Annotated in this window: 104 protein-coding genes and 1 pseudogene (1 of these 105 running past the window's edge); 56 read left to right on the top strand and 49 right to left on the bottom strand. The window is 34.7% G+C overall.

The window, feature by feature from the left end:
* Positions 1–1,993 carry the 3' portion of a glycoside hydrolase family 97 protein gene (locus H6X70_RS03380; RefSeq protein WP_194766270.1) on the top strand. The gene continues 182 nt to the left of window position 1, outside the view, so 1,993 of the gene's 2,175 nt are visible here — the last part of the coding sequence; the start codon falls outside the window, past its left edge; the stop codon is at positions 1,991–1,993.
* Between the two features lie 50 nt (positions 1,994–2,043).
* A complete protein-coding gene (locus tag H6X70_RS03375) occupies positions 2,044–2,991 on the top strand; it encodes a T9SS type A sorting domain-containing protein (protein WP_194766269.1) in 948 nt (315 codons plus the stop codon).
* Positions 2,992–3,119: 128 nt separating this feature from the next.
* Here H6X70_RS03375 and arsB read toward each other — a convergent pair whose 3' ends face one another.
* The 7 genes from arsB to H6X70_RS03340 all read right to left on the bottom strand — a co-directional run bounded on the left by arsB (position 3,120) and on the right by H6X70_RS03340 (position 6,876).
* Positions 3,120–4,178, bottom strand: a complete 1,059-nt coding sequence (gene arsB, locus H6X70_RS03370; RefSeq protein WP_194766268.1) for an ACR3 family arsenite efflux transporter — start codon at positions 4,176–4,178, stop codon at positions 3,120–3,122.
* Position 4,179: 1 nt separating this feature from the next.
* Positions 4,180–4,797, bottom strand: a complete 618-nt coding sequence (locus H6X70_RS03365; protein ID WP_194766267.1) for a low molecular weight phosphatase family protein — start codon at positions 4,795–4,797, stop codon at positions 4,180–4,182.
* Between the two features lie 27 nt (positions 4,798–4,824).
* Positions 4,825–5,292 carry a DUF6428 family protein gene (locus H6X70_RS03360; RefSeq protein ID WP_194766266.1) on the bottom strand — a complete coding sequence of 156 codons (468 nt, stop codon included), beginning with the start codon at positions 5,290–5,292 and terminating at the stop codon, positions 4,825–4,827.
* A 48-nt stretch (positions 5,293–5,340) separates the two neighbouring features.
* The gene (locus H6X70_RS03355; protein WP_194766265.1) at positions 5,341–5,673 is read right to left on the bottom strand and encodes an ArsR/SmtB family transcription factor; all 333 of its coding nucleotides are present in this window, start codon (positions 5,671–5,673) and stop codon (positions 5,341–5,343) included.
* A gap of 317 nt (positions 5,674–5,990) precedes the next feature.
* Positions 5,991–6,191 carry a DUF6327 family protein gene (locus tag H6X70_RS03350; protein WP_194766264.1) on the bottom strand — a complete coding sequence of 67 codons (201 nt, stop codon included), beginning with the start codon at positions 6,189–6,191 and terminating at the stop codon, positions 5,991–5,993.
* A gap of 1 nt (position 6,192) precedes the next feature.
* Complete coding sequence (locus tag H6X70_RS03345) at positions 6,193–6,540, bottom strand: hypothetical protein (protein ID WP_194766263.1); 348 nt, start codon at positions 6,538–6,540, stop codon at positions 6,193–6,195.
* 3 nt (positions 6,541–6,543) lie between these two features.
* Complete coding sequence (locus H6X70_RS03340) at positions 6,544–6,876, bottom strand: YtxH domain-containing protein (protein ID WP_194766262.1); 333 nt, start codon at positions 6,874–6,876, stop codon at positions 6,544–6,546.
* A 253-nt stretch (positions 6,877–7,129) separates the two neighbouring features.
* Between H6X70_RS03340 and H6X70_RS03335 the strand changes: the two genes are divergently transcribed.
* Complete coding sequence (locus tag H6X70_RS03335; RefSeq protein WP_194766261.1) at positions 7,130–7,561, top strand: hypothetical protein; 432 nt, start codon at positions 7,130–7,132, stop codon at positions 7,559–7,561.
* A gap of 21 nt (positions 7,562–7,582) precedes the next feature.
* Here the strand turns inward: H6X70_RS03335 and H6X70_RS03330 are convergent, their stop codons facing one another.
* Positions 7,583–8,458 (bottom strand): helix-turn-helix domain-containing protein, encoded by an 876-nt coding sequence (locus tag H6X70_RS03330; RefSeq protein WP_194766260.1) that lies wholly within the window; start codon positions 8,456–8,458, stop codon positions 7,583–7,585.
* Positions 8,459–8,591: 133 nt separating this feature from the next.
* On the opposite strand from H6X70_RS03330, the gene H6X70_RS03325 reads away from it, so the two are divergent.
* Together H6X70_RS03325 and H6X70_RS03320 are read left to right on the top strand one after the other, a co-directional pair.
* On the top strand, positions 8,592–8,837 hold the full coding sequence (locus H6X70_RS03325; protein ID WP_194766259.1) for a hypothetical protein: 246 nt from the start codon (positions 8,592–8,594) through the stop codon (positions 8,835–8,837).
* An 85-nt stretch (positions 8,838–8,922) separates the two neighbouring features.
* Positions 8,923–9,162 carry a hypothetical protein gene (locus H6X70_RS03320; RefSeq protein ID WP_194766258.1) on the top strand — a complete coding sequence of 80 codons (240 nt, stop codon included), beginning with the start codon at positions 8,923–8,925 and terminating at the stop codon, positions 9,160–9,162.
* A gap of 224 nt (positions 9,163–9,386) precedes the next feature.
* On the opposite strand, the gene H6X70_RS03315 is transcribed toward H6X70_RS03320, so the two are convergent.
* From H6X70_RS03315 to H6X70_RS03290, 6 genes are all read right to left on the bottom strand, one after another.
* Positions 9,387–11,066, bottom strand: coding sequence for a glycerol-3-phosphate dehydrogenase/oxidase (locus H6X70_RS03315; protein WP_194766257.1), 1,680 nt, complete (start codon positions 11,064–11,066; stop codon positions 9,387–9,389).
* 14 nt (positions 11,067–11,080) lie between these two features.
* Entirely contained in the window at positions 11,081–11,923 is an 843-nt protein-coding gene (locus H6X70_RS03310) for an alpha/beta hydrolase family protein (protein WP_194766256.1), read from the bottom strand.
* A gap of 1 nt (position 11,924) precedes the next feature.
* Positions 11,925–14,678, bottom strand: a complete 2,754-nt coding sequence (locus H6X70_RS03305; RefSeq protein ID WP_194766255.1) for a PD-(D/E)XK nuclease family protein — start codon at positions 14,676–14,678, stop codon at positions 11,925–11,927.
* Between the two features lie 76 nt (positions 14,679–14,754).
* Positions 14,755–16,104: an OmpA family protein gene (locus tag H6X70_RS03300; protein WP_194766254.1), complete on the bottom strand. Its 1,350-nt coding sequence runs from the start codon at positions 16,102–16,104 to the stop codon at positions 14,755–14,757.
* A 146-nt stretch (positions 16,105–16,250) separates the two neighbouring features.
* Positions 16,251–17,444, bottom strand: coding sequence for a glycine C-acetyltransferase (gene kbl / locus H6X70_RS03295; RefSeq protein WP_194766253.1), 1,194 nt, complete (start codon positions 17,442–17,444; stop codon positions 16,251–16,253).
* Between the two features lie 21 nt (positions 17,445–17,465).
* Entirely contained in the window at positions 17,466–20,597 is a 3,132-nt protein-coding gene (locus H6X70_RS03290) for a UvrD-helicase domain-containing protein (protein ID WP_194766252.1), read from the bottom strand.
* A gap of 123 nt (positions 20,598–20,720) precedes the next feature.
* Here H6X70_RS03290 and H6X70_RS03285 point away from each other — a divergent pair, with 123 nt between their 5' ends.
* Both H6X70_RS03285 and H6X70_RS03280 read left to right on the top strand, forming a co-directional pair.
* On the top strand, positions 20,721–21,329 hold the full coding sequence (locus tag H6X70_RS03285; RefSeq protein ID WP_194766251.1) for a superoxide dismutase: 609 nt from the start codon (positions 20,721–20,723) through the stop codon (positions 21,327–21,329).
* 204 nt (positions 21,330–21,533) lie between these two features.
* On the top strand, positions 21,534–23,576 hold the full coding sequence (locus H6X70_RS03280; RefSeq protein WP_194766250.1) for a carbohydrate-binding protein: 2,043 nt from the start codon (positions 21,534–21,536) through the stop codon (positions 23,574–23,576).
* A gap of 573 nt (positions 23,577–24,149) precedes the next feature.
* On the opposite strand, the gene H6X70_RS03275 is transcribed toward H6X70_RS03280, so the two are convergent.
* From H6X70_RS03275 to H6X70_RS03265, 3 genes are all read right to left on the bottom strand, one after another.
* Positions 24,150–26,048 carry an amidophosphoribosyltransferase gene (locus tag H6X70_RS03275; RefSeq protein ID WP_194766249.1) on the bottom strand — a complete coding sequence of 633 codons (1,899 nt, stop codon included), beginning with the start codon at positions 26,046–26,048 and terminating at the stop codon, positions 24,150–24,152.
* Positions 26,049–26,165: 117 nt separating this feature from the next.
* The gene (locus tag H6X70_RS03270; RefSeq protein ID WP_194766248.1) at positions 26,166–27,092 is read right to left on the bottom strand and encodes a PfkB family carbohydrate kinase; all 927 of its coding nucleotides are present in this window, start codon (positions 27,090–27,092) and stop codon (positions 26,166–26,168) included.
* Between the two features lie 84 nt (positions 27,093–27,176).
* Entirely contained in the window at positions 27,177–27,971 is a 795-nt protein-coding gene (locus H6X70_RS03265; RefSeq protein WP_194766247.1) for an AAA family ATPase, read from the bottom strand.
* 145 nt (positions 27,972–28,116) lie between these two features.
* Here H6X70_RS03265 and H6X70_RS03260 point away from each other — a divergent pair, with 145 nt between their 5' ends.
* Together H6X70_RS03260 and H6X70_RS03255 are read left to right on the top strand one after the other, a co-directional pair.
* Positions 28,117–28,314 (top strand): hypothetical protein, encoded by a 198-nt coding sequence (locus H6X70_RS03260; RefSeq protein WP_194766246.1) that lies wholly within the window; start codon positions 28,117–28,119, stop codon positions 28,312–28,314.
* Positions 28,302–28,625, top strand: a complete 324-nt coding sequence (locus tag H6X70_RS03255; RefSeq protein ID WP_194766245.1) for a hypothetical protein — start codon at positions 28,302–28,304, stop codon at positions 28,623–28,625. The genes H6X70_RS03260 and H6X70_RS03255 overlap by 13 nt, the downstream gene beginning before the upstream one ends.
* Positions 28,626–28,628: 3 nt before the next feature.
* On the opposite strand, the gene H6X70_RS03250 is transcribed toward H6X70_RS03255, so the two are convergent.
* Positions 28,629–29,270 carry a viroplasmin family protein gene (locus H6X70_RS03250; RefSeq protein ID WP_194766244.1) on the bottom strand — a complete coding sequence of 214 codons (642 nt, stop codon included), beginning with the start codon at positions 29,268–29,270 and terminating at the stop codon, positions 28,629–28,631.
* Between the two features lie 169 nt (positions 29,271–29,439).
* Positions 29,440–30,006 carry a phosphoribosylglycinamide formyltransferase gene (gene purN / locus H6X70_RS03245; RefSeq protein ID WP_194766243.1) on the bottom strand — a complete coding sequence of 189 codons (567 nt, stop codon included), beginning with the start codon at positions 30,004–30,006 and terminating at the stop codon, positions 29,440–29,442.
* Between the two features lie 274 nt (positions 30,007–30,280).
* Between purN and H6X70_RS03240 the strand changes: the two genes are divergently transcribed.
* The 5 genes from H6X70_RS03240 (at position 30,281) to pyk (ending at position 34,675) form a co-directional block, all read left to right on the top strand.
* Positions 30,281–30,514 carry an acyl carrier protein gene (locus H6X70_RS03240; RefSeq protein WP_007647141.1) on the top strand — a complete coding sequence of 78 codons (234 nt, stop codon included), beginning with the start codon at positions 30,281–30,283 and terminating at the stop codon, positions 30,512–30,514.
* Positions 30,515–30,536: 22 nt separating this feature from the next.
* Positions 30,537–31,787 carry a beta-ketoacyl-ACP synthase II gene (gene fabF, locus H6X70_RS03235; RefSeq protein WP_194766242.1) on the top strand — a complete coding sequence of 417 codons (1,251 nt, stop codon included), beginning with the start codon at positions 30,537–30,539 and terminating at the stop codon, positions 31,785–31,787.
* 98 nt (positions 31,788–31,885) lie between these two features.
* On the top strand, positions 31,886–32,626 hold the full coding sequence (gene rnc / locus H6X70_RS03230) for a ribonuclease III (protein WP_194766241.1): 741 nt from the start codon (positions 31,886–31,888) through the stop codon (positions 32,624–32,626).
* Between the two features lie 118 nt (positions 32,627–32,744).
* Positions 32,745–33,230, top strand: a complete 486-nt coding sequence (locus H6X70_RS03225; RefSeq protein WP_194766240.1) for an IPExxxVDY family protein — start codon at positions 32,745–32,747, stop codon at positions 33,228–33,230.
* Positions 33,230–34,675 carry a pyruvate kinase gene (gene pyk, locus H6X70_RS03220; protein WP_194766239.1) on the top strand — a complete coding sequence of 482 codons (1,446 nt, stop codon included), beginning with the start codon at positions 33,230–33,232 and terminating at the stop codon, positions 34,673–34,675. The genes H6X70_RS03225 and pyk overlap by 1 nt, the downstream gene beginning before the upstream one ends.
* A gap of 115 nt (positions 34,676–34,790) precedes the next feature.
* On the opposite strand, the gene H6X70_RS03215 is transcribed toward pyk, so the two are convergent.
* The 3 genes from H6X70_RS03215 to dinB all read right to left on the bottom strand — a co-directional run bounded on the left by H6X70_RS03215 (position 34,791) and on the right by dinB (position 39,922).
* Positions 34,791–36,149, bottom strand: a complete 1,359-nt coding sequence (locus H6X70_RS03215) for a hypothetical protein (protein WP_194766238.1) — start codon at positions 36,147–36,149, stop codon at positions 34,791–34,793.
* Positions 36,150–36,159: 10 nt separating this feature from the next.
* A complete protein-coding gene (locus tag H6X70_RS03210) occupies positions 36,160–38,583 on the bottom strand; it encodes a TonB-dependent receptor (RefSeq protein WP_194766237.1) in 2,424 nt (807 codons plus the stop codon).
* A 241-nt stretch (positions 38,584–38,824) separates the two neighbouring features.
* On the bottom strand, positions 38,825–39,922 hold the full coding sequence (gene dinB / locus H6X70_RS03205) for a DNA polymerase IV (RefSeq protein WP_194766236.1): 1,098 nt from the start codon (positions 39,920–39,922) through the stop codon (positions 38,825–38,827).
* Between the two features lie 93 nt (positions 39,923–40,015).
* Between dinB and H6X70_RS03200 the strand changes: the two genes are divergently transcribed.
* From H6X70_RS03200 to H6X70_RS03190, 3 genes are read left to right on the top strand one after another with little or no spacing between them, the layout of a single operon-like run.
* On the top strand, positions 40,016–40,486 hold the full coding sequence (locus H6X70_RS03200; RefSeq protein ID WP_194766235.1) for a CYTH domain-containing protein: 471 nt from the start codon (positions 40,016–40,018) through the stop codon (positions 40,484–40,486).
* Complete coding sequence (locus H6X70_RS03195) at positions 40,483–41,040, top strand: YciI family protein (protein ID WP_228530244.1); 558 nt, start codon at positions 40,483–40,485, stop codon at positions 41,038–41,040. Before H6X70_RS03200 ends, H6X70_RS03195 begins: the two co-directional genes overlap by 4 nt.
* A 50-nt stretch (positions 41,041–41,090) precedes the next feature.
* Positions 41,091–41,921 carry an endonuclease/exonuclease/phosphatase family protein gene (locus tag H6X70_RS03190; RefSeq protein WP_194766233.1) on the top strand — a complete coding sequence of 277 codons (831 nt, stop codon included), beginning with the start codon at positions 41,091–41,093 and terminating at the stop codon, positions 41,919–41,921.
* A gap of 74 nt (positions 41,922–41,995) precedes the next feature.
* On the opposite strand, the gene H6X70_RS03185 is transcribed toward H6X70_RS03190, so the two are convergent.
* Positions 41,996–46,141: a LamG-like jellyroll fold domain-containing protein gene (locus H6X70_RS03185; RefSeq protein ID WP_194766232.1), complete on the bottom strand. Its 4,146-nt coding sequence runs from the start codon at positions 46,139–46,141 to the stop codon at positions 41,996–41,998.
* Positions 46,142–46,460: 319 nt separating this feature from the next.
* On the opposite strand from H6X70_RS03185, the gene H6X70_RS03180 reads away from it, so the two are divergent.
* A complete protein-coding gene (locus H6X70_RS03180) occupies positions 46,461–46,937 on the top strand; it encodes a CAP domain-containing protein (RefSeq protein ID WP_194766231.1) in 477 nt (158 codons plus the stop codon).
* Between the two features lie 182 nt (positions 46,938–47,119).
* On the top strand, positions 47,120–48,673 hold the full coding sequence (locus H6X70_RS03175) for an aldehyde dehydrogenase family protein (protein ID WP_194766230.1): 1,554 nt from the start codon (positions 47,120–47,122) through the stop codon (positions 48,671–48,673).
* Between the two features lie 17 nt (positions 48,674–48,690).
* Here the strand turns inward: H6X70_RS03175 and H6X70_RS03170 are convergent, their stop codons facing one another.
* Positions 48,691–49,140: a DUF3157 family protein gene (locus H6X70_RS03170; protein WP_194766229.1), complete on the bottom strand. Its 450-nt coding sequence runs from the start codon at positions 49,138–49,140 to the stop codon at positions 48,691–48,693.
* Positions 49,141–49,242: 102 nt separating this feature from the next.
* Here H6X70_RS03170 and H6X70_RS03165 point away from each other — a divergent pair, with 102 nt between their 5' ends.
* The 8 genes from H6X70_RS03165 (at position 49,243) to bioB (ending at position 57,318) form a co-directional block, all read left to right on the top strand.
* Entirely contained in the window at positions 49,243–50,394 is a 1,152-nt protein-coding gene (locus H6X70_RS03165) for an aminotransferase class I/II-fold pyridoxal phosphate-dependent enzyme (protein WP_194766228.1), read from the top strand.
* Positions 50,391–50,804, top strand: coding sequence for a putative signal transducing protein (locus H6X70_RS03160; protein WP_194766227.1), 414 nt, complete (start codon positions 50,391–50,393; stop codon positions 50,802–50,804). Before H6X70_RS03165 ends, H6X70_RS03160 begins: the two co-directional genes overlap by 4 nt.
* A 193-nt stretch (positions 50,805–50,997) precedes the next feature.
* Positions 50,998–52,074, top strand: coding sequence for a Fic family protein (locus tag H6X70_RS03155; protein ID WP_317171443.1), 1,077 nt, complete (start codon positions 50,998–51,000; stop codon positions 52,072–52,074).
* A 72-nt stretch (positions 52,075–52,146) separates the two neighbouring features.
* Positions 52,147–52,767: a dethiobiotin synthase gene (gene bioD / locus H6X70_RS03150; RefSeq protein ID WP_194766225.1), complete on the top strand. Its 621-nt coding sequence runs from the start codon at positions 52,147–52,149 to the stop codon at positions 52,765–52,767.
* Positions 52,768–52,825: 58 nt separating this feature from the next.
* Positions 52,826–54,091 (top strand): adenosylmethionine--8-amino-7-oxononanoate transaminase, encoded by a 1,266-nt coding sequence (gene bioA / locus H6X70_RS03145; RefSeq protein WP_194766417.1) that lies wholly within the window; start codon positions 52,826–52,828, stop codon positions 54,089–54,091.
* Between the two features lie 274 nt (positions 54,092–54,365).
* Positions 54,366–55,568, top strand: a complete 1,203-nt coding sequence (locus H6X70_RS03140; protein ID WP_194766416.1) for a beta-ketoacyl synthase N-terminal-like domain-containing protein — start codon at positions 54,366–54,368, stop codon at positions 55,566–55,568.
* A gap of 139 nt (positions 55,569–55,707) precedes the next feature.
* A complete protein-coding gene (locus tag H6X70_RS03135; RefSeq protein WP_194766224.1) occupies positions 55,708–56,190 on the top strand; it encodes a hypothetical protein in 483 nt (160 codons plus the stop codon).
* A gap of 27 nt (positions 56,191–56,217) precedes the next feature.
* Entirely contained in the window at positions 56,218–57,318 is a 1,101-nt protein-coding gene (gene bioB / locus H6X70_RS03130) for a biotin synthase BioB (protein WP_194766223.1), read from the top strand.
* A gap of 520 nt (positions 57,319–57,838) precedes the next feature.
* On the opposite strand, the gene dxs is transcribed toward bioB, so the two are convergent.
* Positions 57,839–59,596, bottom strand: coding sequence for a 1-deoxy-D-xylulose-5-phosphate synthase (gene dxs, locus H6X70_RS03125; RefSeq protein ID WP_194766222.1), 1,758 nt, complete (start codon positions 59,594–59,596; stop codon positions 57,839–57,841).
* 118 nt (positions 59,597–59,714) lie between these two features.
* Here dxs and H6X70_RS03120 point away from each other — a divergent pair, with 118 nt between their 5' ends.
* Positions 59,715–60,164, top strand: coding sequence for a nucleoside deaminase (locus H6X70_RS03120; RefSeq protein WP_194766221.1), 450 nt, complete (start codon positions 59,715–59,717; stop codon positions 60,162–60,164).
* Positions 60,165–60,349: 185 nt separating this feature from the next.
* On the opposite strand, the gene H6X70_RS03115 is transcribed toward H6X70_RS03120, so the two are convergent.
* A complete protein-coding gene (locus tag H6X70_RS03115) occupies positions 60,350–60,514 on the bottom strand; it encodes a hypothetical protein (RefSeq protein WP_194766220.1) in 165 nt (54 codons plus the stop codon).
* A gap of 108 nt (positions 60,515–60,622) precedes the next feature.
* Between H6X70_RS03115 and H6X70_RS03110 the strand changes: the two genes are divergently transcribed.
* Positions 60,623–60,991 (top strand): hypothetical protein, encoded by a 369-nt coding sequence (locus tag H6X70_RS03110; protein ID WP_194766219.1) that lies wholly within the window; start codon positions 60,623–60,625, stop codon positions 60,989–60,991.
* A gap of 67 nt (positions 60,992–61,058) precedes the next feature.
* Positions 61,059–61,181, top strand: a pseudogene (locus H6X70_RS03105) (nucleoside deaminase); the annotation flags it as partial.
* Between the two features lie 113 nt (positions 61,182–61,294).
* Here H6X70_RS03105 and H6X70_RS03100 read toward each other — a convergent pair.
* The 7 genes from H6X70_RS03100 to H6X70_RS03070 form a co-directional block, all read right to left on the bottom strand.
* On the bottom strand, positions 61,295–61,525 hold the full coding sequence (locus H6X70_RS03100; protein ID WP_194766218.1) for a hypothetical protein: 231 nt from the start codon (positions 61,523–61,525) through the stop codon (positions 61,295–61,297).
* A gap of 42 nt (positions 61,526–61,567) precedes the next feature.
* A complete protein-coding gene (locus H6X70_RS03095) occupies positions 61,568–63,361 on the bottom strand; it encodes a chloride channel protein (protein ID WP_194766217.1) in 1,794 nt (597 codons plus the stop codon).
* Between the two features lie 45 nt (positions 63,362–63,406).
* On the bottom strand, positions 63,407–65,161 hold the full coding sequence (gene aspS, locus H6X70_RS03090; RefSeq protein WP_194766216.1) for an aspartate--tRNA ligase: 1,755 nt from the start codon (positions 65,159–65,161) through the stop codon (positions 63,407–63,409).
* 131 nt (positions 65,162–65,292) lie between these two features.
* Positions 65,293–68,784, bottom strand: coding sequence for an efflux RND transporter permease subunit (locus H6X70_RS03085; RefSeq protein WP_194766215.1), 3,492 nt, complete (start codon positions 68,782–68,784; stop codon positions 65,293–65,295).
* Between the two features lie 101 nt (positions 68,785–68,885).
* Complete coding sequence (locus H6X70_RS03080; protein ID WP_194766214.1) at positions 68,886–70,055, bottom strand: efflux RND transporter periplasmic adaptor subunit; 1,170 nt, start codon at positions 70,053–70,055, stop codon at positions 68,886–68,888.
* A gap of 12 nt (positions 70,056–70,067) precedes the next feature.
* Positions 70,068–71,408, bottom strand: coding sequence for a TolC family protein (locus H6X70_RS03075; protein WP_194766213.1), 1,341 nt, complete (start codon positions 71,406–71,408; stop codon positions 70,068–70,070).
* Between the two features lie 2 nt (positions 71,409–71,410).
* Positions 71,411–72,016 carry a TetR/AcrR family transcriptional regulator gene (locus tag H6X70_RS03070; RefSeq protein ID WP_194766212.1) on the bottom strand — a complete coding sequence of 202 codons (606 nt, stop codon included), beginning with the start codon at positions 72,014–72,016 and terminating at the stop codon, positions 71,411–71,413.
* 125 nt (positions 72,017–72,141) lie between these two features.
* On the opposite strand from H6X70_RS03070, the gene H6X70_RS03065 reads away from it, so the two are divergent.
* The 4 genes from H6X70_RS03065 (at position 72,142) to ric (ending at position 74,811) form a co-directional block, all read left to right on the top strand.
* Positions 72,142–73,116, top strand: a complete 975-nt coding sequence (locus tag H6X70_RS03065; RefSeq protein ID WP_194766211.1) for a polyprenyl synthetase family protein — start codon at positions 72,142–72,144, stop codon at positions 73,114–73,116.
* A 41-nt stretch (positions 73,117–73,157) separates the two neighbouring features.
* Positions 73,158–73,505, top strand: a complete 348-nt coding sequence (locus H6X70_RS03060) for a hypothetical protein (protein WP_194766210.1) — start codon at positions 73,158–73,160, stop codon at positions 73,503–73,505.
* Positions 73,506–73,573: 68 nt separating this feature from the next.
* Positions 73,574–74,008, top strand: a complete 435-nt coding sequence (locus H6X70_RS03055; RefSeq protein WP_194766209.1) for an RrF2 family transcriptional regulator — start codon at positions 73,574–73,576, stop codon at positions 74,006–74,008.
* A gap of 71 nt (positions 74,009–74,079) precedes the next feature.
* The gene (ric, locus tag H6X70_RS03050; protein ID WP_194766208.1) at positions 74,080–74,811 is read left to right on the top strand and encodes an iron-sulfur cluster repair di-iron protein; all 732 of its coding nucleotides are present in this window, start codon (positions 74,080–74,082) and stop codon (positions 74,809–74,811) included.
* A gap of 60 nt (positions 74,812–74,871) precedes the next feature.
* On the opposite strand, the gene H6X70_RS03045 is transcribed toward ric, so the two are convergent.
* The 6 genes from H6X70_RS03045 to H6X70_RS03020 all read right to left on the bottom strand — a co-directional run bounded on the left by H6X70_RS03045 (position 74,872) and on the right by H6X70_RS03020 (position 78,724).
* Positions 74,872–75,375, bottom strand: a complete 504-nt coding sequence (locus H6X70_RS03045) for a GNAT family N-acetyltransferase (protein ID WP_194766207.1) — start codon at positions 75,373–75,375, stop codon at positions 74,872–74,874.
* Positions 75,375–75,662: a DUF1778 domain-containing protein gene (locus H6X70_RS03040; RefSeq protein WP_194766206.1), complete on the bottom strand. Its 288-nt coding sequence runs from the start codon at positions 75,660–75,662 to the stop codon at positions 75,375–75,377. The genes H6X70_RS03045 and H6X70_RS03040 overlap by 1 nt, the downstream gene beginning before the upstream one ends.
* A gap of 111 nt (positions 75,663–75,773) precedes the next feature.
* Complete coding sequence (locus H6X70_RS03035; RefSeq protein ID WP_194766205.1) at positions 75,774–76,190, bottom strand: DUF3995 domain-containing protein; 417 nt, start codon at positions 76,188–76,190, stop codon at positions 75,774–75,776.
* Between the two features lie 180 nt (positions 76,191–76,370).
* On the bottom strand, positions 76,371–77,504 hold the full coding sequence (locus H6X70_RS03030) for an ATP-binding protein (RefSeq protein WP_194766204.1): 1,134 nt from the start codon (positions 77,502–77,504) through the stop codon (positions 76,371–76,373).
* Positions 77,505–77,539: 35 nt separating this feature from the next.
* Entirely contained in the window at positions 77,540–77,929 is a 390-nt protein-coding gene (locus H6X70_RS03025; RefSeq protein ID WP_194766203.1) for a four helix bundle protein, read from the bottom strand.
* A 42-nt stretch (positions 77,930–77,971) separates the two neighbouring features.
* Complete coding sequence (locus H6X70_RS03020) at positions 77,972–78,724, bottom strand: SDR family NAD(P)-dependent oxidoreductase (protein ID WP_194766202.1); 753 nt, start codon at positions 78,722–78,724, stop codon at positions 77,972–77,974.
* A 226-nt stretch (positions 78,725–78,950) separates the two neighbouring features.
* Here H6X70_RS03020 and H6X70_RS03015 point away from each other — a divergent pair, with 226 nt between their 5' ends.
* The 13 genes from H6X70_RS03015 to H6X70_RS02955 all read left to right on the top strand — a co-directional run bounded on the left by H6X70_RS03015 (position 78,951) and on the right by H6X70_RS02955 (position 94,411).
* Positions 78,951–80,054, top strand: coding sequence for a DUF4382 domain-containing protein (locus H6X70_RS03015; RefSeq protein WP_194766201.1), 1,104 nt, complete (start codon positions 78,951–78,953; stop codon positions 80,052–80,054).
* 184 nt (positions 80,055–80,238) lie between these two features.
* On the top strand, positions 80,239–81,240 hold the full coding sequence (locus H6X70_RS03010) for an AAA family ATPase (protein ID WP_410529807.1): 1,002 nt from the start codon (positions 80,239–80,241) through the stop codon (positions 81,238–81,240).
* 77 nt (positions 81,241–81,317) lie between these two features.
* Positions 81,318–82,184, top strand: coding sequence for a DUF58 domain-containing protein (locus H6X70_RS03005; RefSeq protein ID WP_194766199.1), 867 nt, complete (start codon positions 81,318–81,320; stop codon positions 82,182–82,184).
* A gap of 97 nt (positions 82,185–82,281) precedes the next feature.
* Positions 82,282–83,949, top strand: coding sequence for a hypothetical protein (locus H6X70_RS03000; RefSeq protein ID WP_194766415.1), 1,668 nt, complete (start codon positions 82,282–82,284; stop codon positions 83,947–83,949).
* A complete protein-coding gene (locus tag H6X70_RS02995) occupies positions 83,949–84,953 on the top strand; it encodes a vWA domain-containing protein (RefSeq protein ID WP_194766198.1) in 1,005 nt (334 codons plus the stop codon). The genes H6X70_RS03000 and H6X70_RS02995 overlap by 1 nt, the downstream gene beginning before the upstream one ends.
* Before the next feature lie 145 nt (positions 84,954–85,098).
* Complete coding sequence (locus H6X70_RS02990; protein ID WP_194766197.1) at positions 85,099–86,139, top strand: VWA domain-containing protein; 1,041 nt, start codon at positions 85,099–85,101, stop codon at positions 86,137–86,139.
* Positions 86,140–86,176: 37 nt separating this feature from the next.
* Positions 86,177–87,028: a tetratricopeptide repeat protein gene (locus H6X70_RS02985; RefSeq protein ID WP_194766196.1), complete on the top strand. Its 852-nt coding sequence runs from the start codon at positions 86,177–86,179 to the stop codon at positions 87,026–87,028.
* 48 nt (positions 87,029–87,076) lie between these two features.
* Positions 87,077–88,855 (top strand): BatD family protein, encoded by a 1,779-nt coding sequence (locus tag H6X70_RS02980; protein ID WP_194766195.1) that lies wholly within the window; start codon positions 87,077–87,079, stop codon positions 88,853–88,855.
* Between the two features lies 1 nt (position 88,856).
* Complete coding sequence (locus H6X70_RS02975; RefSeq protein WP_194766194.1) at positions 88,857–89,615, top strand: SH3 domain-containing protein; 759 nt, start codon at positions 88,857–88,859, stop codon at positions 89,613–89,615.
* A 57-nt stretch (positions 89,616–89,672) separates the two neighbouring features.
* Positions 89,673–89,969 carry a hypothetical protein gene (locus tag H6X70_RS02970; RefSeq protein ID WP_194766193.1) on the top strand — a complete coding sequence of 99 codons (297 nt, stop codon included), beginning with the start codon at positions 89,673–89,675 and terminating at the stop codon, positions 89,967–89,969.
* A 93-nt stretch (positions 89,970–90,062) separates the two neighbouring features.
* Positions 90,063–91,655, top strand: a complete 1,593-nt coding sequence (locus H6X70_RS02965; RefSeq protein ID WP_194766192.1) for a SulP family inorganic anion transporter — start codon at positions 90,063–90,065, stop codon at positions 91,653–91,655.
* 78 nt (positions 91,656–91,733) lie between these two features.
* Positions 91,734–92,360 (top strand): carbonic anhydrase family protein, encoded by a 627-nt coding sequence (locus tag H6X70_RS02960; protein WP_194766191.1) that lies wholly within the window; start codon positions 91,734–91,736, stop codon positions 92,358–92,360.
* Positions 92,361–92,536: 176 nt separating this feature from the next.
* Positions 92,537–94,411: a SulP family inorganic anion transporter gene (locus H6X70_RS02955; RefSeq protein ID WP_194766190.1), complete on the top strand. Its 1,875-nt coding sequence runs from the start codon at positions 92,537–92,539 to the stop codon at positions 94,409–94,411.
* A gap of 9 nt (positions 94,412–94,420) precedes the next feature.
* Here H6X70_RS02955 and H6X70_RS02950 read toward each other — a convergent pair whose 3' ends face one another.
* Positions 94,421–94,978 (bottom strand): CvpA family protein, encoded by a 558-nt coding sequence (locus H6X70_RS02950; protein WP_194766189.1) that lies wholly within the window; start codon positions 94,976–94,978, stop codon positions 94,421–94,423.
* Positions 94,979–95,152: 174 nt separating this feature from the next.
* On the opposite strand from H6X70_RS02950, the gene H6X70_RS02945 reads away from it, so the two are divergent.
* From H6X70_RS02945 to H6X70_RS02915, 7 genes are all read left to right on the top strand, one after another.
* The gene (locus H6X70_RS02945; RefSeq protein WP_194766188.1) at positions 95,153–95,509 is read left to right on the top strand and encodes a hypothetical protein; all 357 of its coding nucleotides are present in this window, start codon (positions 95,153–95,155) and stop codon (positions 95,507–95,509) included.
* Between the two features lie 160 nt (positions 95,510–95,669).
* Positions 95,670–96,689 carry a phenylalanine--tRNA ligase subunit alpha gene (pheS, locus tag H6X70_RS02940; protein ID WP_194766187.1) on the top strand — a complete coding sequence of 340 codons (1,020 nt, stop codon included), beginning with the start codon at positions 95,670–95,672 and terminating at the stop codon, positions 96,687–96,689.
* A 227-nt stretch (positions 96,690–96,916) separates the two neighbouring features.
* On the top strand, positions 96,917–97,420 hold the full coding sequence (locus tag H6X70_RS02935) for a GbsR/MarR family transcriptional regulator (RefSeq protein ID WP_194766186.1): 504 nt from the start codon (positions 96,917–96,919) through the stop codon (positions 97,418–97,420).
* 10 nt (positions 97,421–97,430) lie between these two features.
* Positions 97,431–98,558, top strand: a complete 1,128-nt coding sequence (locus H6X70_RS02930; protein ID WP_194766185.1) for an efflux RND transporter periplasmic adaptor subunit — start codon at positions 97,431–97,433, stop codon at positions 98,556–98,558.
* 13 nt (positions 98,559–98,571) lie between these two features.
* Positions 98,572–101,709, top strand: a complete 3,138-nt coding sequence (locus H6X70_RS02925; RefSeq protein ID WP_194766184.1) for an efflux RND transporter permease subunit — start codon at positions 98,572–98,574, stop codon at positions 101,707–101,709.
* 4 nt (positions 101,710–101,713) lie between these two features.
* Complete coding sequence (locus tag H6X70_RS02920; RefSeq protein ID WP_194766183.1) at positions 101,714–103,132, top strand: efflux transporter outer membrane subunit; 1,419 nt, start codon at positions 101,714–101,716, stop codon at positions 103,130–103,132.
* Between the two features lie 149 nt (positions 103,133–103,281).
* Positions 103,282–103,677: a hypothetical protein gene (locus tag H6X70_RS02915; protein WP_194766182.1), complete on the top strand. Its 396-nt coding sequence runs from the start codon at positions 103,282–103,284 to the stop codon at positions 103,675–103,677.
* Positions 103,678–103,845: 168 nt separating this feature from the next.
* Here H6X70_RS02915 and H6X70_RS02910 read toward each other — a convergent pair whose 3' ends face one another.
* On the bottom strand, positions 103,846–104,847 hold the full coding sequence (locus tag H6X70_RS02910) for an NAD(P)H-dependent glycerol-3-phosphate dehydrogenase (RefSeq protein ID WP_194766181.1): 1,002 nt from the start codon (positions 104,845–104,847) through the stop codon (positions 103,846–103,848).
* Positions 104,848–104,979: 132 nt separating this feature from the next.
* Here H6X70_RS02910 and H6X70_RS02905 point away from each other — a divergent pair, with 132 nt between their 5' ends.
* Positions 104,980–105,909 (top strand): nicotinic acid mononucleotide adenyltransferase, encoded by a 930-nt coding sequence (locus H6X70_RS02905; protein WP_194766180.1) that lies wholly within the window; start codon positions 104,980–104,982, stop codon positions 105,907–105,909.
* 599 nt (positions 105,910–106,508) lie between these two features.
* Here the strand turns inward: H6X70_RS02905 and H6X70_RS02900 are convergent.
* The 8 genes from H6X70_RS02900 to H6X70_RS02865 form a co-directional block, all read right to left on the bottom strand.
* The gene (locus H6X70_RS02900; RefSeq protein ID WP_194766179.1) at positions 106,509–106,907 is read right to left on the bottom strand and encodes a hypothetical protein; all 399 of its coding nucleotides are present in this window, start codon (positions 106,905–106,907) and stop codon (positions 106,509–106,511) included.
* Positions 106,908–107,033: 126 nt separating this feature from the next.
* Entirely contained in the window at positions 107,034–107,612 is a 579-nt protein-coding gene (nadD, locus tag H6X70_RS02895; RefSeq protein WP_194766178.1) for a nicotinate (nicotinamide) nucleotide adenylyltransferase, read from the bottom strand.
* Positions 107,613–107,622: 10 nt separating this feature from the next.
* The gene (gene gmk, locus H6X70_RS02890; protein WP_194766177.1) at positions 107,623–108,210 is read right to left on the bottom strand and encodes a guanylate kinase; all 588 of its coding nucleotides are present in this window, start codon (positions 108,208–108,210) and stop codon (positions 107,623–107,625) included.
* A 67-nt stretch (positions 108,211–108,277) separates the two neighbouring features.
* Complete coding sequence (locus tag H6X70_RS02885) at positions 108,278–109,135, bottom strand: YicC/YloC family endoribonuclease (protein WP_194766176.1); 858 nt, start codon at positions 109,133–109,135, stop codon at positions 108,278–108,280.
* Positions 109,136–109,305: 170 nt separating this feature from the next.
* A complete protein-coding gene (gene mgtE / locus H6X70_RS02880) occupies positions 109,306–110,679 on the bottom strand; it encodes a magnesium transporter (RefSeq protein ID WP_194766175.1) in 1,374 nt (457 codons plus the stop codon).
* Positions 110,680–110,703: 24 nt separating this feature from the next.
* The gene (gene rsmA, locus H6X70_RS02875) at positions 110,704–111,480 is read right to left on the bottom strand and encodes a 16S rRNA (adenine(1518)-N(6)/adenine(1519)-N(6))-dimethyltransferase RsmA (RefSeq protein WP_194766174.1); all 777 of its coding nucleotides are present in this window, start codon (positions 111,478–111,480) and stop codon (positions 110,704–110,706) included.
* Positions 111,481–111,646: 166 nt separating this feature from the next.
* Complete coding sequence (locus H6X70_RS02870) at positions 111,647–111,970, bottom strand: DUF4286 family protein (protein ID WP_194766173.1); 324 nt, start codon at positions 111,968–111,970, stop codon at positions 111,647–111,649.
* 39 nt (positions 111,971–112,009) lie between these two features.
* On the bottom strand, positions 112,010–113,785 hold the full coding sequence (locus tag H6X70_RS02865) for a tetratricopeptide repeat protein (protein ID WP_194766172.1): 1,776 nt from the start codon (positions 113,783–113,785) through the stop codon (positions 112,010–112,012).
* Between the two features lie 403 nt (positions 113,786–114,188).
* On the opposite strand from H6X70_RS02865, the gene H6X70_RS02860 reads away from it, so the two are divergent.
* Entirely contained in the window at positions 114,189–115,058 is an 870-nt protein-coding gene (locus H6X70_RS02860) for a carboxypeptidase-like regulatory domain-containing protein (RefSeq protein WP_194766171.1), read from the top strand.
* Positions 115,059–115,343: the final 285 nt, after the last annotated feature.

Raw genomic sequence — 115,343 nt, 5'->3', positions numbered from 1 at the left:
AAAATCTGTGATTAAACCAAGTAAATTAGGACTTGAAATTAAAGATCAGCCCTCTTTTATGGAAGGTTTTAAGGTAGATAAAACAGAAGAAAAAACGGTTGATACCAATTGGGAGCCGCTCATGGGTGAAGAAAAAACCATAAGAAACCATTATACCGAATTAAAGGTAGCATTAATGCAACCTAAAAATAATAACAGACAATTGATTATTAGGTTTAGATTGTTTAATGATGGGCTTGGTTTTCGTTATGAATTTCCAAAACAGCCTAACTTGAATTATTTCATTATCAAAGAAGAGCATACCGAATTTCAATTAACTGGAAATCATAAAATTTTCTGGATTCCAGGCGATTATGATACGAATGAATATGCGTACACCACTTCAAAAATTGGTGAGCTTCCTGAACTGATGGAAGAAGCAACGGCTTATATTACGGCGCAACACCCTATTGAAAATCTTGCAGTACAAACACCATCTATGATGAAAACCGATGATGGTTTATACATTAATATTCATGAAGCTGCATTAATAAATTACCCTGCAATGTCATTAAATGTCGATGCGGAAACCTTCAAAATGAGTTCGCATTTAACTCCCGATGCGGTTGGCAATAAAGGATATATGCAAACCGATACGCAAACACCTTGGAGAACCATTGTTGTAAGTGATAAAGCCACTGAAATTTTAGCTTCAAAATTAATTTTAAATCTTAATGAACCTACAAAATACAAAGATGTATCATGGATTAAACCAGTTAAATACATTGGCGTTTGGTGGGAGTATTTCGTGGCGGGAAAAAGTACTTGGGCTTATGGCACAGAAACGAATGTGAAATTGGATCAAGATTTTAGCAAATTCACGCCTAACGGAAAACATGGCGCAACCAATGAGCGTGTTTCATCATACATAGATTTTGCTTCAAAACACGGTTTTGATGCGGTTTTAGTAGAAGGTTGGAATATTGGTTGGGAAGATTGGATTGGAAATTGGAAAGAAAATGTATTTGATTTTGTAACACCTTATCCCGATTTCGATGTCGATGCCATGCGTGATTATGCTGCAACTAAAGGTGTTCAATTAATGATGCATCACGAAACTTCAGCTTCAGCTTCAAATTACGAACGCCGCTTGGACAGAGCATTTCAGTTCATGAAAGACAATAATTATAGTGCTGTAAAAACAGGTTATGTTGGTCAAATCATTCCACGTGGTGAACATCATGACGGCCAGTCTATGGTGAATCATTACATCCATGTCGCAGAACGTGCGGCAGATTATCAAATTATGATTAACAGTCATGAAGCGGTAAGACCAACAGGATTACATAGAACCTATCCTAACTGGATTGCACAAGAATCGGCAAGAGGTACAGAATTTGAAACTATGGGAGGATTAGATCCAGACCATACTACAATACTACCTTTTACAAGACTTATGGGTGGGCCTATGGATTACACCCCTGGTATTTTTCAAACCGATTTAACCTATTATAATACAGGTGGAAACCAACGAGTAAACACAACGCTTGTAAAACAATTGGCCTATTATGTAACCATGTACAGCCCTTTACAAATGGCTGCGGATATTCCAGATAATTATGAGCGTTTTCCTGATGCTTTTCAATTTATAAAAGATGTGGCTGTCGATTGGGATGCTTCATACATTCAAGAAGCAGAACCTGGAGACTATATTACGATTGCTAGAAAAGCAAAGGGTAAAAATGAATGGTATGTTGGCGGGATTACTGATGAAAACTCAAGAACTGCTACCATAGACTTTTCATATCTACCAAAAGGTAAAAAATACATTGCTACCATTTACGCCGATGCTAAAAATGCCAGTTGGAATAAAAACCCACAAGCGTACACTGTAAGAAAAGCTATTGTTACTAGTAAAAGTAAGTTAAACCAATATATAGCACCAGGTGGCGGATTTGCAATAAGTATTAAAGAAGGCAATACTTCAGAAATGAAAGCATTGAGAAAGCTATAAAGATTTTGCACAATAGTGTGCAATTATTTACTAACTAAACCCATTAAATTATGAGAAAAATTACTTTTATTATTTTCTGTTTGTTAACAGTTAATTTTGCGAGTGCACAGTTAAATTCTGTTGCTATTGTAGGGAATGGAGCTGGAGGATGGCCTGGAGATGCAGGCAACCCAGGTCCAACAGACACGAATCAAATGACTTCAACGGACAATATACTTTGGTCACTTGATAATGTAACGCTAACTAGTGGAGCTGTTAAATTTAGAGGAAATAACTCTTGGGACTTACCATATAATTGGGGAGGGACATCATTTCCAACAGGAACGGCAATCGAAGATGGCGCAGGAATAGGTACTACAGCTGGTGTTTATAATATTACTTTTAATTCAAACACTTTAGAGTATGCATTTGTATTGGTTTCGGCTAGCAATTTGAACGCCGTTTCAATTGTTGGTGATGGCGCTGGCGGATGGCCTGGAGACGCAGGAAACCCTGGGCCAAATGATTTGCATCAAATGACCTCTACTGATGGTATAAATTGGACACTTGATAATTTAACACTTACAACGGGATCGATTAAATTTAGAGGAAACAATGCCTGGGATTTACCGTATATCTGGGGAGGTACTAATTTTCCAAACGGAACAGCAGTTGAAGATAGCCCAGACAATATTCCTACAACAGCAGGAACCTACGATGTTACTTTTAATTCGGATACCTTTGTTTATAATTTTACATCAAAAAGTTTAAGTGTAGATAAAGCCAATACATCTAATTTTGTAATCTATCCAAATCCAATAAAGGACATTATTAATATTCAATCGAATACGGCCGTTTCAAGCTTAACATTGTTCGATATAACAGGGAAAAAGGTGTTTGAAAGTAAAAACGTTTTAAGTAATAAGGTTGCGGTAGGAAAACTTCTTCCAGGTGTTTATATTATACGCCTTATAGGTGCTAATGCAAGTACTGTTATTAAAAAAATTGTTGTGAAATAAATTTCTAATGGATTTTTAAGTAACTTATTTCAAGAAAGCTATTAAGAATTCATGTTCTCAACAATAGAAAAAGCTTCCAACTAACAGGAAGCTTTTTAAGTTTTACTTATTTTGATCTATATGCTTATTTATTCCGCTTTAAGCGCAACCTTCCCAAAATACTTTTTACGTAACCAAAAGGACACACGTACTAATAAAATTAAGGCAGGAACTTCAACTAACGGACCTATAACACCTGCGAAAGCTTGTCCGGAATTAAGTCCGAAAACAGCAATAGCAACGGCAATAGCGAGTTCAAAATTGTTTCCTGCAGCAGTAAATGCCACCGATGCTGTTTTATCGTAAGTAGCGCCCATGGCTTTTGTAAAGAAAAAGCCAATAATAAACATTAAAGTAAAATAAATAAGGAGCGGTACAGCTATAATTAATACATCCATTGGGATTTCCACAATCAGTTCTCCTTTTAAAGAGAACATCACCACAATTGTAAATAATAGGGCAATAAGTGTTATTGGAGAAATGGCAGGAATAAATTTTGTAGTGTACCAAACTTCACCTTTTAGTTTTACTAAAATTACACGGCTTAAAATTCCTAAAACAAAAGGGATGCCTAAATAAATGGCAACACTTTCGGCAATGGTAGCAATTGAAATATCGACTATAGCACCTTCAAAACCAAAATAAGGCGGAAGTATGGTTATAAAAATCCAAGTGTAAAAACTATAAGCAAATACTTGAAATATACTGTTTAGTGCAACCAAACCAGCACCGTATTCGGCATTGCCTTCCGCAAGATCATTCCAAACTAAAACCATGGCAATACATCGTGCTAAACCTATTAATATGAGGCCAACCATGTATTCTGGATAATCCCGTAAAAAAGTTATTGCCAGAATAAACATGAGCACAGGGCCAATAATCCAATTTAAAATTAAGGATATGGATAAAATTTTGGTGTTTTTAAAAACCTTTGGTAATAAGGCATAATTCACTTTTGCTAAAGGCGGATACATCATTAAAATAAGCCCTATGGCGATGGGGATATTTGTTGTTCCGCTACTTAAACTATTTATAAACGTTGGGAAATTAGGTGCAAAATACCCAATACCAACACCTAGTGCCATAGCAGAAAAAATCCAAAGTGTTAAGTAGCTATCGAGGAAACTTAGTTTTTTATGTGAAGCCATATTATGATTTTATTTTTGAGAATACAAAATAGAGTTCTGTAGCAATTTGTAAACTCCTTTCGTTATATTTTTCGGCTTGTAGCGGCGTATCGTCAAAAGCTTTAGGGTCTTCAAAAGTGATGGGAATACGTTTTTCTGCGCCAGCAATAAACGGACATCCGCCATCGGCTTGCGAACAGGTCATGATGGCTGCGAATTCGGATTTCGGATTAAATTCAGCATCCAGTTTTTTAGAAAAACCAATAATAGGATCTGCATTTTCTCCGTACTTTATGCTGTAAATAGGGTTTTTACCTTCCGATATGGTTTCAATAGCAAATCCTGTATTACTTAAAGTTTTAGCAACCACCGGAAATAGTGCAGTAGCCTCGGTACCTCCTGAATAACAGAACACATTTTTTATATTAAAATGTGCTGCCAAAGTCTGCGCCCAAACTTGCGATAAATGACTACGACGTGAATTGTGTGTGCAAATAAAATTTATACGAATTTCTGCATTCGTGTTTACCTTATCTTGAATAAAATCTATTAGAGGTTGCAAAGTTTCTTTGCGCTCTTCAGTGATGCTTTCAGGGTTTAATCCTGAAATGGTTTGTTCAATTTTACTAAATATTTTCATTTTTGATGGGTTTAAATACTTTTGGGGTTAACAACAGCCACTATTAGGTGTGCAACAAGAATCGGATTGTATTTCAGATAATTTTAATTTTGGTTTTTCAGCAGGGATACCACAATTATCTTTTGCTAAGCAATCGGTTTGTTTTGTGGTTAATATAAAATGTGTACCGTTAAAATCTAATCCATATTTTCCTATGGTAGTATCTTGGTACTCCACTTCAATTTCTAAGTCACCTATTTCTAGAACTTTTTCAGAAAGTTCTATGATGTTTAATAGTTTCTCAGGATGCAACCTATGGTCGTAGTCATTGGCATTCCATAATTGAAAGTTTGCAACTTCCTCATGTCTTACAGTTCCTCCACAGTCAATAAAATGTTTGGTAACTTTTCCTATTTCTGTAACGTGAAAATGGCTAGGAACCAATGTGCCGTTTGGTAATTGGAAGCCAATTTGATCTAATGTGCTTAATTTGTTTTTTACTTCTGAAAGTGTCATAACTATATTTGTTTATTGCGATAATACGATTAATGAATTCAAATTTTTTTAACAGCAATCTTGCTTTTTAGGAAGGTCTTGATCTAAAAACTCCGACATTACGGTTTTCATTTTGCTCCAAACTTCGGTGTTTATACAGTAGCAAACGCTGGTGCCTTCAACACTACCTTTTATTAAGCCTAATTGTTTTAATTCTTTAAGATGTTGAGATATGGTGGGCTGTGCTAAACCAATTTCGTTTACCAAATCCCCACAAACACAGGTGTTACTTTTAAACAAATACTGTAAAATAGCTACACGAGCAGGATGTCCAAAGGCTTTCGAAATTAATGAAATTTCGTTTTGTAAATCGTTAAACATTTCTGTTTTTGCTAAACCCATAGTACTTATTTATTTGTTCATTGCAATATTACGATTAATAATTGAATTAGAGGTGATTTTTATTTAAAATTATAATCCAAAGGAGTTGGAGGGCACTCAATAACCTGAAATTTCCATTTATCAATTTCGCTAAAAGCCCTTGTTTGTATAGGGTTTTCAATAAGTATCAAATTGAGTTTAAGCCAAAAAATATTTAATATTTTTTTAGTATAATTTTTAAATACAACCCGTCTATGAAGATTTAGAACCGTTGATAAAACAAAAAGCTGTTATAGTTTTTACACTACAACAGCTTTTATAATATGGTATACGCTAAATTACTTCAATAACTTTTTCAATATAAGTCCTGCTGAATATTTCGTTGCCAACTTAAAACCAGAATTAATCCAATTTATAGGTTTTAAACTTTCTTTATAGTCGTATTTCAATAATTTTAATTCTTCTAGAGCGATTTTACGTTCTAGATCTAAAATTTCTAAATCGCGTTCAATGCTTGCGCTGTCTTTATATGTTTTCATATTAATTAAAAAACTTTTCAGATAGTTTACTGATTATGAAGTTACTCATATATTTTCTTAGCATAAAAGCAAAAAGAGAAAGTAAAATGAATATACCGCCTACAATAGCAAATCCATGCGTGTAATTGCCTAAAGCTTTACCAATAAGGAGGGCTAACCCAATGGCTAGAAAAGTAAAACCTATAGCTAATAGCCCACCAATGAATATTGTTTTAAAAACAATACCAAAAGAGGTCGTTAATTGCTGAAACGCTTTTAGTTTATAATAATCGTAAGTCTTATCAATAAACTTTTCACTAACATGTTTTGCTTTTTTATTGGTGTCTGCTATAGAGTCGCTTAAACTCATACGTTAAAGTGATTTTTGTAGGTTTTTATTTTTCTCTTTTAAGTCCTTCAATTTTGCTTCTAAAGTCTTGATGATGTCATCTGCTTTATAACTTGCGTTAGACACGATAGACTCTACATGCTCTTCTAAAGTTTGTTTTTGAGTTGTAGCGGTATTAACCACTTGTTCTTTTAAATCATGAGCTGTTGCTGCTAGCCTTTCTTTAGCTAACAGTGCTTCATCGTTAATACGTTGTCTTGTATTTACACCTTTGTCTGGCGCGAATAAAATTCCTAAAGTAGCCCCAATTGCAGTTCCTGCTAGGACCCCTAAAAATGCATTTCCATTATCACTCATAATAATTGTTTTTTTAAAGGATTAATTAATTAAAATAGGATACAATATACAAAATGTTTCAATGAAATGAAAGAATTAATCCCTTAAAGTACTAAGGATAATCTTATGCTGTAATTATTTGATTTTAAGCGGGACACCGTTATTTTAATCATTAATAATCAAATTTTCTTTTAGTTATAGAATTAACGACATACTATGTCGCAATTATTAAATCTGCTTCAAACTAATTTTGTTAAAAATAAAACCAAAACCCGTGTTTAACTTATTAAGAAGCAAAAAGAAAGAATTTGGCTTTAAAGCGAATCCAAGTTTAAAGTCATTTGGAAAAGATTTAAATGAAGCACAAATCTCGGCTATGATTCATACATTTTTGTTAGTTATGATGGCTGAAGACGCTGTGCTAAATCTAAAAATGTACAACTATATTCATGAGCAATTTGAATGTCTTGGCTTCGATTTAAAACAAGACTACGTTTATAAATATGCTAAAACAGACGACAATCAGGCGTATAGCATATTAAAAAAACTAAGCATGGAACAGAAAAAATGGTATGCTATTTCCTTGCGTGCCATGCTTTTTGATATAGGTGTTAAAGCTTCTAAGAATCAAATACTTCAATTTGAGCTGATAGGGGATAAAACTTATAATCCTTATGTGAAACAAGAAATCGTGAGGTCTTTGTAGTAATCAATCTTACATAAGGCACTAATCTTCAAACAAAAAAGCATTAAAATCGCCTTCAATAAAACGCGGCGGAAAATCTAAGTTTAATTCTTCTTGTAGCACTTTGTCTTCCCAAACATTTTTAAGTCCTATTTGTAAATTTAGGTTATAATTATCATCACGTTCGGTATATCCGCATAGCAGATAATTTTTATTTTCAAGATCTCTAAAAAATCTAAAAAAGGCTGCCATCACGTAAAAAATGGTGTCATTACAATCGCCTGTAATATCGTACCTATAAAAAATTGGGCGTTCCATTTGTTTGTAGTTTACCAAATCGCCAGCTCTCAAGTTTTTATTCGTAATTTCTCTGGTTCTTAACTTTTTGTAGGCTTCCTCTTTGAGTGGTAAAACAATGCAATGTCCTGCATAATAACCTGTTTTTCCTGTAAATACAAAATTAAGTTCGGGCAACAACCTAATAGCTTCTTTAATTAATTCTTCGTTCACATAGCTATCATCATGTTTTTGAGTATCTATAAATTGATCGATGTGTTTAATGTCTAAATCAAAATCGATGGTTCTTAAGTTGTCCGATTTAAGTTCGATTTGATCTTTATACCAAGATAAATTTGGCAGTTCGTTATTTTGTTCCGAAAGGGCGTATTTCCTGGTTTTAAAACTGTAATATGTTGGAATAGGTACCGTAGCATTCAAATTATGAATGAGTTGGTAGGGCATTAATGTAGCCAAAACAATGTCTTCTTCTTTTTCCGATTTCACCAAAGTTAAATCCTTTTCCCAGCGTTGTATGGTTCGTAAATCGACCTTAATTTGGGCTGCAAATTCGGTTTGTGAAAGCGCATTGAATTCGCGATAATCACTAAAAAGTTCGCCTATGGAATAATATCTTTTCATTAAAATTAAAAATGTTCAATAAATATAACCAAATTATTCCTACGACATTTCATGTCGCAACAATAATCCTTCCTTACAAGTACATTTGTATCATTAAATGAGGCTTTAAAAAGCTTTCAAGATACCAATAGCTATGACTAAAAAGGGTAAAAGTGATAAATATAGACCAATCACTGCTTTTGAGCAGAGTGTTTTTTTATACCTACATATGCTTGCTAAAATTAATAAAAAAGATGTTTATGGTTGCGAGTCTTCTATAGCCAATTCGTTTTTAATTTCTCTGGAACGTGCCCAATATTTACTAATTCTATGGATTATAAATTTTAGAGAAGATGGCAATTATAAATTGGTTTACATACCCACAAGTCCTAAAGTTTAAGTAGGGTTTGTATTGAAAATGTACTTATAAAATACAAGTGTCGACTATTTTGATATGGTTGATTTTATAAAAAACAATAGCGATTATGCTTTTATATAAGCTTACAGAATTAGAGTCTGTTATACAAAACAGTGAGCGCCCCAATTTTGATGAATTGAATACGGCCGTAACATTAAAAAATTTATTGCTTCAAATTGATTTTAAAGCGGAACATATATCCGAATTCTCTTTTGAGAAAATGGTTAACCTTTTAAGTCATATAAAGGGCGAATCGTTGTCTACTGAAGAAGCGGGATTAATAAAAGTAATTTTGAACACCATTTAAATTTACGACACCACATGTCGCAAGATAAACAGAAAAGCGGTCGTAAATTTGTACTGTAATCAAAGCTGAAATGCTAAGATAACAAAGGTTTTTAAGTTTAAGGGATTAATTAGTTTTAAACGGAAATGGAGCAAGATTAATAGCAAGATTGAAGTTTGATTTTTAAGTGTGAGGGCAGCGTAATTTTACGTTGCCTTCTTTTTTTGGTATTAATTGGATACGGATTAGTTAAATTCTTCATCGTAAAATGTAGTAGCATCTTGAATAAGTACATTTAAGTTTTCGTTTTCTGAAGCTACACGATTAGCATTCCAATTTAAATAAGTTGTAAAGTCTTTTAATATGATATCGCGATATTTATGAATACTCGAAATATCAAAATACAATCGGCCTGTGCGTCTCACAAAAAAATCGCTTAAACGCTGTGTCATTTCGAAGTTAATGCAGTACCAAAGTTCAGCACGAATAAGTCGTTCTAAAGCATCTGTGTTTTTAAAATCTTCAGATTTACTTAAAATATCTATAGCTTGTTTTCCATAGTTACTGCATAAATACCAAGCTAAATAAGGGTCTGATATTCCCAAATCTTTCAATGTGCCTTCTAATTCATTTTCAAAATTTTCAACGGCATCAAAATTCTCAAAGGCAGGGTTAACCAACGAAATGCTTTGGGTTTGCGATGATTTTAGTCTGCTTTTTTCGCTAGAATTCATTTGGCTTATCACAGCATCTAAAGTACGTTGCGCCATTTTTCGATAACCAGTAAGTTTGCCTCCAGCAATAGAAATTAGTCCCGTTTTAGAAATGAATAATTCATCTTTTCGAGATAACTCCGAAGGATCTTTATCGTCTTGATGAATTAACGGTCGTAATCCTGCCCAGTTTGATTCTACATCATTCACTGTTACATTCACTTTCGGGAAGGTCTTATTTATCGCATTTAACAAATAATCTACATCTTTTCTAGTGGCTACAACACGGTCTTTATTCCCTAAATAAGTCGTGTCTGTTGTGCCTACGTAGGTTACGCGGCCTCTGGGAATGGCGAATATCATGCGACCGTCATCAACATCAAAATAAATAGATTGTTTTATAGGCAGTTTGTTATGCGGAAAAACAAGATGCACACCTTTGGTTAAATGCAAATGCTTATCATTTATCGAATGGTCTTTGGTGCGTAATAAATCTACCCAAGGTCCTGTAGCCGAAATGTAGTGCTTTGCTTTAATTTTGAGATGACTTTCAGAATTATAATCGTAACAATTCAGACTTTCAATTTTAGAATCTTCATCATAATTAAAGGCTTGCATTTCGCAATAATTTATAATGGTAGCGCCAAAAGATGCTGCTTTTTTTAATATCTCAATAGTTAATCGGGCATCGTCGGTGCGGTATTCTGCATACAATCCGCCACCAAGAATAACGTCTTCATTTAGTAAAGGTTCTTTATCTAATGTTTCAGCTTTACTTAGCATGATTCTGCTGTCTTCACCATGTACATCGGCTAAAAAATCGTAAACTTTCAATCCAATAGCTGTCATTATTCGTCCGTAGGTTCCCCCTTCACTTAAAGGCAAAAGCATTTTTTCGGGAATTACTAAATGAGGTGCAAGTTTATGAACAATGGCCCGTTCCGATCCGGATTCGCGAACCAAACTAATCTCAAATTGCTTTAAATACCGCAGTCCGCCATGAATTAGCTTTGTTGATTTGTTGCTAGTTCCTGAAGCAAAATCGTTTTTTTCAATAAGGCACACTTTTAAACCTCTTGAAGCCGCATCTAAAACAATTCCAGCCCCTGTAATTCCGCCACCAATTATAGCTAAATCAAAGACTTCATTTTGAAGTTTTTCAAGTTGATGCACTCTGTTTAAAACAGAAAAATCTGATTTGGTTTCGGGCATATACTTTATATTTTTTAATGCTGAAGAAATTTCAAAGTAGTTTCAATGACGGTTTTTAAATGATTTGGTAATTCTGTATTCTCCCAAGGATGAGAAGCTCCAAAAACATGATTTGCACCTTCAATGGTAATAAATTGACTATCTGGTTTCCAACTCTGTAGTTGTTGGGCTTCTTTAATTAAAACACTTGTATCTGCATCGCCATGAATAATTAAATACGGCTTGTTTAAATGTGAAATGGCACGTTTTATATCAAGTTTTTCTGCATTTTTAATGAAGTCTTCATAAAACTGATAAAAATGCGGCATTTGTTGTTTTGTGCGTCCGTTTTCAACATATTTCACGCCGTCTTTTTGCCATTGCTCCACATCTCCAGCAATAGGATATCTGTTTGAATAATTGCTCACTCCTGCTAAGCTCACCACTTTTTTAATTCGGTTGTCGGCTTCAGCAGTTATGGTTACAATTCCTCCGGCTCTGCTGTGTCCAATGAGATTGATGCTGTTTAAATCAACCTCATTTTTAAATTCGTGATATGTGCAAATCCAATTAATAATGGTTTCTAAATCATCTAGTTCTTTGCTATAGTTGTTTTGTCCGAAGGCTTTTAAATCAGGAAAATCAATGGGTTGTTCGGCTGAACCTCCATTAAAAGCAAAGTTGAATTTAATAAAAAAATATCCTGCATCTGCAAAGGCTTTAGCCATAAGATTCCAAGCACCCCAATCTTTAAAGCCTTTGTATCCATGACAAAATATAAGAATGGGTTTGGGTTGATTGTTTTCAGTATAAAAAACATCGGTTACGATTGGTTTTTTATGACTTCCAGGAACAACTATATTTTTTATAATTTTCATATCAGACTTCTTTTTCGGTAAAATCAACCTGAGGGTTACAAATTTCCAGGATGAGGTTTTTCAGTTCTATTTCGAATGCAGCAAGCGTCTCCTCTGTAATTAAAGTCATTTTTTTACCTTTTGAACTTTCTTTTTTAGCAAATTTTAAAAATCCAGAACTTAAATTTTTAAATGAAATAATGCCTGCCTCTATGGGTAATTTTAATTGATTCGATTGCTGCATCATATACGCATAAGCTAGAATTTGAAAGCTTTTGCTGAATTTTTTATAATCTGACGTAAGGTCTTCCCAATTTATAATTTCCACTTGGTTTTGATCAACTTTACCTGTTTTATAATCGATGATTCTGATAATACCGTTACACTCATCAACACGATCTACTTTACCTCTTAATTTCACCGGAAAATCCAATTCAGGTATTGTAATTTGTACATCGTTATCGGCTTCAATGGCTAAAATTTTAATAACATCACCCGCTTTTAAACTTTTAATTTCAAGGTCTAAAAAATTTAAAACGTAACGCTTAGCAATCTCAGAAATGATGAGGTTTTTACCTTTTGTTATATCACCTTCTTTATATTCTTTTTTGAAATGATACCCAACGCGTTCTTCAATTTTCGGTTTTAATGCATTAATAATTTCAACATTAATAAGATTACCAATTAATGGTTTATAAAAATCTTCAAGCGTATTATGTACTACGGTTCCTAAGGTATTTGCAGCAACAGTTTCTTCAACATCATTATGGTCTCTAATTTTTAAAATCTTTTGATAATAAAAATCAATAGGATTTCGCATGTAATTAGTTAGCGATGAAGGTGAAAACCCTTCGCTAGCCAGTTTTATAAGGGCTGTATTTAAGTCTTCTGTTTTTTTAACAACAGTTAGAGAAGGTTCGATAATGGGTACTTGTGGCGCAATAATTTGATGATTTATTTCGTGTATTTTTTCAAGTTCTAACTGTGTAATAAATCTACTTTTTTCACCACCTGTAAGTACATCAGCTTCGGTGTTATAAAGAATAAACACATTTTTGGCACGCTGTAAAAGTCTGTAAAAGTGATAAGTATAAACCGCATCTTTTTCTTTATAAGTGGGGAGTTTGTTCTCAATTTTTACATCAAAAGGAATAAAAGAATTATTGCTTTTTCCCGATGGTAAAATACCTTCATTTACCGATGAAATAATAACGGTTTCAAAATCTAAAACACGGGATTCCAACATACCCATAATTTGTAAACCTTCAAGGGGTTCTCCTTGAAAATCTAAGGATTCCGAACTTAGTAGTTCTTTATAAACACTATACAATGTTGAAACATCTTTAATGTGTTTATGGGTTGAATTTAAATTAGAAAGTTCGTTAAATAGTTCATTAAATCGGAATAAGTATTCTAACGAAAGGAGCTGCGATTCGGTGTTTTTATCTAAGCTTTCTTTAATGGCTAAAATGAGTTTAAAGCAGTTGTTTAATGCCTTTTCAATAGAAGTGTTCCAGTCTGAAAACAGGTAATCTAGAACAGCTTCAGAATGTGGAGCCATTTCTTTTAAACGTTTTACACTAAGGTAAACCAGATTGTTGCTGTCTATAGTTTCTATTAAAATATTGGCATAATCCATCTCATCTACTAAGAACAGTGGTCTTATAAATGGATGCGATATAATTTTAACAATGTCTTTAAAGTAAAATGATTTCGAATTGCTTTTATGTAGATTAAAAAGCGTGTCAAACAATGATGCTAACGGAATCGACTTTAGCGGAAATCCCATCGTAATGTTCAAGGCATTAACCGTATTAGGTATGGCATTTAAAACAGGAATTAGTAGGTTTTCATCCCCTAAAACTACAGCTGTATTTTGAAGCGCAGCATCCTTCTTCTCTAAATCTTTTAAAAGCGTACCTATATATTTTGCTTGTCCGATATTCTTTGGAACACCAAATATTGAAATCTTTTTGGGCTCGGAATAGTTGTTCGTAATCCATTCAAAGGGATTGTTTTTAAAGAAATTCCATTTGTTTTTGTGTTGCCTAGTAAACAACGCAGCATCGTGTAATTTATTTTCAATAAAAACCTTATCAATATCCCAATAGATTTTAGCTAAATTGTTTTCAAGCAATGCTTGTATTATAATTTCTTCGGCAGTATTTAAAGCATTAAAACCTAAAAATACATGTTGAGTCTTGGTGTTGTTTTTTATATAGGTGTCAATCTTCCCAGCAGCTTCTCTGTAAATTAAACCTTGATAGCCCATTTTGTTGGCTTTTAGGTGTTTGGTAAAATGGTTGTAATAGTCAAACAGCTTATGCCAAAATATTAAATAATTTTTGACGAATTCTGTTATGGGTTCCTCTAACGACCAATGTTTCAAATCTTCAATGTCTGCTAGATATCCAAATATATGTTTCTGTGGAATTAGATAACGATCAATTTCATTAAAATCTTGAAGTAGTATTTGTGCCCATTTAGAAAAGGTCTCGAAGGAATCAACTTCGCCTTCAGTGGTTATTTGCAGGTAAGAATTATAAAATTCAAAGAGTAATTCGGTATTCGAAATACTTTTAAGTTCAGATAACTCTTCAACAAATTCTTCAATACTAATAATTCTAGGAGCAAATAGGGTTTCTTCTATAACCTGTGGCAGTTGGTGTTTTAAAAAGACGCCAGCCCGTTTACTTGGCAATACAAAGGTTAATTCTGAAAAGGAAGTTTTACTTTTTTGTAAATCCTGTAATACATCAAAAATGAATGTTGTCATTTTATAAAAATAAAAAACGCTTCGGATATCCGAAGCGTTTTTCTTAATGTATTTTAAAACTTTTTAAAGCTTATAATTACTTTACTAAGTTAATTTCAACACGTCTGTTATTTGCTCTACCAGCACGAGTTTTGTTAGAATCGATTGGTTTAGACTCTCCGTATCCTTTTGCAGATAATCTAGATCCATCTATACCATTGTTTTCTAAGTATTTTTTCACAGCATGAGCTCTAGATTCTGATAATTTAAGGTTTGAAGATGCAGAACCAACGCTGTCAGTGTGACCTTCTACAGTAAATTTAGAATTTGGATACTCTTTTAAGATATCTGTAATGTTTTGTAATACTTCAGCTGAGTGAGATTTGATAGTTGATTTACCAGTATCAAATAAGATCGTTTTAGCGTAAGCATTTAATGATTTTTGTACAGCTTCAGAAAGTTCTGGACAACCGTTGTTAGCAACAGTACCAGGTTGATCTGGACATCTATCATCTTTATCTAATACACCATCACCGTCAGTATCTGGCCAAGGACATCCGCTGTTAGCTGCAGGACCTGCAACATTTGGACATTTATCATCACCATCAGCAACACCGTCACCGTCAGCATCTGGACAACCGTTTAAAGCTTTGATTCCAGCTACAGTAGGACAAGCATCATCTTTATCAGAGATACCATCACCGTCAGTATCAGGACAACCATTAAACTCAGCTAAACCAGCTTCGTTAGGACAGTCATCTTCGCTATCTTGGATACCATCACCGTCAGCATCTGGACAACCGTTGAATTCTTTTAATCCAGCTACGTGAGGACAAGCATCATCTTTATCGTAAACACCATCACCATCAGTATCAGCTCCACCAAAACGGATAGAGATACCAGCAGTGTGTTGGAAGTGAGAAGATAAGTAATCTTCGAATGCATGTTTGTAAGCTGATTGAAGCGTTAAACCAATGTTTTCGCTAAACCATACGTTAAGACCTACAGTACCATTTACAGTACCAGCACCAATTTCGTCAACCCAAGTGTAACCACCACCAAGTCCAATAAATGGATCGATAGTTGTACCATCTAAAAAGTTGTACTTAATTGTACCATCAACTCCGTAATAAGACCAATCATCAACAGACTCATCACCAAATTTGTCGATTTTGTTTAATGATCCTGCTACACCAAAAGTAATACCGTGACCTAAGTATTTAGATACAGAGATTGTTGATAAAGAAGGTAAAATGTTCCAGTGATCTGTGGCATTAAAGTATTCGTCAAAGTACTCACCTTGAGGGTAATCTTCTCCTACTGGGTAAAAGTCAACTGCGTTTACTCCAATGGTAACTTGCCATGGGTTGTTTTTGTCTTGCGCATTTACGTTGCTACAAACAAGTACAAGCAACATAGCGAACAATAATCTGCTAAGATTTTTCATATTCAAAAGTTTAATTTTTAAGTGTTAATTGTAAACAAAAGTAAGTTGTTAATTGTTATTAACAAAGATAAATATATAAAAATATTTAAGATATTACAATCTGCGTTACTACTTTGCACATTGTTAAATGCTTGTTCAGATTCAGTTTAAATAATTTTTAAGTGCTTACCAACTCTTACAAATGCGCTAATTGCCTTATCTAATTGGACTTGCGTGTGTGCTGCAGATAATTGTACTCGTATTCTTGCTTTTTCTTTTGGAACTACCGGAAAAAAGAATCCAATGACATAAATTCCCTCTTTTAAAAGTAAATTTGACATATTTTGAGCCAATTTTGCATCATATAACATAACAGGAACTATGGCAGAATCGCCATTTATGATGTCGAAACCAGCATTTATCATTCCTTTTTTGAAATAATTGGTATTCCATTCTAAGGTATCTCTTAATTCTGTGTTGTTCGCTAGCATATCAAAAACTTTAATAGAAGCTCCAACAATAGCAGGTGCGAGTGAATTAGAGAATAAATAAGGTCTTGATAATTGACGTAATAAATCGATAATTTCTTTTTTCCCAGTGGTGTAGCCACCCATAGCACCGCCCAAGGCTTTACCTAAAGTGCCTGTTATAATGTCGATACGGTTAAGCACATTTTTTTCTTCAAGCGTGCCACGACCTGTTTTTCCTATAAAACCTGCAGCGTGACATTCGTCAATCATCACTAAGGCTTCATATTTATCGGCCAAATCGCAAATTTTATCTAATGGAGCAACCAGTCCATCCATAGAAAATACGCCATCTGTTACTATTATTTTAAAACGCGCACCGTTTTCATTTGCAGCGATAAGTTGTTTTTCCAAATCGGCCATGTCATTATTATTGTACCGATATCGTGCTGCTTTACATAAACGCACACCATCTATAATAGATGCATGATTTAGAGAATCGGAAATAATAGCATCTTCAGCGCCTAATAAAGGTTCGAATACACCGCCGTTGGCATCAAATGCTGCAGCATATAATATGGTGTCTTCTGTTTGATAGAAATCAGCTATCTTTTCTTCTAATTCTTTATGAATATCTTGTGTTCCACAAATAAACCTAACCGAACTCATTCCAAACCCGTGAGTGTCCATCGTGTCTTTAGCTGCTTGAATAACTTCGGGATGTGCCGATAGTCCTAAATAATTATTAGCACAAAAGTTTAAAACAGTTTCGCCAGTATTTAATGTAATCTCGGCGCCCTGAGCAGATGTTATAATACGTTCTTCTTTATAAAGTCCGTTATTTTTAATGTCTTGAATGCGCTCTAAAAGATGATTTTTCAGTTTTCCGTACATTTTGATGAAATTTTCGTAAAATTAAACATCTTTTACCAAAATATCATCATTTATATATACAAGAATCTTCTTTTTTACGGTTAATTTCATCGTTTCTAAAACATCTTGATACAGCTGCAATTGTTGTGCATGTTTTTTGTCTTCAAGTCCTGTTTTGTAATCAATAATAAAAGTTTCGCTTCGGGGATTAATAACTACACGATCTGGTCTAAAAATTACACCTGTTTTTGTAATGATATCCCTTTCGTTATAAACCGTATTATTTGAGGTGTAAAAAGTTTCAAGTTCGGGATGCGTAACGATTTGTAAAACGGTTAATTTTAGTCTGTCGGCTTGTTCGGAATTTATGATAGCAGATTTTAAATACTCCTGGATAACTGCATCTACATCATCTTTAGTGATGATTTTCGACATAATATCATGAATAAGATTTCCTTTTTCAATGGCTTCTTGCTGATTGGTATCCCATAAAAGTCCAGATTTTGTTACTACCTTTATATTATGGTCTTCTTTTGCTGTTGAAATAAATTCCTGCTGAAACTCTGTTTCTTTTATGTTTTCTGTTTTTTCTGAAGATTTTTTCTGATTTCCAAAATAATAGCACAGTTCTGAATTATTCCACAAACCTAAATGTTGTAGATAGTTTATAAGCAAACCTGAATATCTTTTTGAATTTATTTCGCCTTTAGCCGAAATGTCTTTGGTCGAAATAACATACAATTGTTCTACAGCTCTAGTTAAAGCCACATAAAGTAAATTGATGTTATCCAATTCTTGTTCGGCTTGGTGCCTATTAAAAATGGCTAAACCTTCATCGCCATAATGCTCAAAATCTTTACTATAGTTTAACAGAGTGTGCGTAAGCCCATGATATTTTTCTTCATCTATTTTAAACCACTCTTTAGGTTCAATTTCGCGATAAATATCTAAATCGGCATAAGGAAAAATAACTACTGGAAATTCTAAGCCTTTAGATTTATGAATGGTCATAATCTGAACAGCATTTTGTCCTTTTGGCGAAATAATACTTAAATTTTCCTTTTTCTTGTCGAAATAATCTAAAAACCCCGAAATATCAGATCCCTTTTTTTGTGAAAAGTCATGAATAATATCAAGAAAAAACTGAATGTAAGCATTCGATTTATCAACCAAATTGAAGGTTCTAACTAAAGTTTCAGCTAAGTCATACAAAGGTAATTCCATTAAACTAGCGCCGGAAACATGAACATCAAAGGCTTCTAAGGCTTCAAATAAATCGGAAATAGAAAGATTGATGTGTTTTATGAAAAAATCATGTTTATCTTCAATTTGAAAATGTGCCGTTAGAAAATTTAAAACTTTAATTTTAATTTCGTCGTTTTTAGGCTGAATTAAAAGCGCTAATACATTGGTAATAAAAGTAACTTCGGGGGCATTATTAATTAATAAGGTTTCTGAAGAAATTATTGGAATATTATGCTGACTCAAATAATTGGCCACAGCAACGCCTTCTTTTTTCTTCCGAACAAGTACACATATTTCTTTAAGTTCGAAGCCGTTTTCAAGACAATTATTAATTTTTTCTAAGGTGATTTCAGGAAAAATTTCATCGCGATCATCTTCCTTTTCAATATCTAAAAATGAAAGTTCTACATAACCATCTTGGTCTTGAGTAATGTTTTGTGAAGCGTTTTGGTAAAGAATTTGATAATCGTCGTGTTTAAAAACCTGATGCGCCAAAAACTGAAATAAACCGTTGTTAAAATCAACCACCTCCTTAAAACTCCTGAAATTGGAAGGTAAATTTTCAACCTGCTTTTCAATATGAAAAGGGTTGTCCTTATTAAATAACCCTATAAATTGTTCTGCTTTTCCGCCACGCCAACGGTAAATGGCTTGTTTGGCATCGCCCACCAACATGGCGCTTCCGCCTTGAGCCGACAAAGAGTTGTCTAACAGCGGAATTAAATTTTGCCATTGCATTACCGAAGTGTCTTGAAACTCGTCGATAAAATAGTGTTTAAACTTTTCCCCAATACGTTCGTATATAAATGGTGTTGGTTGTTCTTTAATTTCGGTGCTAATAATGGCATTAAACTCAGAAATAAGCATTTTGTTTTGAGCTTCTTTCAAATCATTCAATTCCTTGTTTATCACATTTAAAACCGATAAAGGCGTGATGTTTTTATAAAATGCTTTTAAAAATTTAAGATGAAAAACCAATTGTTTGCTTTGGTTAAATGCTGAAGCGATTTGCGGTTGAATGCCTTCAATCACAGAAGCCGTTTCAGATGAAACACGTTTAGGGTAAAGTGTGCTGCTTTCTATATCCTCTTGCCACTTGGCACCATAATTTGCATCAAAATTACTTTCGGCTAATTTTTGAAAGTATTTTGGTAAATAGCCTCCTGAAAAATCTTTGAATTCTAATCCGGAGTTTTCAATTAAGGTTAATATGTTTTGAGCACAATTAACAATAGAAACTTCGGTAGATTTTAACTCTTCAATTAATTGTTTTTTTAAGATTTTAAAATCATCTAAACTTTTATCCTTTAGTTTTTCAATAAAAGGAATGTCGTTTTCATTAGTAAGCAGTTTGGCTATTTTATTAAAATCGAAGGATACATCCCAACTTTTGTCATCATCGGCTTTTTCTAAAGCAAAATCGACTAAAATTCGTGTGAGTTCGGCATCGGTTCCAGCTTTTGTAATTAAACTATCTACAGCTTCATACAAAAGACTTTCTTGATCGAGTTCGACTTCAAAATTTAAAGGCAGTTTTAAATCGTGGGCAAAAGTTCGAATTAATTTATGTGTAAATCCATCAATGGTAGAAATATCAAAAGCGGCATAATTATGAATAATATGGTTTAGTAAGGATTTAGATTTTTCATGAAGTATTTCGGGTTCTATCTGTAATTCATCACAAATCGATTGAAACATGCTGTCGTTTGCCTGTAAAACATCAGGGTTTGAAAACTTTTTTAGGGTTTCAATAATACGTTCTTTCATTTCGGCAACCGCCTTATTGGTAAAAGTAATTGCCAAAATGCGCTTAAACTGATCTCTGTAGGGTGACTGAAATAGAATTTTTAAATATTCTTTTACAAGGGTATAGGTTTTTCCGCTGCCAGCCGAAGCGTTGTATATGGTGAAAGGTAAAGTTGCTTGCATAAAAAAGAATTTGAAGACAATATAAAAACTCTCGATGGTTTGATAACAATATATTATTTTTAATTGCGCTGTTTTATGTGTAAATTTGGACAAACCAAATATTAATAATTAAAAATAAAAATTATGGCTTTCGAATTACCGGAATTAGGATATGCTTATGATGCTTTAGAACCTCATATAGATGCAAGAACCATGGAGATTCATCACTCTAAACATCACCAAGGTTATACTAATAATTTAAATGGTGCTATTGCTGGAACAGATTTAGAAGGAAAATCTATTGAAGATATCCTTGCTAACTTAGATTTAAGCAATGGTGCAGTTAGAAATAATGGTGGTGGTTTTTACAATCACTCATTATTTTGGGATGTTATTAGTCCAGAAGATAAAGGTTATTTATCAGGTGAATTAAAAGATGCTATCGAAGCAGCTTTCGGATCTAAAGAGGCGTTTATTGAAGCTTTTTCTAAAGCAGCAGCAACTCGTTTTGGATCAGGATGGGCTTGGTTATGTGTACAAAAAGGTGGTAAAGTTGAAATTTGCTCTACTGCAAATCAAGACAATCCATTAATGCCAGGAATTGGTTGTGGTGGAACTCCTATTTTAGGTCTTGATGTTTGGGAACATGCATATTACTTAAACTACCAAAACCGTCGTCCAGATTATATCAATGCATTTTTTAATGTTGTTAACTGGAATGAAGTTGAAAAACGTTACGCTGCAGCGAAGTAAGCATAACTTTTTTATAAAATTTTTTAAAAACGCCTTGGCTTAAACCGAGGCGTTTTTTTTGTTTTCGTTTTTGCTGATTACTCATTCGAGCTTCATAAATTGGTTTTATTATATGATTTAACCCGTTTGTAGAGTTTAAGTCGAGTTGTATTTAGAAAAGAAACTACTGTTTTACTATAGTTTTACTTTCCTAAATATAAACTCATGAAACTTTTAAATTACCTACTTATATTTTGCTGTACTTTTCAACTCACGGCACAAACTTATTCTGGAACTATAACAGATAAAAATACAGGTGCTTTTATTGAAGGCGCTAAAGTTACTTTAGTTGAAACTAACCAACAAATTACAACAACAAGCAACGGACAGTTTTCATTCTCGGTAAGCGATAATTCGCCGAGAACTCTTCAAATTGATAAAAGTGGTTATGTTTTTGAAGATTTTAGAAGTCTTACGCCAGCCACTAATATCGATATTCAATTAAGAGCTAAAATAAAAAGTTCGGCAACGGCACGTTGGGAAAACTATTTATCGAGCTGTACGGTTTATAATAATCCGAATGTTCCAAATGATACAGACTGGAATGTCACATTTACCGAAACCAACTTAACGGGCGATTTTGCGCCAAATGCAACTTATACACGACGCGATCCTAGTGCTGCTATTCAGCATAATGGCTTGTATTATGTGTGGTACACTTATAAATTATCGGAAACCTCTACATATTTTGGAACAAACAATGTAAACGACAATGTGTTTCCTTGGGATTATTGTGATATTTATTACGCTACATCACCTGATGGTTACCAATGGAGCGAACAAGGAGTTGCAGTGGCTAGGGGAGCTTCTGGGAATTTTGATGATCGCTCTGTGTTTACTCCTGAAATTTTTGAACATGAAAACAAATTCTATTTAATTTATCAGGCGGTTAAGCATCCTTATATACAGCGTGTTAAAAACACCGTAGCTATGGCAGTAGCCGATTCACCAAATGGCCCATGGACAAAGCTTGACGCACCAATTTTAAGACCAACCGATAATGGAATTTGGGCAACTAATTCAACCAGTAGGTTTGATGTTGTTGAAAAAGGTGATTTTGATAGTCAAAAAGTACACGACCCTTGTTTAATGTTTTACAATAATAAATTCTATCTCTATTATAAAGGAGAGCGCATGGGTGAAGAAAAATATTGTGGGGAGCGTGAAATTCGTTGGGGCGTTGCTATTGCCGATAATCCTACGGGACCTTATGTAAAGTCTGAATACAACCCTATTACCACTTCGGGACACGAAGTTAGTGTTTGGAATTATGATGATGGTATTGCGATAATTCAAAAATTAGATGGTCCCGAAAGAGGCTCTGTACAGTTCGCTCCCGATGGCTTAAATTTTGAAATGAAAGGGACTGCAACCCATGTGCCTGATGCTTTAGGGATTTTTAGAGCGAACTCCGCTGGTAGTAAACCTACTTCGGGAGTTACTTGGGGTTTGGCGCATCAGCTTAAATGGGATGGCCAAGTTGATGGTGGATGGATGCATTTAAAACGATTTGATTTAGTTGTAGAAGTTAATCAGCCCTCAAATAGTGCCATTGTGATTGAGGCTGAAGATTTTGAAGCCACAAAAAATGATGTTGGTTATACACCAAATGGTTATGATGGTGTTCATGCCAACAGCACAGGAGTAGATCATGTAAACCGACAAGATTGGATGGAATTTACTGTTAGCATTCCTGAATCGGGCATGTATGAACTCACTTATTTAGTTAGTACACCTTCAGATAATGCTAATGTGCAACTGCAAATTGATGGTCATATTATGGCTGATACTGCGGTACCTAATAATGGGGATTGGAATGATTTTAGACTATTACAACATCCAACATTAATTAATATTCAAGCAGGAACTCATACCATTAAGGTTTTAGCAAATGGAAGTAATGATTGGCAATGGAATATGGATAAGTTTTATTTAGATAAAAAAGCTGAATTAGGACTTGAAGCTTCAGATGATTTGTTAAACAATGCTATTTTTTTATTTCCAAATCCTTCGAATTCAGTTTTAAATATGGGGAACCTTAAAACTAAAGCCCGTTTTACGATTTATGATCTTTTAGGAAAAGCGATAAAACAAGGAGAAGTTTTTCCAAATCAATCTATTGAAATTCAAAAATTAGAAAAAGGCCTTTATGTTTTAGTGCTTTATTTTAACGCTGAAAAACAAGCGTTACCATTTATAAAAGAATAGCTTTTAAGAATTGAAAAAAATAATGGATGATTTGAATATAGCTGCATTCCATTATATTTTGAAATCAACGCTAAGTTTTTAAATCTTGAAATGAATTAATTCTGACGCGGAATTTTAAGTATAATTATGATTTTTTATCATAAAATGAAAAAGGTGAACAGTTTATGTTCACCTTTTTGCCCCAAATCTACCATGAACTTAACCTACTTATGTTATGGTGGTACAAATATAGGAGTGTTGGGTAAACTGTTGAAATTTTTTAGCTGAACTACAAAAATATAGGCTTAAGAGGGAATTAGAGTGCTGTAAATGATAATTTTGATTGTTTTTCGGTGGGAAATAAAAAAAGCAGGGAATTAATGTTCATAAAAAAAGGCGAACAGATGTTCACCTTTTTTTGCCCCAAATCTACCATGAACTTAACCTACTTATGTTATGGTACTTCTAATTTATATGTAATTTCCGTAACCTGTATATTTATTAGATAAACGGTAATTTTTTCAGATTAAACGTTTTTTTCTTGGATTATAGTTTGAAAATCAAGGTCTAATCCTACAACGTTTATCCGCTTTTTTAATACGCGCGTTCTTTATTCCCTTCAAAAAAGTTAATAAAGGCTCTGTTTACAACACGATTTCCGCCTACAGTTGGGTAATTTCCTGTAAAATACCAATCACCTAAGTGATTAGGACAAGCTTTATGTAAGTTTTCTACAGGTTGAAAAATGATTTTCACTTCAGCTGTAATGCTTTCATGACTTAATAAGTCTGAAATTTTATCTGAAATTTGTTCATCAGTAAAAGGATCGTAAATTTCTTTTACAAAGTTTTGTACGTGCTTATCGGCTAAATCGGTTTGTGTGATACACTTGTGATACACTTCTTCAACGATATCGTATTTTCCAGCATCTTTTAATAACTCTAAAGCCGCTCTAAATGCAATTAAGTCTTCTAATCGCGCCATATCAATACCGTAACAATCTGGATAACGTATTTGAGGTGCCGATGAAACCACAATAATTTTCTTTGGGTTTAAGCGATCCAACATCTTTAAAATACTCATTTTTAAAGTGGTTCCTCTTACAATACTATCGTCTATAATAACTAAGTTATCGTTTGGTTTTATAACGCCATAAGTAACATCGTAAACATGGGCTACTAAATCATCACGGCTACTATCTTCGGTAATAAAGGTTCTTAGCTTGACATCTTTAATTGCAATTTTTTCAACGCGAGCATGTTCCGATAAAATCTCTGTTACTTTTGCTGCCGATAATGAACGTTGTCCGTTTAAAATCGCTTCTGTTTTTCTTTCGTTGATGAATTCTTCAGCAGTCTCAATCATTCCGAAAAATGACGTTTCAGCCGTATTAGGGATGTAAGAGAATACCGTGTTTTTTGTATCATTATCTATGGCTTCCAAAACTTTAGGCATTAATAATTTACCTAACATTTTACGCTCTTGATAGATTTCAGCATCCGATCCTCGGGAGAAATAAATACGTTCAAAAGAACATGATTTTCTTTCTAAAGGCTGTAAAATTTGCTTCAACCTAACTTCTCCAGATTTTTTAACTATAATAGCTTGACCTGGGTCTAATTCCTTAACGTTTTCAAACTTCACATTAAAAACCGTTTGAATTACAGGACGCTCTGAAGCAACCACCACCACTTCATCATCCTGGTAATAATAAGCGGGTCTAATTCCTGCAGGATCTCTTAAAACAAAGGCATCACCATGACCAATAAGTCCAGCCATAGCATAGCCACCATCCCAGTTTTTTGCAGCACGTTTTAAAATTTTTGCCACTTTTAAACGCTCGGCAATAAGTGGAGACGCTTGCTGTTTGTTATAACCTTCTTTCTTTAAGTCTTTATATATTTTACTTACGGCATCGTCTAAGAAATGACCAATTTTCTCCATGATAGTAATGGTATCGGTGTATTCTTTTGGATGTTGCCCAAGATCTATTAAGTTGCCAAATAACTCTTTAACATTGGTCATGTTAAAGTTACCAGCCATAATTAAATTACGGTGCATCCAGTTGTTTTGTCTTAAAAACGGATGGACACTTTCCACGCTATTTTTACCAAAAGTGCCGTAGCGTACATGCCCTAATAGCACTTCGCCAATGTATGGAATGTTCTTTTTTTGGGCAGCTACATCATCCATATATTCAGGATGATCTTTAAACTCTTTATTAACGCGTTCGTTAATTTGAGCAAAAATATCTTGAATAGGCTGTTGCGCTATCGAACGGACTCTACTTATATAGCGTTCGCCAGGTTTTGTATCTAATTTAATACTTGCAAGTCCAGCACCGTCTTGACCACGATTATGCTGCTTTTCCATCATTAAATACATTTTATTTACCCCATAAAATGCACTGCCATACTTTTCTTTATAATACTCTAAAGGTTTTAAAAGTCGGATAACAGCTATTCCACATTCGTGTTTTAAGGCATCACTCATAATATAAATGTTTTCGCTTTACTCAAAAAAATCAGCTTTGTTTATGCTATTTATTTGATTTTGCTGAATTCTAAAAGGTTTATAATTAAAAACGCACTCTTTTACGAGCGCGTTATTTTATGTTAAATCTAAATCGTATTGCGTTAACTGCTTAAATTGCAATAAGCGTTTATGTACTTCGTCTTTCGATAAATTTTGCGTGCGTTCGGTACCGAATTTTTCAACACAGAAAGACGCTAAAGTTGATCCGTAAATTAGGGCGTTTTTCATGTTTTCAAAAGAAAAATCGTTGGTTTTGGCCAAATATCCTGAAAAGCCACCTGCAAAAGTATCGCCCGCTCCTGTAGGATCGAATACTGATTTTAAAGGTAATGCCGGCGCATAAAAGGCATGGTCTTCATGAAATAATAAAGCCCCGTGCTCACCTTTTTTAATTACCACAAATTTTGGCCCCATTTCGTAAATTTTTTGAGCTGCCACTAACAACGAATATTCGCCAGTTAACTGTCTGGCTTCTTCATCGTTTATAGTGATAACATCAACGCGTTTTATTACGTTTAGTAAATCTTCAAGCGCACAATCCATCCAAAAGTTCATCGTGTCTAAAATCACCATTTTTGGTTTTTTAGACATTTGATCTAATACACTAGCTTGGACGAGCGGATGTAGATTTCCTAACATAACCACTTCAGCATCTTTATAATTTTCAGGAACCACAGGGTTAAAATCTGCAAGTGTATTTAATTCGGTTATTAAAGTATCTCGAGAATTCATGTCGTTGTGATAGCGACCACTCCAAAAGAATGTTTTGCCATCTTTAACGATTTCAATACCAGAAATATCGATGTTTTTGTTTGATAATAAATCTAAATATTCCTGCGGAAAATCGCCACCAACAACAGAAACTGCTGCAGTATCGATATCAAAATAAGAGGCGGCAAGACCAATAAAAGTAGCTGCGCCACCAAGAATTTTATCGGTTTTACCGAAAGGCGTTTCAATAGCATCAAAAGCTACGGTGCCAACAATTACTAATTTACTCATAAAAGAGAACGGATAATTTTTGTGCAAATATAAGCCTTTTAGCAATGAATATGCGAATCTTTTTATGAATGTTGTGTCTTGGTTTTAAGATTTAAAATGTCTTAAAAAAGCCTCTGGGTTGTTTAAAAAGGACTTTGTTACTGTGTAATGGTCTGTGTTTTCTAGAGGTGTTTGTTTCATGCTTTCTTGGGTAATTTCATAAATAGATGCTCCTGGATAAGCCAATAGCATGGGCGAATGTGTAGCAATAATAAATTGGGAATTGTGCTGTTGTAAATGATTGTTTATAAAGTAAATAAGGGTAAGTTGTTTTGCAGGAGATAAAGCAGCTTCGGGTTCATCTAAAAGATATATACCTCTAGAATTTATCATTTCGTTCATAATATGAAGGTAGGCTTCACCATGCGAAAAACTATTAAGTTCTTGACCGTAATTTTTGCGCATCTGCCGTAATTGATAATTAGCGCTTTCTTTCATTTGTTCAATAATATGCTTCGGAATGCTGTCTGGCATATCGCCCATTTTATTTTGAATTTCAACACCTGTTCGATGTACACTATTTAGGTAGTCACCAAAATCTTCAGCTCTAAAAAAGAACCCTACAGAACGTTCAATATTCCAAGTTAATTCCAAAAAAGGCAATAAGGTTTTAGCAGCATCAAAACTATTTTTGGAATAACTAGAACCATCTATGTGCGGCAGCTGTAAACGACATGCCAAAGTTTCTAATAACGTTGATTTTCCTGTGCCGTTTTCGCCAACTAAAAAGGTGATATTGCTGGTTAAATCTATGTTTTTAGCATATTTAATTGCTGGAACATCATAAGGAAATGGATGTGTTCGCTCGGAATTGATGTTTATTTTTGAAAGGTACGGCATGAAAAACGGGTTGTAAATCAAATTTACTAAAAAGAATTTTTAGGGTCGTTTGAAGTGTTATTATATCTAGATTTGTTAGTTTTCTAAACTGTTTTCAATTAAAATTGAGTATCTTTCCGTTAATGAATTTTATTAGTATTAAATCATGTCAACTTCAGTAAAAAAGAAATTAATTATAGATTGGATCTCATCTATTGATGACAAAGAAATCATTGAGCAGATTTTTGAGTACAGAAAACTGAAAACCAAAAGTTTCAACGAAAACATGAAGCACGCCATTACTGCAGATGAAGTTAGGGAAGAAACAGATTTTTATATTAAATCTTTAGATTGGAAAAAATAAACATTTATTACAAACCTGAAGTTGTAGGCTATATAAATGATTTGATTTTTAAATTATATGAAAATGAATATTTTGGTTTTTTAGAAAGTGCTATTGATTACAAAAACAATCTTATAGATTTTATAGAAAATAATATAGCTACTTTTCCTAAGAAATTTATACCATTGTCTAATGCATCTCTAGGAAGTTATTATATGTTTTATTCAAGTAACAAAAGAACGACTTGGTATATTTTTTTCGAAAAAGAAAATAATAACTTTTTGGTCACATTTATTTCTAATAATCACAGTGTCATTTCTAAAAACATGTGATTATCATTTTCTCCCAAAATCCGCAGGAATTTCACCCCAAGCCTTGGTTTCCCATTTTACAATAACCGTGTTATATGAATTGTTTTTCAGCCAGTCTACAGCACGGTCAACCAAATCGAAAACAGGTTTGTTTTTAGCGTTTCGTTCCAGTTTGGTGTTGCAGTTTTTTTTACGCACCCAACTCATAGCTGTTCGCGAATCGGTGTATAAAATACGGTTGCTATTGTTCTTCTTTAAAAGCGCTAAGCCATGAACAAGAGCAAGGAATTCCCCTATATTATTGGTGCCTTCTTCAAAAGGGCCTTGAATAAAAAGTTGTTTTTTGGTTTTGGTATCAACACCGCGGTATTCCATAATGCCTGGGTTTCCACTTGAAGCCGCATCTACAGCAATGGAATTGAAATTAGGCTGGCCTATTTTTTTTAATTCTTCCGAAGATAATTCCGTTTTAAACCCATTGTTTTTTCCAACATAATCAAAATAGTTGCCTTTAAAAGCTGCTTTGGCCGCTTCTAAAGTTGGAAACGATTTGTATTGTGCGCCTTGGTAATCCTTTATTTGTTTTTTACAAACATTCCAAGACTCAAAAACGCCAGTTTTATGCCCTTGCCAAACGGTGTAATATTTCTTTTTAGATTTCGACATTTTTGTTATTCCCTCGAAGGAGGGAATCTCATAAATTTAAGTTGTGTTCTAGACACAGATTTCACAGGTTTTCACCGATTAATAAAGTGTGCTAAATGTAATAAGCTCAGAACACCTTATATAATGTTGTAAATATACAAATGTTCTGCAGGTTGAATTTTAATAATAATTACGCATGGAGTAGTTTTTCAACCACCTTCGGGAAATGTTCCATCTCCAATTCATGAATTTTTGCAGCCACATCTTCAGCAGTATCCGTTGCAATTACATCACATTTCGCCTGAAAAATAATGGCGCCTTCATCATAATGTTCATTCACATAATGAATGGTAATGCCTGTTTCAGTTTCCTTATTAGCTACTACAGCTTCGTGAACATGCATGCCGTACATTCCTTTTCCGCCAAATTTAGGCAATAAAGCAGGGTGTACATTAATAACTTTATTAGGAAAGGCTTCTAAAATATTGTCTGGAAATTTCCATAAATAACCTGCTAATACAATTAAATCAGGCTTTGAAGCTTTTAAAATATTTAAAACATCCTCGGTTTTTGAAATGGCTATCCTATTAAAAGATAGGGCACTTACTTTTAAATTTTTGGCCCGATCTAAAACTTTAGCATGCGGATTATTGGTAAGCACCTGAACTACAGATGCATTGTTGCTGTTTTGAAAAAACTTGATTAAGTTTTCAGCATTAGAACCACTCCCAGAAGCAAAAATTACAATACGTTTCATCTGTTCAGTTTTATTTGAGGTTTTTACTTGGTGTTTTCAAAATTAAATTTAGGATATTTCTTATTAAAATTCATTAAATTTGCTTTAATTCCAAGCTTATAAACTTATATTTGTTGAGCAAAAAAAGGAATAATTATTAAGAATTAGAAAGGTTTTATAAAATACTTAAAACTAATTTTAGTAAATTACAGACACATTTTTAAAGTAAAGACGTGTTTTAAAAATAAAGTTTTTTATTTTTGCAGACTAAATTAAAATTTTAAAATAAAAAGTTATGTCAGACATTGCATCAAGAGTAAAAGCGATTATCGTAGACAAATTAGGAGTAGATGAGAACGAAGTTGTTACTGAAGCTAGCTTCACAAACGATTTAGGAGCAGACTCTTTAGATACTGTTGAATTAATTATGGAATTCGAAAAAGAATTTGATATTCAAATACCAGACGATCAAGCTGAGAACATCGCAACAGTTGGTCAAGCTATTTCTTATATAGAAGCAGCAAAATAAGCAAAAACAAGCAAAGTATTTTATGGAATTAAAGCGAGTTGTAGTCACAGGATTAGGAGCTTTAACACCAATAGGCAATACCAAAGATGAATATTGGGATGGTTTAGTGAGTGGAAAAAGCGGGGCTGCGCCTATAACGTATTATGACACCGAAAAGTTCAAAACAAAATTCGCTTGCGAATTAAAGAACTTTAATGTTACCGACTTTATAGATAGAAAAGAGGCTCGAAAAATGGATCGATTTGCACAATACGCTATGGTAGCTGCAGACGAAGCCATTGAAGACTCTAAGCTAGATCTAGACGTCGTTAACAAACTACGTGTTGGTGTTATATGGGGTGCAGGAATTGGTGGTTTAGAAACTTTCCAGAATGAAGTGTTAAACTTCGCTTCTGGTGATGGAACACCAAGGTTTAACCCTTTCTTTATTCCAAAAATGATTGCTGATATTGCGCCAGGAAACATCTCTATAAAACATGGTTTTATGGGGCCAAATTACACAACAGTTTCTGCTTGTGCATCTTCTGCCAATGCTATGTTTGATGCGCTAAACTCGATACGTTTAGGACACACAGATGTAGTAGTTACAGGAGGTAGTGAAGCAGCAGTAACTATTGCTGGAATGGGAGGTTTTAATGCCATGCATGCCTTATCAACTAGAAACGAAAGTCCAGAAACAGCATCTCGTCCATTTGATGGTACACGTGATGGTTTTGTTTTAGGCGAAGGTGCGGGAGCACTTGTTCTAGAAGAATATGAACATGCAAAAGCAAGAGGAGCAAAAATATATGCGGAATTTATTGGAGGAGGTTTATCTTCCGATGCCTACCATATGACAGCCCCTCACCCTGATGGAATTGGTGTTATAGCAGTCATGAAAAACTGTTTGGAAAATGCTGGGTTAAACCCTGAAGATGTAGACCATATTAATACACATGGTACATCAACACCGTTAGGTGATGTTGCAGAACTAAAGGCCATTTCAGAGGTGTTCGGCGATCATGCGAAATCTATAAATATCAATTCAACAAAATCAATGACAGGCCATTTATTAGGTGCTGCAGGAGCCATTGAAGCGATATCGGTTATTTTGGCTATGGAAAACGGCATTGTTCCGCCAACCATAAACCATACCACTGTAGATGAAAATATTGATCCTGAATTAAATTTAACTTTGAATAAGGCTCAAAAGCGCGACGTAAAAGTAGCAATGAGTAATACATTTGGATTTGGCGGTCACAACGCCTGTGTAATATTCAAAAAAATTGACTAAATCCCGAATGAAATAAACCATAACGATAAATTAATTTTTACAGTAAAATGAAACATGGTTTATTACATCTGACATTAAAATAAAATATTCAATATCAGATGAAAAACATTCGCAACATATTAAATTCCCGTTTTAAACGCAACGGGAATTTTTTTATGCAATTAACTAAAATCCTGGAATCTAAACCCAAGGAGATTAAACACTACAAACGAGCCTTTACTCACCGTTCTATGAACATTAAGGACAGTAAAGGAAACGCATTTAACTACGAACGTTTGGAGTTTTTAGGCGATGCCATGCTAAGCGCTGTCATTGCATCACATTTATATCTTGAAGTTCCTGGTGGCGATGAAGGCTATTTAACTAAAATGCGCTCGAAAATTGTAAGTCGCGAGCATTTAAATGAGTTAGGCAAAGAGCTAAAACTCATCGATATTGTAGAAAGTAAAATTCCTCCTGGCCAATTTGGTGAAAACATTCATGGCAATTTGTTTGAAGCCCTTATTGGTGCCATTTTTCTAGATAGAGGCTATAAATATTGTGAAAAATTTATCACTAAACGCGTTATTACACCTCATGTTGATATTGAAACTTTAGAAGGTAAAGTCATCAGCTACAAAAGTTTATTAATTGAATGGTGCCAAAAAGAAAAGAAAACCTTTAACTACAATGTTTATGAAGACACCGGAGTAGACGAGGTTAAGCATTTTTCAGTTAAACTATCTATAGATGACAAAGTTGTGGCTAAGGCAAGAGCTACATCGAAGAAAAAAGCCGAAGAAAAAGCTTCAAAACGCGCTTTTTTTGCATTCCAAAGCAGAATCTCTAAAATGCTTTAAGCTTTTATTTTTCGCTACTCAAACTACAACGTTTTAGTTGTTTTTATTGTTAACAATGCCCCAATCTTTTCATTTCACACCGATATAATATTATCTTTGTGAAGTTTGGATGTAAGTTATGGCGGTTCAAAAATTTGTTTTAGATGATACTTTTGATGAAGCGGTATATACCTTAATAGGCATACATTGCAGGCTTGAAGATTATCGATTGGCGTACCTTTTAAATCAAGGTTTAGGAATTACGCTTAAAAGAAGAAAAACAGATTTAGATTATAACAAAGGACGCGTAACTTATTCCATTTTCGAATGGGAAGACGAGAAACAATTAATAACATGGAGTTTAGTTTCAAATATTTGTAAGACTGAAGAATTTCAAAACAGAAATTTCGAGTCGTTATTTGATACTCAAGAAAAAATAATAAAAACATTTCATTTATTACCAGAACACAAAACTGTAAATTATTTTTTAAAAATAGACAGCACGTTCAGTTTAAGAAAAGAAAAATATATTCTAGATAATATATTGAAAATACCTCAAATTGCAACTGCTTACAGCATTGATTCTAGTACATTGAAATCTAAAGACAATTTAATTTTTAACTAATGACAACAACAAAAAAGACCAAAATAGTAGCAACTCTTGGCCCTGCTACAAGCACTAAAGAAGTTTTAAAACGCATGCTTGAAGAAGGTGCAAACGTATTTAGAATTAATTTTTCTCATGCCGATTATAACGATGTTGCAGAACGTGTAAAAATGATTCGTGAGTTAAATGAAGAATACGGTTTTACAGCTGCAATTCTTGCCGATTTACAAGGACCTAAACTTCGTGTTGGCGTGATGCAAGACGACGTTGTAGTTAATCCAGGAGATGAAATTATTTTTGCCACTGGCGAACGCTTTGAAGGGACTAAAGATCGTGTATACATGACCTACAAAAGGTTTCCACAAGATGCAAAACCTGGCGAACGTATTCTTTTAGATGATGGTAAACTGCATTTTGAAGTTGTTTCTACAGATAATGTTTCTGAAGTTAAAGCTAAAGTTATTCAAGGAGGACCGTTAAAATCTAAAAAAGGGGTAAACCTTCCAAACACCAATATTTCGCAGCCAGCATTAACTAAAAAGGATATAGAAGATGCTATTTTTGCCATTGGTTTAGAAGTCGATTGGATCGCCTTATCTTTCGTGCGTCATGCTGAAGATTTAATGCAATTAAGCGATTTAATTGCTGAGCATACAGATAGCAAAATTCCAATTATAGCTAAAATTGAAAAGCCAGAGGCTATTGAAAATATAGACAAAATTGTTGCACATTGTGATGGTTTAATGGTAGCTCGTGGTGATCTTGGAGTAGAGATTCCAGCAGAAGAAGTGCCACTTATACAGAAACAATTGGTGTTACGTGCTAAAAAAGCTAGAATTCCTGTTATTATTGCTACGCAAATGATGGAAACTATGATTTCTAGTTTAACACCAACACGTGCAGAAGTAAACGACGTTGCTAACTCTGTAATGGATGGTGCTGATGCTGTAATGCTTTCTGGAGAAACATCAGTAGGACAGTATCCTGTTCAGGTTATAAAGCAAATGTCAGACATTTTAAAAAGTGTTGAAAATTCAGCTTTAATTCAAGTGCCACAATTACCTCCACATATTCGTACCAATCGTTATATTACTAAAGCGATTTGTTTTCATGCCGCTAATATGGCGAATGAAATTAGTGCAAAAGCGATTTCAACTCTTACAAATAGTGGCTATACCGCTTTCCAAATTTCGGCTTGGCGACCATCATGTCATATTTTAGTATTTACTTCAAACAAACGTATTTTAACACGTTTAAGTTTACTTTGGGGTGTTCGTGCTTTTTACTACGATAAGTTTGTAAGCACCGATGAAACCATTGAAGACGTAAACGCCATTGCATGCGACAAAGGGTATTTAGAAGCTGGTGATATGGTTATTAGTTTAGCGGCTATGCCAATTCAGGAAAAAGGTATGGTAAATACGTTACGTGTTACCGAAATTAAAAAGTCTAGTAAAGCATAGATTTATAAAACATACATTATTAAAAAAGCCCAACGAATTTGAATTCGTTGGGCTTTTCTATGAACTCTAAATTAGAATTTAAAGACTAGATAATTTAACCTTTTTGATTAGCTGTTTACCAAGCGCCTATAAAGTGGCTTCCTGCTACGTTAACCAACTCAGCACCTTTGGTTGTAACTCCTGTTTCGGTATCAACAACATATATGTTTCCGTTTTTTCCAACTGGTGCTTGCGTTAAATAAATGTTATTTCCATCAACAGCAAAACCTTGGTATTGGAATAAGTAGAAATCTGCTTCATAAGGAATCGCATCAATTTTTTGAGCCGTTTTAGCGTTTAAATCAACTAAAGCAAAAAATCCTTGAGCTCCTGCTACACCTTCTTGCGAACCTGCATGACGATACGCTAATACTGCTTTCCCGTTTGCAGCTGGTCGCCAAGCAAGAATATAAGCATCTTGAACGCCTAAAGCCGCATCTAAATTAAATACATAGCTATCGTCGTACTCATTGTTAGCATCAATTTTTAAAATGTGCGAACCATTAGGGTCTCCTTGGTTTGCTTGGTATACGCTTCCGTTGTATAGAAATGCATTAATACTACGGTATCCGTTTGTGTTTCCGTAGCCAACGCCAGAGGTAATTATGCTTGGGTTAGTTAATGAAGGATAATCTAGAACAATTGTTTTAGATGGTAAAATATCAAAACCGCTTTCGCTTTCGGCAGTAGCAGGGTCTACTTTGCTTATACGTGCTCCAATGTATAATTTGTCTCCAGACTCGTTTAATACAGGCATGTCAATTCTTGAAATGTAATAACCTTGCGCTTCTTCTTCTGCGCTTAAAGAAATTTTAGATTCTTGAAATTCATTTATTTTAGAATTTACTAAATCTAAGGTTACAACTCCCATGGTCGCTTCAGTGTGTGTGTAAAAATCATCAGTAGCGTCATCAGTAGTGCCATTATCGCTAAATTGGTGTTCGGTAGAAACGTAAACTGCAGAACCTGTTTTGTCACCATCAAATAATTTAATCCATCTAGGTGCAGAACCTACATAAGGAGCAATACTAACTTCTGAACCTGTAGGTGTAAAATTTTGACCTCCATTTACCGTGTATTTTGAGTAGTTTCCACCTGTGTCTCCAGCATAACTAATATTAAACATGGTATTGCCATCTTCCGATGCTTGTAATCTGGCTGTGCGGTTTGAAGGCACAATAAATCCTTCATCAAAAGGTGCGATAGATTTAGTAGGGTCTTTAGCGTCTTCACTTGAAATTGAATAAATTAAGGTGCCACCATTACCATCGCCAGGGTTATCTCCCATTCTTGCGGCTGCTACAGTAATCCATCGGCTATCGTCTCCTTTGTTTTCTTCTTTATTGTTAGTTGAGTTGTCATCGCTACAACTAGAAAATATTAAAGCACTTAATGCGAGTGCTAAAGTTTTAAGGTTTAAAAATGAAATTTTCATGAAAATAGTTTTATAATTTGTTAATGAAATAATTGAGTTTAAAGTATAATGCGCGTCCTGGTTTTTGAATAGATAGGTTATCGTATACAGGTTTATTGAATATGTTTTTAATATCGAAACTTAGTACCACTTTTTTATTAGGAAAAGCATAACTAAGACCGAAATCTTGAGCCAATTGTTCTGGGACTTTAAAAAATTCGTCACCTACGGTATTTGTACCTTGAGGAACTAAATATGAAAATTCGTCGGTATAATATATTGTGTAGAAAAGATTTAATAAGGTGTTTTTCTGAATTAGATTTTTAAAAGCATATCGAAAGGAGCCATTCATAGTAAGAAATGGTGTGTTTGGTACATCAACTTCTACACCTCGATTTAATATGGTTAATTCAAATTTTGAAATATTAAAGTTGACATTAAAATTTTTATTGTAACTGTAATTTAATCGCGCTTCAAAGCCTTTTGAATTTCCACTTCCCTGATTAACATACAGAATGGTTTCATCATTTACGTTTGATGAGGTTTCAATAGGCAATCCAATTCGGTTTTTAATATTTCGAGTAAAAAGGTTTGTGGAAACAGTAATCGTGCTTTTATCGAATTCAAAATCATCAAAACGGAACCCTAAATTATAGTTATAGCTTAATTCTGGATTTATGCTTGGGTTGGCTACAACATTATCTCCATCGTTACCAAAAACTTCTGTTTCGTTTGGAAGTCTTATAGCTTTTTCGGCAGAAGTTAGTACATAAAAGTTATGAAACATTTTATACGAAATCGCAAAACCGTAACCGTTTGCAGTGTTATTACTGCTTGTGGTTTCATCAACTATTTGGTCAATCCCGTTGGCGTCTTTTTCAACAGCTGGGTCTATATTTATAGTTTTTTGTTGGTAGTATTTTCCAAATACACTAGCTTTTAACTTCTTATGAAAAGCGTTTAATTCGTAGGTTCCTGAAATGATATTTTTGTGTAAATCTCTAGTTCCTTTAAAAGTGTTTTCTAAAACCGACCTTAATGCATCACTATCTTCTCTATCAATTCCACTATATAAATGGTTTACTAAAAATTTATGATGTCTGTTTATGGCATAAGATACACCAGTTCTTATAGAACCTACATTTCTATTAATTGTAGCCAAAGTTGGGCCACCTTCCTGTTGAGAGCCCCAAGTATATTTATATTCGTTTCCTCTAAAATCTATTGCTTTTTCACCGTTCCAGCTGTATGCCCAAGCTACGGTATCATTAACAGTACGATTGCGTTTTCCGTATAACCCGTTTATGTTTACATCTAACCCTTTGGTAAATAAATTTTTTTTCTGGTAGGTTACATTTGCTAGTAAGGCATCAGACTCCATAAAGCGGTCTTTATAAGGCATAATAGTCATAAATGCACCGTGTTGAATTTCTTTGTAATCATCAGAACCTGTTACCCCAATTAAAAATTGATCTGCCCAAGAAACATTTGTATAACCAACTTGTAGCATGCCTCCAGTAGAACGGTAAGCATCGTTAAAACGTCTTGCTGTAATTGGTGTTTGTACACCACCTAAGCCTGTAACTAATACACTTCTTCCCCAAACTTTATAATTGTTGTCTGAATAATTATTAAAGCCCGATGCTTTAACGGTAAACCCAGAGTTTTTTAATCGGTATAATCCATTAATACTAACTTGTGAAGTGTTGAAGGAACCAAATGAAGCTGATGCATTAAAGTTGGATTTTGTAGATTGATGTAGTACAATATTAATCGCACCACCTAAGGCATCATCGGCCAAATACCCTGGCACTACGCCTTTGTAAACTTCAATGCGCTTTATCATGGATGGCGGTATGCTGTTTAAGCTAAATGAGGAACCGTAAATAGAAATTGGAATGCCATCAATAAAAATTCGAACTGCATTTCCTGAAAGTCCGTTTAGCATGTACTGTACGTTAGACCCTAAACCACCATTTTGTCTAATTTTCACCCCTACAGAAGTATTTAGTAATTCGTTGGTTTGTATGTTTCGTTGGCTAACTTCTTTAGTTTCCAATACATTTACAGCAAAACCTTTTTCTTCTATTTTTTTCTTTTTGGTTTTAGTTTTTAGATGAATTTCGCCCAGATCTTGATATTCAGTAAGCTCTAAAACATATTTTAATCTTTTTTCTGTTGAATTAATTTCCGTTTCAAGGGCATGTTCTTTAGCATTTAATGAATAGGTTTTAATGGTATAATTGCCGTAGGGAACATTTTTAAAAGCAAACTCACCATTAATACCAGAAGCAACAGTTCTTCTAACCGAATTTCCGGTTAATACAACCTGTGCTCCTAAAACAGGCTCGTCATTATTGAAGGTAATTTCACCATATAAATGCCCGTTTTGACTAAAAACAAGGGCATTTAAAAGTAGGAATACTGATGTTAAAAATTTTGGACAAAAAGACATTTATAATATTTTTAACAAAAGTATATTTATTTAGACTAATTACAAATAAGAGGTTTATAAATGAGTAATATTTAGTATTTTTATGTGAAAACATAAAATATCATAATTTTAAACCTATTAAATTGCGTTAAATCTAATTTTTATTTAGATTAATTATGAATAGTGATTTTTAATAATTTGAAAATGGGCTATTTTGTATGTTAAAATTGAAGTGTTTTGACTTAAGAAAGCGAAGGAGACTTTAAAACGCAAATTGTAATTGAACACTAACACTTTTTTTCTCGGGTACTTTTTTAGTTTCGGTGTTTAAGTTAGACATCGAAATGCCTAAAAGCCGCACCGAATTATTTAGTTTTTCTTGATACAATAAAGATTTAGCGGTATCAAATATTAAATCTTTGTTGCTAATATAATAGGGGAGCGTTTTACTTCGTGTTTGCAGAGAGAAATCGCTGTATTTTATTTTTAAAGTCACTGTTTTTCCAGCCACTTTGTTTTTGGTTAATCTTCTAGAAACTTCTTCAGAAATGTGTTTAAGCTTCTCAAGCATAAAAACTTCCGAAGATAAATTCTCACTAAACGTGCGTTCGGCTGCTAAACTTTTTCTTATACGGTTGGGCTTCACTTCACTGGTATGAATGCCTCGAACCACATGGTAATAGTAAGCTCCAGATTTACCAAAGTGAGTTTCTAAATATTCTATAGATTTCTGTTTTAAATCGAGTCCTGTAAAAATGCCTTTTTGGTACATTTTTTCGGCAGTAACCTTACCAACACCATAAAACTTCCTAATATCTAGAGCTTCTAAAAAGGGAATGACTTCTTCAGGATTTACTGTTTTTTGTCCGTTAGGCTTATTATAATCACTAGCCACTTTGGCAATAAATTTATTAATAGAAATTCCTGCCGATGCTGTTAATCCAATTTCATTAAAAATACGTTCCCGAATTTCTTCAGCAATTAAAGAGGCGCTGGGGTTTCCTTTTTTGTTTTGGGTAACATCTAAATAGGCTTCATCTAAAGACAGCGGTTCAACCAAATCGGTGTAATCGAAAAAAATGGTTCTAATTTGTTTCGAAATTTGGGTATACCTTTCAAAATCGGTTTTTACAAAAATAAGTTCGGGGCACAATTTAGCGGCCATGTTTCCAGACATGGCACTTTTTACTCCAAATTTGCGTGCCTCGTAACTTGCAGCACTAATTACGCCACGTGTTTCGCTACCACCAACGGCTATGGCTTTGCCCTTTAAATCGGGGTTGTCCAATTGCGCTACCGACGCGTAAAACGCATCCATATCTACATGAATTATTTTTCTTATTGGTAAATCGGATAACATACTGTAAATTTATCAAATCCTGAGGAAGAAAAATCTCGAATTCGGGAAATTAAACAGAATAAAAAGACACAAAAGTGTTTTCTGACGATTTATATGATTGAAATTGAACGTAAGTTTTTAGTGAAATCTGAAGCTTTTAAAAATGAGGCTTTTAAACAAACCAGAATTTGTCAAGGGTATCTTAATTCCAATAAAGACCGAGCCGTTAGAATTCGAATTAAAGACGATTTGGGCTTTATTACCGTAAAAGGAAAATCGTCTGATAATGGTTTATCCCGTTTTGAATGGGAAAAAGAAATCCCTCTACATGAAGCCGAAGCCCTTTTACAACTTTGTGAAATGAGCGTAATTGATAAAATTCGTTATGAAGTAAATGTGGGCAGTCATATTTTTGAAGTTGATGAGTTTTTTGGTGAAAACACAGGCTTGATTGTTGCCGAAGTTGAGCTAAGTAGTGAAGACGAAACGTATATAAAGCCAGATTGGTTAGCTAAAGAGGTAACCGGAGATGTAAAATATTATAATTCGCAATTAAGTAAACAACCGTTTAAATTATGGAAATGATAAAAAAGTTAGCCCCAGTTTTTTTAATAATGTTATTAATAATGGCTTGTAAGGAAGATGTGAAACCTGTTGTACAACCTGTAGAAATAAGTCCGGAAGAAGCTGCAATTAATAAAGTAAAAGATTCTTTATACACAGCTTTTATTAAGGCAAAAGAAAATAAAAAAACACGAGAACAAATAAAAGCAGACCTAAAATTTAAGGGTTATAAAACATTCGATTATGTTGATGAAAAATCGAAAGACACCATTTTAATGCAACAATATTTTGTAGCTTTTTTAAAAGCGGGAGCCATTAGAGGGCAGAATGAAGAAGAAGCTGCTGCTTTACAACAAGAACATTTAGATTATTTAGGCAAAATGTATGAAATGGGACATGCCGATATTTCTGGTCCTTTTGGTGATGATACCGCTTTACGTGGCATGACCATCTATAATGTACCCAATATAACAACCGCCGAACGCTTAGCTAACGACGATCCGATGGTTAAAGCGAATCGATTAATAGTTGAAGTACATCCTTGGTGGGCAGCAAAAGGATTTCCATTAAGATAATGCTAAAGTTTTTTAAAGTTTTATTTTTCTCTATTAATGTTGTTATAATAATGGCATTAATACTGCTTCATTTTTTAATAAAAGATGCGAGCTATCAAATGTCTTTATGGTTTTACCCTTTTCCTTTACCTGTAATTATTGGGATTGTTCTTGGTTTATCCATTTTTCTTGGAAAGCGCCGTAAATACAACCTGATTGTAGCAAGCGTTTTATTACTTATTTGGTTATTTGGAAGTTTTAGATTTTCGTTTGCCGAACCTATTGAAGAAGCCGATTTAGAAGTTGTTTTTTGGAACACATCTAGAGCGCATAATTTTAAAGACGCTATGGCGCATTACGGCGGTCTTCCCGATATTATGGTACTAGCCGAAGCCAATAGTCAAGGTTTTACGCAATTACAGGCAAAATATCCAAACTATTCTTTTTATAAATCAACTCGCGAACTTTCTATTTTTTCTAAAAGTCCGATGAAAATTATTTCAGATGCAACCTCGAATTACAATACCTCTGTAGTACACTTTAAAGCTTCCAACATCGATTTTTTTGCTATTGATGTTACAGGAAGCAAGGATGTGCCAAGACAATGGGAACTTGATTATGTGAACGAGCATATAAAATACGGCAATAAAACGGTGGTTTTAGGTGATTTTAACTTGCCTTATGAATCGCTTTATTTTAAAGTTATAAAAGCTCATTTTAAGCATTGGTTTTCATCAAAAGGGAAAGGCTTTAGGGAAACTTGGCCTTGGGGGTTGCCATTGTTGTCTTTAGATCATATTTGGGTGTCTAAAGATTTAGAGCTGTTAGATTCTAAAAAACTAAATTCATTAGAATCGGATCATGAAATGATTAAAACAGTAATTAAAAATCCGTCATTCTGAAATACAAAGAATAGTAAATCAGAATGACGAAAATTCATTTTAAGTAAATTTCAAACAAAAAAGAAGCCTTGCGTTTAGTTTGAAACAGCCACTTTTTTTGATATTTCGGTATCCGATGTTTTTACTGAAAACACATACATTCCCGAAGATAAATGTGTTGGAATAACAATTTTTTTATCGGATGCATTTATATGCTTTTCAAAAACAATTTGACCTAACATATTTACTGCTTGTAGCGTTTCAACCGTTTGACTTTTCGGGTTATTTATAATTATATTAGAGTCTAATGCATTATAAAATAATTGAACCCCTAATTTATGGTCTTCAGAATTGATATCTAAAGTTTTTGTTTTGTCCGAAAATGCAATTTCAAAACGGTTACTAGTTAGTCCTGCTTCAACATTAGTAAAATATGAAGAATTTCTTAAATCAAAATAAGTGTCATGATCTTTTAAATAAACCTGTACGTCGTCAGGAACATTTTCTAAAGTATTGATGCTTATCTCAATTAATCCTCCTTTTTTAGTTTTTACAGTTAGTGGCAACACTGTTTCTTCTGTTATGGCATCAATCCCTTGAATAATATAATCGTCGTTTTCAATATTCCAATACATATCTTCAATGTTGGTTTCGTTTAAACGGCCATCGTAACCCCAATCGTGCCCCAATGTTGCGTTTTCATCAACAGTGGTTAGTAACTCACGCACATAACCTTTTGGAGATTCATAATGAATTCTAAGTTTTGGTCTTACATCATCATATTTTGTTGCTTCTGTTTTAGCACTCGTTTTATTAGATGCGCTTTTTAGAAATATAGAATTCTTGCTTGCTTCATCTACAAATACTCTTTGGTCGTTTTCAAATTTGGTTTCGCCATCAGACTCTGCATTTACAAAGAAGCCTTGCCCTACAGCAATGTAGCGTTGTGGGGTTTTTGAAGATTTTCCAGTTTGACTAACATCTGGGTGCGATTTTGCGCCTTTACCCGATAAGGCTGGCGTGCCACCAGAATGATTATATAATCCATAGCCACCTTCATAATCAGCTAAATAATGAGAGCCACCTCCAAAGTGCTCCCAAAAATATAAGGTGCCATCTAAATGTGGGTTATCGTTTAAAAATTCGGCAGCATCAATAACAGAAGGATATGGGTTTCCTACTAAATATTCATTGCCTTCATGTGTTTCTAAAGTTATTTCACCATTATTTGGAGTGCCAATGTATACGTAATTATGGTCGTTAGATATATCGCCTTTTCCGGGGCCTTTCATGGTATAACCTTCGCCAACCTTTAATTCGCCTGTACTTTTAATTTGTTGCCATAAGGCGTAAGTATCTCTTGGTTTATTGGTGTATTTGTAAATCCAATAGTCTGCAATTTTTATAGGATCGCTTGTGTCGTCACCATCATAGCCCCCAACAAAAGTTATGGGTTGCGGGTTGTTAGTCTCTTGTCCATCATAAAGAATGTCTGCAACAGTATACGTTTCATTGCCATCAATAAGACCATTTGTATTAAATGAATGTACAGGAGAAGACCATAAGTTATAAGAATACATGTTTACAGTGCCTTGTTGGTCGCGTTGAAGTATTCCATAGGGGCCAGCTTCCAGTTGACTGTCTTGAGTTTGTACCAGTTGAGATTCACCTTGTAAATCTAGTTCACCTTCTAATTTTAAATACCAAGTGTTTTTTAGTTCAACATGGTTATTAACTTCAAGTTTACCGTTTTCAGAGATAAATAAACCTAAATTAGAATGATAGGTTGAGGTTTTTACATCGTGATTTATGTTTACTATCGACCAATCTTTAGCTAAAGTGTAATCGTGTATGTCCCAAGCATCACCATGTAGCCATGTACTACTGTTATTCCAGTCGCCATCAGTTGTAGTAACAAAAGGTAATGGAGCCGTTTGTGGGCGTATATTTGAGATGCCGTCGTTATACATTGTAGCATCGGTATTTCCGGTTTTGTCTACAACAGCATCACCAATGTAGTTATCCATCGTGTAATAACGTAGTAAAGAACCATTAAGAGAACTTTTTATTTCTCTATCTATAATTTTACCTTTATTGAAATTGGTATCATCTAACTCTTGATTCATCATTTTTTGAATGTCTAATTCTGTTAGAGCTTCACTAAAAACACGTACTTCGTCGATTTCACCTATAAAATAAAGATCGTTTCCAGCTGGATTTTTTCCAATGGTAAAATTATTTGCACTTGTTTTAAGCGTTGTCCCTACATTTTTTGAGCCATTAATATGATCTTCCCCGTTAATATACATGTTTGCCAAGCCTGTTGCCGTATTGTAAGTTACTGCAACATGAATCCAAACGCCTTGTTGTAAAGCAGTAGTTGAGCTTCCAATTGATGTTTCGTTAACAATAGTTCGAATGTTGGTTCCGTTTATAATTATGTTGAAGTTATCTTGGCCAATAACAAATTGCTGTGTAGAGCCATCCGATTCTGGTTTTATCCAGCACATTAAAGTGATTTCTGATAACCCATCTAAAAAATTTGGTGTTTCTACATAATCATCTACACCATCAAAGCTTAAGGCATGTGAACCGTTAATTATTACTGCTGGTGCAGTTACTTCTGCTTCAATTATAAACGTATATGGGTTGTTATTAGGATCATCACTGGCTACGCTAATAGTAGCTTGTTTAAAACCTGATGAGCTTGGAGTGAACGTTACTTCAAAAGTTGTAGAGGGATTTCCGTTGTTTAAAACAGTTTTTTTTGTAGGTTGTTGGGATATTGTAAAATCGCTTGATGACGCTATGAAGCTTACCGGATTTGCTGGTAATTTTATGTTCCCTGTATTAGGATTCGTGTTTATAATCGTAAACGTTTTTGTAATACTTGCTGAGCCAAGCTCAACTGTTCCAAAATAAGTATTGTTAATACTATTTGTTATAGTTGCTCCATTTGTAATAAGATTATTATTTCCTCTAATTTCTAGTTTAGAAGATATGTTTACAAAGTAATCTTCGAACTCTTGGAGATCGTAAGTGATACCACAAGGGTTTTGTTGAAACCAGTTTTTTTCAGCACCAATTCTCATAACTGTGGTTCCAACTGATGCGTTATTAGGTATTGTAAACGTAATATAATTGTTATTTGTACCTCTAATAAATTCACTGTCGCTAAATATGCCATCTTTATTATAATCAATAAAGAGTCCTAGGTTTAACGGTCCTCCCGCTACTGAAATGTATACTTTTTTTTCACTTCCAGCTATTAAGTCAACGGAAGGCGTGTTTAAATAATTACCATATCCACCATCGTCTCCAGAGTTATTATTAATACTAGTAGAATTTGCCCCATCAAGTTTTACATTTGTAATATAAGCATTGCCATTGGTATGAGATACAGGTTCACAAGCTCCTGTGTTTATGATGATGTTTACAGTTGCAGTATCACAGTTACCATTGCTGTCACAAATTGAATAAGTAAAGCTATCTGTTCCAACGTAACCTGGGTTTGGCACGTACTCAAATGTTCCATCTATATCTTGTTCGGTTATAGAGCCCTGTGATGGTGTCGTCGCGATAGAAAAATCGTCACCATCTCCAAGGTGATTGCTAATCATATCATTTGCTCCAACATTTATTTGATTGCTAACGCCGCTCGAATCTTTCCCAACAATTAATTCATCGTCAAATGCCTCTGGAGTACTTGGTAATGCAAAATTTAGCGTATAATCTTCTACCTCTGTTATTTTGCCTTCAAAATTACAAGCATCAACATCGTACTGTGGGTCACACGTTCGGCAATAGAAAGAAACAACGCGTAATACAGCCGTGTCTTGTAGTTGTTTTGTTATTTGAATAGTTCCTGAAGATTTTAAGTTAAGTTTGAACTCCTCAGAATTATAGGCTTCAATAAAATTACCATCTCCGTAATCTATCCATAATACTGTTTTTACACCATCACCCCAGCTACCGTTTGTGTTTGTAATAGAAAAAGTACAGATTCCTCCTACTTTAACATTAACCGATTTTGCGGTATAATTTGTCCATCCTTGTCCAATAACACTTGTGTTATTTATTGTAGAAGCTGATTCACCTGTTATCGTGACGTTTGTTATTCCAACTTGGCTATTCGTTCCTACATTACTAGGCGTACATTGTGCATTTAATGAAAACTGGTTAACCAAAAAAAATAAGGCTATAAGTATAGACTTAAAATAAAATACATATGTTTTTATCATGTGATTTGAGAGAGAGAGAGTTTATGAGAGAATGTTGTGTTTAAATAGCTAAAAATAAATAATGATCAAAATTAATTATTAAAAAGGACTTTAGTTAAATTTCATCTTTTTTTCGATAAAAAACAGTTTTTTTAACATGTTATAAGATTGCATTAGTAAAGCATCATATTTTTTAACAAGTAAAATCTTTCTTAACTGGTCGAGTGAGTGCTCAATGTATCTTAGTGAATGTTGGTGCTTGTTTCCATACAGAATGCGTAGTTTAGTAACATTCCAATTAAAAATAAATGTATATTTGAAAACCCAAATCAAAAAAAATATGAAAACCTTAAAATTAAAACCATGGTACCTATTGCTATGCTTTACAATGTTAATTTGTAGCGTAGCCTGTTCAAAAAGTGATGACTCTAATTCTGATGAATCAGCATACATTAACACCCAAATTTTTAACGAAATAAATGCACACAGGAAAAGCTTAGACAAAAAAGCATTTGCTTCAAGCACTTTAGCAAATACTATGGCCGATGAGCATAGCGCATATATGGCTGCTCAAGGAAAGCTTAGTTACGACGATTCTATTAAAAGAGCAGGTGAATTGATTGCACAAGAAAATGCTAAATCAATGACCGAAAGTGTGGCTAATAAATACAGTTCGGCTGAAACGCTAATTGAAGCTTTATTAAACGATGCAGCGCATCGAAAAAATATTGAAGACGATTTTACACATATTGGCATTGGTGTAAACAAAGATGCAAATGGCGTGGCTTATTATTCGTTAATTTTCTTCAAAAAATAAACATTATTCAGGTTAAGTGTAAGTTTAAAGTCTGTTAGAAATATAAATCTAGCAGACTTTTTTAATTTGAAACAGCCATTAATCCGCTAGTTTTAAGGGCTAAGAATTGGCTAATTGTAGCAAAATTAACTTTTAAACCGTAACTTGTGGAAACTACAAACCGCTTTAAAAATTTATATGTTATGCCTGAAATTTCGACTCATTTTGGAATAGATAAAGCTTTAAAAACTTTAGGGATTACACCTATTAATTTAGGAAGTTCTACAGGAATAAATTCATTTTCAAACGGATCAATTATTGGAAGTTTTTCACCTGTTGATGGTGCATTAATTGCTAAAGTAAAAACGACATCGCAAGCCGATTATAATGAAGTTTTAGAAACAGCAACGGCTGCTTTCAAAGTCTGGCGAAGCAAACCAGCACCTTTTCGTGGCGAAATCGTGCGGCAGTTTGGTGATAAATTAAGAGAAAAAAAAGAAGCGCTTGGTAAATTGGTGTCTTACGAAATGGGCAAAAGTTACCAAGAAGGTCTTGGCGAAGTTCAGGAAATGATAGATATCTGTGATTTTGCTGTGGGCTTGTCTCGACAACTGCATGGGCTTACAATGCACAGCGAACGCCCTGGGCATCGTATGTACGAGCAGTATCATCCGCTTGGTGTGGTTGGTATTATTTCGGCGTTTAATTTCCCTGTTGCTGTTTGGGCTTGGAATACTGCCCTTGCTTGGATTTGCGGCGATGTTTGTGTTTGGAAACCTTCAGAAAAAACACCACTTTGCGGTATTGCTTGTCAGAACATTGCAGCAGAAGTTTTTGCTGAAAATAACCTGCCCGAAGGCATTTCATCTTTAATAAATGGCAATTATCAGGTTGGGGAATTTATGACTCAAGATTCCAGAATACCTCTAATTTCTGCAACAGGTTCAACTAAAATGGGTAAAACTGTAGCGCAGGTTGTTGCTGCTAGATTAGGAAAAAGTTTATTAGAATTAGGCGGAAATAACGCCATTATAGTAACCCCAGATGCCGATATAAAAATGACCGTAATTGGTGCTGTTTTTGGTGCTGTTGGTACGGCTGGACAGCGTTGTACCTCTACCCGTCGTTTAATAATTCATGAAACTATTTATGATAAAGTGATGAAAGCCATCACAGATGCTTATAAACAATTACGCATAGGAAACCCGTTAGATGAAAACAATCATATGGGACCATTAATTGATGCCGATGCCGTAAAACGATACCAAAATGCTTTGGATAAAGTTGTTGAAGAAGGCGGAAAGATATTGGTTGAAGGCGGCCTGCTTTCAGGCGCAGGGTTTGAAAGTGGTTGCTACGTAAAGCCTGCCATAGTTGAAGCAGAACCACATTTTAAAATGGTACAAGAAGAAACCTTTGCACCAATTTTATATGTGCTGAAATATGCTGGAACTGTTGAAAATGCCATCGACATTCAAAACAGCGTTGCTCAAGGTTTAAGTTCGGCCATTATGACCAATAATTTACGTGAAGCAGAGTGTTTCCTTTCGGTAACGGGCTCCGATTGTGGTATTGCAAATGTAAATATTGGTACTTCGGGAGCCGAAATAGGAGGGGCTTTTGGTGGCGAAAAAGAAACGGGTGGCGGACGTGAATCGGGTTCCGATGCTTGGAAAGTATATATGCGTCGTCAAACCAACACCATAAATTATACCACGGAATTACCATTAGCCCAAGGCATAAAATTCGATTTATAATTCCTTTACCTAAAGAGTTAAAAGAGTTTTCCTGCTTTTATAATGGAATTTCCAACGCGTTTATATTTTACAATGTTTCCGTTGGCACAAAAAAGATATATCGCATTGGTTTTTTGTTCTTTAGCGTTTAGTAGTAAAACATCTTCCACATTGCAGTCGTTATCTTTAGCTACTTTAGCCTTGACATGGTCTATGGTAGCGCGGCCTTTTTTAAGTTCAGCTTGAATTTTACTGTCTAATTTTGGTTCTTTAAAATCGGCATCAGGTTTACAGGAATTGTCGTTATTTGTTTCTACTAAAGTGCTGTCAACTGCTTTTTTCTCTGGAACTATATTATCAATATATTCCCAGGTGTAATCCGCTTTAAGCAAAACACGTCGGCCGTCTTCTGTTTTTACAATATAATTGTTCTGTGAAAATCCGATAAATGATAGGCTGAATAGAAAAATAAAGATGTAAGTTCTCATAAATAAAGGTGTGATGTGTCTTCAAAAGTACAGAAATTATGTCAAAAGAAATCAAGTCTTCTAATTTATGAGAATGCTTAAATTAAGAAGTATATTTACGGCATGTTTCCTGAAAAATTACATCAAAAATTAGAAAACCGCAATGCTGAAAATGCATTGAGACAGCTTGGTGCGGATAATCCATACGTTGATTTTTCATCGAATGATTATTTAGGATTTTCAAATAATGAAACTATTTTTAATGAAAGTCACGCGTTTTTAAAAGCGCAAAATCTGCTTCATAATGGAGCTACGGGTTCACGATTGCTTTCAGGAAATCATAAATTATATCCCCTTGTAGAAAAGCAATTGGCTAACTTTCATAATAGTGAATCGGCCTTAATTTACAACTCAGGTTACGATGCCAATATTGGTTTTTTTGCCAGTGTACCGCAACGTGGTGATATTATTTTATATGATGCCTATATTCATGCGTCCATCCGTGATGGCATGCTCATGAGTAATGCGAAAACCTATAAATTTAAGCATAACGATTTAAGTGATTTAGAAACACTGTTAACTCGCTTTACTGAAGGAGGTTCTGATAGTAAGCAACATATTTATGTCGTTACCGAATCTGTTTTTTCAATGGATGGCGATTCACCAGATTTAGAAAAACTATCGCAAATATGTAAAAAGCACAAGGCGTATTTAGTGATTGATGAAGCTCATGGCCTTGGCGTTTTTGGAAAACATGGTGGCGGACTCATTCAACACCTAAGCCTAGAAAAAGCCGTGTTTGCAAGAATTGTAACCTACGGAAAAGCCTTAGGATGCCACGGGGCCTCTATTTTAGGTAGCGACCTTTTGAAACAGTATTTAGTTAATTTTTCTCGCAGTTTAATTTACACAACAGCACTCCCGCCTCACAGTTTGGCTACCATTCATGCCAGTTATGCAGCACTAGAGCAAACTCAAACACGCCAGAAACTAAAAGAAAACATCCAGTATTTTAAGTCTGAAATCAATAAAAACCAGCTTCAAAAGTTGTTTAGAGAAAGTGATTCGGCCATACATTGCTGTATCATTTCAGGAAACGATAGGGTGAAACACATATCAAAACATATTCAGAATTCAGGTTTTGATGTCAAACCCATCTTGTCTCCAACGGTTTCAAAAGGACAGGAACGCTTACGATTTTGTCTACACGCTTATAACACCGAAGCTCAAATTTCTGAAGTTTTAAAACTACTAGCACCCTTGGTAACCTCATGAGCAATCGTTTTAAAACCATAGCACGATTTCAATATTCTACCGAAGCCCAAATTGTAAAAGGGCGTTTGGAAGCCGAAGGCATACAGGTTTTTTTATCCGATAATTTAACCATCGATACCGATCCACTAGTGAGCAACGCCATTGGCGGTGTAAAACTAAAAGTGCTATCAGAACAAGCCCTAAAGGCGCAACATATTTTAGAATCTATAAGTAAATATGCCATAGACGACGAAGGCCAAACCGTCGTTTGTCCAAATTGTGAAAGCCAAAAAGTTGCCCTCTTTTCAACAATTAAGGATGCTAAATCATTATTCTGGTTTATTTTTGGGGTTTTATTTTCATCGCTTCCATTTTATATGAAACATAAATATAGATGTGAAATGTGCCAAACGGAGTTTAATATAAAATGAATCAGCTTGCGTCACCCTAAACGTTTTCAGGGTTACATTTCAGCAAATGAAATCAATAATTATGAGAATCTGAAATAAATTCAGATTGACGTAAAATAACCCATTTCTTATCACAGCATAAAGTTATGATAAGAAAATTGAGTTTTCTTATCATAATAAAGTAACTTTGTAAAGCAAATTCAAAATTTTATACATAGTGGATTCAGGACATTTAAATAAGTTACCCCTCACACATGATGTTGAATCTAAAAAAGTATTAAAAAAATTAGCTTCTGCCCATAGAGCTTTGGCAGAACTCAAAGGTGTTGTTTCAAGTATTCCAAACGAAAATATCTTAATTAACACTTTAGGTCTTCAAGAAGCTAAAGATAGTTCGGCTATTGAAAATATTATCACCACGCACGACGATATTTTTAAAGCCGAGTTAAATCTCGATGGGTTTAAATCTTTAAACGCTAAAGAGGTTCAAAACTATATCGCTGCATTAAAAAAAGGATTTGGTCTCATTTCAAAAAATAGGATTTTAACCAACAATGATATTATCGCCATCCAGTCGGAATTAGAAAAAAATAACGCTGGGTTTAGAAGAGTTCCAGGAACCACACTTAAAAATGCAACAACGGGAGAAACCGTTTACACCCCTCCCCAAGATTACGATGCCATATTAGATTTAATGCAAAATCTAGAACGATTTATAAATGATCCTAGCGTTTCGGATTACGACGATTTGGTTAAAATGGCTATTATTCATTTTCAGTTTGAAAGTATACATCCTTTTTATGACGGAAACGGAAGAACAGGGCGAATTATAAACGTGTTGTTTTTAGTAATGAACGATTTATTAAATCTTCCCGTCTTGTATTTAAGTCGTTATATTATAACGCATAAAGCAGATTATTATAAACTTTTACAAGAAGTTAGAGAAACGAATCATTGGGAGAATTGGATTTTATACATGCTAGACAGTGTTGAGCAAATTTCAAAAGAAACCATTGTATTAATTGCAAAAATTAATGATCTAATGCTTAAATATAAGCACCTGCTTAGAACCAACTATAAGTTTTATAGCCAAGATTTATTAAATAATTTATTTATGCACCCTTATACGAAGATTGAATTTATTGAAAATGACTTAGGTGTTTCAAGAATTACAGCTTCAAAATATCTTAATTTATTAGCAAAAGATAACATCCTCAAAAAAGAAAAATTAGGAACAGGAAATTATTATATTAACGTGGAATTAATTAAAATTTTAACGCTAAAAGACTGATTTTTAAGTTCTACACTTATTAATTTGATGTCATTTTCTAAAACAGAAAAGCATCAATAGAATGACTTGCGCATGACGAAAAAAACAAACACTTATTTCATAACAGGTATTTCTACCGAAGTTGGTAAAACCGTGGCCTCGGCCATTGTAACAGAAGCCTTAGAAGCCGATTACTGGAAACCCATTCAGGCCGGAGAATTAGACCATTGCGATACCAAAAAAGTACAAAACCTAATCTCCAATACCAATACAAAATTTCATCCTAACGCCTATGCATTAAACACGCCTATGAGTCCGCACGCTTCCGCGGAAATAGATGGCGTTACAATCGATTTAAAGCAGATAAACCCTCCCAAAACCAACAATCATTTGGTTATTGAAGGTGCTGGTGGTTTGTTAGTTCCTTTGAATGATGAAAAGACGATTTTAGATATTATCAAACCAAATTATAAGGTTATTGTGGTATCTAGACACTATTTAGGAAGTATCAATCACACGCTTCTAACAGTAAAATTACTGCAAGAAAAAGGATTTGATGTCTCACTAATTTTCAGTGGAAACGAACATAAAACGACAGAAGACATCATTAAAAAAATGACAAAAGCTTCCGTTATTGGAAGGATTGATGAAGAACCTTATTTCGATAAAAATGTGATTCGGGAATATGCTGATAAGTTTAAAGCTAATTTGTAACGTCACCCTACTATAATTACTTTAGAACATCAGTACAACAAGAATGACGAGAGCACTTATGACACTACAACAACGCGACAAAAAACACCTCTGGCACCCGCTTACCCAACATAAATTGCACCCAGAATCTATTGCCATTACAAAAGCAAAAGGCTGTGTGTTAACCGACGAAAATGGTAACGAATATATCGATGCTATCGCCTCATGGTACACCTGTATGTACGGGCACTGCAACGATTATATAACCAGTCGGGTTTCAGAACAAATGAAACAGCTGGATCAAGTGGTTTTTAGCGGATTTACACACGAACCTGCCGTGAAACTTTCCGAAGCTTTGATCAATATTCTTCCCGATAATCAACAAAAAATATTTTTTAGTGATAACGGCTCCACTTCGGTTGAAATTGGTATTAAAATGGCCCTACAATATCATTTTAACAATGGGGAAAAACGCAATACCCTAATCGCTTTCGAGGATGGTTTTCACGGCGATACCTTTGGCGCCATGAGTGTTTCTGGACTCTCGGTTTATAACGGTCCGTTTGAAGAATTTTTCCTCGATGTGAAACGTATTCCAGTTCCAAATGGTGAAAATTTAGATGCTATTTTAGAGCAATTAGAAAAAATTTCTAAAGACAATAAAGTCGCTGGATTTGTTTACGAACCTTTGGTTCAAGGTGCAGCAGCCATGAAAATGCATGATGTTAATGACTTAAATACCATTTTACAATTTTGTAAAAACAATCAAATTATAACCGTTGCCGACGAGGTCATGACAGGTTTTGGTAAAACCGGAAAACATTTCGCATCGCTACACATGGAAACCAAACCAGATGTTATGTGTTTAAGCAAGGCGCTTACGGGCGGATTGCTACCCATGGCATTAACCACCTGCTCACAAGATATTTACGATGCTTTTTATAGCGACGATATCGGAAAAGGCCTTTTTCACGGACATACCTATTCGGCAAATCCACTAGCCTGTACAGCTGCTTTGGCGAGTATAGAATTGCTACAAACCGAAGCCATTCAAAGCAATATACTGCGCATTATAGCTTCACATCAAACTTTTGGCGAACACATTAAAAAGCATCCTAAAGTAAAAGACATCAGACAATCAGGCGTTATTTTTGCCTTAGATTTAGATGTAGAAATGCAACGCTACGGAAATCTGCGTGATAAACTATTCAAGTTTTTCATGAATCACGGCGTGTTTTTACGACCGCTTGGGAACACCATTTACATTCAAGCGCCTTATGTGGTTACGGAAACTCAGTTAGAAAAAATCTATCAGGTTATTGAAGAGGCTTTGGATATTGTTTAGGGCGTTACCCATCCATCGACTACGCTCAGGACAGGCGGTCGGGCTATCCGCTTTATCTTTTTAATTTTTTATGAAATTAAAAAGGATGCCGCTTCAAATGCTGTGATTCACGATTTCAATAAAAATGTAAACTATGAGTAATCCCTAACGCATAAATAGTATTTTTGTCAACTAACGTTAATCAGATTAACTTTTTAGATTCACATCACCATATTATGAGATGCTGAAACACCTTGCCTGTCGGCAGGCAGGAGTTCAGCATGACGAAATATTTATGCAACAACCCATTTCCATTACCGCCATGTCATCTATTTCTTCCTTAGGAAAAACATCCGACGAAGTATGGCAAAGTTATTTAAGCAACAACCATTGTCTGACTTCAAAATCCGTTTTGAATCAAGAGCTACCGGTGGCTCAAATTCCTGAGCATGCTAAAGCTGATATTGAGGCTTTAAAGCAATCCGATCAAAAGTACAAGTCTTTAGATAATTCCGTTTTATATGCCATTTATGCTTCTAGAGCTGCTGTAAAACAAGCAAAATGGGATGCTAGCGATAATTTCGGCATCAACTTAGGGTCTTCCCGCGGCGCTACCGAACTTTTCGAAACTTATTACGATTCCTTTTTACAATCTAATAAGGCAGAAACCTTAAGTTCGCCAACCACAACCTTAGGCAATATTGCCTCTTGGGTGGCTCACGATTTACAAACCGAAGGCCCAGAAATAAGTCATTCCATAACCTGTTCTACAGCTTTGCATGCCATGTTAAATGGTATCGCGTGGATTAATTCTGGCATGTGCAATAAATTTTTAGTTGGAGGAAGTGAGGCGCCATTAACGCCATTTACCTTAGCGCAGATGCAAGCACTAAAAATATATTCGCAAGTCAAAATTCAAGATGATTGTCACGCTGAGCCTGGAGAAGCGCTGGAAGCAACATTCCCATGTCGCGCCTTAGATCTCGAAAAAACCAAAAACACGATGGTGTTAGGCGAAGGTGCTTCCGTAGCTTGTTTGGAAGCTGGCATTCAGGAGGACGCCCTTGCAATTATTAGCGGCTATGGCTATGCTACCGAAATATTAAAACATAATATTTCCATTTCTAGTGATGCAAAATGTTTCCAGAAATCGATGAAAATGGCCTTAGGCGATTTAAATCCCGATGAGGTCGATGTTATTGTCATGCATGCGCCAGGGACTATAAAAGGCGATTTATCAGAAGTAAAAGCCATTGAAAAAGTATTCCCTAACCCACCGGCGCTAACCACTAATAAGTGGAAAATCGGACATACTTTTGGGGCTTCGGGGTCGTTAAGTATTGAGTTGGCGGTTTTGATACTTCAAAAGCAACACTTTATAAGTGTTCCTTATTTAAAGGATCAAAAACAACCAAAAAGAATTAAAAATATACTAGTAAACGCTGTTGGATTTGGTGGGAATGCGGTTTCTATATTGTTAACTAAGGCAGGCGATTAAGCCGCTGTAATTTTTGAGAGAATATAGTAATTTTCTGATTATTTAAGAGGTAAAATATAGGATAAAACCGGTTGAAAGAACACCGTAAAAGGCGAATCTTAAAAACAGATTTTGATAATACTAACATAAATTTATTACATTGAACAAAACAACTTTACAACACTTAAGACCCGTACCAACTATGAAAATGGTATTTGGAGTTACCCTCTTTATTTTAGGTCTTATTGGAGCAATCACAAATAATGTTTTCAATTTAATCCTTTCAGGAATTGGTGTTTTTTTAATGCTAAGAGAGGGGTCTGAAATAGATTTTGCTTCAAAGAAATATCGAGAAATTTATTCAGTAATAGGTGTTAATATTGGAAAGTGGAAAGATTTACCTGATATCGAATATGTTTCAGTTTTTAAAACTAACGAAAACAAGAGAGTACAGGGCATGGGAGCTTCGGCTAATTTTTCTAACCAAGTTTATAAATTAAATCTTTTTTATAATGGAAACGAGAAAATTGAAGCCTACATTACAGATGACCTTAATGATGCCTTTGAAAATGCTAAATATCTTTCTCAGGTATTAAATATTGATATTTTAGATGCAACTGAAAGAAATTCTAAATGGTTATAACTATTTTTGCTAAAAATTAATCTTCAAATGAGCGAGACTAGACACAACTGGACTAAAGAAGAAATTCTAGAGATATATAACAAACCTTTTATGGAGTTGCTTTATGATGCTGCAACGGTTCATCGTTTGCATCATGACCCAAACACCGTACAGGTTTCTACTTTATTGTCGATAAAAACAGGCGGATGTTCTGAAGATTGTGGCTATTGCCCACAAGCAGCCAGATACCACACCGATATTGAAGGAAACGATTTAATGTCTGTGCAACAAGTTAAAGCACAAGCTTTACGCGCTAAATCAGGCGGAAGTTCACGTGTTTGTATGGGAGCTGCATGGCGAAATGTAAAAGATGGCGAGGAGTTCGATCAAGTTTTAGAAATGGTAAGAACCATTAATAAACTGGATATGGAAGTGTGTTGTACCCTTGGTATGGTAACCGAAAACCAAGCGAAGCGTTTGGCTGAAGCTGGTTTGTATGCTTACAATCATAATTTAGATTCTTCGGAAGAATATTATAAAGAAGTGATTTCAACCCGTGGTTATCAAGATCGTTTAGATACTATTGATAACGTGCGTAAAACCAATGTTACGGTTTGTAGCGGTGGTATTATAGGCATGGGTGAAAATATTGAAGATCGTGCAGGTATGTTAGTAGCACTTTCTACTTTAAATCCGCAACCAGAATCGACACCAATAAACGCTTTAGTAGCTGTTGAAGGAACACCTTTAGAAGACCAAGAGCCAGTTTCTATTTGGGATATGGTACGTATGGTAGCCACCACAAGAATTGTGATGCCAGAAACTCAAGTGCGTTTAAGTGCAGGACGTACGCAAATGACTAGAGAAGGTCAGGCGATGTGTTTCTTTGCAGGAGCAAATTCTATTTTTGCAGGTGATAAGTTATTAACTACTCCAAATCCAGATGTGAACGAAGACATGAAAATGTTTGAATTATTAGGATTAAAACCTCAAAAACCATTCACTAAAAAAGTACAACCAAAAACGGTTGAAGCTCAAGATTCTAAAATTGAAGCTTTAGGTGAAAAACCAAAATGGACACGCCCAGAACATAAAATTGAACGTAATGAAGCGGCTAGAGCTTTAAGAAAAGAGGCGTCACAAGATTAAGTAAGTGCTTCGCATAAAAAATATAAAACCCGAATTTGATACCAATCAAATTCGGGTTTTTTTTAAAATATCCCCTAGAGGGGATCACAGGGGTATTTTTGCTGTTTTTATTAGTATTCCTTCGAAGAACTTTTCTAGAGTACTTATGTTAAAAACTATAAAGACACTAATTGGCAGGAATGTGTTTGTGCTATTAATTCGAAGCGTGTGCAGTTGTCGCTTTTAGTATACAGCTTAAAATTATCAATTGATAGACTGTTGCGTTAGGGATTTCTCATTGTTTTTAATTTTTGTTTTATGGAAATCGTGAATGCGTTAGGGATTGCAAAGGAAATCCTTTTTGAGAGTTTGCGAACAAAAAGATTGTATTGGAAAGCCCGACCTTTAGGTAACCTGCCAGCCGGCAGGCTGGCGCCCAAAAAAGTAAAATATAATCTTCGATTCTTAAACTAATAATATGCCCTCTTAAAAGTGAATTGTTAGGTAGTAAGTAGATTTTTTAGGCTAAAAATAAATGCGTTTATACGAAATTACTAATGGTTTTCTTTAAACTTTCAGGATCTAAGCCAATAGATTGTTGGAGTTCAGTAACTTTTCCGTGTTCGATGAAAGTATCTGGAATGCCTAATAATTTTATGGTGTTGGTGTACTTATGTTCAGCCATAAATTCTAGAATCGCCGATCCGAAACCACCGCGAACACTGTTGTCTTCAACGGTAATTATGGTGTGATGTGTTTTACAAATATGGTGTAATAAGGTTTCGTCTAGAGGCTTTACAAAGCGCATGTCGTAATGCGATACATTTAAATTTGTAATAGCTTCCGAAACGTTTTTAGCCATGGTTCCGATGCTTAAAACGGCTATGTTTTGACCTTCTTGAAGGGTGACTGCTTCGGCGATATTAATTTTAGTGAATCCTTGTTTCCAATTGATAATCACCCCACGACCTCGAGGGTAACGAATAGCGATGGGTTGTTCCAGTCCTAATTGTGCGGTGTACATGATGTTGCGCAATTCCACTTCGTTTCTAGGGGCAAAAATAATAAGGTTTGGTATGCAGCGTAAATAGCTTAAATCGTAAACGCCGTGGTGCGTGGCGCCATCTTCGCCAACCAGACCAGCGCGGTCTAAACAAAAAATAACAGGTAGATTTTGCAAGGCCACATCGTGAATAATTTGATCGTAAGCCCGTTGTAAAAATGTGGAGTAAATATTGCAAAATGGAATTAAACCTTGGGTGGCCATACCGGCAGCTAAAGTCACCGCATGCTGCTCGGCAATCCCAACATCGAAAGCACGATCGGGGAGGGTGTCCATCATAAATTTTAGGGAACTTCCCGTTGGCATGGCTGGCGTAATGCCAACTATATTTTTGTTTTCTTTGGCCAATTCCACAATGGTATGCCCAAAAACATCTTGATATTTAGGGGGTTGAATGGTGGTTGCTTGCACAGGAATATCCCCCGTTTGGGCATTAAATTTTCCAGGAGCATGGTATTTAACTTGGTCTTTTTCAGCTTGCTTTAAACCCTTGCCTTTCGTGGTTATAATGTGTAAAAACTTTGGACCTTGAACGGTTTTTAAGCGTTGTAATTCCGATATGACTGCATCTAGATCATGCCCATCAATCGGACCCGAATAATCAAAATTTAAAGCTTCAAAAATATTATCTTGTTTTTGGGTGCCCTTTTTTACGTTGGTGAGGTACATTTTTAAGGCCCCAACGCTGGGGTCGATACCAATGGCATTATCATTTAAAATCACTAATAAATTGGCCTTGGTAACGCCGGCATGGTTTAAGCCTTCAAAAGCCATACCGCCCGCAATACTAGCATCGCCTATTACGGCAATGTGTTGTTTTTCTAAATCTCCTTTAAGTCGTGATGCAATGGCCATACCCAAAGCTGCCGAAATAGAGGTGGAGGCATGCCCAACGCCAAAAGTATCAAAGATACTTTCGTCGCGTTTTGGGAATCCGCTTAGTCCTCCTAGTTGTCTGTTGGTTTCAAAGTTGTCTTTTCTGCCTGTTAAAATTTTATGTCCGTAGGCCTGATGTCCTACATCCCAAACCAATTGGTCTTCCGGTGTGTTAAACACATAATGTAAGGCGATAGTAAGTTCTACAACACCCAAACTCGCCCCTAAATGCCCTTCTTTAGTCGCTACGATATTTATAATGAATTCGCGTAGTTCTTTGGCAAGAAGTGGTAAGTCTTTTTGTTTTAAAAGACGCAAGTCCTTAGGGGAGTGAATATGGTTTAATAGAGTTTTTTGCACGACACAAAAATACTGTTTTTATTATTCTTACTATTGAAAATATAAATAGGGCTTAATCTTAAAATTATAATTCAAATTATTTTTGAAATTGTAATTTTGAAAATCTAATCTTTTCATTATGATTCAGCCATTCGACGATACTTATTTTATGAAAAAAGCCCTTCAGGAGGCAGAAACTGCTTTTGAAAAGGGGGAGATTCCTGTGGGAGCAGTGATTGTTATCGATAATAAAGTGATTGCTCGTGGTCATAATCTAACCGAAATGCTCAATGATGTGACGGCTCATGCCGAAATGCAAGCCATAACGGCGGCGGCTAATTTTTTAGGTGGTAAGTACCTTCAAAAATGCACCTTGTATGTCACTTTAGAGCCTTGCCAAATGTGTGCCGGTGCTTTGTATTGGTCGCAAATTTCTAAAATTGTTTATGGCGCCAGAGACTTAGATCGTGGTTGTATTAATTTGAACACCAAACTGCACCCTAAAACCATTATTGAAGGTGGTGTTTTGGCTGAAGAAGCCAGCCATTTAATGAAACGTTTTTTTATTGAACGCCGTAATTTGAATTGAATCTCGATTTTTTTGGACACGGATTTCACTGATTTTCACTGATGAAAATTTGCTCGTAAACAATTCGTGTCAAAGTATTTTATTTCAGCTCTGTGACTCTCTGCGTGTCTCAGTGAAACAACTTATATCAAATAAGAAATATTTTCTTAAAGCTCCTGTGACTGAAAACAGATCACTGAAAACTATTATTCCCGTTTCTGATTCTCTCGCATTTTATCTAAATTCTCTTTAGTCGCTAAAATGTTAATAATAAACTCGCGTAATTCTTTGGCAAAAAGCGGTAAGTCTTTTTGGTTTAATAGACGAAGGTCGCTAGGACAATGTATGGTATCTAACAGGTTTTTATTCAAAATGTATTACAGCAAAATTAATACTAAAAACATATTTATTTGTTAAATGTGTTTTTTCTCTCAAACCTCTAACATATTTTCGCTCCAAGAATAAAATCCAAAAACATTATGAAAAAATTATTATTAGTATTGTGTCTTGTTAGTTTATCGGTTTCTTGTAGTAAAGACGATGATCCAAAATATTCTGCATCAGATTTAGTAGGTACCTGGACGCTTGTTTCAGATGTAGAGGGTGGATGTCCACGAGAAGAGGTGTATACGGAAACCACAGTGAGTTTAATATTGTACTATGGAACAGATTGTGAATTGAATGATGAAAGTGATGTATTTAGTTATAGTGTTGAGGGGAATTATATTAAGGTTAACAACAGTTCAGTTGAAATACTTGAATTAACAGCTAAAACTTTAAAAATTAAAGTCTTTTATGAGAATGCTGGAGAAACGCATTCTGAAGTAAGGACTTATGTTAAAAAATAAGCTATCTTAAATTTAGTAAAAAGGTCTGTAAATGTATTTTACAGGCCTTTTTTGTTGCTTCATTGGTCGTGGTTGTATTAATTTGAACACCAAACTGCATCCTAAAACCATTATTGAAGGTGGTGTTTTGGCTGATGAAGCCAGTCATTTAATGAAACGTTTTTTTATTGAACGCCCTAACTTGAATTAAATCTTGATTTTTTTGGACACGGATTTTCACTGATGAAAATTTGTTCGTAAACAATTCGTGTCAAAGTATTTTTATTTCAGCTCCTGTGACTGAAAACAGATCACTGAAAACTATTATTCCCGCTTCTGATTCTCTCGCATTTTGTCTAAATTCTCTTTAGTCAGCATATAATCTTTAGGGTCTTTATTTTTCCATTGACGGTAAGCGAATAGAGGAAAAACGATTAAAAAAAGCCCTGAAACACCAAAGCCAATAAGTTTTTCAGAGTAGTCTACATTTAAAGTAAAACCTAAAATAATGCTTGCAAAAGCAGCGATAGTTAGTATAAGAAGAAAGTATTTCATGATGTTTTTAATGCTAACAAGTAAATTTAAAAACCTGAGGTTTTATGAATCGACTTGTAGGGTTATTAATTGACGACGATAGGCCGTTAATAATTTCGATTTCGATATAAAACCGTAATACACGCCATTTTGAGTTACAGGTAAATTCCACGCGCTACTGTCCTGGAATTTCTGCATAATATCGGTCATTTTATCTTTGTCTAGATGAATGATAGCAGGCGGTTTTTGCATGATGTGATTGGCAATAACTTCCTTATACAAGCTGCGGTCGAACATGATAGGACGTAAATCATCTAACAAAATAATACCTTGTAGCTTTCGGGTTTCTTTATCTACCACAGGGAAAATATTTCGTTTTGATTTTATAATGGCTTGATTAACCATTTCTTCTAAATTCATTTCTGGATAAATAGAAATGAAATTGGTTTCAATAACTTTATTAATATCCATTAACGTTAAAACGGCATGATCTTTATCGTGGGTAATTAGCTCGCCTTTCCGACCTAATTCCATGGTGTAAACCGAATGTGGTCTAAAATATTTAGTGATTCCAAATGAAATCGTAGACGTAAGCATTAGCGGAATAAACAGTTCGTAACCTCCAGTAAGTTCTGCAATTAAGAAAATAGCGGTTAAAGGCGCATGCAAAACACCAGCGAGTAAACCAGCCATGCCTACAAGCGTAAAATTACTTTCGGAAATAGGTTCGTTAAGTAGTCCGCAATGGTTTAAAATTTTAGACATGCAATAACCCATAATACTGCCCATAAAAAGAACAGGAGCAAAAATACCACCAACACCTCCAGCGCCAAAAGTTAAGGCACTCGCTATAATTTTAAAAAGGAGAAGACCAATTAGAAGTAAAACAACAATCCAAATGTTTTCTAAATCTAAATGGAATAAATTGGTTTCTAAGGCTTTTTCGGGGTTTCCAACAATTAAATTATTAATTACATCGAAACCTTCACCGTATAAAGGCGGAATTAAAAAGATAAGCACGCCTATGCCTATACCACCAACCGCTAGCTTTTTTATTGGAGAATCTAGTTTGTCAAAAAGTTTTTGAATACGATCGTAAACTTCGGTGAAATAAATAGACACAAATGCAGCAACAACGCCTAGAAGCATGTAAAAAGGGGCATCGGAAATATAAAACTTATCTTCAATCCTAAACGGTAGTAAAACATCGTCGCCAAAGAAAAAGTAAGAGGTTAAGATGGCTGAAAGTGATGCTAATAATAACGGTAACATGGAAGCGATAGTAAGGTCTAAACTAAAAACTTCAATAGCAAAAATAATGGCCGCAATAGGCGCTTTAAAAATGGAACTCATAGCACCAGCTGCCGCGCAACCAATAAGTAAGGTTCTAGAAGATTGATTCATATGAAACATTCTAGAAATGTTAGACCCAAGCGCCGCACCCGTTGCAACCGTAGGACCTTCTAGTCCAACCGAACCACCAAAACCAACTGTAATTGGTGCCGTTAAAATAGAACCAAACATTTGAAAGCGTTTCATAATGCCTTTTCGTTTTGAAATGGCATAAAGCGTAGAAGGAATACCGTGACTTACCTTATGTCTTATCACATATTTCATGATGAGATAAACCATAGTAAAACCTAAAATAGGAAACAAGAAATAAAAAGCATGGTGGTATTGCTCTATAAAATTGCCTTCTAATAAACTTTGTATAAAGTGTGTTAAGTTTTTTAATATCACAGCGCCTACTCCTGCGGCAAAACCTATAATAATACTTAATATGGAAATAAACTGTTTATGGGAGATGTGTTTAGCTCTCCAAATAAGAAATCGCTTTAAAAGGGTTCTTCTAGGCATGATTAAATCTACAAAAAATCCTGCAAGTTGCAGGATTTTTTAAAGTTATGATTTTAAATTGAGTTTTAAACTTAATTCTGTGAGTTGTGCATCGTCAATAGGCGCAGGGGCATCAATCATGACGTCGCGTCCCGAGTTGTTTTTTGGGAAAGCAATAAAATCTCTAATGGTTTCTTGTCCGCCTAAAATGGCTACCAATCTATCTAAACCAAAAGCTAAACCGCCGTGTGGTGGCGCGCCATATTGGAAGGCATCCATTAAGAATCCAAATTGAGCTTTCGCTTCTTCAGGCGTAAATCCTAAATAATCGAACATTAACGATTGGGTTTCTTTATCGTGAATTCTAATCGAACCACCACCAATTTCGTTTCCGTTAAGGACTAAATCGTAAGCGTTGGCTTTTACAGCGCCTGGATCTGTTTTTAATAATTCTAATTGTCCTGGTTTTGGTGAGGTAAACGGATGGTGCATGGCGTGGTAACGCTCGGTTTCTTCATCCCATTCTAATAACGGGAAGTCCATTACCCATAGTGGTGCGAATTCATTTGGTTTACGTAAACCTAATTGTTCGGCTAATTCCATACGTAAGGCACTAAGTTGTGCTCGTACTTTATTTTTATCTCCTGAAAGCACACAAATTAAATCGCCAGGTTTTGCGTTAGTTGCTTCTGCCCATTTGGCTAAATCGTCTTGATCGTAGAATTTATCTACTGAAGATTTATAAGTACCATCGTCATTACAACGTGCGTAAACCATACCTAAAGCACCAATTTGCGGACGCTTAACCCAAGAAATTAATTTATCTATTTCTTTTCTTGTAAAGTTATTTCCGCCAGGAACAGCGATTCCAACAACTAGTTCAGCACTATTAAAAACGCCAAAATCTTTATGTTGAGCAACGGCGTTTAATTCGCCAAACTCCATACCAAAACGGATGTCTGGTTTATCGTTTCCGTATAAACGCATGGCATCGTCGTAAAGCATTCTTGGGAATTTTTCAACTTCAACGCCATTTACTTCTTTAAGTAAGTGACGCGTTAAACCTTCAAAAGCATTTAAAATATCTTCTTGCTCGATAAACGCCATTTCACAATCTATTTGTGTGAATTCTGGTTGTCTGTCGGCACGTAAATCTTCGTCTCTAAAACATTTTACAATCTGGAAATATTTATCCATACCGCCAACCATAAGCAATTGCTTAAAAGTTTGTGGTGATTGTGGCAAAGCGTAAAATTGACCTTCATTCATGCGAGAAGGCACTACAAAATCGCGAGCCCCTTCTGGAGTCGATTTGATTAAGTAAGGTGTTTCAACTTCAATAAAGCCTTCATTAGATAAATAATTTCTAACTTCTTGAGTAACTTTATGTCTAAAAATCAAGCTGTTTTTAACAGGATTTCTTCGAATATCTAAATAACGATATTTCATTCTAATGTCTTCTCCACCATCGGTTTTGTCTTCAATAGTGAAGGGAGGAAGCATCGATTCGTTTAAAATAGTTAATTCTGAAACTAATATTTCAACATCACCCGTTTGAATATTTGGGTTTTTTGATGCACGCTCGATAACGGTTCCTTTTACTTGAATAACAAACTCGCGTCCTAAGTTTTGAGCTTGTTCGATAAGTGCTTTTGAAGTTCTTTCTTCATCAAAAACCAATTGGGTAATACCGTAACGGTCGCGTAAATCTACCCAAACAATAAAACCTTTGTCTCTAGATTTTTGAACCCAGCCTGCAAGTGTTACTTCTGTATTTATATGTGCGGCTCTTAATTCGCCGCAGTTATGACTTCTGTACATAGTGAAAAATTGAGGTGCAAATTTAGTGAATTTAACGAGTCTATAAATGAAAAAAGCTTCAATAATTAAATTGAAGCTTTTCAGCTATTAATCATGTTCTATACATAATTAAAAAATATGTTTTAAATGGCTTAAGAAACCACTTCATTCTTAGTTACTACACGGTCTTTATATAACCACATTTTAAATTTAGTTACTAAATAAAACAGTATTGGCACCACAATTAAAGTTAGGAAGGTAGCCACGAATAAACCGTAAATTACGGTCCATGCTAATGGTCCCCAGAATATCACGTTATCACCACCTACATAAATATGTGGGTTAAATTCACTAAATAAAGAGAAGAAGTTAATGTTTAAACCTGTTGCTAACGGAATTAACCCTAAAATCGTAGTGATTGCGGTTAATAATACAGGACGTAAACGTGCTTTTCCACCTTTTACAATGGCTTCAATTAAATCGCCATCATTTAAATATTGATTGTCTTCCATGTCGTATTCAACTTTCTTTCTATCTATTAAAAGTTGCGTGTAATCTAGGAGAACCACCCCGTTGTTTACTACAATTCCGGCCAGGGAAATAATTCCCATCATGGTCATCATAATAACAAAGGCACTTCCTGTTGCTACAATACCGCCAAATACACCAATTAAACTTAAAAATATAGCCAACATAATGATGCCTGGTTTTGATACCGAGTTGAATTGGAATATTAAAATGAAGAAAATTAAGCCCAATCCTGTAAAAAAGGCGCCCATAAGGAATTTCATTTGTTTATTCTGTTCTTCAATTTGTCCTGTATAATCAATGCTTACGTTATCTGGTTTTTCGGTGAAACTTTGCATTTCATATTGAATTTTAGAAACAATAGCTCCAGCATCTGTAAATCCAGGGGCTAAGGCAGAATACAAGGTTACAACACGTTTTACATCTTTGTGTTTTATAGCGCTAAATCCAGAAGAATTACTGTGTTTTGCTACGGCTGAAACTGGGATTTCTTTCACTTGGCCCGAGGCCATATCTCTAAAGGTCATTTTCTGATTGAAAATAGCACTCGTGTTATAGCGATCTTCCTTATTAAAACGCACATAAATATCGTAATCATCGCCGTCTTTTTTGTAAATGCCCGCTTTAGCTCCAAAAATGGAATTACGTAATTGCTGGCCTACTTGGCTGGAAGACACACCTAATTCTCCAGCTTTTTTTCGGTCGACCACCACTTGCATGGAAGGTTTCGATTTGTTGACATCAATTTTTAATTCATCGATACCTTGAATGTTTTTGGTATTAATGAATTCGCGCATTTTTTCGGCTAGATTAATAAGTTCGCCATAATCTTCACCTTCAATTTCTATATTAATAGGATACCCTGCTGGCGGGCCATTGGCATCTTTTTCAACCGAAATAGTAACACCAGGATAAATATCTTTTAATTCTTCCTGTACTTTTTTAAGTAATTCCTGACTGTCGGCACCTTCACGGAATTTGTATTCGCGCATGGTTGCGGTTATTTTTCCGCGGTGTGGCATTTCGGCTGCCGAACCACCATCGGTTTGTGGATTTCCGGCACCTTCACCAACTTGAGAAACCGCACTTTCTGTTAAGAAATTATAACCATCATGCATGTATATCGGGTCGTTTATAATTTTATAAACACGCTCCTCAATTTCTTTTGTAATGGCATTAGTTTTTTCAATATCGGTACCTTCAGGGTATTCAATATAAGCTATAATTTGATTGGGTTTGTTTTCTGGGAAAAACTCAACTTTGGTACGTTGGCTTGCTACAGAAGCTCCAAAACCAATAAATGCAACAATTAATAATACAAAGGTTGTAATGGAAATAATAGCTGGTTTTTTACCACTAATTGAAAAACGAAGCACGCGTTCGTATAAACGTTCCCAACGTGGTAAGGCGTTGTTTTGGAATTTGTTAGCCCATTTTCTTAGGAATAATCTATAAACCCATAATAAAATAACCGTAAAAATCATTAAAGAGCCTAAACCTCTATACTCGCCGCCAATGATTAAAATAAGCAACCCAATGATTCCAAAAATGACTGAAATCTTAATAATTTGCTTTAACGGCATATTTTTATCTTCCGTGGTCATAAATTGAGAAACCATCACCGAGTTGAAAAAGATAGCCACAAATAATGATGAACCTAAAACAACCGACAATGTTATTGGGAAATATTTCATGAATTCTCCCATAACCCCTGGCCATAACCCTAAAGGGATAAAGGCTGCAACAGTAGTTGCTGTAGAAATAATAATAGGAAATGCAATTTCTCCAATACCTTTTTTGGCTGCTTCAACACGGCCCATGCCTTCTTCTGTCATGAGTCGGTATACGTTCTCTACCACAACAATCCCGTTATCTACAAGCATTCCTAAGCCCATAATTAATCCGAAGAGAATCATGGTATTCATGGTGTAGCCTAAATAGTTTAAAATCATTAACGACATAAACATCGACATAGGGATAGCAAACCCAACAAATAATGCGTTTTTAAAACCTAAGAAGAACATTAATACGGTAACAACCAGTAGGATACCAAAAATAATATTGTTTACTAAATCGTCTACTTGACCAATGGTTTTTGGTGACTGATCGTTGGCGATGGTTACTTTTAAGTCTGGAGGAAATACGTTTTCGGTGGCGTCGTCTACAATTACACGAATTTGTTCGGCAGCAGCTACCATGTTTTTTCCAGCGCGTTTTTTTACATCGAGCATAACCACAGGGTCGCCAAATTCTCTGGCGTAAGTGGTTCTGTCTTCGTCTTTAAAAGTAACTTTTGCAATATCTCTTAAATAGATAGGATTGTTATGTTCCGATTTTACAACGAAGTTTTCAAGCTCGTGCGGATCGGTAATTTCTCCTAATATTCTTATAGTACGTCTTTGGCCGCTTGTAATTAAATTACCAGCAGACATGGTTAAGTTTTCTTTTTTTATGGTATTAATAACATCGTCAAAATTAACGGCAGCAGCCATCATTTTGTAAACATCTACAGCAACTTCAACTTCTTTTTCTTGAGCCCCTCTAATATCAACTTGCTTAATTTCTTGCAGTCCTTCAATTTCATCTTGAAGGTATTCGCCATATTCTTTAAGTTTATCTACAGGATAATCGCCAGAAATATTAATGTTTAGAATGGGCATTTCTTCCGAAAGGCTTAAATCGAACACGTTTGGTTCTACTTTTGCACCATTAAAAATTGGCCAGTCTTCTCCAGATGTTTCTGAATCGACTTCGTCTTTTACTTTTTGTTTCGCCGCTTCAACAGTAATATTTTCATCAAATTCGATGATAATAATCGAGTAATCTTCTTGAGAAGTTGAGGTTACTTCGGTTACATTGCTTACGGTTTTAAGCTTATCTTCTAAAGGATCGGTGATTAGTTTTTCGATATCTTCGGCAGTATTTCCAGGATATATCGAACTGATGTAAATTTTAGTTTCCTTAATTTCTGGGAAGCTTTCTCGGGGCATGCTAAAATAGGCGCCTGCACCTAGAAATAGAATCATAGCAATCAACACATACATGGTTGTTTGGTTGTTGATCGCCCAAGAAGACCAACTAAATTCTTTATTTACTTTGTTTTTCTTTGTAGTCATTAGTCGTTAGTTTTTTTCATTCCCTTGAAAAAGGGAATCTTTTTATACTATGAAACGGATTAATTATACTATGGTTTCCTGCTTTTACAGCAATGGAAAGTCTACTCACTAACCAAAATTTTAACTTCCTGTCCTTCTTTTACACTACGTGCGCCTTCATCGATAATTTCTTGGTCATGCTCAATTCCTGATAAAATTTCAATATAATCACCTTGGGTTTTTCCTGTTTCAATAATTAGGCGTTTTGCTTTGGCACTTTTTCCGTTTTTATCAGCTATGGCATATACATATTGTTGTCCTTCAGCATTTTCAGAAATGATACTTTGCGGAATTAAAATCGCTTTATCGCTGGTATAATCGTTAATTTTTAATCGTGCTGTTAAGTTTGGAATAATAGATTTATCCTTATTAGGCAGCGCGATTTCAACTTTAAAAGTGCGGTTAGCAGGATTGATGTAGCTTCCTGCTTGACGTACTTTGGCGTTTAATTCTTTTCCTAAAACAGGAAAATTTACGGTAACATCTTTTCCTTTGGTAATGTTAGAAATGTAACGCTCTGGTACATCGGTTTCAATGTACATGTCGTCTAGATTTACAATTCTGAATAATTGCGATTGACCTGGAGCTACAACGCTTCCTTGGTCTGTAATCACATCGTCTATAGTTCCAGTAAACGGAGCACGTACTTCGGTTTTAGAGATTTGTTGCTCCAATTGGTTTACGGCTTGCGATTGCGCTTCGTAATTGGCTTTGGCTTGTAAATACTGAATTTCACTACCTATTTTTTGTTCCCATAAACGGTTTTGGCGCTCGTAGGTTGTTTGTGCTAAATTCGCTTGAATTTTTAATTGAGATAATTGCTGACTTAAACCACCATCGTCAATTTTTGCTAAAATTTGACCTTTTTTAACCTGTTGTCCTTCTTTTACATAAACACGCGTTAGTACTCCAGAAAATTCAGGATAAATAACAATGTTTTGGTTGGTGCTTACGTTTCCTTGAAGCTCTACAAAATGATTAAAAACTTCTTCTTTGGCTTTAAAAGTTGTAATTAAAGGAATTTTTGACTGCGGATTTAGTTCTTTAATGGCTGCTTCAATTTCTTTTAATTCTGAAGCGATTTCGTGCGCAGCAGCATCTAATTCTGTTTTCTTTTGGCGTATTTGTTCCAAATCGTTGGTGGCAATAATGTCGTCAACAGATTTTTGACTTTTTGAGCCACAGGAGCTTAATATCATTGTAACAAGGAGTACTGCGTATATGTTTTTCATGGTCATTTTTTACTAATTTATGGTGTTTAAAACGGCGTCTAATTCTGCTTTTTTGTTGATAATGTCAATCATAGCTTGTAAGTATTCCTGCTGTGCAGCGTACAATTGTGTTTGCGCTTGACGTAAATCGAAACTTGATGAAATACCTTCAAAAAACTTGGTTTCATTTTTACGTTCTATACGTTCTGCTAAGTCTAAATTTTGTTTTTTATTGGCATAATCTTCAATAGCATATTGGTATTCACTTTTAGCGCGAGCAATTTCTAATTTGATTTGTTGTTCAACTTCAACAAAAGATTCGTTTGCTTTTTCTAAATCAATTCGAGCTTCTTGAGTTGCAGAAGAGCGACCTAAAGAGCTAAATATTGGAATGTTTAAACTCACCCCAAACATGGATGAAGCATACCATTTTTGGTTGCTTCTAAAAAAAGCAAAGTCTTCACCAAAGGCACTGTAGCCTCCATTTACAAAGGCGCTAAGTGTTGGCATGCCTTTACTCATGGCTAGTTTTACAAGTAAATCTTTGCTTTCAACTTCGTTTTCGGCAATTAGGTAATCAATGTTATTTTCTACACTATCGTCGGCTGCTAAAGCTTCAAGCGAGGTGTATTGTAAACTTAGAATTTCAAGATTGTCTGTTAATACGGTAGGCGCGTTTAAATCGATACCCAATGTAATATTAAACATTTGGTATGCTAAAAGTTTAAGGCGTTTTACATTGTTGTAATCACTCATTAAACTTGAAAGTGTAATTTGCATTTGTTCCACACTTTCTTCTTCTTCCAAACCGTTTTCAAAAGTTTTTTGAATTTCTTCTAAGTTCGATTCTAGAATAGCTTTATTGCTCTCAAGAATTTTTATACTTTCTTCAGTTAGTAAAACATTTCCGTAGGCGTTAATGACTGCTTTTCTAACTTCCAGATCGGTTTTAGTTTTAGCGTTTTCAGAAATTTCTAAATAGACTTTTGAAGCTTTTAAAGCAACCAAATAAGAACCGTCGAAAATTAATTGACTTAAAGTCGCTGTGGCGTTAATATTTTGTTTTGGACTAAACTCTACCGGAACAAACTCGCCAGGATTTCCTCCAGTTATTTCTGCGGGCAGTAGCGATACTTGCTGTTTTAACCAGTTTTGGTAATCTACAGCTCCGTTAATTTGAGGTAAACCTGTAGCGGTAGCTTGCCATTTTTCTTCTTTAGCCATGTCTATATCTCTCGAGGCATTTTTTACACTACGGTTATTTATTAACGCATAGTCTATAGCTTCTTGCAGGCTAAAAGGCATGGTGTTGTCTTGCGAAAACCCTGAAATAGCAAATAGTAAACTAAAAAATACAATTAGTTTATTCTTCATTTTTATGATTGATTAGATGTTATATATTTATTTAATATTTGTAGGCCTTCGTCGGCAACAATGGCTCTTAAGTGGTATTCTAAATAGTTTTCCATAAGGTAATCCATGGTAAATAATTCTAAAGGAAAAACCGTTTGATTTTTCAAACCAGACATGCCATTAAAATACATTCTAGAAATAAAATCGACATCAATTTCTTTTCTAAATAAGTTCATGTCTACGCCTTTTTGAATGCTTTCTTTAACACAGACTTGCATTTTTTCAAACTGTTTTAAATGTAGGCGTTCGGCAATTCGAGGATAGTATTTTTGCAGTTGAAATTGCGAAGACGATTTTTCGTTTTTTAAATAATTTAAAACAAATACTTTAATCGCATATAATTCTTCAATGGGGTTTTTAGAACAATTGCAAATGGTGTCTATGCCTTCGGAAATGTTTTCAAAAACGTTAAAAGCAACCGCCTCCACTAGTTTAGTTTTATTTGCGAAATGCACATAAATGGTTTTTTTAGATATGCCAATATGATTGGCGATATCGTCCATAGTAATACTTTTAAACCCGTAGTTTAAAAATAGTTCTTTCGATGCTGTTATTATTTTATCCTTCATAAGAAGCTGCAAATGTACTCATGGAAACTTTAAAAACCAAAAAAGTTTCCGTAGTTTTAACATTTATTTAATAGTAATTTCACACAGAAACTTTTTAATAAGCCGAATTGGTTTATTTTTGTGCGATGCTTTCAATAGAAAAATACCAAGAAGAATTTATAGAGTTTTTAGAAAATTATTCGATAGTTAAAGCGCCCGAGGGACTGTATCAACCTGTTGAATATATTTTAAATTTAGGCGGAAAACGCTTAAGGCCAGTGCTTACCATAATGACTGCACATATTTTTAGCAGCGATTATAAAAAAGCCTTTAACGCAGCTTTAAGTATTGAAGTGTTTCATAATTTTTCCTTAGTTCATGACGATATTATGGACGATGCGCCACTGCGTAGAGGGTTTCAAACCGTGCATGAAAAGTGGAATATTAACACCGGGATTCTCTCTGGTGATGCTATGCTAATTATGGCATATCAGCTTTTTGAACGTTATGAAGCGCATATTTTTCAAGACTTGGCCAAATTGTTTAGCAAAACCGCTTTAGAGGTTTGTGAAGGTCAGCAATACGATATCGATTTTGAAACTAGAAACGATGTAACCATTCCAGAGTATTTAAAAATGATTGAATACAAAACCGCGGTTTTAGTAGGCGCGGCTATGAAAATGGGTGCAATTGTTGCTCAAGCATCAGAAGAAGACCAACAAAATATTTACGATTTTGGTCGCTATTTAGGAATTGCATTTCAATTGCAAGACGATTATTTAGATGCTTTTGGCGATCCGAAAACCTTTGGAAAGCAGGTTGGAGGTGATATTATTGAAAACAAAAAAACCTATTTGTATTTAAAAGCAGTCGAGTTTTCTGAAGTTTCAGAACGTGCAGAATTACAAAATTTATTTGCTTCAACAGTTGAAGATGTTTCAGCTAAAATTGAAAGATCTAAGGTTATTTTTCAATCGTCTGGTTCCGCGGAAGCGACAAAAAATGCCATTTTAGAATATACCAATAAAGCTTTCGATGTTTTAGATGCCTTGAATATTTCGGAAGATAAAAAGGAATTGCTTAAAGATTTTGGAAGTAATTTAATGAACAGAACGGTATAAATATTTAAATTTTTATTTCAGCGGAAGCGGAAATCCACCTTATGAAGTTACCAACTACTTTTGAAAATTTAATTGAAGAAGCCAACCAATTGGATTTGTATAAAAAATTGATTCAACAGTTAAATAAGGATTTCCTTTTAGCTAATGTGGACTTAGATTTTCATGAAGATATACTGCCTTCAAGTTTAAAACTCTTGCTGCATGAAACTGTTTTTAGATTGATTCAGGAAAAATTCACAGAATATCTAAACCTATTATATATTATTGATGTTTCTGAAAATCAGGTTAAAGCATTGGATGGTGATGATGTTTTAAAACTTTCGGAAGATGTTGCTTTTTTAATTCTTCGTCGTGAATGGCAGAAGGTTTGGTTTAAAAACAAATATTAAATTTTAATTAGGATAAGTTTGTCCGAATTAAAAATATTGCTTATCTTTGTGTAGAAATTAACTAGAATATGTTTTCAAAAGCTTGCGAATATGGTATTAAAGCCGCAATTTTTATTGCCACTAAATCCTATGAAGGTGAGCGTGTAAGTCCGAAAGAGATTGCACAGGAAATAGATTCGCCTCAAGCTTTTACAGCAAAAATTCTACAAGCTTTAGTAAAAAACGATGTGGTATCATCTGTAAAAGGCGCTTATGGTGGTTTTGAAATTGATAAAAGCCAGATATCGAGCATTAAGTTATCGCAAATTGTAAATGCTATTGATGGCGATAGTATTTATAACGGTTGTGGCCTTGGGCTTCATACTTGTGATGAAGCGCACCCTTGTCCGGTTCACGACAAATTTAAAGCCATACGAAACGATTTAAAACTCATGTTGGAAAATACGAGTTTGGAAGAATTAGCATTAAACATTAAGTCTGGCGTATCATTTTTAAAGGTTTAGAAAATAGTTGAGTTTCACTCAAAAAAAATTTGAATATAAATAGGATAAATTTATCCGAAATAAGCAATATTATGGAAGTATTAAGTAATAACGCTCAAAAACAAATTGGGCAATTTGTGGCAGAAGATTTTAGAACAGCAGCTGTATTTAGTAATTACGGAATCGATTTTTGTTGTAGGGGACATAGAACGGTTGAGGAAGTTTGCGAAAAAAACAACATTGACCCGAATGATTTATTAGATAAATTAGAAGCTGTTTTAAGTACGAAAACAGGAGAAACTACCGATTATAAATCGTGGCCTTTAGATTTATTGGCTGATTATATCGAGAAAAAACACCACAGATATGTGGAGGAAAAAATACCAGTGCTATTACAGTTTTTAACAAAGCTTTGTAAAGTACACGGCGAAAGACATCCCGAATTATTTGAAATTAACGCACTTTTTACCGCATCGGCAGGCGAATTAGCATCGCATTTAAAGAAAGAAGAATTAATTCTTTTTCCTTTTGTGAAAAAAATGGTGGCTGCAACTTTAAGTCAAGGCGCTATTGAATCGCCTCAATTTGGAACGGTAGAAAACCCTATTGCCATGATGATGGAAGAACACGATAATGAAGGTGTGCGTTTTAGAAAAATTGCCGAGTTAACCAATAATTACAATCCGCCAGCAGACGCTTGTAATACGTTTAGAGTTACTTATGCCATGCTTGAAGAATTTGAGCAGGATTTACATAAGCACATACATTTAGAAAACAATATTTTATTCCCACAAGCTATTAAGTTGGAAAAACAATTTCATTAATTGTTTGAATAGAATATTAACCACTTAAAAAATCCAGAAGGGTGAACTTTCTGGATTTTTTTATTCAAATAATTGGCTAATTGTTTTCATTGGTAAAAACATTTTACCACTATCTGGAAGTTTTATAAAGCCATATTTTAGATAAAAGCTTTCTGCTTCTTTGTCTATTGGATCTGCAACTACGGCAAATGAACCTATGGTTTTAGATATGTCGTAGCTTCTTTTTAACGCATCTATTAATAGTAACTTTCCGATTCCTTGTCCTTGAAATTTATCGTCTATTGCTAACCTTCCAAGTAAAGTAGTAGGGATAGAATGATAAGTTCTTGGTAGTTTTTTTTGGATTCGAGCTGGAATAAATTCTAAAGGAATACTATTGTTTGATAGCGTATAATATCCTTTTATTAGATTGGTATTGGCATCATTAATTACAAAACAAGCCGAAAGTTTTCTTTTAATATCCTGATTTGCTTGTTTGTGTATGTAGGTGTCTAAAAGTTCTTTTCCACAAGAAAAGGCTGATTTTTTATGTGAAGAATTTAAAGGTTCTGATAATTGACTCATTAAGTAAAAAGCGCTTTAAATTCATCGGCAGCTTTAGAAAGTTCTTGGTTTGGTGCTTTTGGATTTAACACAGCATCAAAAAATATCTCGCTATCTTTTTGAGAAGCCAAAACACGTTCGCTTTCCGATATAATTTCTTTAGCTTTTTCTTGAACAGCCACCACAACAAAGTCGGTTAAACTTCTATAACCACCTAATTGCGCTGCTCTTTCAAAAAGAACTTTTTGTTCTTTGGTAAGTCGCGTATCAAACCTTGCGTTTTTAGTATTTAAATCTTTTGTTGCCATAATAAACCTTTTTTACAAATGTACGTTTTATTTACGTACTAATTAATTTTGTTGTACGCTTTTTTAACGTACGAAAATTTATTTGTAACAAAAGATAAGGAATTTTACTAATTACAAAAGCGCAATAACTATTCCTGTTAGCCCAATAATGGCACAAAGTGGGGAGTAAAATTTGGTGTCGTATTTGGCGAAGGTGGTGTTTTTTACAGTTTTAAAAAATCCAACATATTTAAATTCGCCTAAAGCGCGTAAAATAAATATTAAGGGAATAATCCAGCTAGCATATTTAATAATTCCTTGCGGAAGCTGCCAGGGTACAAGTCCAGATTTAAGAATGTAAAACATCCCAAAAAGTGTTAGTCCTATAGCGACGATAGCGCTATCTATTTTTTTCGGATTTAAAACGCGTTCTCCAGTTTCTTTGGTTGGTAAAGCTTCTGCAAACCCAAATTTACCACCAAAAAACCAATTGAAGTGAATTAGGCCAAGTCCAATAAATACAATGCTTAAAAAGAGGGATAAAATCATGAGTAAAGAAATTTGTTACTTACAACTTATTTAAATTAAAAAGACCTCGCTTCAATTTCAAAATTCATTGAGAGAAGCAAGGTCATATCTTAAAAAGATTAATAGCAAGGCAAAACTAATGTTTTTTCTCACAAATCAAAATATTTAATGTGAAGTTAATGTAAAACTTATTAACAAATGTTAATTGTACTTCACCTTCCTTAAAATACGCAAGGTTTCTTTATAAAGTCTATAAACCTCTCCGTTGTAGTTTTTTAGGTAGGGTTTTGCTTCTGTAAGTTTATTGATGGCATTTTCAAACTGATTGAGGTAGCAAATTAAATAAGTTGCAGGCAGGTTATTTAAATCGATTTCTTCTGCAGCAGTAAGGGCTATTCCTTTTTTAAGTTTTTCTAAAATGGCATTGTTAGCATTATAGATGTGGTGTAATGCTTTTTTGTCGAATTTAGGAGGAACAAACAATAAAGTGGTTTCAATATTGTATTGGGCATTGTCTTCAAAATTAATAACAGTTTCTTCTAAAGGGTAATATCTGGTAGTGTTTTGAAGGCCTAAATTCACATATTCAATAATTTTAAACTGGTTGTCGGTTATGGTTATGGAAACTTCATCTAAAGCCGAAAAAAACAAACGTACTTGTTCATTTATCAGTTCTAAATCTACTCTAGAGTAGAATATGTCATTTTTCACAAGCTTTTTTTGCCCAGCCCAACAAACCACAAAATATTCTTTAAAAACTTTGTACTGCGCGTTGTAATCTACACGACTATTCATAAAATCGAAAACGCCATCAAGGGTATGCTCAATATTGTTTTGTGAATTGTTTTCTATAGATTGTACAATTTTAGAATTCACATCCTTAATTTCAATATCGAAAACTTTAGGCATGCTTATACTGCCATCTCTAAAAAAGACCGAACCTCCAAAATATTTCCAAATGTTTTTTCTAAGCGAGGTAATTTTATCATTAGGTCTTATTGTAACCAAGCCAACAAATTTATTGTTGGGCAAATGTGGAAACGGAATGTTCTCGTATTGTACTATAGGCGGATTGGTTAAATAGGCATTGATGAGGTTTTGAATTTTGCTATCATCAAAAAAATCGACACCAATAATCGCGTTATCATCGTCTTCAACCCCAATAACGATAAAGGAATTGTTTTTAGGATTGCTATTAGAAAGCGCGCAAACATGTTTTAAAAATTTTGCCTTCCCTTCTTTTTGTCCAATATCAATTTTACGTTTTTTGTCGTAAAAACTATTCTCATCATTATGAGCCAAAAGGTGTTTTATGAGTAGGCGTTTGTTAATCATTTGACGATTGTCTATTTTTTATTATTTATTCAAGTTTAATCAAATTTTGCGCCCTTGCGATTTGAGTGTTTTAAATAATTCATGAATTTTGAAAGTTGATTAATAAGATCATCAGCTTTGTTATTTAGTTTTTGATAAGTTATTTTATCAATATGATTTCTGTTATAACATCTTAATAATTGCGCTTTTGTTTCACAACAAGAACCTTTTGAAAATGATAAAAACATAATAAATTCTTTATTACCTCCTCTTCCAAAACCTTCTGCAATATTATCCATTACAGAGCCTGATGAACCATTTATTTGTTCTCTTAATTTATAATCTTTGCTAAGTGTTGTATGTGTTATAGTATTCCAAATATCGTCACAAAAGCTGGTGGCTTCTTTATAAACTTCTAAACTTTCAAACGAACTATAATGTGCCATATACCTTGAATAAATAATGAAAATAAATAATAATTAATGCATTTAAAACTTCTTATTCACTATCGAGCTATTGGCTTGCGCCGTTGGAAATACTAATAAATCGGCAATATTTACATGAGCGGGTCTGGAAACGGTAAAATAAATAATATCAGCAATGTCTTTGGCTTCAAGCGCCTTAAATCCTTTGTAAACCGAATTAGCTTCTTCGCCGCCTTTAAAACGCACTTGCGAAAATTCGGTTTGCACCAAACCTGGATTTATAGCACTTACTTTTATTCCGTAAGGGTTTAAGTCAATACGCATGCCTTCAGTAATAGCTAAAACCGCATGTTTACTGGCGCAATACACATTACCTTTGGCGTAAACTTCTTTGCCTGCCGAAGAGCCAATGTTAATTATATGTCCAGATTGACGCGCAGTCATTTGAGGGATAATGGCCTTACTCACATAAAGCAAGCCTTTTACGTTGATATCCATCATGGCATCCCAATCGTCCAGATTGCCATCGTGAATGGGGTCTAAACCATGGGCGTTTCCTGCGTTATTCACTAAAATGTCAATGTTTTTAAAAGGTTCTGGAATCGAAGCAATTGCTTTAAGGGTTTCGGCTTTATCGCGCACATCAAAATTTAAAATATGTACTAAAGTAAGCTTTTCTAAAGCCGTTTTAATGGTGTTTAGACGTTCTACACGCCTTCCGCAAAGAATTAAATGAATGCCTTGTTTTGCAAATTCGTAAGCGGTAGCTTCACCAATTCCGCTAGTTGCTCCTGTTATTAGGGCAATTTTACTCATTTATTAAAGTATTTACACTAACTTAATAGCTGTTAATTAATTTATTAGCATTTCGTACATAAAAATAAATAAACTGATTTTAATATAGTAGTCTTGAGCGTGAATTAAATTTTAAGGCTTATTTAATTGTTTGAAATCTATAGTTTCTAAAATAAAAACATCCTAAAACAAGATATGGCTCGTATATAATTTTGTATAACAATTTTAAACATAAAAAGAAAACATTATGATTAGTATCAAAAGATTTGCATTAATTCTACCCTTACTTTTTTTAAGCTTTTTAGTGGCTTGTAATGATTCAGAGTCAGATTCGATTAAAAAAGGTGATCCAACTATTTCTATTAGGCTTGTGGATGCGCCTGGAGATTATGAAGCCGTCAATGTTGAAATTGTTGACGTGATGATTAAAATGGATAACAATGCTGAAGACGAAGAAGGTTGGATGTCATTAGAGGTTGATTCAGGAATTGTAAACCTTTTAGACTTTACAGGCGGGATGAGTAAAGTGCTTGTGGAAAGATTTCCAATTCCAGAAGGGACTTTAAGTCAGATGAGATTGGTTCTAGGTGACGGGAATACCATTGTTATTAAAAATGATAATGATCAAGATGAAACTTATGATTTGAAAACACCTAGTGCCCAGCAATCTGGATTGAAGCTTAAAATAAATGAAGACATTGAAGCAGGTTATGCTTATGATTTTATTTTAGATTTTGATGTTGCTAAATCTATTGTGCATGCTGGAAATTCGGATAATATTATATTAAAGCCTGTTCTTTATGCGAGTTTAGAAACAAATTCAGGAATTATTGAAGGTACTGTTTCACCATCTACCATGCCTGCTATGGCGCATGTTTTAGTTGATGATATGGGGACTGAAGATACCGAGGATGATTTTGTTATTACTGCATTAACAGATGAAAATGGAAGTTTCGCATTATGGGGCGTGCCAGCTGGTACATATGATGTTATAGTTACTCCAATTGATGACGCATCAGAATATGATTATGGTATTGCAGAAGGTGTTGTTGTAGTTAATGGAGAAAAAACCGTTATTGCAAGTCCAATTGAGTTAATGCTTAAAAAAGGAACAATTAGCGGAACCATTAGTGGCTTAGCAGAAGGTGTAGTTGCAACAGTAGCAATAAATGACGAAGCTTTAACTGCCGTTGAAACTGATAATGAAAATCAATACATTATAGAAGGTGTGGCCTCAGGAGCATATACGTTAACAATTAGCGCAACGGGATATGTTACTCAAAATATAGAAATTACAGTAGAGTCTGGAGAAAATGAAATTGTAAATGCTACGATGAGTTTAGTTCCGTAATTTAGATTTTATAACCTGTTTTAAAAAGAGCAATATCATATGGTATTGCTCTTTTTAAGTTATTATTAACTCATTAAAGCCTTATATTTTAACCAATTGTTAACAAGGTTTAAAGATTTTTTTTAACACTTTGCATAGCTCAAAAAAGGAAAGTATATTCGGGCTTTTAATTAAACAAAAAATGATGGAAGAAACAGGTTCAATTGATATTAAGTCAATTAACGAAAAAATTGAAAAGGAAAGTGCTTTTGTAGATTTACTAATGCTAGAAATTAATAAAGTAATAGTAGGTCAAAAACACATGGTCGAGCGTTTACTTATTGGTTTGTTAGGGCAAGGGCATATTTTATTAGAAGGGGTGCCTGGTTTGGCAAAAACACTTGCTATTAATACATTGTCTCAAGCGGTAGATGGTAGTTTTAGTCGTATTCAGTTTACTCCAGATTTATTACCTGCCGATGTTACAGGAACATTAATCTATAACATGAAGCTGAATGATTTCTCAATTAAAAAAGGACCCATTTTTGCAAATTTTGTATTGGCAGATGAGATTAACAGAGCGCCAGCAAAAGTGCAATCGGCTTTATTAGAAGCCATGCAAGAAAAGCAGGTGACTATTGGTGATGAAACTTTTAAATTGGATAAACCATTTTTAGTTATGGCAACCATGAACCCGGTTGAGCAAGAAGGAACTTATCCCTTACCTGAAGCGCAAGTCGATCGTTTTATGTTAAAAACAGTGATTGATTATCCTAAAATTGCCGACGAGCAACTTATTATGAGAGCCAATTTAAAAGGCGCTTGGGAAAAAGTAAATCCTGTGGTTTCTGTGTCTCAAATTTTAAGAGCACAAGAAGTAGTTCGTGAGGTTTACATGGACGAAAAAATTGAAAAATATATTTTGGATATCATCTTCGCAACCCGTTATCCAGAGAAATATAAATTGGGCGATTTAAAACCATTAATTTCATTTGGAGCATCACCACGTGGTAGTATCAATTTAGCAACGGCTGCAAAATGTTACGCTTTTATTAAACGTCGAGGATATGTGATTCCTGAAGATGTTCGCGCCGTAGTTTACGATGTGTTAAGACACAGAATCGGGATTACTTACGAAGCTGAAGCTGAAAATATAACCTCGGTAGATATTATCAATAAAATTGTAAACGAGATAGAAGTTCCTTAAAATTGACAATTGATAAATAACAATTGATTATTAATACTTAATTAATCAATAATAAATATTCAATAGACAATTGAAAAATGGATACTAAAGAATTACTAAAAAAAGTACGAAAAATAGAGATTAAGACACGCCGATTGTCTGATCATATTTTTGGAGGGGAATATCATTCTACCTTCAAGGGGCGTGGTATGACTTTTAGTGAAGTGCGTCAGTATCAATTTGGCGACGATGTTAGAAATATTGATTGGAATGTTACTGCAAGATACAGCGAACCTTATGTGAAGGTTTTTGAAGAAGAACGCGAGCTCACCATGATGCTTATGGTTGATGTTTCGGGTTCTGAATTATTTGGTACCGCCGAGCAGTTTAAAAATGAAGTGATTACCGAAATAGCAGCAACTTTAGCATTTTCGGCAACCCAAAACAACGATAAGATTGGGCTCATTTTGTTTTCAGATAACATTGAACTTTACATTCCGCCTAAAAAAGGACGTTCGCATGTACTTCGTATTATTCGCGAATTAATCGAGTTTAAACCAGAAAGTAAAAAAACCAATTTCGCCGAAGCTTTAAAATTCTTGCAAAATGTAATGAAGAAAAAAGCGATTGTGTTTGTACTAAGCGATTTTATTGCCGACGATTATCATCAAACCATGAAAATTGTTTCAGGAAAACACGATGTTACAGGCATAAGAATTTACGATAAACGCGAGGAAGACATCCCGAATTTAGGCATGGTGCAAATGCAAGATGAAGAAACAGGCGAACTTATGTTGGTTAACACATCGTCTAAAACCGTACGTCGCAACTACGCTAAATTTTATCATGACAAGGTAAACTACTACAAAGAAAGCTTTAACAAATCTGGTGCAGGCAGTATTGATTGTCGTGTTGATGAAAGTTATGTTAAAAAGCTGCTGGGATATTTTAAACAAAGAGGTTAATCTTAGTTAAAATTAAAATTTAAAAGTGAAAAGAGATACGTTTCAAAATATACAATTAAATAAAAAGAAGTCAGTCTCCGGTCTTCCGTCTTCGGTCATCAGTCATCGGTCTTCCGTCACTGGTTTTCCGTCACCGGTCTTCCGTCTCCTGTCATTAGTCTTTTTTCTACACGCTTTTTTCTCGTTTGCACAGGTAAAATCGACTGTAGATTCAACGTCTATAAAAATTGGGGCTCAAATTACGTATCATATTCAGGTTGAAACAGATTCAACTAATTTGGTGGTGTTTCCAGAAGGGCAAACATTTTCACCATTGGAGATGATTGATTCTTATGATGTTGATACTCTTAAGAATAAAGATAAATTCAACTTAATTAAGAAATACGGATTAACACAATTCGATTCGGGAAAATACACCATTCCAAGACAGAAAATTTTAATTGGCGATAAAACCTTTTTTACCGATTCTGTGCAAGTTGAAGTGCATAACGTCGTGGTCGATACCACTAAAGGACTTTACGACATAAAACCTATAATTGCTGTTGAAAAAAGTAGCAGCAATTGGTGGCAATATGTTTTAATCACTCTTTTAATATTAGGCCTGGTTGGTTTTTTGTTGTATTGGTTTATTTGGCGACAAAAACCATTAACCGAAGAAGAGAAAATAGCTTTATTACCACCTTACGATCGTGCGAAATTGGCCTTGAAAGCCTTAGATGAGAGCCAATATTTAGAACATGAAAATTTAAAAGATTATTATTCCGATTTAACCTTTATCATCCGAAAATATTTAGATGAAAAAGTTTACGACCGTGCTTTAGAGAGTACCACCGACGAACTTATTAATCATTTAAACTTATTAAAAGAAGGCAATCAAGTTGATTTAAGTCTGGACGATATCAAAAAAATAGAAAGCATTTTAAAGCGTGCCGATTTGGTGAAATTCGCAAAATCTGCACCAGATATTGAGTTGGCAAAATTAGATAGAAACACCATTGATGTTGAAATCGATCAGGTTAAAGAAGCCTTGCCAGAACCTACCGAAGAAGAAAAGCTGTTAGACGAAAAATACAGATTAGAACAAGAGCGTAAAAAGCAACGTAAAAAAGTTTGGCTTACCGTTGGTATTAGTGTCTTTTTGTTATTAGCAACCTTAACAGGATTTTCGTTAAAATATGGTTTTGGTTATGTAAAAGACACCATTTTTGGGCATGATAGCAAGGAACTTTTAGAAGGCGAATGGGTAACAAGCCAATACGGTATTCCGCCCATTACCATTTCAACACCGCAGGTTTTAAAGCGTACAACGCCCGAGTTGCCTGCCGAGATGGCTCAGAATATGAAAATCACCCAATTTAGTTATGGCAGTTTGCTTCAAAAGTTTCAAATTACCGTAGCAACTACAAAACTAATTAATCAAGGGCAAGGCCAGGGTCAAGAACAAAGTGAACATAAAATTGATATTCAGCAAGTTTTAGATTCTAGTTTGAAAAATTTCGAATCTACTGGCGCACAAAACATCATCACAAAAAAGGAAAAGTTTGTAACGCCAAATGGAGCTGAAGGCATGAAGGTTTTTGGTAGCATGGATCTGCCTATTCCAAATACAGAACATTTTGAAAAAGGTAAATATGTTATGCTAGGTTTTGCTTCTGAAAATGTGGTGCAGCAAATTATAATTTTTCATGATGATGACGATGTTTACGCAGAGCAAATGGTAGAACGCATTTTAAATTCAGTTGAACTTAAAGAAGCAGAAAAATAATGTTTGAAGGCGTAGAATTTTTAAATAAAGGGTTTTTCTGGTTACTGTTGGCGCTTCCGTTAGCCATATTATGGTATGTGTTTAAACATCAAAAGCAAACCGCAGAATTAAAAATATCAAGTTTAAAAGGTTTTAAAGTTACCAATTCTTGGTTGCCCAAATTAAGACACCTTATGTTTGGTTTAAGGCTAATAGCTTTAGCTTTATTAATTACGGCTTTGGCAAGACCACGTTCTGTAGATGTATCTTCAAGAACAAAAACCACTCGTGGTATCGATATTGTTATGGCTATTGATGTTTCGGGGTCGATGTTGGCAAAAGATTTAAAGCCAAACCGCTTGGAAGCCTTAAAAGACGTGGCAGCCGACTTTATAAAAGGCAGACCGAACGACCGAATTGGGTTGGTGGAATATGCTGGCGAAAGTTATACAAAAACACCTATAACCAGCGATAAAGCTATAGTGTTGCGCTCGTTAAAAAGTATAAAATACAATAATATCATTGAAGGCGGTACCGCTATTGGTATGGGGTTAGCAACGGCTGTAAACCGATTAAAAGACAGTAAAGCCAAAAGCAAAGTGATTATTTTATTAACCGATGGGGTTAATAATTCAGGTTTTATCGATCCTAAAATAGCCAGCGAATTAGCGGTGGAATACGGCATAAAAACATATACCATTGGTTTAGGAACTAACGGTATGGCCTTGTCTCCCGTAGCTGTTTTGCCAAATGGTAATTTTCAATACGGACGCGTTCAAGTTGAAATTGACGAAGATTTATTAAAAGAAATTGCACAGGTTACCGGCGGAAAATATTTTAGAGCGACCAATAACGAAAAGCTTGAAGAAATTTACGGGGAAATTAATAAACTTGAAAAAACCGAAGTTGAAGAGTTTAAGTACTATAATTACCAAGAAATGTACCGTCCGTTAGTGCTTTTAGCTGGCTTATTACTGCTAATCGAATTGCTATTGCGTTTTACGGTATTTAGGAGTTTTGTTTAGTTGGGTTTAGAGACAGGAGTCAAGAGACAAGATTTTGAGACGGGAGACTGAAGACTGAAGACGGAGGGCATGAAAAAGATAAATGAGATATTCGTATTCGTGGTTAAACAGTTAAACGTATCAACGAAAAACAAATAAACAATTAATGTATCAATTAGAAGAAAAAATATGGTTTTGGGCGTTAGGTATTATTCCTGTAATAATCCTACTCTTTTTGGTGCTTCAATTTTGGAGATATAGAGCGCAAAATAAGTTTGCCGATAAAAATTCATTAAAACGATTAAGTCCTAACCGCTCAGTTTTTAAAGGCGTTTTAAAAGTTGTTGTTTTAAGTTTGGCTTTTTTGTGTTTGGCCATTGCCTTAGTAAATCCTAAAGTGGGTACCAAGCTAGAAACGGTAAAACGCGAGGGTGTAGATATTGTTTTTGCCGTCGATGTTTCTAAAAGTATGTTGGCTGAAGATATTGCGCCAAACCGATTAGAGAAGTCAAAACAATTGGTAACTCAAATTATAAATAATTTAGCTAGCGACCGTGTTGGGATTATCGCTTACGCTGGAAAAGCCTTTCCCCAGTTACCTATAACAACAGATTATGCTTCGGCAAAAATGTTTTTACAAGGCATGAATACCGATATGTTATCCTCGCAAGGAACAGCAATTAACGAAGCTATTAAATTGGCGACTACCTATTTTGATAACGCCGAACAAACCAATCGTGTGCTTATTATAATTTCCGATGGCGAAGATCATAGTGAAGCTTCTACAGCTATTGCAGAATCTGCTAGTACCGATGAAGGTATTCGTATTTTTACCATTGGTGTTGGCGATGTGAAAGGTGGTCCCATTCCTGAAAAACGCAATGGTGTTGTTTTAAATTATAAAAAAGACAACCAAGGCGAAACGGTTATCACCAAGTTAAACGAAGAGACCTTAAAAAGTATTGCTTCGGCAGGAAATGGGGTTTATATTAATGGGAAAAACACAAAATCTGTGGTTGATGAAATTCGTGATATTTTAAATGCCATGGATAAAACCGAATTTGAAGCCAAGGAATTTGCAGATTTTAAAGATCAGTTTCAATGGTTTTTAGGTTTCGGAATTTTCTTTTTGCTCCTCGATATTTTCCTTCTGGAACGCAAAACGGGGTGGTTAAAAAAGTTGAATTTATTTAATGAAAATCTTTAGTTTCCGCGAAAGCGTGATTCTAAAAAGCAGAATAACAATGAAACAAATAATAACAGGTTTAGTACTTTTTATATCGCTTTTTTCTTTTTCGCAAGACGAAGATAAAGCACAAGCGTTGGCTGCTAAAAAAGCTAACGATTTTGTGTTTGAAGGCAATAAACTGGCAGAGAAAGAAGATTTTTCAACTGCCGAAATGGACTACCGCAAAGCCATTTCGAAGCAATCATCATCGGTAGCTGCGGCATATAATTTAGCCAATACTTATATTAAAAGCGGTAATTTTGAAGAAGCTTTATTCCGTTTGGAACAGGCGGCAAAGGCAGCAACTTCAAAAGACGAAAAGCATAAAGCATTCCATAATATTGGTAATGTTTTAATGCAGAATAAAAAATGTAAAGAAGCTGTTGAAGCTTATAAAAACGCCTTAAGAAACGATCCTTCCGATGATGAAACCCGTTATAATCTAGGGGTAGCAAAGGTTTGTGCAGAGCAACAACAGGATAACCAAAACCAAGATCAGGATAAGAACGACGAAAACAAAGACAATAAAGAAAACCAAGATAATAAAGATAATAAAGATAAAGAAGGCGATAACAAGGACGAAAACAAAGATCAAGGCGACCAAGATAAAGAAGAAGGCGACGATAAAAAGGATGATGAAGGTAAGCCTAAAGAAGATGAAAAGGACGATAAAAAAGATGAGGGCAAAAGCGATAAGAATAAAGATGAAAAGGAAAAAAGCCAGCCACAGCCTAAGCCTGGACAATTATCGCCTCAGCAAATAAAGAATTTGTTAGAAGCCATGAACAACCAAGAACAGGAAGTTCAAGATAAAATAAACGCCGAAAAACAAAAAGGTGTAAAAATTAAAACAGAAAAGGATTGGTAGAGCAGATTAAAACCTGTTCGTTAATCGTTAATGTCGATTCGTAAATTTATGAGTTTTATAAAGTACATATCAATATTTTTAATCATACTTTCTACAAGTTTCGCTTCTGCTCAAGAGGTGGAATTTGTTATGAAAACAAGTAAACAGAAATTAGGAATTAACGAGCGTTTGCGTGTTGATTTTGTAATGAATCAGGATGGTGATAATTTTAATCCGCCAGATTTTTCAAATTTCTCGGTGGTTGGAGGGCCAAACCAATCGGTTAGTAATTCGTGGATAAACGGCGTTCGAACCTATAAAAAAACCTATAGTTACTTTTTGTCTCCTCAAAAAAGAGGGGTGTTTACTATTGGGCAGGCCGCTATTGTTATTCAGGGGAAAACCTATAAAACCATAGCTCAAAAAATTGAGGTTACTGCTGCGGTAGACATTCCTAAAGACCCGAACGATCCTTCGTATTTAGCTTCGGAAGGAGTGCATCTTGTTGCTGAGGTTTCAAAAGCAAATCCATATTTAAATGAAGCCATTACGGTGGTTTATAAATTGTATATCTCGCCAACTATTGGGGTGGATCATATGAATGAAATCGACTCGCCAAAGTACAGCGATTTTTGGAGTCAGATTATTAATACTCAGAACGAACAAGTTCAGAATGGTAAATATAATGGAGAAGATTATCGTTTCTTAGTGTATAAAAAAGCGGTGTTATATCCGCAAAAAACAGGAAAATTAGAGATTGAGCCTTTAAGTTTAGATATTGCACTTCGCGTACCAACAAACCGTCGTGATATTTTTGGTAGTACTTTAATGTCTCGTGTTAATAGAACCATTTCGGCAGGACGAAAAACGATAAATGTAAAAGCATTGCCCGAAGCTGGAAAACCATTAGATTTTACTGGTGCAGTTGGCGATTTTACATTCGATGTAAATGCCTCAAAAACTGAGCTTGATGCTACCGAATCGTTGCAGCTTAAAATTGCAGTAAAAGGTAGTGGTAATTTAAAATTGTTTAAGTTGCCCAAAGTATCGTTGCCGAGTTCTTTAGAGGTTTACGAGCCAGAGCATAATGAAAATGTAAAAACGAATTTAGCTGGTATGCAAGGAAGCATTACCGATAGTTATACGATAGTTCCTCAGTTTAAAGGGAAGTATCCAATACCTAGTATTTCATTTTCGTATTTCGATTTAAAATCTAATTCGTATAAGCGTTTGTCTTCCGATGAAATTCTAATTAACGTTTTAAACGGGCCTGCAAGTCATTCAACAGATGCTAACAACCAGAATGCTTCAAATTCAAATAAGCAAGCTGTGGTTTTAAATAGCGATCATTTTGCGTTTATAAAAACAGCCACAACATTTTCGGCCATTAAGCAAGACTTTTTCTTTAAAACTAAGTTGTTTTGGAGTTTACTGTTGTTGCCATTTTTAGCCATTCCTATCGCTATTCTTATTCGAAATAAAAGAGCGACCAGAGCTGCCGATGTTTCAGGAAATAAAGTAAGAAGAGCCAATAAATTGGTTAAAAAATATTTGAGTAATGCCAAGAAATCTTTAGGACAAAAAGAAGCGTTTTACATTGCTTTAGAAAAAGCATTGCATAACTATCTTAAAGCCAAATTGCATATTGAGACTAGTGATATGAGTAAAGATAAAATCACTGAAATCTTAACTACAAAACAGGTAGATACTCAGGTTGTAAACGATTTTATTAGCCTTATTGAACGTTGCGAATTAGCGCGTTACACGCCTATCGATGTGGTTACCATGCAAGAAGATTTTGAAAAGGCTGGACAAACAATTTCTTTAATTGATAAACAAGCACGTTAAAATGAAAACTCTATTATACACCATATCGTTTTTATTAAGTTTTGGCGTTTTTGCTCAAAATCAAGATTTATTTGAAAAAGGCAATGCGTTTTACAACGATGGAAAATACGCCGAAGCTATAGACAATTACCAAGCTATTTTAGAAACAGGGCAGCAGTCTGCCGACTTGTATTTCAATTTAGCCAATGCCAATTATAAGCTGAATAATATCGCGCCAAGTATTTATTATTATGAAAAGGCATTGCAATTGGAGCCTAATGACAACGATATTAAAAATAATTTAGCCTATGCTAAAAACATGACCATCGATGCTATTGATGTGATTCCTGAAACCGGACTAGCTAAATTAATTCATAATTTTACCGATAAAATGACCTTTGATGGTTGGGCAATTACTTCAGTCGTTTTTGTGTTTTGTTTTGTGATTTTATTTTTGGTGTATTATTTTTCATATTCAACAGGTATAAAACGTTTAACCTTTGTTGGTAGTTTTGTTGTTTTAGCACTCGTTTGTATCACCTTATCTCTAGCATTTCATAAATTTAATTTAGATAAAAAAGACAATCCCGCTATTGTTTTTGTGCAAGAAAGTAAAGTGCGAAGTACACCAAACCCAAAAAGTGAAGAGGCCTTTAGATTGCATGAAGGCACTAAGGTTCAAGTGTTGGAAACTTACAACGATTGGCAAAAAATAAAACTCACCGATGGTAAAACAGGTTGGGTTATTTCAGATGATATTAAAATGTTAAATGAACTTTAAATTCTATAGGATATTTTCTTATAAGTTATATATTTGTTACCCAAATAACTAAAGTTAATGTCAAGACAATTCATTTCTACTATATTATCTATGATTTTTTTGGCGTTCATTGCAGCACCAACAATTATCAAGATGGTTGATGATTCGATTGATGTTTCATTTTATTATTCATACGCAGAAGAAGAAGAAAAAGGCGCTACAAAAAATGTAACTAAAGAAGTTATAGTTCTTGAAGAACTGAATAGTGAGTCACTTTTTCTGTTAAGTACTCAAGAAAACACGATGCCTTATGTGTTTAAAACGTACTCCAACCCGTATTTTAATTTAGTTTCTCCTCCTCCCGATTTTACATAATATTATTGTTTTGTCTCAGACAATTTAATTTTGTCTATTTATCTTTAACCGCTAATGGTGTGATTTTCATCAAAAAGCAAAATTTTATTATGTATGTTTAAATATATTAAGAATGACTTACCAGCGAGTATAGTCGTATTTTTCGTTGCCTTACCATTATGTTTAGGAATCGCGTTAGCCAGTGGCGCGCCATTATTTTCGGGCGTTATTGCTGGTATTATTGGTGGTGTAGTTGTTGGTGGGCTTAGTGGCTCAAAACTTGGTGTTAGTGGTCCTGCAGCAGGATTAGCTGCTATTGTATTAACTGCCATTGGTACTTTAGGTGGTTATCAGAACTTTTTAGTAGCTGTAGTTTTAGCTGGTATTATGCAATTAATTTTCGGTGTTTTAAAAGCCGGAGTTATTGGTTATTATTTTCCATCTTCAGTAATTAAAGGGATGTTAACAGGTATTGGTATCATCATTATCTTAAAGCAAATCCCTCACTTTTTTGGATATGATGCCGAGCCAGAAGGCGCAGATAGCTTTATTGAAGCTTCTGGAGAAAATACATTTTCAGCAATATTTAATGTATTTGATAATCTTATCTTAGGATCATTAGTTATTGGTTTAATAGGGTTAGCTGTTATATTATTTTGGGATAATGTTTTAGCTAAGAAAGCTAAATTTTTTACGATAATACAAGGGCCATTAATTGCTGTGGTTTTGGGTATTATTTTTTACGTGCTTACGGGATCAAATGATACGTTGGCAATTGCAGAATCACACTTAGTTAGTGTGCCAATTCCAGATGATATTAATTCCTTTTTAGGGCAGTTTAGTTTTCCAAATTTTGGAGCTATCACAAATCCTGAAGTGTGGGTAGTTGCTTTTACCATTGCATTGGTAGCAAGCTTAGAAACTTTATTAAGTGTGGAGGCTTGTGATAAATTAGATCCAGATAAAAATGTAACACCAACAAACCGTGAGTTATTAGCTCAAGGTGCAGGAAACATTGTTTCTGGTTTGGTAGGTGGTTTGCCTATTACTCAGGTTATTGTAAGAAGTTCAGCAAACGTGCAATCTGGTGGAAAAACTAAATTATCAACCATTATACATGGTTTATTATTATTGGTTTCGGTAATTTTAATTCCTAGACTACTTAATCAAATTCCATTATCTGTACTTGCAGCTATTTTATTAGTTGTTGGTTACAAATTAGCAAAACCAGCTTTATTCAAGAAAATGTACAGTTTAGGTTGGAAACAATTTGTACCGTTTATGGTGACTATTTTAGGTATTGTATTCACCGATTTATTGGTAGGAATCAGTTTAGGGCTTTTAGTTGGTGTCATCGTAATTTTATTAAAAAGTTACCAAAACTCTCACTTCTTACACATTGAAGATAAAAGTAATGGTAAACATAAAATTAGCATGACTTTAGCTGAAGAAGTTACGTTTTTCAATAAAGGTGCGATTTTGAAAGAATTGGATAACTTGCCAAATGAAACATATCTAGAATTAGATCTTATGAAAACAAGGTATTTGGATAATGATATTATTGAAATTTTAGACGATTTTTCACACAAGGCAAAAGAACGCAATATTGATATTAAACTGATTTCAAAACGTGGTGTAGTAGAAAATCCAGATAGTTATTTCGAGTTTTTCCGTAACCGTCCTAAATCAAAAATAAGTTTAAGCTAAAAATAAGTATGAAGGTTTGAGTTATTCCTTGATGAATGACTCAAACTTGAAAACAATCATTATAAATAAAAGCATATTATGAAAGCACATACTCAAGAAACACAGGCTACAATTACACCTGAGAAGTCAATTCAATTTTTAAAAGAAGGAAATCAAAGATTTCAAAATAACTTAAAAGCAAACAGAAATTTACTAGAGCAAGTAAATGATACTAGTGAAGGACAATTTCCATTTGCAACAATTTTAAGCTGTATCGATTCTAGAGTTTCTGCAGAATTGGTGTTCGACCAAGGTTTAGGAGACATTTTCAGCGTTCGAATAGCAGGTAATTTTGTAAACGAAGATATTTTAGGTAGTATGGAATTTGCCTGTAAATTAGCGGGGACTAAAGTTATTGTTGTTTTAGGACATACTAGCTGTGGAGCAATAAAAGGCGCTTGCGATCATGCCGAGTTAGGAAATTTAACTAAGCTAATCGAAAAAATTACGCCGGCGGTTAATGCTGTTGAAGCACCTAAAGATGAAGCATTAAGAACATCTAAAAATTTAGATTTTGTTGATGAAGTAGCTAAAAAGAATGTAGAATTAACCATTGATAGAATTCATGCTGAAAGTCCGATTCTATCAGAAATGGAAAAAAATGGTGAAATTAAAATAGTAGGAGCGATGTACGATATCAGTACAGGTGCTGTAGAATTCTATTAAAAAATATCCGTGAAAACGGATGGGTATACCATATAAAGCTAGATAAACTCTGATTTTTCAATAGCTTTATGTTATGACTATGATTAATAAATAGCAAAACAAAAAAGTCAATACTTCAAGTATTGACTTTTTTTTTACAAAAAAATACGCTAACTTAATGATTTACAAGTAAGTGTATGGAGAAGTTGTTTTCGAATATAAGAGGCGATGCCTTTGGAGGAATTACAGCTGGTATAGTTGCCCTTCCTCTAGCTTTAGCTTTTGGTGTGTCTTCTGGTCTTGGACCAACCGCAGGCCTTTACGGGGCTATCTTTATAAGTTTTTTTGCTGCGCTTTTTGGTGGTACTAACACGCAAATTTCAGGGCCTACAGCACCCATGACCGCCGTAAGCATGGTGGTTATAGCAGGTATTGTTGCAGCAAACGATGGCGATGTTTCCAAAGCCTTACCTACCGTACTAACCGTTTTTTTATTAGCGGGACTCATGCAAGTAGGTTTGGGTGTTTTAGGATTAGGGAAATACATTCGTTACATTCCTTATCCTGTAGTTTCTGGTTTTATGACGGCCATTGGTCTCATTATTATTATGACGCAAATACTGCCAGCCTTAGGGTATTATCCAAAAGAAGATATGCCTTTTGTTGAACAGTTTAAACCGCAAGCCGAAGAAGCCATATTAGAAAACATTCTTAGAGAAGAAGCAGGCGAAGGTATTCTTGTTCTTGAAAATTTTAAAGAAACTATTGAGCGTTCACACCATATTTCACAAGAAGATATTTTGGTTGAATCGCAAACCCTGGCTGCTAAAAAAACATCGGGAGCATTGGGTGCTATTAAGGCCATTCCTCGCGCGTTAAAAGATATTAATTGGCTAGAATTAATATTAGCCCTCGGAACCATAATCATAATTTACGGTTTTAAAAGAATAACTAAAGCCGTTCCTAGTACATTGGTGGCTTTAGCTGTTATGTCGGCAATTGCGGTTATTTTTGGTTTAGATTATCGTCCTATCGACAAAATCCCTAGCGGATTGCCCATTCCCAATCTCGGTATTTTTACAGAATTTAAACTTGCAAGCGTGACGCCCTATGTTTTCACGGCACTTACTTTAGCACTTTTAGGGGCTATAGATTCTTTGTTAACCAGTGTAGTTGCCGATAATATGACCAAAACCAAACACAAACCGAACAAAGAGTTGGTGGGTCAAGGGATAGGAAATAGTATCGCAGCCATTTTTGGAGGTATTCCAGGAGCAGGCGCAACCATTAGAACCGTTGTGAATATTACTTCTGGAGGAAAAACGAAGTTATCGGGAATGATTTCAAGTATCATGCTGTTAGCCATTTTGCTAGGTTTAGGTCCGGTAGCTTCTCGTATTCCAGCAGCTGTTTTGGCAGGGATCTTATTAACTGTTGGTTTTGGAGTTATGGATTTTAAAGGTATTAAAGCCATACCTAGTTTGCCAAAAGATATGAATTTCGGACTTTTCAAAATCAGTTCCGAAGTTTTAATAATGGTTATCGTATTGATACTTTCAACCTTTTGGAATTTAGTTTACGCCGTAGGCATTGGGCTGATTATCGCCTCCTTAATGTTTATGAAGAAAATAGGCGATTTAACGGCCGAACGTTCCGATGTTAAACCACTCAAGGAAGAAGCCTGGGACGATGAAGGCGATTTTCCTGCCAATTTAAAAGAAGAAGTTTTTATAAAACACATTAAAGGGCCATTGTTTTTTGGAACCACTAGCGATTTTCAGCAGCTTACCGCTCAAATCCCAGATTCAGCCAAAACCGTTATTCTAAGATTGGGGCGTATGCAATACATGGATCAATCGGGATTGTATGCTATGGAGGATATGCTTCAGGATTTAAATAAAAAAAACGTTGAAGTTTTGTTTGTCGACCTTCTAAAACAGCCTAAATACATGATGGAGCGCATTGGAATTATTCCGCAGTTAATTCCTAAGGCACATATTTTTAAAGATTTTAAAACCTGTTTACAGTGGATCAAACAAAATATAATAGCGAAACACAACGGCACAAATTAGCGTAATAATTTAAGCTTCTTGATTAAGAATTGGAGTTTCATCTTCCATTTCATCGGTGATATCTTCATCTGAATTCAGTTTTTCAGTTTCTTCTAAAACACTTGGGTAAATAAGAGGCACAATAGATTTTACGGGTTCGTATAGTATGGAATTTTTTACTGTGTCGTCTTCAAGAAATGTAATCGTATTATTCATACGGTCAAAAATATTTAAAATTACACTTAAAATAAGTGCAATTTTTAATGCCCCAAAAACACCTCCCAGAAGCTTGTTAAGAATGCCTAAAGCAGCAAAATTAGCCAACTTGGTTAGCGCTTTGCCTGCTAAACCAATAGCTAAAACAATAACCACAAAAGTAATGGCGAAGGCAGCAATACTAATTGTTTTTTCTTCCCAATCGGTTTTACTTTGTAAAAAATCGGCAGCAAAATTACTAAAATGAAGCGCGCCATAAACGCCGGCAATTAAAGCCACCAACGAAGCTACTTCAACAAAAAGCCCTTTCATAAACCCGCGAACCAACCCGAATAAAATCAATGCCCCTAAAACGATATCAATAACGCCCATAATTGTTAATATTTCTGTAAATATATAATAATTTCTGTCCTTTTTCAGCTAACACTTGTCAAGTTACCTAGCCATTACGTAACTTTACTGCCGAAAAAAGAATGAGCTTAGAAACGCAGAAATTCTGAAACTCAGAAACTGTGAAACTTTGAGTCTTTTAAACTTAAAAAAGAAATGTCTAGAGACGAACAATTAAAGGAACGCTGGGAATTGGTAGTTAATAAATTATCTAGTCAATTTGCCGATGGCGACCCAATGGATCTCGATGCGATCATCTATTTAATTGGTGTGCAAGAGCTTGGGCAGTTAGATAGAACTTTTAAAAAAGACCAAAAGCTGGACCTTATGCACATTGCCATTTGTAAACTTTTGGTGCCTTATGGCTATTACGAACTCGATTTTGTCGATGATGAAGGTTGGCCACACTATAAAACCCTAGAAAACTTGCCACATTTAAAGGCAGGCGAGCAAAGCGTTTTAATGAAGGAAGCCATTGTAAATTACTTTTTAGAAACCGAATATATCAATTAAAAATATTTTGGGCGCTAGCCTGCCGGCTGGCAGGTTACCTAAAGGTCGGGCTTTCCGTTCCAATCTTTTTGTTCGGAGCTCTCAAAAAGGATTTCCTCTTTAATCCCTAACGCAAATCGCGAAAAAGTAGTAAATTTGCGTTCATTTTTGAAATGACGATATGATAGATAAGATAAAAGACCTAATTGCTGAAGCAGAAGCTTTTGAAGCCAAAACCAAAGACGAGGTTGAAGCATTCCGTATTAAATACTTAGGAAAGAAAGGTTTGTTAAACGACTTTTTTGCCGAATTTAAAAATGTTGCAAACGACCAGAAAAAGGAATTTGGACAAACCATAAATGCGCTTAAAAAAACCGCCGAAGATAAAGTAAATCATTTAAAAGAAGCCTTAGAGAATAAGGATGAAGTTAAAGGGGTTTACGGCGATTTATCGCGTCCGGGAGAGCCAATTCACATTGGGGCACGTCATCCTATTTCTATAGTTAAAAATCAAATTATCGATATCTTTTCACGTATTGGTTTTAACGTTAGTGAAGGTCCGGAGATTGAAGATGATTGGCACAACTTTACAGCGCTTAATTTGCCAGAATACCATCCAGCACGCGATATGCAGGATACCTTCTTTATTCAAACGAACCCAGATATTTTATTGCGTACACATACCAGTTCGGTGCAGGTGCGTTATATGGAAAATAATAAACCACCAATTCGTACTATTTCGCCAGGTCGCGTGTATAGAAACGAAGCGATTTCGGCGCGTTCACACTGTTTTTTCCATCAAGTAGAAGGTTTGTATATTGATAAAGACGTGAGTTTTGCCGATTTAAAACAAACACTTCAGCATTTCACAACCGAAATGTTTGGAAAAAGCAAAATACGATTACGTCCGTCGTACTTTCCGTTTACAGAACCAAGCGCAGAAATTGATGTGTATTGGGGCTTAGAAACCGAAACCGACTATAAAATTACTAAAGGTACCGGTTGGTTAGAAATTGGAGGCTGCGGTATGGTAGATCCTAACGTTTTAGAAAATTGTAACATAGATACCAACGAATATTCAGGTTTTGCCTTTGGTGTGGGTATCGATCGTATCGCTATGTTATTACATCAAATAGGCGATATTCGATTACTTAGCGAGAACGATGTGCGTTTCTTAGAGCAGTTTAAAAGCGCCTTGTAAAACAAACACTTCATAAAATAATCTAAGCCGATACATTGTATCGGCTTTTTTTATTCCATTATATTTTGAGATGTGATTAATGTGAATTATTGATTTAGCTTCTATTTAAATTGTTTAACATTTTCTTAACTTCGTTTAGTTCGGTTTGTTTCGAACCAAGTGTATATTTGTCGGAAATTATGAAATTGTTTGAATTTATAGTTTCAGTGAAATAATCATACACAATAATGGAAGATAGCAATTGTAAAGAAAAAATGGCATTGGTTGAAAAGCTAGGCGTTCATTTAGAGAGCAGAGACCAATTAGCTCCTGTTGCGGCTCGTATTTTATCATATATCATTTTAACGGGCAAATCAGGAACCACCTTTGAAGATTTAGTACATATACTTTGTGCTAGTAAAAGTACCATCTCAACGCATTTAAATCATTTACTAGATTTAAATAAGATTGAATATTTCACCAAAACAGGCGACCGTAAAAAATATTTTGTAATTAATAAAGATACCGTCGTTCAGCATGTTGATAAAATGATTAGCGATTGGCAAGAATTACGCGAGTTACACCTAGAAATTAAAAATTATAAGGAGTTTAAAAACAATGCCATTATTGAAAATGATGATGAAAAATTTGATTTAAATTTTCATAACGATTATATCAAATTTATTGATGGTGCCACGAAATCTATTGAAGAATTAAGAACAAATTTAAAAAACAGTCAATTCAGTCTTTAAAACAAGAAATATGAAAACCTATACATTACATTATATCCTCCTAGTTTGCTTGGCGTTAACCGTGGCAAGTTGCGGAAAAAAGGCAGAGCAACAAGCCGTACAAGCTCCTCCAGTTACAATTCCTGTAACAGCCGTAAATACAACTACGGTTACAGGCTTTAAGGAGTATCCAACCAATATTGAAGGAATTATTAATAGCGATGTTCGCGCAAAAACTGCTGGGTATATTCAGAAAGTATTGGTTGATGAAGGACAGAAAGTAAGCAAAGGTCAGATGCTATTTAAACTAGAAACTCAGGCCCTGTCTGAAGATGCAGGTGCTGCAAAAGCGCGTGTCAATGTAGCACAGGTTGAAGTGAATAAGTTAATTCCTTTAGTCGAAAAAAATATTATTAGCCCAGTTCAATTGGAAACGGCTAAAGCTAATTTAGCGCAAGCGCAGGCCAACTATAGCAGTATCTCTGCAAACATTGGTTATGCTACTATTAAAAGTCAAATTAATGGTTTTGTAGGCACTATTAATTTTAGAGAAGGTGCTTTAATTAGTCCAAACGATGCCACGCCTTTAACCACTGTAAGTGATATCTCAAATGTTTATGCTTTTTTCAGTTTGAATGAATCGGAGTATTTTGATTTTTTACAAAATTCGGAAGGAAAAAATCTTGCTGAAAAGTTAGAGCATTTATCTGAAGTGAACTTAATCCTAGCCAATGGAACTACATATTCTGAAAAAGGCAAGATTCAAACCAGCTCCGGACAAGTCAATCAAAAAACAGGAACCGTAAGTTTTAGAGCTGTTTTTAATAATCCAAACCAGTTGTTAACCAATGGAAATAGTGGGAAGCTTCAAATTCCAACACAGTATGAAAATGAGATTGTAATTCCGCAGGAAGCCACTTTCGAACAACAAGGAAATATTATGATTTTTAAAGTGGGTGCCGATAATAAAATTGCAACCCACATGATAAAAGTGAAGGCCGATGTAAATAACTTATATGTTGTAGAATCCGGGCTTAAACCTGGCGATAAAATTGTGGTTACTGGCGTAGGGAAACTACGAACAGGTATGTCTATTACACCGCAAGAAGTAGCTTATAATGAGGTTTTAAAACCTATTGCAACATTATTTAAAAACTAGAAATTTTACAACTATGTTAAAAACATTTATTGAAAGACCCGTACTTTCAACAGTGATTTCGGTGATAATAGTCATGCTTGGAATTATAAGTATTTCAACCTTGCCTATTGAAGAATACCCAGATATCGCGCCACCAACCATTAAAGTGGTTGCTTCGTATCCAGGGGCAAATGCCGAGACTGTTTTAGAAAGTGTTATTATTCCTATTGAAGAACAAATTAATGGAGCAGAAGGGATGACGTACATCACGTCGACCGCATCCAATAATGGTACGGCTGAAATTACAGTATATTTTAATCAAGAAATGGATGCCGATATTGCTGCCGTTAACGTTCAAAACCGTGTAGCAAGAGCAAATCCCTTACTGCCTCAAGAGGTAATTCAAACGGGGGTTACCACACAAAAACAAGAAACAAGTGCCTTAATGTTTGCTTCGATGTATTCCGATAGCGAAGATTATGATGCCACCTATATTCAAAATTATTTAAAAATTAACGTGATTCCCGCCATGAAACGTATTAATGGTGTGGGCGATGTTAGTGTATTTTCACAGCAAGATTACGCGATGCGTATTTGGTTAAAACCAGAGAAATTAGCAGCGTATAATTTAATTCCCTCCGATGTTACAGCGGCATTAAAAGAACAAAATTTAGAAGCTGCAGCGGGAGCATTAGGCGAAAATAATGGTGAAGCATTCTCGTATGTTTTAACTTATAGCGGTCGTTTTAAAGATTCAAAACAGTATGGCGACATTATTATTAAAGCGCTTGGTAACGGCGCATTTTTACGTTTAAACGATGTTGCTACTATAGAATTAGATGCGCAGTCTTATGCGTCTAACGCGATGAGTTTGGGGCATCCTGCTGTGTTTATGGGGATTTTTCAAACCAAAGGTTCGAATGCCCAAGAAATTATCGAAAACATTAAAACCACTTTTGATGCTGTTGAAAAAGATTTACCCGATGGCTTAAATATTTTTATACCTTACGATACTAGTTTATTTTTAAATGCTTCCATAGAAAAAGTAGTGAGTACTTTATTAGAAGCTTTTTTATTGGTGTTTTTGGTGGTATTTATCTTTTTACAAGATTTTCGTTCCACACTAATTCCTGCAATTGCAGTACCCGTATCTATTATAGGAACTTTTTTCTTCCTGAATTTATTTGGTTATTCTATTAACTTATTAACGCTTTTTGCCTTAGTTCTGGCCATTGGTATTGTGGTCGATGATGCCATTGTGGTGGTTGAAGCTGTACATGCCAAGATTGACGATGGTGAAAAAAATCCGAAATCGGCAACCTTAAAAGCCATGAATGAAATTTCGGGAGCCATTATTTCCATTACTTTGGTTATGGCAGCTGTATTTATTCCTGTAACCTTTGTTACGGGTCCTACAGGGGTGTTTTACGAGCAGTTTGGTGTGACTTTAATTATAGCCATTCTTATTTCGGCCGTTAATGCCTTAACCTTAAGTCCGGCATTGTGTGCTTTATTATTAAAAGGCCATAAAGACGACGACGAATTAAAATCCAAAAATCCGTTGCAGCGTTTCTATGCGCTTTTCAACCGTGGTTTTAATGCTACTGTAGAGCGCTACGGAAAATCACTTCAGTTTTTATATAAAAGAAAATGGACATCGGCGGTTTTATTGTTAATCGCAGCCGTTGGTATATTTTGGGCATCAAAAACAACACCTACGGGATTTGTGCCAAACGAAGATCGTGGAATTATTTTTGCAAACATAGAATTACCAGCAGGTGCTTCTTTAGACAGAACCGATGCTGTTTCTAAAGATTTATATGAAAAGATTCATAATTTAGAAGGTGTAACAGGTGTAAACTTCATTAAAGGTCGAAGTTTAATTAGTGGTTCGGGAACCAACTATGGTTTCGGAATTATAAAGTTAAACGATTGGGGCGAACGTAAAGACGAGTCGCTTTCGGCGCACGCCATAACTGTAAAATTATTCGGAATAGCAGCATCTATTCCTGAAGCTAAAATTATTTTCTTCTCACCACCAAGTATTAGAGGTTTTGGTAACTCTGCAGGTTTTGAGGTTAATTTGTTAGATAAATTTGGAGGCGAATTTACAGCATTGGATAAAGTGAATACAGATTTTGCAGCGGCCATTATGAGCCATCCAGAAATTCAGTATGCACAATCGGCTTTCAATACAAAATATCCGCAATACGAAATGGAAATCAACGTGCCTTTAGCCAAAGAAAAAGGCGTGCCAATTAATAGCATTTTCTCAACGCTTCAAGGTTATATAGGCGGTGTTTATGCATCGGATTTCTCTCGTTTTGGGAAGCAATACCGTGTTTACATTCAGTCACTTCCAGAAGACCGAGCCAATGAAGATGCTTTAAATAGCATGTATGTAAGAACAGATTCTGGCGAAATGGCTCCAATTACACAGTTTGTAGAATTAAAACGTGTGTATGGACCGCAATCGGTAACCCGTTTTAACTTGTTTAATTCTACGAGTATAACAGGAGCAACTAATGCTGGTTTTAGTACAGGAGATGCCATTCGAGTTATTGAAGAGGAAGCAGCAAAATTGCCAAATAATTATACCGTTGCTTATTCTGGTTTAACACGAGAAGAGGTTAATGCAGGAAACCAAACAACCTTCATTTTTATTTTAAGTATCATGTTTGTGTATTTCCTTTTAAGTGCGCAATACGAAAGTTATTTACTGCCTTTTGCAGTTGTTTTATCATTACCATTTGGAGTTTTTGGAGCTTATATAAGCACGAAGTTTTTCGGATTAGAAAACAATATTTACTTCCAAATTGCCTTAATTATGCTTGTTGGCTTGCTCGCTAAAAATGCGATATTAATTGTTGAGTTTGCCCTTCAACGACGAAAATCTGGTGAATCTATTGTCGATGCAGCAATTCATGGAGCCAAATCGCGTTTGCGTCCTATTTTAATGACGTCATTCGCTTTTATTTTAGGGTTAATGCCATTGGTGTTAGCAAAAGGCGTTGGTGCCGAAGGGAACAATTCTATTGGAACAGGAGCCGCAGGAGGCATGCTTATAGGAACCCTTTTAGGTGTTTTTGTAATTCCTATTCTATTTATATTATTTCAGTGGTTGCAAGAAAAAGTATCTCGCAAACCCGCAATTCAAACTGTAGAAGATTAAGACTATGAAATCTATAATGAACCATAAATATTTTAGCAAAGCGGCACTTTTGGTTGTTTTAATGTATACCCTACAAAGTTGTTTTGTGGCTAAAGATTACGAGCGTCCAAATCTAGATGCTGAAACCGATAACTTATACCGCACAGACCAATTACCAACCGATAGTTTATCGATGGCCGATGTGTCTTGGAAATCGGTGTTTACAGATGCCTATTTGCAGCAATATATTGAAGAAGGTTTACAAAATAACATTGATATTCGTATTGCCATCCAGCAGATTATTGCGGGCGAAGCTTATATGAAACAGGGCAATGCTGGTTATTTGCCAACCTTAAGTGTAGGGACTTCTGCAACCCATCAAGAACTCTCTAAAAACAGTCAGTTTGGTAGTTTTTTCAACGGGGGGATAAGTCAGTACGAAGCTGTTGCAAATCTTTCTTGGGAAGCCGATGTTTGGGGAAAAATACGAAGTAATAAACGTGCTTTTCAAGCGGGTTATTTAAAAAGCGTAGCTGCACATCAAGCCGTGAAAACCAAATTGATTGAAAGCATTGCAACCACCTATTACACTTTAGTTGCGTTAGATGCTCAGCTAAAAGTAACAAAGGAAACTGTAGCTTCTCGCGAAAAAAGTGTAGCAACTATTCAAGCCCTTAAAGAGGCGGGGGAAGTGACTCAAGTGGCGGTAGACCAAGATATCGCGCAGTACAATAATGCGAAAACCATACAAGTTGATATTGAACGTGCTGTTTTTAGAGCCGAAAACACTTTGAGTATTTTATTGGCAAAACCACCACAACATTTTGAAAGAAATGCATTGGATGCCCAACAAATTACGACTCAAATAAAGCTTGGCGTGCCTTATTTATTACTGCGTAACCGTCCGGATGTTATCGCTGCCGAAAGTGATTTTAGACAATCGTTCGAGTTTACCAATGTGGCTTTAACCAACTTTTATCCGTCGTTTACTTTAAGTGCTTCAGGCGGTTTTCAAAGTTTAGAGTTTGATAATTGGTTTAATGCCAACTCGCTATTTGCAAATATAGTTGGCGGTATAACACAACCTATCTTTAATCAACGAAAAATAAGAACCCAACATGAAGTTGCCAAAGCACAACAAGAGCAATCGCTGTTGAATTTTAAACGCACACTGTTAGTAGCAGGAAACGAGGTTTCGGAAGCACTCTATACCTATAATGCCGAAACTGAAAAACTCCAATATTTAGAAAAACAAGTTGAAGCTTTGCGTCGTGCAGAAACAAATTCCGAAGAATTATTAAATAGTGGTTATGCCACCTATTTAGATCTATTAGTGGCCAGACAAACTGTTTTAACAACAGAATTAACAAGTATTGAGAATAAATTAGACCGATTAATTGCTGTTGTAAATCTTTATAAAGCCCTTGGCGGCGGATGGAAATAATAATTGTTAATTAAAAGTTTTACTGATAATTTTAGATTGTTTATTTGTATTTCAATTGAAGCAAGCTGATTCGTAAGAACAGCTTGCTTTGATGTTTTTAGATGTGAATAGAAAGTCTTGACTTCAAATGAATTTATTATTTTTGATGCATGAAAGAAGATATTATCATACCAAAAGTTGAAGGTGTTTACATTGCAGTGGTAAACGAGTACAACGACGTTTATAAAACTCAAGATTGGAACGCCTACATTATTAACGATAAGGAGGTTGATTTAGACATGGTGCTAATCGTTACAAGTGGTTATTCTGAAGATAAAATGACGTCCATTTTCAGAAAAAAAATTGATGTGCTTCCTAAAAAAAGCTATGCTAAAATTGAACTCATGCAAGAAGAGTTATTTGCGATAAATAATACTTTTAAAGTGTCGTTTTTTGAAGGCAATAAGATGTGTGATAAAACTTACTTATTTAGAAAAAACACGATTAATTTAAAAGCTTTACAGCCCTTGCCTTTAATGTCTGTAAAAGGTGTTTTAGTAAAATAATTCCTGCGAATGCAGGAATCTCTTAGCAAGCAATCCAAAACTAAATTCTTAAGCAAAGGCCTTGGCAGATAAGCTGCTAGCCCAACCCTTGGGTAACCTGCCATCCGGAAGGCAGGCGTCCAAAATGATAAATTTAATTTAGAAGATTCCTTTTTTTAAAGGCATATGTTAATCTAGCCTATCGGTTAATTTTTTAAATACCTTTTTAGGTTCTTTATTTTCGTATAAGATCTCGTAAACGGCATTTATAATAGGCATTTGCGTTTTTTTGGCGTTTTTAAGGTTTAATTCGTGTGCACTTTTTGTGGCGTAATAACCTTCGGCAACCATATTCATTTCCATTTGTGCCGATTTTACGGTGTAGCCTTTACCAATCATGTTTCCAAACATGCGGTTTCGTGAAAAAACAGAATAGCCTGTTACTAATAAATCGCCCAAATAAGCCGAATTATTAATGTTACGTTTCATTTTGTGAACTTTCTTAATAAAACGTTTCATTTCGCGAATGGCATTGCTCATTAAAACACTTTGGAAGTTGTCACCATAGCCTAAACCGTGTGCTATTCCTGCAGCAATGGCGTAAATGTTTTTAAGCATAACAGCGTATTCTATGCCAATTACATCGTCGCTAATTTTTGTTTTTATATAATCGCTGCTAAAGCTGTTTGCAATGGCTGTTGCCTTCTTTTGGTCGGAACAGGAAATGGTTAAATAGGATAAGCGTTCTAGAGCAACCTCTTCGGCATGACAAGGCCCTGCTATTACGGCAATATTATCGTAAGGTACTTTGTAAATATCATGGAAATGCTCGCCTACCAATAGTTCTGTTTCGGGCATAATGCCCTTTACGGCAGAAACAATGATTTTATTAGAGATGTCTATTTCGAGTTTTTCTAATTCACTATGTATGAAGGCTGAAGGGATAACGAAAATGAGCACATCGGCATAGTCTGCAACTTCATTAATATCGTTGCTTAAAATAAGTTGTTCTAAGTGAAACTCTACCGAACTCAGGTAGTTAGGATTGTGCTGTTCGCGTAGTAAATGTTCTTTAGTATATACGCTGCGCATATACCAGCCAATTTCATTTAAATTTTCAGAAAGCATTTTTACAATGGCAGTAGCCCAGCTTCCTGCTCCGAAAACGGCGTATTTTAATGGTTTATCCATGAAAATTAAATCAATTTCTTAGGTCAAAAGTACATAAAAAAATAATCAATATGCGGGCTTTGGAGGGACAAGCTTTATTTTTTGGCACATGTTTTGAAACTTAATAGCCATAAATGATTAACTTGTATACCTATGAAAGCGATAAAATTATTTTTAATAGTGGCGTTAAGCGCTACTTTTTTTACTTCCTGTGAAAGCACATTGGAGGGCGGGCGCCCTATTTCAGTAAATCAACTACTAAGTTCTTACGACTTGTGGTATGTAGATATTAACGCCACTTTGGGCTATGGAGAAACCCCTTGGTTACAAAAAGCCTTTACGGTGTCTTTTAGAAATGGATTGCTTTATGCAAATAATAACCTTGTTGGCATTGGTAGTACAGGAAGTGGTTTAGGAATAGATGTTGGCGTTTATGATGCTTATGATATGATTTTAGATGTTAATCATGATATCGATGGGTTTTCAAGTTTTGATGTCTATCAAGTGAATAGTCATCGTATTGAACTTTATAACCCAAGAAACAAAACGTCATATTTCTTAGAAGGGTATCAGCGTAAGGATTTTGATTACGACTTCGTGTTTTACGATAATATTCATTATTTCTTACAAGAATACGAAGCCTGGGCGAAGATTTATACGAGCGCAGAAGGAACGGTAAACGATTTTGACAAGGAGAATTACTTACGTTTTTTATCTGGCGGAAACGATGAAACATTCGAAAGTTCACAGGATCCTGTGGGGTTAAATCCGAATCAGATTTATTGGGATTTTATAGGCGATTATGGAGTAGGCGATGTTTCTAATAATTTCTACTTAAAGACTTTAACATTAATTTATGATTTGTATGGCAATGAATCTTTCGAATTGACCGTTTTAGATGATGCAACAATAGAATTGTATCATATATCTTCGGGTACCGTTTACAGGTTTAAAGGTCGCGGATATATTCAGTATTTAAAAGCTGCTGATGGAAAAACAGATACAAACAATTTAGTAGATAAAAAACGTAAGTTTAAAAACGATAGAAAAGAAAACCCGAGAACAAGTACTAGGGTTTTATAAAATTTTTTGGTTGGTTATTTAGTTAGAAACCGTTTAGAGCATCTTCATAGCTTTAAACGGTTTCTTTTTATGATTGTTTTTTGCTTTAAATGGGATTTGGATTGTAATGTTTAAAGTTGAAAAGGTTATAAGGTTAGAAAGTTAAGATGTGAAATAAAACCACGCGAAATTGTGAACATTTGCATTAAAATGTCTGTTATTTTTTCACTCAAACACCTTATTTATCTGAATCCATGAAAATAACTTCTCGACCGCACTTGAAGACCATTGCCTTTAGAATTTAGATTATGAAATTGAACTTAAGGCTTCAATATTAGGGTGTTCTAGCGGAGACGAGAACCTATAATTTTAAATATTCAGGCACGCTTCACAAAATAAACACACTAAAATTTAGCTCTTGTAAATAAACCTTTGTAAACAGGCGCAAAAGCGATAGTAGTGGATAGCTTTTGGCGAGGCGTGCATCGAGCCAAAACTAGTAACGGATAGCGCGGTGGTTTGCCATTTGCCAAAAAGAGTTTAAAGACAAATTAAATGAGAAAATAAATTTAGTTGATGAGTGATGGTTTTAATGCAGATTTTCTGATAAAAACACAATATTAAGATTCTATAGAATACACGCCTTGATGACTCCAATTGGTAAGCATGTCTCTTAATTTATCGTATTTTGAAATGTGTACAATAGACCAAAAAAGCGTCCATATTAATAAAACGCAAAATACGGCTATGCCAGCACTTAAATCGAAAAACGCTATTAAAGCACTGAAGCCCATATTGCATAAAAGATTTAGAAGTATGGCTTTGCGAATGCTCATTTTTAACATGCCTGTAATAAAGTTCCAGGTAACTAACTGATCTTTTATTACAATTTTGTTGGGGTTTTTAAAGTCGATGAAAATACGATGGCTATAATCCATGATAATGGTTATTGTGTCGCCCTTACGTTTGAATTTATAATCAAACTGCTTTAAAAAATCTGCGGTGTTTTCAATATTCATTTGGCCTTTAGTTTTAAATTGTCGTGTTGGTTTTTTATAAAAAAAGTTCCAACCAAACAAGAAAATTAAAAGTATAGGCTAAAATCGAGGTAGATGTTACGGGAGTGTTAAGTTATTGTAATAAAGTTACTTATAAAAATTCATTTCATCTAAATATTCCCAAACAAATTCAGGAAGCATAGGTTGAATATTTTTCTTTGCAGCTATCGCTTTTCGAATAAAAGAGGATGAGAGTTGCATGATAGGCGCATCGATATGAACAATTTTGGGGTGTCCATCAAATTGAGTTTCTATTTTGTTTTCTGAAATACGCGGATACACGTAAACAAAGTGGTTTTCTAGAATAAGCTGGTAGTTTTTCCACTTGTGAAAGCTCTTTAAATTGTCTTCGCCCATAATTAAAGAAAACTCCTTTGTGGGGTATTTTTCTTGTAAATAAACTAAGGTATCGATGGTGTAATTGGGTTGCGGTAATTTAAATTCTATATCGCAGGGTTTTAACTTTTGGTAAGGTTCGGTAGCGCGATACACCATTTCTAACCGATGATGATTGTCTAATAAGGTCTTTTTTTCTTTAAACGGATTGTGAGGGGTTACCACGAACCAAATTTCGTCTAAATTGCTATATTCTGCAATATGATTTCCAATAACCATATGTCCAATATGAATGGGGTTGAAAGAACCAAAATACAATCCGATTTTCATTGAAGAACGACTAAGAGTTTATAAAATCACTAATTTTTTGGTGGGCTTCCTCTAAGGCATGTTCCAAAGTATCGTTAATAACAATGGTGTCGAATAAAGGTGCTGTGGCTAATTCGGCTGAAGATTTAGCAACACGCATGTTAATTTTATCTTCGGTTTCTGTTTTTCGCTTTTTTAAACGAATTTTAAGTTCGTCGACACTTGGTGGTTTTACAAAAACAGCTAAAGTTTCATCTGGAAATTTACGTTTAATTCGGAGTCCGCCAGAAACATCAATATCAAAAATAACATTCTTGCCTTTTGCCCAAATGCGTTCGACTTCGGTTTTTAAAGTACCGTAAAAATTATCGCGATACACTTCTTCCCACTCTAAAAACTCGTCGTTTTTAATTTTGTTTTTAAAGTCTTCAGCCGATAAAAAGTAATAGTCTTTGCCATGCTCTTCGGTACCGCGTTTTTCTCTGGAAGTAGCCGAAATAGAAAATTCTAAATTCAAATCTTCAACACCTAATAAATGTCTTACTATGGTTGTTTTTCCCGATCCTGAAGGTGCAGAAAACACGATAAGTTTGCCTTTTTTATTATTTTTTTGATCCACTTTAAGACTTATTTTTACTATTTATTGATTACTGCGACCGCGACTGAACTCTGTAACTGAAAACTAGTTAAAGTACGTTTAATAATTGTTCCTTAATTTTTTCTAATTCGTCTTTCATTTGCACCACCAATTGTTGCATGGGCGCATAATTACTTTTAGAGCCAATGGTATTAATTTCTCGGCCCATTTCTTGACTGATAAAGCCTAGTTTTTTTCCGTTAGAATCTTCAGAATTAATCGATTCGGTGAAATAATTTAGATGGTTTTTTAAACGTACTTTTTCTTCAGTAATATCGAATTTTTCAATGTAATACACCAATTCTTGTTCGAATCTGTTTTCGTCGTATTTCTCTCTTAATTCTTCAACACCTTTTAATAAACGTTCGCGAACACCCTCGACACGCTCGGGATCCATAGCAATAACTTCATCTAGAATTTTTGAAATCGTTACAATACGGTTATTAAAATCGGCCTCTAAAACCTTGCCTTCGTTTAAACGGTAATTGATAATGTCATCAATAGCAGTTAGGATTTCGGTGTTAATGGTTTGCCATTCTTCAGCATCAATTTCCTCTCGTACGGTATTTAAAGCATCGGGAAAACGCACGGCCATTTTTAGTAATTCAATAGCATCGCCGTCTACAACATTTTTTAATTGCTCGATATATTGTTTAACAACAGGGGTGTTAATTTGCGTTGATGTGTCTTCAGCAGTTGCTTCAACATAAATTGAAAAATCAACTTTGCCACGCTCTAATTTTTCGGCAAGAAGCTTTCTAATAGCCAGTTCTTTTTCTCTGTAAATAGAAGGCATTCTAACGTTTAAATCTAAATTTTTACTGTTTAAAGATTTAAGCTCGATTGTTATTTTTTTAGTGGGCAGTTGCAAAACAGATTTTCCGTAACCTGTCATTGAATATATCATATACTGAAGTATTAAGTTAAGCAAAGATAATTAAAACCTAAGGTATAGAAAACAGATAATTAGGACTAATATTTATTAGGACTTAACACAAACTGAAATTAAAGTGATGCTAATGCTTTTTATTTCAATTAAAAGGAGGCTAAAACTTTAATCAGGCTTTTAGAATATGATTAAAAATGTAGAATTAATTTAGCGATTAGGAAATAGATGAAAATTCCAAAAACATCATTACTTGTGGTGATGAATGGTCCTGTGGCCACTGCGGCATCGATACCGCGTTTATCTAGAAAAATAGGGATGAAGGTGCCTATTAATGCGGCCATAATGATGACGGTAATTAAAGCGACACAAATGGTTAAGGACTCTAAATAGGTGGTTTTAAAAATAAAATGACTTATTAATAATACTATGGCTGCAATGGCCAATCCGTTTACTAAGCCAAGCACAAATTCTTTTAATAATCGGCTAAGAATTTTACCGTCAATGGTATTATTTGCAAGACCTTGCACGACAATGGCAGAAGATTGTACACCAACATTCCCAGCAGTGGCTTGAATTAAAGGAATAAACATAAGTAAAGCAGGGAATTTTAGCATGGCATCGCTAAAACCGTTTATAATACTTGCGGCGCCAATACCGCCAAACATTCCAATTAATAGCCAGGGTAATCGTGCTTTGGTGAGTTCCCAAATGCTATCATCGGCATCGACTTCGCTTGTAATACCAGCCGCTAATTGATAATCTTTTTCGGCTTCTTCCTTCATAACATCTACAATGTCATCAATGGTAATTCGGCCTAATAAGGTGTAATTATCATCTACCACCGGAATGGCTTCCAAATCGTATTTTTGCATGATTTTTACAACCTCCTCTGCATCTTCATGCACATTTACCGCATCGACACTAGAGATATAAATTTCTGCAATTTTTTGTTCGTTTTTGGCAACAATAAGATCTTTTAAAGACAGTCTGCCCACCAATTTATCTTTTTTGTCTACCACGTAAACCGAGTGCACACGCTTTACTTCTTCGGCTTGACCTCGAATTCTACGTAAGCAACCCGCAACGGTCCAGGTATCGTAAACTTTAACCAGCTCTTTAGCCATAAGTCCCCCAGCGGTATCTTCATCGTAAGCTAAAAGTTCTCGAATTTCGGCCTGGTGTTCTACATCTTCAATATTCGAAATAACTTCTTGCTGACGCTCTAAAGGTAATTCGGCAATAATATCGGCAGCATCATCGGTGTCTAATTCTTCTACTTCTTCAGCAATTTCCTTGGCTGAAAGGTTCTTTAAGACTTTCTCACGATTGTCTTCGTCCAACTCCATTAGGATGTCGGAAGTCGTTTCAGAATCCAGAAGTTTAATCACATACATGGCTTCTTCTAGATTTATTTCATCTAGAATTTCGGCGATATCAGCATAGTGAAAATCATTTAAAAGCTTGCGTAATTCTTTGTCTTGTTGTTGTTCGACTAGTAATTGTACCTGCTCAATGAGTTCATCGGTAAGCTGAAATTGTATGTTTTCTTTTTCTTCTTTCATTCAAAATAAATTGCTAGAAGTTAATTAGTTTTCGTCTTTTTCGATAAGTATAGTAAGCTCGATAAACTTTTGAACGCTTAGTTGTTCTGGTCGTTGGCCAAATATACTATTTGCTTTTAAATTATCGGATAAATTGAATGTTTTTAAACTGTTACGAAGTGTTTTTCGGCGTTGCTGAAAGGCGGTTTTTACGGTTTTGAAAAACAATTTCTCATCACAGGGTAAACTGTAATCTGCTTTTCGAGTGAGTCTTAAAACGCCTGAATCTACTTTTGGCGGCGGATTAAAAACGTTTGGTGGTACTGTAAATAAATATTCGGCGTCGTAAAATGCTTGTGCTAAAACCGAAAGGATGCCATAAATTTTACTGCCTTCTTTGGAGCAAATACGTTCGGCGACTTCCTTTTGAAACATGCCTGAAAATTCGGGAATTTGATCGCGCATTTCCAAAGTTTTAAAAACAATTTGTGTTGAAATATTATAAGGGAAATTGCCAATAATAGCAAAGGGTTCACCTTTAAACACCTCGTTTAAATCGTATTTTAAAAAATCTTTTTCAATAATTCGCGGTGCTAGATTGAGGTAATTGGCTTGTAAATATTCAACCGATTCGCTGTCTATTTCAACCACATAGGTGGTGATGTCTTTTTTTAGTAAATATTTGGTAAGCACGCCCATACCAGGACCTATTTCTAAAACCTTTTTGTAGTTTTTTAAAGTAAGCGAATCGGCAATTCTTTCGGCTACAGATTCGTCATTTAAAAAATGCTGACCTAAATGTTTTTTTGCTTTTACTGTCATTCGTAAGAGGTTTTAGTAGGTTATGAAATTTGATTATCGATACTAATGCCACTCATTTTCATTCGTAAAATTCAAGCGAATCGACAAATCTCAGTCATCATGCATAACAGTTTACAAAAGTAAGTTTTTATAAATAGATGCTGCGGTTTTTAAAAAGCTAAAAAAGTTATTTGAAATTTACGGTGTATTCGTCTATAATTTGAAGTTCGGTTCTAAACGAAAGCATTTTATCGGCAAATTTTTTCAAGCCTTCTTGTTGAATTCTTTCAGCATCTTCTCTAAAATAGGCGTCTAAGGCTTCTCGCGAATACGATTTGTATTGAATAGAGTAGGTGGTGCCGCCCATTTCTTCTTCAACTAAAACGCGCGTTAGGGTGGCTTTTTCAAATTTTCCTGTACCTAAAACTTTGGGAATTTGTTCTTTTATCCAAATTAGCCATTCGTCATGAACCGACTCGTCTATGTTTACCGTTACGTTGTATATGTACATGATTTTATTTTTTGTTGAATTAATGCGCTGCTACTAAACTTAATTTATAGCATCTCCGCGTAAGGCTCTAAAGTGTTTTCTTGCCTCAACAAAGTAAATGCTATCGGCATGATTAAAGATGATTTTCTCGTATAAAGCTTTTGCTTTTTCCGGCTCGTTTAATTGATTTTCATAAATTTTAGCCAGATTGAAATAGGCGTCGTCTATTAAAATGCCATCTTTATAATTGGCGATAATGAATTCGTAATTGGCCGTTGCTTTTTTAAATTCCGATTCTTTTACAAACAGTTGTGCTTGTTTAAATAAGGCTTGCGCGATAATAGGTTCGGTTTTGTGCTCGTCTAAAATTTTATCTAATAAAACAATGGCTTCTTCATTTCTGTTTTGAAAGGCTAACAAATCGGCTTTAGCATAAATTTTTAAAGCGGTTTGCAATGAGTCTTCATATTTATTGTCGCTTATTAATAATTTTAAATCTAAGGCATCATTAGCAATAAGCTGCGAAGTTGAAGCTTTTAAAATTTTAAGCTGCGATTCGGCCCATTTAAAATCTCCTTTGTAATAACTAGCTTTAGCAACTTTAAAACGGGCTTCTTGGGATATGGTGCTGTTTTTTAAATTCCTCTGGATTTGAGAATAATAAATTAAAGCCTTATTAAATTGTTCTTGTAATACTAAAATATCGCCTAGCTTCAGTTTTACTTGGGCATTTTCCATTTTGCTTAATGGTTCGTTAAGCGTGTTTTCTAAAAAGCTAATGGCTTCGCTGGTTTCATTCATATAAAACGCTAGAAAATCGGCATAAGCTATTTGTAAATCTAGTGTTTTATCTTTTTTAGGATACTGCTTTAAAAGCTCTAAATATTTAGCTTTTATGTTGGCGTAATCGCTTTTTGAGCTTGTTTTAACTTCTATTTCTAGTAAGAAATAATGTGCTTCTAATTTGGTGTTGTCGCTTTGTGTGGTTTCAATAATGTAGTTGTAAATGTCTTTAGCAACCTCGTAATCCTCATCTTTATTTGCTATTTGGGCTAGCTCGAAAATGCGATGTAAACTGCGTTGCTCCCTGTTGTAAATAGCTTTTTCTTGAGTAAATGCTTTTCGGTATTCCTTTTGCTGAATAAATAACCAACTTAATAAGGAGTTCCAAAGTGTTTTAGGATCTTGCTGCATTTTTTTAAGCAGTATTTTCCTGAATACAATGTTGTTTTCATTGCTGCTGTCTTCACTTATAAAGTCGTTTATAGCTCGTTTTACATCACTTAAAACCGAAGGATTAGATTCGGCATACTCCAAATAGCTTGTAAACATTTTTTCAATATGTCCTTGTTCGCCATAAATTTGCGCCAGTTGTATACTGAAATTAAAATTTGAATTTAATGTGGCAGCTTTTTCATAAGCTAGTGCAGCTTCATTTAAAAGTGAATGACTTTGAAACGTGCGTGCTATAGAAAACACATGATTTGGACGCTCGTCTATTGCAGCAAGCGCTTGTTGGTAATAGTCTTTCGCTATTTCTGGTTGGCCACTAAGTTGGTAATTATAGCCCATTTCAACCAAGAAAGCAGGGTATTGCACCCGTTTTAAAATGCCTTCTAAAAACGTTTGTACAGCAGCATACTGTTCTAATTGCTGTTCTGCACTAATAATTTGTTCGATGTAATTGATGTTTGAAGGCGCATTTTGGTAGAGTTTTTTGTATTCTACTAATGCTTTTTCATACTCCCCGTTATTAAAATATTCCTTGGCTAACAAATCCTCTTGGGCGTATACAGACGCCGTAATAAATAGGAATATAACAAGGAGAGCTTTCATGGGGTAAAGATAATAAATGTCCCGTGTTGAACTTGTAGTAATTGGAATTATTCTGTAAACGATGGGTATCTCTAAATCAACCCAAATTTTTAAAAAGATGGGCTTTGAGCTATAGAGATGGGTTTTATAGCTCAAAAATCTTGTTATTTTGAGCTATAAACTTCAATTTTATAGCTCACGGTTTTTAGGATTTGTGTTTGGTGTCATAAAATGTTTAATCTTTATTTTGATGAATTATTATTAGAAATAATTAATTCCACATAGATTTTACGGAATATAATTATTGTGTAGAAATCATATCAATTGATTGAATCTTAACGTTTTCCTAATTGTTAAATTCTTAACTTAAATTGATTTTTTTATTTTTTAGTATTGATCACTAAACCAAAAATCAATCACTATTATGAAAGTTTTCTTGTTAACCACAACTCTGTTTTTCAGTTTAATTGTTTATTCTCAAGAGAAAATACTATCGGGAAGAATACTGAATTTCGAAAACAAAGCGCCACTTGCTTATGTTAATATCGGAATTAAGAACAAAACTGTCGGAACCGTTTCTAACAAAAATGGCTTATTCAATCTTGCTTTAAATAATAAAGTGACACCAAAAGACACTGTTGTTTTTTCGCATGTTGGATTTAAAACCGAAAAATATATAGTTTCGGATTTGGATAAGATGTCTACCTCTATTTTGCTTCAATCCAAGAATATAGAATTAGCTGAAATCATTGTAAATTCAAATAAAGTTAAATTAAAAGCCAAAAAAATTGGAAGGTCTTCAAAAGGCCTTGGCTTATTACATTCTAATTTTTATTCATATTATGAAAAAGATGTTGACGACCGGCTGAGTAAAGAAAGAGGTATGAAATTTAAAATCAGACGAAATTGTAATATCAAAGATTTGAATTTTAATATAAGCTCAAATGATTTCAAATCGTTAAAGTTTAGAGTTAATTTTTATAACATTAAAGACGGAGTACCTTCCGATTTGATTGTTCAAGAAAACATTGTTTTTGAAATAAAAGATAATTTTTTAGGTTGGTTTACTGTTGATTTAGAACCTTATGAAATTTATTTAAACGAAGAAACCGAAGATGTGGCAGTAACAATCCAGTGGATAGAAAGTGTGAAAGATACTGAAAACAGTAAGTTTTTTTCGATTTCAACTGCGAGCTCCCCAACGCATACTGCTTATTATAGAGAAAAGGCAATGGATAATTGGAATAAAAGCGGACAGAATTTAAGCTTTTATTTAAATGCCATGTGTGAATAATAAATGTTTGAGTTATTTTTTTAGGCACATTCAGAAAACGCGTTATCCCTTGTAAATACAAGTATTTTTACGTAAATTTAAGTACATAAAAACCCCGAAAAAGGCTGATCAGAGCCAAAAACGGGGTTTTCTTATTCTTACGTTTATGAAAATACAGAAAATTAGTGAATTTCAGCATGAGTTTTCATTTTTATCTTCTACAGAAAACTTTAATACTTATTACTCCCGATTTTTAGAGAGTGATTTAGGAAAAATTTACAGTGCCATTCCTTGGAATTCTTTAGT

The organism is Tamlana sp. I1, from assembly GCF_015355625.1.
Taxonomy (GTDB): Bacteria; Bacteroidota; Bacteroidia; order Flavobacteriales; family Flavobacteriaceae; genus Pseudotamlana.
This window is presented reverse-complemented; position numbering and strand designations above follow the sequence as displayed.

Coding starts and splice junctions, on each gene's coding strand:
- H6X70_RS03070 (WP_194766212.1), bottom strand. CDS start 72,016: ATGAAGGATAAAATAATAACAGCATCGAAAGAACTATTTTTAAACTAC.
- H6X70_RS02915 (WP_194766182.1), top strand. CDS start 103,282: ATGAAAGAAGATATTATCATACCAAAAGTTGAAGGTGTTTACATTGCA.
- mgtE (WP_194766175.1), bottom strand. CDS start 110,679: ATGAAAGAAGAAAAAGAAAACATACAATTTCAGCTTACCGATGAACTC.
- H6X70_RS03010 (WP_410529807.1), top strand. CDS start 80,239: ATGGAAGAAACAGGTTCAATTGATATTAAGTCAATTAACGAAAAAATT.
- H6X70_RS02860 (WP_194766171.1), top strand. CDS start 114,189: ATGAAAGTTTTCTTGTTAACCACAACTCTGTTTTTCAGTTTAATTGTT.
- H6X70_RS03260 (WP_194766246.1), top strand. CDS start 28,117: ATGTCAACTTCAGTAAAAAAGAAATTAATTATAGATTGGATCTCATCT.
- H6X70_RS02865 (WP_194766172.1), bottom strand. CDS start 113,785: ATGAAAGCTCTCCTTGTTATATTCCTATTTATTACGGCGTCTGTATAC.
- H6X70_RS03030 (WP_194766204.1), bottom strand. CDS start 77,504: ATGATTAACAAACGCCTACTCATAAAACACCTTTTGGCTCATAATGAT.
- H6X70_RS03025 (WP_194766203.1), bottom strand. CDS start 77,929: ATGGCACATTATAGTTCGTTTGAAAGTTTAGAAGTTTATAAAGAAGCC.
- H6X70_RS03265 (WP_194766247.1), bottom strand. CDS start 27,971: ATGCCGTACCTTTCAAAAATAAACATCAATTCCGAGCGAACACATCCA.
- H6X70_RS02965 (WP_194766192.1), top strand. CDS start 90,063: ATGTTTAAATATATTAAGAATGACTTACCAGCGAGTATAGTCGTATTT.
- H6X70_RS03250 (WP_194766244.1), bottom strand. CDS start 29,270: ATGTCGAAATCTAAAAAGAAATATTACACCGTTTGGCAAGGGCATAAA.
- H6X70_RS03275 (WP_194766249.1), bottom strand. CDS start 26,048: ATGAGTGATGCCTTAAAACACGAATGTGGAATAGCTGTTATCCGACTT.
- dinB (WP_194766236.1), bottom strand. CDS start 39,922: ATGTTATCCGATTTACCAATAAGAAAAATAATTCATGTAGATATGGAT.
- H6X70_RS03315 (WP_194766257.1), bottom strand. CDS start 11,066: ATGCCCGAAACCAAATCAGATTTTTCTGTTTTAAACAGAGTGCATCAA.
- H6X70_RS02935 (WP_194766186.1), top strand. CDS start 96,917: ATGGAAGATAGCAATTGTAAAGAAAAAATGGCATTGGTTGAAAAGCTA.
- H6X70_RS03020 (WP_194766202.1), bottom strand. CDS start 78,724: ATGAGTAAAATTGCCCTAATAACAGGAGCAACTAGCGGAATTGGTGAA.
- H6X70_RS02945 (WP_194766188.1), top strand. CDS start 95,153: ATGTCTAGAGACGAACAATTAAAGGAACGCTGGGAATTGGTAGTTAAT.
- purN (WP_194766243.1), bottom strand. CDS start 30,006: ATGAAACGTATTGTAATTTTTGCTTCTGGGAGTGGTTCTAATGCTGAA.
- H6X70_RS02980 (WP_194766195.1), top strand. CDS start 87,077: ATGAGTTTTATAAAGTACATATCAATATTTTTAATCATACTTTCTACA.
- H6X70_RS03215 (WP_194766238.1), bottom strand. CDS start 36,149: ATGAAAATTTCATTTTTAAACCTTAAAACTTTAGCACTCGCATTAAGT.
- H6X70_RS03200 (WP_194766235.1), top strand. CDS start 40,016: ATGATTGAAATTGAACGTAAGTTTTTAGTGAAATCTGAAGCTTTTAAA.
- H6X70_RS02950 (WP_194766189.1), bottom strand. CDS start 94,978: ATGGGCGTTATTGATATCGTTTTAGGGGCATTGATTTTATTCGGGTTG.
- H6X70_RS03110 (WP_194766219.1), top strand. CDS start 60,623: ATGAAAAAATTATTATTAGTATTGTGTCTTGTTAGTTTATCGGTTTCT.
- H6X70_RS03075 (WP_194766213.1), bottom strand. CDS start 71,408: ATGAAGAATAAACTAATTGTATTTTTTAGTTTACTATTTGCTATTTCA.
- H6X70_RS03190 (WP_194766233.1), top strand. CDS start 41,091: ATGGCATTAATACTGCTTCATTTTTTAATAAAAGATGCGAGCTATCAA.
- H6X70_RS03085 (WP_194766215.1), bottom strand. CDS start 68,784: ATGACTACAAAGAAAAACAAAGTAAATAAAGAATTTAGTTGGTCTTCT.
- H6X70_RS03350 (WP_194766264.1), bottom strand. CDS start 6,191: ATGAAAACATATAAAGACAGCGCAAGCATTGAACGCGATTTAGAAATT.
- ric (WP_194766208.1), top strand. CDS start 74,080: ATGGAAGTATTAAGTAATAACGCTCAAAAACAAATTGGGCAATTTGTG.
- H6X70_RS03015 (WP_194766201.1), top strand. CDS start 78,951: ATGATTAGTATCAAAAGATTTGCATTAATTCTACCCTTACTTTTTTTA.
- H6X70_RS03195 (WP_228530244.1), top strand. CDS start 40,483: ATGATAAAAAAGTTAGCCCCAGTTTTTTTAATAATGTTATTAATAATG.
- H6X70_RS02885 (WP_194766176.1), bottom strand. CDS start 109,135: ATGATATATTCAATGACAGGTTACGGAAAATCTGTTTTGCAACTGCCC.
- H6X70_RS03300 (WP_194766254.1), bottom strand. CDS start 16,104: ATGAAAAATCTTAGCAGATTATTGTTCGCTATGTTGCTTGTACTTGTT.
- H6X70_RS03065 (WP_194766211.1), top strand. CDS start 72,142: ATGCTTTCAATAGAAAAATACCAAGAAGAATTTATAGAGTTTTTAGAA.
- pheS (WP_194766187.1), top strand. CDS start 95,670: ATGATAGATAAGATAAAAGACCTAATTGCTGAAGCAGAAGCTTTTGAA.
- H6X70_RS03355 (WP_194766265.1), bottom strand. CDS start 5,673: ATGGGTTTAGCAAAAACAGAAATGTTTAACGATTTACAAAACGAAATT.
- aspS (WP_194766216.1), bottom strand. CDS start 65,161: ATGTACAGAAGTCATAACTGCGGCGAATTAAGAGCCGCACATATAAAT.
- arsB (WP_194766268.1), bottom strand. CDS start 4,178: ATGGCTTCACATAAAAAACTAAGTTTCCTCGATAGCTACTTAACACTT.
- H6X70_RS02910 (WP_194766181.1), bottom strand. CDS start 104,847: ATGGATAAACCATTAAAATACGCCGTTTTCGGAGCAGGAAGCTGGGCT.
- H6X70_RS03285 (WP_194766251.1), top strand. CDS start 20,721: ATGGCTTTCGAATTACCGGAATTAGGATATGCTTATGATGCTTTAGAA.
- H6X70_RS03180 (WP_194766231.1), top strand. CDS start 46,461: ATGAAAACCTTAAAATTAAAACCATGGTACCTATTGCTATGCTTTACA.
- H6X70_RS03290 (WP_194766252.1), bottom strand. CDS start 20,597: ATGCAAGCAACTTTACCTTTCACCATATACAACGCTTCGGCTGGCAGC.
- rnc (WP_194766241.1), top strand. CDS start 31,886: ATGAAAAACATTCGCAACATATTAAATTCCCGTTTTAAACGCAACGGG.
- H6X70_RS03120 (WP_194766221.1), top strand. CDS start 59,715: ATGATTCAGCCATTCGACGATACTTATTTTATGAAAAAAGCCCTTCAG.
- H6X70_RS03095 (WP_194766217.1), bottom strand. CDS start 63,361: ATGCCTAGAAGAACCCTTTTAAAGCGATTTCTTATTTGGAGAGCTAAA.
- H6X70_RS03055 (WP_194766209.1), top strand. CDS start 73,574: ATGTTTTCAAAAGCTTGCGAATATGGTATTAAAGCCGCAATTTTTATT.
- H6X70_RS03160 (WP_194766227.1), top strand. CDS start 50,391: ATGAGCAATCGTTTTAAAACCATAGCACGATTTCAATATTCTACCGAA.
- H6X70_RS02930 (WP_194766185.1), top strand. CDS start 97,431: ATGAAAACCTATACATTACATTATATCCTCCTAGTTTGCTTGGCGTTA.
- H6X70_RS03165 (WP_194766228.1), top strand. CDS start 49,243: ATGTTTCCTGAAAAATTACATCAAAAATTAGAAAACCGCAATGCTGAA.
- H6X70_RS03045 (WP_194766207.1), bottom strand. CDS start 75,375: ATGAGTCAATTATCAGAACCTTTAAATTCTTCACATAAAAAATCAGCC.
- pyk (WP_194766239.1), top strand. CDS start 33,230: ATGACAACAACAAAAAAGACCAAAATAGTAGCAACTCTTGGCCCTGCT.
- H6X70_RS03375 (WP_194766269.1), top strand. CDS start 2,044: ATGAGAAAAATTACTTTTATTATTTTCTGTTTGTTAACAGTTAATTTT.
- H6X70_RS03240 (WP_007647141.1), top strand. CDS start 30,281: ATGTCAGACATTGCATCAAGAGTAAAAGCGATTATCGTAGACAAATTA.
- H6X70_RS03040 (WP_194766206.1), bottom strand. CDS start 75,662: ATGGCAACAAAAGATTTAAATACTAAAAACGCAAGGTTTGATACGCGA.
- H6X70_RS03360 (WP_194766266.1), bottom strand. CDS start 5,292: ATGACACTTTCAGAAGTAAAAAACAAATTAAGCACATTAGATCAAATT.
- H6X70_RS03035 (WP_194766205.1), bottom strand. CDS start 76,190: ATGATTTTATCCCTCTTTTTAAGCATTGTATTTATTGGACTTGGCCTA.
- H6X70_RS03140 (WP_194766416.1), top strand. CDS start 54,366: ATGCAACAACCCATTTCCATTACCGCCATGTCATCTATTTCTTCCTTA.
- H6X70_RS03170 (WP_194766229.1), bottom strand. CDS start 49,140: ATGAGAACTTACATCTTTATTTTTCTATTCAGCCTATCATTTATCGGA.
- H6X70_RS02970 (WP_194766193.1), top strand. CDS start 89,673: ATGTCAAGACAATTCATTTCTACTATATTATCTATGATTTTTTTGGCG.
- H6X70_RS03280 (WP_194766250.1), top strand. CDS start 21,534: ATGAAACTTTTAAATTACCTACTTATATTTTGCTGTACTTTTCAACTC.
- H6X70_RS02920 (WP_194766183.1), top strand. CDS start 101,714: ATGAAATCTATAATGAACCATAAATATTTTAGCAAAGCGGCACTTTTG.
- H6X70_RS02995 (WP_194766198.1), top strand. CDS start 83,949: ATGTTTGAAGGCGTAGAATTTTTAAATAAAGGGTTTTTCTGGTTACTG.
- bioD (WP_194766225.1), top strand. CDS start 52,147: ATGACGAAAAAAACAAACACTTATTTCATAACAGGTATTTCTACCGAA.
- H6X70_RS03080 (WP_194766214.1), bottom strand. CDS start 70,055: ATGAAAAACATATACGCAGTACTCCTTGTTACAATGATATTAAGCTCC.
- H6X70_RS02900 (WP_194766179.1), bottom strand. CDS start 106,907: ATGAATATTGAAAACACCGCAGATTTTTTAAAGCAGTTTGATTATAAA.
- H6X70_RS02955 (WP_194766190.1), top strand. CDS start 92,537: ATGGAGAAGTTGTTTTCGAATATAAGAGGCGATGCCTTTGGAGGAATT.
- H6X70_RS03210 (WP_194766237.1), bottom strand. CDS start 38,583: ATGTCTTTTTGTCCAAAATTTTTAACATCAGTATTCCTACTTTTAAAT.
- H6X70_RS03310 (WP_194766256.1), bottom strand. CDS start 11,923: ATGAAAATTATAAAAAATATAGTTGTTCCTGGAAGTCATAAAAAACCA.
- H6X70_RS03225 (WP_194766240.1), top strand. CDS start 32,745: ATGGCGGTTCAAAAATTTGTTTTAGATGATACTTTTGATGAAGCGGTA.
- nadD (WP_194766178.1), bottom strand. CDS start 107,612: ATGAAAATCGGATTGTATTTTGGTTCTTTCAACCCCATTCATATTGGA.
- H6X70_RS03365 (WP_194766267.1), bottom strand. CDS start 4,797: ATGAAAATATTTAGTAAAATTGAACAAACCATTTCAGGATTAAACCCT.
- kbl (WP_194766253.1), bottom strand. CDS start 17,444: ATGTACGGAAAACTGAAAAATCATCTTTTAGAGCGCATTCAAGACATT.
- H6X70_RS03345 (WP_194766263.1), bottom strand. CDS start 6,540: ATGAGTTTAAGCGACTCTATAGCAGACACCAATAAAAAAGCAAAACAT.
- H6X70_RS03325 (WP_194766259.1), top strand. CDS start 8,592: ATGACTAAAAAGGGTAAAAGTGATAAATATAGACCAATCACTGCTTTT.
- bioA (WP_194766417.1), top strand. CDS start 52,826: ATGACACTACAACAACGCGACAAAAAACACCTCTGGCACCCGCTTACC.
- H6X70_RS02975 (WP_194766194.1), top strand. CDS start 88,857: ATGAAAACTCTATTATACACCATATCGTTTTTATTAAGTTTTGGCGTT.
- H6X70_RS02905 (WP_194766180.1), top strand. CDS start 104,980: ATGAAAGCGATAAAATTATTTTTAATAGTGGCGTTAAGCGCTACTTTT.
- H6X70_RS03305 (WP_194766255.1), bottom strand. CDS start 14,678: ATGACAACATTCATTTTTGATGTATTACAGGATTTACAAAAAAGTAAA.
- H6X70_RS02925 (WP_194766184.1), top strand. CDS start 98,572: ATGTTAAAAACATTTATTGAAAGACCCGTACTTTCAACAGTGATTTCG.
- H6X70_RS03270 (WP_194766248.1), bottom strand. CDS start 27,092: ATGAGTAAATTAGTAATTGTTGGCACCGTAGCTTTTGATGCTATTGAA.
- H6X70_RS03340 (WP_194766262.1), bottom strand. CDS start 6,876: ATGAGTGATAATGGAAATGCATTTTTAGGGGTCCTAGCAGGAACTGCA.
- fabF (WP_194766242.1), top strand. CDS start 30,537: ATGGAATTAAAGCGAGTTGTAGTCACAGGATTAGGAGCTTTAACACCA.
- rsmA (WP_194766174.1), bottom strand. CDS start 111,480: ATGACAGTAAAAGCAAAAAAACATTTAGGTCAGCATTTTTTAAATGAC.
- H6X70_RS03005 (WP_194766199.1), top strand. CDS start 81,318: ATGGATACTAAAGAATTACTAAAAAAAGTACGAAAAATAGAGATTAAG.
- H6X70_RS03185 (WP_194766232.1), bottom strand. CDS start 46,141: ATGATAAAAACATATGTATTTTATTTTAAGTCTATACTTATAGCCTTA.
- H6X70_RS03175 (WP_194766230.1), top strand. CDS start 47,120: ATGCCTGAAATTTCGACTCATTTTGGAATAGATAAAGCTTTAAAAACT.
- bioB (WP_194766223.1), top strand. CDS start 56,218: ATGAGCGAGACTAGACACAACTGGACTAAAGAAGAAATTCTAGAGATA.
- H6X70_RS02985 (WP_194766196.1), top strand. CDS start 86,177: ATGAAACAAATAATAACAGGTTTAGTACTTTTTATATCGCTTTTTTCT.
- H6X70_RS03330 (WP_194766260.1), bottom strand. CDS start 8,458: ATGAAAAGATATTATTCCATAGGCGAACTTTTTAGTGATTATCGCGAA.
- H6X70_RS02870 (WP_194766173.1), bottom strand. CDS start 111,970: ATGTACATATACAACGTAACGGTAAACATAGACGAGTCGGTTCATGAC.
- H6X70_RS02960 (WP_194766191.1), top strand. CDS start 91,734: ATGAAAGCACATACTCAAGAAACACAGGCTACAATTACACCTGAGAAG.
- H6X70_RS03060 (WP_194766210.1), top strand. CDS start 73,158: ATGAAGTTACCAACTACTTTTGAAAATTTAATTGAAGAAGCCAACCAA.
- H6X70_RS02990 (WP_194766197.1), top strand. CDS start 85,099: ATGTATCAATTAGAAGAAAAAATATGGTTTTGGGCGTTAGGTATTATT.
- H6X70_RS03100 (WP_194766218.1), bottom strand. CDS start 61,525: ATGAAATACTTTCTTCTTATACTAACTATCGCTGCTTTTGCAAGCATT.
- H6X70_RS03320 (WP_194766258.1), top strand. CDS start 8,923: ATGCTTTTATATAAGCTTACAGAATTAGAGTCTGTTATACAAAACAGT.